This is a genomic window from Pseudanabaena sp. FACHB-1998, from assembly GCF_014696355.1.
In the GTDB taxonomy this organism is placed as follows: Bacteria; Cyanobacteriota; Cyanobacteriia; order Pseudanabaenales; family Pseudanabaenaceae; genus Pseudanabaena.
On the sequence record NZ_JACJQA010000026.1, the window covers coordinates 1 to 115,343 of the forward strand.

Consider the following 115,343-nt stretch of genomic DNA (forward strand, 5'->3'; position numbering starts at 1 on the left):
CCTGCGTTATACTCTGACCAGTTGCGGATCTGATATTGCTCTTTCATTGGCTGTTTTGCCATCCTTATTTATATTTAATCTACCCTTCCATCCCTCTTTTATGCAACAACGCCGCCTAACGCTATAAAATTTAGGCTCAATAGGCGTTTCGGGGAGGTCAAACATGATAAGTGTCTCAAAGCTTTTAATGACAGGTATTGCAGACAGGGAGTAGCTCCGAGGCTAAAACCATTACACATTAAGCATTTCAGGCTTTTACGCCAACGTAACTCCCCGAAATATCTATTAAGCCAATTTATAACTGATTTTTAAGATTGAGCTAGAATAGTAAAGATAAGCGACATTTTATGTCGTCTATTTTAGTTCTTGATATGCAGTGGAGAAAATAATGTCAAAAGAACAAAAGGGCAATAAAGAAGCGAAAAAACCTAAGAAGGATTCTTCTGAAAAGAAGGAAAAGAAAGATCCTAAAAGATACGATTAATTTAGCTTTGGCTATGGCTTTCAGCAACTGCTAACGCATTTTTCGCTAACTAAGTAAAAACAACCCAAAACATGGATGACGACGCGTCGCGTCGTCATCCATGTTTTGGAGAGTTATTCTCAATCGAGTCATAAAGAAACTGATTTGCCAGCTAAGCTGGCAAATCAGTTTCTTTATGGACTTAATTATTGGTTTTAATTCTCTATGCACCACTTAATTTTTTCAATCCAGTCCTCCATGTGTTTTTCGTTTAAAAAATCAGGTTGCCAAAACATATTATGGTGACCAGGCAAGACAATTGTTCGGAGACGACCTTTAATGTAACCCTGCCATCCATAGCTCGGAAATAGCCAAGACATATCCGAAATCAGAGGTAAGGGTGTAGTGGAATGATCACAAAATAGTAGTGTTACATTTCCTTCGTAAACTTCTGGTATATAACCTTTTCTCACTTTCACAATAGAATCCCAAATCAGATCAACCTGTGATTGATCCTGTTCGCTACCGCTATTGAAGTTTTTAGGAGACTCCTCTTTAAGCGGCTTATCGACAGGGCTTCCTTCCTGTATATCAGCCAATAAAGCCTCATTCGTACCCCCCCCAGAAGTGCGCGGAGCAAATTTCGTAAGGGCTTTAGCCAAACGGTCTAAAACGTATCTCCTCCGTTCTAAAAAATTTCTTTGAGTTACGATATTAATTTCGCGTTCGTACAGCCCTTTTTTTTCAATTCTTCTATAGGAACTTTCTATAGAAGATTTTGTAGAGAGCTTTGATGAAGATCTGGGAATAAACTTTGCTAATTTCCTAGATAATCGCTCTGCTATGTAAAGAGACTGTTCCAAAAAACTTTTTTGAGTTAAATTTTGTAGATGTAATTTAACAGAAAAATATTTATACTCAAACTTGCGAGTTTGTTCCAGCAATTTATGATTAGGAAATTCTCTTTCAATTAAAATTAACTGGGATACTTGTTTGCCTAAAGTTTTTAATTGTTGGGCAATTTCATAGACTACCAATGCATCAAAGCACCATCCTATAAGAACAAAAGAGCCAGATAATTCTGAGCTAATCAATTCTTTAGCGTAGGTATTAGCTACACGCTTAATATAGTCATAGGGGCTATTAACGACCCTGTAACCTGTAGAAGGAAAAACATAAGTCTCGTAAGAATCTGCAAATTGAGTAGCTAAGTTAGATAAACCCACCCAAATCAGTTTCTTTTCTGATGAAAACTGCTGAGCACTTAGTTTAGTTAGCAGAGAAAGAGTTCCTATTTGGACAACACCTTTAATGCTAATATTTCTGAGCATTAAATCTCGCAAATCATCATTATCAAGTAGACAATCATAATTTGTTGTTGTTGATTTTTTGTTAATCAATTTTACTAGATTTTCAATTGTAGAAATCTGTGGTAAGCTTGAAAATCTAATTAGTATATTTGCCTGTTTTTCTATCTCTGAAATAAGATGAGGGATTAACAAAGAATGCCCACCTAGTTCAAAAAAATCATCGGTTATTCCAATCGGTTCATGTTGTAAAACCTCTTCCCAAATTTTAGCTAGTTGCTTTTCTAAATCAGTGCGGGGAGCAACATGCTCGTCTTTAAGTAAATAGGCTCCCTCAATGGTTGGCAAAGACTGTCTACTAAGCTTACCGTTAGGAGTTAAGGGTAAACTATCCAAAGCTATAAATCCTGAGGGAATCATGTAATCAGATAAATTATTTTTCAAAAATGAACGTAATTTTCTGATACTAAATTCTGCTTTTTTATTAGTAACAATATAAGCGAAAATTCTATGCTCGCCTGACGGTAATTCTTGACTGGTTACGGCTACTTGTTGAACATCTGGGTATTGAGATATAACTGTTTCAATCTCTTCAAGCTCAACGCGCATTCCTCGAATTTTTACTTGAAAATCCTGTCTTCCTAAAACTTGAATATCACCATTTGATAAGTAGCTTGCCACATCTCCTGTTTGATAAAGTCGAGAATATTCATGGTCATTTATGTCATTGGTTAAAACAAAGGGATTAACCATAAATTTGGTTTGATTTAGTCGTGGATTCTTAAAGTAACCACGAGCTAAACTAATACCTGATATATACAGATATCCGCTTTGTCCAACGGATACAGGCTGTAAATTTTCGTCCAGTATATAAACTTGATGATGATCATAGGCTTTCCCTACGGGTACATAGCCTTGCGTTTGGCTAAAGTCATCGGGAACCCTATAGGCACAAGCACCGATAGTTTCTGTTTGACCATAAATGTTAAATATTTGAGGATTAAGTAGATTAGATTTTTGATTTTTTTGTTCAAATGCATCTCGAACTTTTTTGAGTAGTTGACAAGGCAATAGTCCACCTGAGAACACAAGTATTCTTAATTTTGAGTTTAATAATGATTCTTTGGCAGAGCTTTCTTCTTTGGCTAATTCCAAAAGTATAAATTGCCAAACCGATGAAACTGTATCCAAGACAGTTACTTGTTCTCTTTGAATTAACTCTAATAATTCAATAGGATTTTTTGTGGTGTTATTCGGAGAAATAACTACTTTTGCCCCATTAAACAGAGGTAGAAATAATTGTCGAATTGATGAAGAGAATGAGAAAGATGCTGTGTGTAAATAAATATCATCAGAATTAATGCCGATAATATTATTAAGGGATTTTATATAGCATTCGATTTGTGAATGAGTGATTTCTACGCCTTGAGGCTTACCCGTAGATCCAGAGGTATACATGATATAGGCAAGATCTTGGGGTAATATTTCTGGAGGATAAGAAATTTCTTGACTAGTAGATTGAGAAGATTGATGGATATGATTAGAATCTGTTAGTGCTTGTTCTAGCTTATCTATTAAAACTAATTTAAGTTCTTGATTTGGGAGTGTTTGGGCGAGTTTCTCTTGAGTCAGAATGAGAGATAAGTCGCTTTCTTCTAAAATTATTGATAATCTTTCTTGAGGATAGTTGGGATCTATCGGAATAAACACTCCACCCGCTTTAAGAACGCTAATAATTCCAATAATCATGTCTAGCGATCGCTCTATAAAAATTCCTACCAGAAATTCTGAGGTAACTCCTATTTGTTGTAAATAACTGGCTAGGCGATCGGACTTTGTTTGCAGTTCTTGATAAGTAATTTGTGCTGATGAGTCTTGAATAGCGATCGCTTCTGGATGACGTTCTACCTGTGTTTGTAAAAATTCTTGTATAAACATTTTTACTCAACCATTAAATAAGTACCGTGGCTTAATAAAAAATCAAAATCTCAAAAATCTGATTGGTTTGCGAAGTGGGCGAATCAGATTTTTAAGAGGGTATACCCTTGTTAGTTACCCTTTCTTCAATAGTTTAGGATTACTCTAAGCATATTTTTGCTGATAATGCCTAAAGAATATTGTTTATAGATAACATAAAAGTTGAAATCAACCGAAAAAATTCTATGTTATTTTGTTAAAAGTTATTATGTAGCCATCCTAAATAATTTGAGAAAGCACGCCCCTGTGGGGCGTGCTTTCTCAAATTATTTAGGATGGCTATTCAGCTTTTTGAAGCTTTGTGGGGTAAAGATAAATTTTAAAAAAGCTTACGAAGTAGGCTTTTTTAAAATTTATCTAGGTTTTAAGAAAGCGCAAAGCGCTGTTGCTATATCTGTATTTTTAATTGACTTGAACCTGCATACTTTGCCATTGAGAGAGGCTATAGGTCTTTAGCTGCAAAGCGTGAATCGCACCACTATCAAGATGCTCTTGGATCGCTCCATAGACTAATTTGTGTTGTTTGATCATGGATAAGCCTTCAAACTGTTCGGCAACAACGATCGCGGAAAAATGTTGACCATCTTGATTAGGATCTTCGACCTGAACTTTAGCGTCGGGCAAAGATGCACGGATTAATTCGGCAATATTGTGATGAGAAATCATGATGGCAAAACTCAAAATGTACAAACTGTTCACATTGTGCCACATGGCGAGATCTTGCTTTCCCAGATTAGTGATGCAGGGCTTCGCTATGCATCACTTTCCTGTGGCTTGGCAAAGGTACAGGAAGCCGTATGCTAAGATGTGTAACGCTTTGCCCCATTTGTACTTCAGCTTTACCTCAAAGACTTCATGAAAATTGCAACTTGGAACGTAAACTCAGTTCGTACTCGTATTACCCATGTTTGTGATTGGCTACAAGCAAATCCCGATGTTGATTTACTGTGTTTGCAAGAGACTAAGGTAATTGATGCGGATTTTCCCCATACGCCTTTTACGGATTTAGGCTATCACACCTATATTTACGGGCAAAAGTCCTATAACGGTGTAGCGCTGATTGGGCGATCGCCTCTAGAAAATATTCAAACTGGGTTTGCGTCAGTATTAGGGGAAATCGCTGAGCCAAATTTAGATGAGCAGAAGCGCTTGATTACGGCGAAATTGGGTGATATCCAAGTTGTGAATATGTACGTTCCCAACGGCTCGGAAATCGGGAGTGAGAAGTATGCGTACAAATTGCGCTGGTTAAAGTTATTAAAGTCCTATTTGCAAACTTTATTAGCCCAAAGCCCCAATGTATTAATTTGTGGCGACTTTAATGTGGCGATCGCGGATTTAGATATTTACGATCCTAAGGGACGAGAAACCAAAGTTATGTCCACTGATATTGAGCGTGAGACCTTAGCAGAGGTTTTAAATTTGGGATTTAAGGATGTATTTCGGAAGTTTGAATCTGACGGCGGTTACTATAGTTGGTGGGATTATCGTTCGGGCGGATTTGCTCGGAACCGAGGTTGGCGGATCGATTATCATTTTCTCACAGAAACTTTGTATGATAGAGCTACCAATTGTGTAATTGATATTGAGCCGCGCAAGCTTACCCAGCCTAGCGATCATACCCCTGTAATTGTGACAATTGATTAGAGTATGAAATACCGTATCTTTTTAGCGATCGCGCTTCTCCTCATTTTGATTCTATTTCCTTTGCCAGTATGGGCGGCAAATCCTAGTCAAATCATGGAATTGAAAACCGAAAGAAGCTGTGCCTTTTGTGACCTAAAGTCAGCTTATTTACCTGTTACTAATTTTGACTATCACCATCTACTTGGTGCTGATCTGAGTGGCGCAAATCTGATGGGAACAAGCTTTGTTTACTCTAATCTCAGTCGAGTTAAGCTTACTAAAGCCAATCTTAGTCACACCAACTTCCAGCATACAAAAATGCTGTTAACAGATTTTACGGGAGCCATTTTCGATAAGACCAATTTAGCGGAGGCGGATCTCAATGGAGCTGTTATCAGTGAAGCCCAGATGTCTAAGGCAAAATTATGCAAAACGACTTTACCAAGTGGATTAATATCTAATCGTGATTGTTAAATTCAAAAAAAGGCGGCACGAAGCGCCGCCTTTTTTAAGGAAAGAATGGGACGCAAAGCGTCCCATTCTTTTTATTTGCCAAGATTTTGCAAAGCCGCACCAGTGACTCGACAGATCCGCCAATCGGGAAGAATATCGGCTCCTATGCGCTTGTAAAAAGCGATCGCAGGTTCATTCCAATCCAAAACCGACCACTCAAAGCGACCATAACCCCGCGATATCGCAATTTGAGCCAGATTTGTAATGAGAGCCTTGCCAATCCCACTACCGCGATATTCGGACAGTACAAATAAATCTTCGAGATAAATACCGCGACGGGTGAGAAAGGTGGAATAGCTGGTAAAAAACAAGGCAAATCCGACAATTTGATTTGGCTCGATCTCCGCAACGATCGCTTCAATGCAAGAATTTTCTCCAAACAAATCGGCTTGTAGAGTTTCACTATTGCCTGTGACCTGATCCGAGAGTTTCTCATAGTCAGCAAGCGCTAAGATTAGCGAAAAAATGGCTGGGACATCCTGAATCGTGGCGGGACGAATCGTAAATTGCGATTGAGTCATTTTTTTTAAGATTAATTGAGTGTTGCTATTAAATATAAAACCTCAAAACCTGTAGCGCAGGCTGCGCGTACGCCACAGGTTTTATTAAACAAACTACAAGAAATTTTTTGAAAGGGTTGCTTTGCAACCCTTTCAAAAAATTTCTTGGTTTGGGTTTGAGCGCAAAGCGCTGTAGTTACTGATAAGCTTAACAAAAGTTAATCTTTTAACCCATTTTTCTAAAAATCACTATGAATTTGACTTTGACTCCATCGCAAATACTCCTCTATGGCATCGCGATCGCAGGGGGGCTGGTGTATTTGCCTTATATAGTTGTTGCTTATGGGCGTGTCAGTGTTGGCTTTGACATGAATGCGCCTAGAGCGATGTTCGATCGCCTGCCTGACTATGCCAAACGTGCGACATGGGCGCATCAAAATTCCTTTGAAACCTTTGCACTATTTGCGGCTGCCGCACTTACAACTTACGTCAGTAACTCATCTTCAGAGCAAACTTCGCTCTATGTGTTAGCCTTTTTAGCAGCGAGATTGCTATTTAGTTTGTTTTATATTCTGGATTTGCCTTGGTTGCGATCGCCAATGTGGGCTATTAGCATGGTGTGTATTGGCGGACTATTTTCATCAAGTCTTTTGCGATAAAGAGAAGAGGCGCGATGCGCCTCTTCTCTTTATTTGGACAAAGCTGAAAAGTCAAGCCCATCAATTGGTTTAAAGAACGCTAATAATCTATTAGCAATTTTCGCTACGCCGCCTTCAATATTAGACTCAATATTTAAAGGCATCACAGGATCGTGTAGAGATAGACGCAGCAGAAACCACCCATTCTCATCATCGGAATTGCAAGAAATGCGAATCCCTTCATAATTATTCGGGACGATCTCCCAATTGGATTGGGTTGCCGCAAAGGCTTGTAAATCCGTAATTACGCGATCGCCTAATGCTTTAAAATCCGCTACAAGCATCTTGATGCGGAACTCTTCGCTCTCGATTGGTTCTTGTAAATTAGCAATCAAATCGGTGAGGGAGTTGCCCGCTAATTTCGATTTTGCCAATTCAATCAAGAGCTTACTCACCAAATAAGCCCCATCATCAAGGAAATAGTTTTCCTTCATCGCCCCATGCCCCGAAGTCTCGATCGCTAACCAAGACTCTTGCCCTAATTGATTTAGACGCAGCGACTCATTAATTACATTCTTGTAACCCCGCTTAAAGCGATGATGCACGCCTTCTAAGTCTTGTTCAATAAATTTAGCCAATCCATCGGAAGTGATGGAATCCGTGACAATGGTTGATTTGGGATGCTCTTTAAGAACAATCGCCGAAATTAAAGCAATCAGCCGATTACGGTTAAGCTCTTTGCCAAATTGATCAACCGCCGCACTGCGATCGACATCCGTATCAAAAATAATCCCAAAATCTGCTTGATGCTTGATTACCGCTTCACAAATAGAAGCCATCGCCACCTTATCTTCGGGATTAGGAACATGATTGGGAAATGTGCCATCTGGATCAAGAAATTGGCTACCCGTAATATCTGCTCCTAAAGGCAGTAACACCTTATCTGCATAAAATCCTCCCGCACCATTTCCCGCATCGACAATAATTTTTAAGCCTTTAAGAGGCTGATCATAATGTTCAGGATGATGGACAGATTCACGGATTTTGGTGACAAATTGATTCGCATAGACTGAGATAAAATCCTGTTCGGTGATACTACCGTGAGAAGTTGAGAACGGAAATTCATTCTTTTCGGCAAGATAGAGAATATCGGTAATATCTTTTTTCTCTAAGCCCCCCTGAGCCGTGAAGAACTTTAAGCCATTGCGATTAAAGGGTAAATGACTAGCAGTGAGCATAATCGCGCCATCGCAGTGAAACCCGTCAGTAATGGTACTCATAAACATTGCTGGCGTTGAAGCGATCGCAAAGTCATACACTTGACTACTAAGGGAATTAATTCCTTCCATTACGGACTGCATTAGCTCCGCTCCCGACAGCCGACTATCGCGACCAACGGAAATTAATAAATCAGCAGTTGGCTTCGCTAATTTCTGAGATAGCCAACTCGCAAAAGCTTGTCCTAAAATTTTGGCGATTGTAGGAGTTAGATTTACATCTTCATTGGGAACTCCTGCGATCGCTACACCACGAATATCTGAGCCATTTTGAAGCTTTTTCCAATTAATATTTTGCATCATCATCTTACTTGTAAGCAGTCGCGTGCTATGCGGATGGATAAAGTCTATCAACTTAGCCATAGTTTTGTTGTGCCGTAGGTACAACAAAACTATGGATTTGCCCTAGATTTACTTTTTATCGCAATTTCTAAAAGTGTGACCCCCCGAATAAATTGCTGCGCGAAGCGCAGCAATTTATTCGGGGACTTAAAGTAGCTGACAAGGAATGCGATCGCTTAAAACTGAGGTGACACTTAGATAAGTGTGAATCTCTAAATAAGCATCAGGTGGAGCATTGAAATCAAAATCATTGTCTGGGAATATCGCCCTTTCAATGCATTCATTTGCTCCGCCCAGCAAACGCACAATTTGGATTTGTTGCGTTTGATTTATATATTTATAGGAAATCTCATTTGAGCTATTTAAGTACATGGTTAACATAGTCTTAAATGGGTTGACAATAATTTTTTGATTGGAAGCATCTAATAACCACTATGCCAATGTATTACTGAGTCTAATGGCAGAGAAAATTTTATTTTTCCTTTAAATAAATCATGCTTGCTTTTTGGCAAAGAAAAAGTAAATACTGTATCTTTTTCATTATTAAAAACAACTGAAAGATTACTATTATTCTCTTCAGCAAATTGCCTACATAGAAGCAATTCAATCCTTGCAATTATCTCATCTATTTTACTGTCGTGAGTAATATAGGTGTCTGTTTGCAATATTTGATAACAACTTTGATTATTCGTACTATCACCAGAAATAATAATGGAAACAACTATATGATCATCAACAGTTTTAGAGAAGATTTTAACAGTTTCTCCAATATTTCCAAACTTAACAATATTTATAATCAAGTTGCGAATCATGCAGCAAACCATATCTTTGCGAGCATACACAATAGCCTCACTATTCATCTCAAAAACAACTTGAATATCTTTAGGTAAAGTGATTTTAGTCAATCGCGCAATTGAATCAGCAATCACTTCATCTACCATGAATGTGTCCTTAGTCTCTTTAAATTTGATTGATGTTTTTTCTGTATTATTTAATATATCTGAATCGTTTCTGTGACTAAAGACTGGATTAGTAATTGTGTTAACATACTCACAATTAATTGTTGGAATATTGTTTAAATCACTCATTATTTTATTTAAATTGCTTGGTCTATATAGTCTTAGATGAAATTAATTAATAAGCTGTATTCAGAGAATTACTGAAGGTAATGCACGGTTAATTATATGAAAGCACAATGAGAAAGAACTTAATACTTAAGATTTAATCTATAAATTTATAAATTTTGCACTTTCTTAAAACCTCAGAAACTTTTTAAAAGTATTACCAAGCAATTCTTTTAAAAAGTTTCTTGTATCTCACAAAGATTTAATAGGTAATACCTACTTATCAATTCATTCTTATAGAACTACGATTGAATTAATTTACAAAATGTTGAAGTCGATTGATTTCATTACAAAACTTAACGTTGGACAATGATTGAGTTAATTAAAGGTTTACTCTCATTGCCTTTTTTCTAGTTATACTTCCTTCCCAGCCAAGAGTTAGTGACGCTTCGCGCCGCACCACTAACTCTTGGGTTTTAATGTCTATTTTTGCCTAGGAAGGGAGTAACTGTTGCCATTCTTGGTAGAACACAAAACCAGAAGACGAGTTGCAGCGCAACTCGTCTTCTGGTTTTGTGTAGATTTTGGCAACACACACAAAGTTACAAAGCTTGGCAATTTCTTAAAACGTTACATTTGTCCCATACATTTTTAATACTAATTCCCAAAACTTGAAAAAAATTAGGTGTGCGCGTCTTTGACGCACACACCTAATTTTTCATTCTATTAATGGAAGCTCCTGCTAACCAGCTATTTGGCTTTGCAAGTTTATTAGATATGGCAAAGGCAAGTATTTAAATAAGTTCGCTATGTAAACTCTTAAAGCATTTGTAAATATAGAAAGCAATACTTTTAAACAATATCGTAAGCTTGTAGAAATGTAGATCACACTAATCATAGAAATTTAGATTTCTTAATTCTTGAAATGATATTAATCTCACTCTAACTTCCCAATGTAATCCCGAATAACAGGGGTAAATATCTTAACAACCTGTTGATAAACTTCTCTTTTAAATCTGACTATAGAATCAAGAGTTTTCTCGATCGCCATAAATTGCACCACGCGAAACTCGCGATCGTGAATATCTAATTGGCAATCGGAAGCAGGATGATCCCAATAAAAGGCAAACCAACGCTGTCTTTGTCCACAATAGTTAGCCCATTTTCCTGACAACTTAAGGGTTGGCGGGAAATCGTAATATAGCCATTCAGGATGGATATAGGCTAATACTGCATTATTAATGCCTACTTCTTCGTATAGCTCCCGAAACGCCGCCGCCTGTGGATCTTCACCTTCATCAATGCCGCCTTGAGGAAATTGCCAAGAGTCAGGCACACCCACTCGTTCGCCCACTAGCACTTCGCCTTTCCGATTAAAAACAATAATCCCTACATTGGGACGATAGGACTTTTCAGGTGTCATAGTTTTTTAGTTAAACAAAGCAAAAGCATAGCACTGCTGATAATTTTCAGCCAAAAGAGAAAGTATCATCCAATTAATAGGGGTGTGTGGCTTAGCCGCACACCCCTATTAATTGTTTTAAATTAAGAAATGGTGTAGCCATTTTTTAATTTGGGATTAAACTAGCGCTTTCGCCAATTCAACTTTAATTTCGGCGGGAGCTTCGGCAACAGACTGCGATCGCTTGGGAGTTTGGAGACCGACCATTTCGGCATTGCTTGCCCCGGGGGGAACCATGGGATAGCAATTCTCATTCCGCTTCACACGGAAATCGGCAAACACTGGCCCATCGTAAGCCAAGATTTCGGCTACAGCCGATTGCAAATCGCTAGGCTCAATTACCTTGACACCTTTAATCCCAAAGGCTTCAGCAAGTTTCACAAAGTCAGGCATACCCGCTTCCATATTAGATGAGGAATAACGCTCATCATAGAAACTCTCTTGCCACTGACGCACCATGCCTTGCCAGCCGTTGTTTACCACAATCACCTTAACCTTGATGCCATATTGCGCCAATGTACCTAGCTCTTGGATATTCATCTGAATGCTGGCATCGCCACTAATACAGATCACTTCATCATTAGGCAGAGCCACTTTAGCGCCCATCGCCGCAGGCATTCCATAGCCCATCGTGCCGAGTCCTGCGCTAGAGATCCATTTGCGGGGTCCCGTCTTGATTAACTGAGCAGCCCACATTTGGTGCTGCCCCACATCGGTAGTGAAATAAGCATTCGGTGCTTGCTTGCCAAATTCGTAGATTACTTGTTGGGGCGACAGCACGTTGTCATAGGCCGGGACTTCAAGGGGATAGTCGCTCCGCCATTGATCAATTTGGGCTAACCAATCCTTGGTTTGGATCGTTTCTTCGTAGCTAGTAGCTTCAAGAATTGCTTGTAAAACTTCCTTAACATCGCCCACGATTGGCACTTCGGGCTTACGGTTTTTGCCAACTTCCGCCGCATCAATGTCAATGTGAATGACCTTAGCTTCGGGGGCAAATTTATCAAGACGACCTGTAACGCGATCGTCAAACCTTGCACCCACCGCAATTAAAAGATCGCAACCCTGTACCGCAAAGTTAGCATAAGCCGTGCCATGCATTCCCAGCATACCGAGTGAGAGATGCTCATTTTCATCAAAAGCACCTTTACCCATAAGGGTTGTGGTAACGGGCATTTGAAAACGCTTAGCGAGTTCGGCAATTTCAGGATGGGCCTCGGCAATAAGTGCGCCACCACCTGCATAGAGCAATGGTCGTTTGGCTTCACGGATTAGGGCGATCGCTGCGGCAATCTGATGCAAATGTCCTTTTGCCTTTGGTAGATATCCCGGCAAATCAATTTTTGCTTCAGGATTATATTCAAACTGTTTCTGCCCAATGTCTTTAGGGATATCCACCAGCACGGGGCCGGGACGACCCGTACCTGCAATATGAAAAGCCTCAGCAACAATTCTGGCAATATCTTCAGGTCTACGAATCACATAGGAGTGCTTGACAATCGGTAGAGTAATGCCCCAAATATCCGTTTCTTGGAAAGCATCTGTCCCGATCGCATAGGAAGGTACTTGCCCCGTGATAATCACCATCGGGATTGAGTCCATTTGGGCGGTCGCAATGCCAGTCACCAAATTAGTTGCCCCAGGTCCCGAAGTTGCCACACATACACCCACCTCTCCAGTAGCACGGGCATAGCCATCGGCAGCATGGACGGCTCCTTGCTCATGACGTACGAGGTAATGCTTAATCTCACCTCTCGCCTCAGCCTGATAAATTTCGTCATACACTGGCAGAATCGCTCCACCAGGGTATCCAAAGATATGTTTTACACCCTGCCGTCTCACACTATCGATGAGGGCAAATGCACCCGTAGTTAGCAAAGTAACCTCCTCTAGACTCTTACTCTCAAACTCTTACTCTGTCCAAACAATGCATTTATTCAGATACTTTTTGCTTGCCTACTACACAGTAGTGAGGTTATAGCAAGTACCTTAAGTTGATAATTTTTAGCAATTGTATCGATAATAACATAGACAAGCTGACTAAAAGCTGATATATCACAGCTTTCATTAAGTAGGCAGCTAATCCAGCACAAAGCGCTGTAGACAATATTAATAAACATGTAATATTTGCCCCACTAAAGAGATCTTTAAGCTACAGAATACCGACAAGTCCCATTTGAAAATATAATAACTCCGTGTTCTTCTGTCATATATCCTCCATATAACGTCTCATGAGTGAAAAATCAGAAAAAGATATTCCAGTGAATATCTACCGCCCCGCGAGTCCATTCACCGCAAAATGTGTCTCTAACGATGTTCTGGTTAGACCAGGTGCAGTTGGTGATACCCGTCATATCAAGATTGACATTTCGGGAGGTAGTCTTCGCTATTTGGAAGGTCAAAGTATTGGCGTTGTCCCCCCCGGTGAAGATAAGAATGGTAAACCAAATAAGTTGCGTCTTTACTCGATCGCTTCCACCCGTCTCGGCGATGACCTAGACGGCAAAACCTTGTCCTTGAGCGTGAAGCGATTGGAATATACCAACCCAGCTGGTGAACTTGTTAAAGGTGTATGCTCCAACTTCTTAACCGATCTCAAACCCGGTGATGATGTCAAGCTGACTGGACCTGTGGGTAAGGAAATGCTATTGCCTGATGATCCTAATGCCACAGTCATCATGATTGCTACAGGTACAGGTATTGCGCCTTTCCGTGCTTTCCTATGGCGGATGTTCAAAGAAAAGCATGAAGACTATAAATTCAATGGCTTGGCTTGGTTGTTCTTTGGTGTACCAACTGACACCACCGTACTTTATAAGCCTGACTTGGAATGGATGGCTTATAAGAATAAGCGTAACTTCCGCTACGATGTAGCAATTAGCCGCGAGCAGAAAAATGCTCAAGGTGAAAAGATGTATATCCAAAACCGCATGGCTGAGTATGCTGATGAGTTGTGGGATTTGATGCAAAAGCCTACCACTCACACCTATATGTGTGGTCTTAAGGGTATGGAAGATGGTATTGCTGAATTCATGGTCAAAACTGCGGCTAAGAATGGCGCTGATTGGAAGGAATTTGAAAAGCAAATGAAGCGTGATGGTCGTTGGCACGTTGAAACTTACTAAATAGATTCAATAAAGTAGGGATGCAAAGCATCCCTCTTTATTGAATCTATTTAGTTACTCCCTTGCCAGAGGAAAATTAGACGTTGCGGCGCTTTGCGCCGCAACGCTAATTCCTCACTAGGAAGGAAGTAAACCCAAAGTTATCAGGTTGCATCTCAGTGGGGTGCAACCTGATAACTTTGGGTGATTTGGTTTGTGTAGCTGGGGTCACTTGTATTAGGACAAATCAAAACCCAAGAATCGAATTGCGGCGCTTCGCGCCGCAATTCGATTCTTGGGTTTTGGGTCTTAACAAAAATAGCAACAGCTATCCCAATAACGCCAAAGTGTCGTCATACTTTGGTGAATTAATATAAATACTTTTAGTGAGTGGGGCATATAGTATGGAATTGCTCTGGCTGCTAGTAGGAATAGTAATTGGCTCGATCGCTACCAGTGCTTGTTGGTTTAGTTGGAATTACGCGAAGAAAAAACGCAATCGTAAATTTCGGAAGCGCTCAAATCATTTATTGAGATCCGCATCAATTCGTAATCTGAAATATTGGGCGCAAAATATTCAGCAAAAATATCAAAATCCCCTCAATAAATCTGAAAGGATAGATAATCTGCCCGAACGACCACTTTGGGAAACGATTGTCGAAATCGCGCCGATTGGCTACATTCAAGTAGATCAAGATAATCGACTTGTGGTCTGTAACCAAAAAGCTGCCACGATGATGGGGATTGTGAATATTCAGCAAGGGTTAATGCGTAAGCCTTTTTTACTCCAACTGATTCGCTCCTATGAGCTAGATCACCTCGTTGAACAAACTAGAGTCAATAATGTTAGCTCTCAGGTGGATTGGGTATTTCATCCCGCTATCCCCGATCCTGTCGATCCTGTCCCCCAACAAGGTAGACCCATTCGCGCCCATAGTATTTTTATGGAGCAAGGTCGGGTCGGTATTTTTTTAGAGGATCGTCAAGAGGCGATCGCCATTGTGCAGCAACGCGATCGCTGGACTTCCGATGTTGCCCATGAGCTAAAAACACCCCTAACCTCGATTCGTCTTGTTGCTGAAACCATAGAGCCAAGAGTTGATCCTTCCGCCAAAATATGGATTGAGCGCTTGCTACGGGAAATTGATCGCATTACCAATCTAGTGAAGGATTTATTAGATTTAGGTCAGATGGATGTTGGTATTGCCCCCACTTTAGATCTTAGTAACGTGAATTTGGCTGACTTGGTACAAGCGGTTTGGTTAACTCTGGAACCAATTGCTAACCGTAAGCAAGTAAGTCTCAAATATATGGGGGACGATAATTTAACGGCTCAACTTGACGAATCACGGATCTATCGCCTTTTACTTAATTTATTAGATAACAGTATTAAACATAGTCCTGCACTGCAATCCATTACAATCAAAACCAGTGTGTTAGACTCAAGCATCCTAATAGAAACTATTGATGCTGGTGATGGCTTTCCTGAAGATGCTTTACCCCATCTTTTTGATCGCTTCTATCGGATCGATCCATCACGCACTAGATCGGGTCTAGATCGAGGCGGTAGGGGACTAGGGTTAGCGATCGCTAATCAGATAGTTGAACTGCATCAAGGTACAATCACCGCCCAAAATCACCCTGAGACTGGAGGTGCGTGGATTAAAATCGCGCTCCCATATCAAAAATCATAGATGCATCATGAGTGTAGAAAAACTTCTGAAAGACTATGCGGCTGGTCGGCGCGACTTTGCTAATTCCAATCTCGCTAATGCCAATTTGTTTAATAGCGACTTGATTGGCATTAATTTGACCAAATCCGATTTGCGTCGGGCTAATTTGGTATTGGCTTATCTTAATAAAGTCACCTTTAATAATGCCAATTTATCAGGAGCTAAACTGGGTGGGGCAATTTTAAACCAAGCGATCATGATGAACGCCAATCTCACTGAGTCGGATTTGCATGGGGCCATGTTGCAACGGGTAAATTTGTTTGGGGCGAATTTATCGCTGGCTAACTTGATGGATGCGAATCTCAGCGAAGCCGATTTGCGGAGTACCAACTTGCGAGGGGCGAATTTACGTTGTGCGATCTTAACGGCTACGCTGATGCGCGAAGAACGGGGATATCCGCCCACGACAATGACAGGAGCCAATTTACGCAAAGCGGATTTACGTGGATCAAATTTGAGTGGAGCTGATCTTTCGGGGGTGGATTTATCTGGGGCAAACTTAAGTGAGGCGACGCTCTCACGGGTAAATCTCCAAGGAGCAAATTTAAGTGGGGCGATCGCGATCGGGGCAATTTTTACAGAAGCAAATCTAAGTAGCGCTAATCTGACTGAAGCCAATTTTAAAGGGGCTAACTTGGTTAAAACTGACCTTAAAAATGCCAATTTGCATTTGGCTAACTTGTTTGGTGCAAATCTCACTAAAGCGAATTTGAGTATGGCGACCTTAAGTAATGCAGGACTGATTCAAGCAACTCTGACGGGAACTGATCTATCGCGATCGCTACTTGATGGCGCAAATTTAAGTCAAGCTAGTTTAGTAGAGGCTTATTTAGTAAGAGCTAATCTTGATGGAGCCGATCTTAGTGATGCGGTTTTAACAAGGGCGGAATTGAGCGGAGCTAGCACCGTCGGCACAATCTTTAGCGGGACAACGATGCCCGACGGCAAAATGCATTATTAACAAAACCAAGAAAGAATTGCGACGCGAAGCGTCGCAACTCTTTCTTGGTTTTGCAGATAATGCCCTTAGCCTAAAGCTTGTAAAGCTAAGTGAAAAGCAGTGATGGATTTAGCATCGAGACTAGTATCCGCACTTTGCGATCGCAATAAATCCTCAATCTCTTGGCGGCTGAGCATAACTACTTCTATTTCTTCGTCTTCATCCTGTGCAGGAGGATGTTCTAATTTTGTAAGATCTTGCGCGAGATAAGCATGAATAATCTCGTCGGAATATCCGGGACAAATATAAAAGCCGCCCAAATACTGCCACTTGCTAGCGCTATAACCTGTCTCTTCTTCAATTTCCCGTTTAATTGTCAGATCGTGATCTTCCCCCTCTTCGAGAGTTCCCGCAGGAAATTCCAATAAATAGCGCTGTATGGCAAATCGATATTGCTTAACTAAGACAAATTTGCCATCCGCAGTCACAGGAACCGCTAGCCCCGCCCCCGGATGCTTGATATAGGAATATTCGCCTGTAACTCCATTGGGCAATGTAAGGCGATCGACATGAAAAGAAAATTTACGACCTTGATAACTAAGGCGATTTTGCAAGACTTGAGAGGGTGTGAGATCTGGCATAAATAAAAAGGCTAATTATTTAATTCTTTGATTTTTTAAATAAAAAAGACTCGCATAGCGAGTCTTTTTTATTTATGAGAGGCTCTTTTTGAGAATCTCGACCTTATCTAGACGTTCCCAAGGAAGATCTAGATCATTACGTCCTAAATGACCATAGGCGGCAACATTTTGATAGAAGCGCCCACCTCTAGTGCTGGGCAAATTCTGTAAGTCAAAATTCTTGATAATCGCCGCAGGGCGTAAATCAAAATTATCCTTAACTAGACGCAACAGGGTGTCATCATCCACCTTGCCTGTTCCAAAAGTATCAATGTGCAAACTGGTAGGACGCGCTACTCCGATCGCATAGCTAATTTGTAACTCGCACTTGCTAGCCAGACCCGCCGCCACAATATTTTTTGCCGCATAACGAGCCGCATAAGCCGCACTGCGATCGACCTTTGTGGGATCTTTGCCAGAGAAAGCACCACCACCATGTCGGGCATAGCCGCCATAGGTGTCAACAATAATTTTGCGTCCAGTCAGCCCCGAATCCCCTTGAGGTCCCCCGATCACAAACTTGCCTGTGGGGTTAACCAGATAACGAGTTTCATCGCTAGGCTTAACTGAAGTATCGGCAAAGCTAGGCAAAACCACATGAGTCCAAAGATCAGCCTTGATTCTTTCTTGGACTTTTGCTTCTTCGCTCACCCCATCGATCGCCGCATCATGCTGCGTCGAAAGGAGAATCGTATCGATCGCTACGGGCTTATTGTTTTCATAAACTACAGTTACCTGTGTTTTGCCATCAGGACGTAAATAGGGCAAAGTGCCATTTTTACGAACTACGGATAACTGACGAGCTAAACGGTGTGCCAAAGCGATCGGCATCGGCATAAATTCAGGAGTTTCGTCACAGGCAAACCCAAACATGATCCCTTGGTCGCCAGCACCAACTGCCTCAAGGGCAGCATCTTCTTCTTCACCTGTGCGGGCTTCGAGGGCAACGTTAACGCCTTGAGCAATGTCAGGGGACTGCTCATCAAGGGCTACCATTACCGCACAGCTATTTGCTGAAAAGCCGTTATCTGCGTTGGTATAACCAATTTCAGCAATTTTTTTACGAGCAATATCGACGTAATTGACATGCGCTTTTGTGGTGATTTCCCCAGTGATCAAGACCAGCCCTGTGTTGACCACAACTTCAGCAGCGACACGCGATCGCGGATCTTGAGCCAGTAGGGTATCGAGAATCGTGTCGGAAATCTGATCGCAAATTTTATCAGGATGTCCTTCAGTCACCGACTCAGATGTAAATAAGAAGCGACTAGCCAACTATGTTTCCTCCTAAACGCAAGAAGTTAAAGGCAAATTTTTGATATCTCTTAAATATATCTCTTAAGATTTATCCATCATAGTACAAGGCGTTATTTCTTGATGAGCCTTTAATTGCCGCCAATTGACCGCAATATATAGCAGTGTAAGTTTTGCTTAGGACATAAAACCCAAAAAGCGAGTTGCGGCGCTTCGCGCCGCAACTCGCTTTTTGGGTTTTGGTTTGTACTGGCTAACTCTTGCTTTGCTATAAGCCTAAAGAAGCTGATATTCAGGCAAAGTGTGAGAATCAGCTTTCAAGTAAGTAGCTAGGCGAAATTAAATATAAAAAACCAAAACCTGTGGCGCACGCGCAGCGTGCGCCACAGGTTTTGGTTTTTTATATTATGCCCATATACTTAGCGATCGCCGCGATCGCCAAAATGCCAAAATTAAAATATGGCTTGGAAAATGTAACTGCCTATGGGTATAGTCTGATTAACCCAACTATAGCTAGCCAGTAATGTTAGGACAAAATCAAAACCCAACAGATAATTGCGGCGTTTTGCGGCGCAACTATCTGTTGGGTTTTATGTCCTGACTTAAGTGGCGATAACTATAACTACTTGATTGCCAAAATCACAAAAATTTTCTCAACCAATGGAGGAAAATAGCTTGAAATTTCAAACTACTGCTCAAGAATCCTGTTATGAAAAAGTATTAACGTGGATGCAAGAGATATTTGACAAATGTCCCTGCGCTCGCCAAGATATTCCAGGATTAGGAATATTTGTAGGATCGGCTTTAGTAGAAGTGCTAATTTTTCCTTGGGACGAAAATGATGCAATCATCAATACAAGATCCTATGTGGTAGTAGGAGCCGAATTAAAACCTGAACTCATGCGGTATTTGTTAGAAGAAAATGCCAAGATGATTTTTGGCGCTTTTGGCATATCTCCAGATAATGAAATTCTTTTTGAACATTCGATAGTGGGTTCAACTTGCGACCTCAAAGAATTAGCTGCATCAGTCAAAGCCGTGATGGAAATTGCTGATGAATATGACGATAAAATTGTCGATCGCTGGGGTGGTAAAAGAGCCTTAGATCGGATTCATGCTGGCACTTTGTCTAACAATGGTTGGTCATTGCCGACTTCCTAAAAATTCTGAATTTTTAAAAATCCCTATATTTGACTTAAAAGACACACAGTAAAATAAAGAACCAGATTTTTTAAAGCGTAGCGAAGCCACACTCCAAAAAATCTGGTCAAGCCCTAATCGCCATCTAGCCCAGTTTTATGTCCCAAACGATCGCCGATATTAATGCCAAAATTCAAGCAGGCAAGGCTAAGGTCTTAACTGCTACCGAACTCAAAGCCCTTGTAGCCAAGATCGGGGTCACCCAAGCGACAAAGCAAGTAGATGTGATCGTGACAGGCACATTCGAGCCAATGGAATCATCGGGAGCGGTGATTAATTTGGGGCATACCGATCCGCCGATTAAAATTCGGACTTGCTGGATTGACGGTGTACCGGCCTATGCAGGATTTGGCGCAGTTGATATTTATTTGGGCGCAACCCAAGAAGCCGATCCTAGTGATGAAATGCCCCTAAATCGGGGTGGTGGGCATGTAATTGCGGATTTAATTGCTGGTAAAACGGTGAGCTTTAAGGCGATCGGGCATCCTAATGATTGTTATCCTCGCGCCAACTTTGAAACCACAATTACTAAAGATTCAATTAATCAGTTCTATCTCTTTAATCCTCGTAATCTCTATCAAAACTTTATTGTCGGCGTAAACGGCGGCGAAGAAACTTTATATACCTATTTGGGCCCACTCCAACCTCGCTTAGGCAATGCTGTATATTCCAATCCGGGGGCTATTTCTCCCCTATGGAATGATCCTGATTTGCAATTGATTGGCATTGGCACAAGGATTTTTATGGGAGGTGGTGTTGGTTATGTGGCTTGGGAAGGAACTCAGCACTTCCCCTTGCAAAAGCGTTTAGACAATCGAACTCCTATTGGTCCCGCAGCTACGCTCGCCTTGATCGGTGATGCGAAGCAGATGACTCCCGAATGGGTGAGGGGTTGCTATTTTCGGAATTATGGTGCGTCTCTGATGATGGGCGTTGCTGTGCCATTACCTGTAATTAATGAAGAGGTGGTAGCGAGAGCCTCGGTAATGGATCAGGAATTGGTCGCGCCTGTAATTGACTTTTCGATTCCTCGCCGTGTCCGCCCAATTTTCGGTTCCGTATCCTACGCTCAATTAAAGTCTGGCAAAATAGCGATCGCTGGTACAACGGTTCGCACGGCTCCACTGGCGAGTATGCATTTATCCGAAGAGGCGGCTAAAACTCTTAAGGATTGGATTGTTAAAGGAGAATTTACGCTTACGGAGCCTGTGGCGATGTTGCCAAGCGATCGCACCTTCTTACCGCAAGATGTACGAGGCTTTTAATCCTCAAGAAATTTCCAAAGGTTTGCTTTGCAGACCTTTGGAAATTTTTAAATCCTCAAAAAAGAAGAGAATCGCTAAGCGATTCTCTTCTTTTTTGGGGGCAAGAGTTAGCCATTACAAACCCAAAGATGGAGTTGCGGCGCTTCGCGCCGCAACTCCATCTTTGGGTTTTAAAAGCAATATGGCATAGCCATTTTGCTTTTTGGGGATGAGGACGATGATTACATCATGCCGCCCATACCGCCCATGCCACCCATACCGCCCATGCCGCCCATACCAGCAGCACCAGCATCAGATTTCTTCTCAGGTCTTTCGACAACAAGAGCTTCGGTGGTCAAGACCATACCAGCTACAGAAGCAGCATTTTGCAATGCAGAGCGAACCACCTTCGCAGGGTCGATGATGCCAGTAGCGATCAAGTCTACATACTCACCCTTAAGAGCGTCAAAGCCTTGGTTGAAAGGAAGTAGCTTTACCTTCTCAACCACGACTGTACCTTCTAAACCAGCGTTATCGCTGATTTGGCGAAGAGGTGCGGACAGAGAACGAGCCACGATTTCAGCGCCGATCGCTTCTTCATTTTGCAAGGTTGCTTTGAAGGCTTGCACTTCTACCGATAGGTGAGCGAGAGTTGCACCACCACCGGGGACGATGCCTTCTTCGACTGCGGCGCGGGTGGAGTTAAGAGCATCTTCAATGCGAAGCTTGCGATCCTTGAGTTCAGTTTCAGTAGCTGCACCAACTTTGATTACAGCAACACCACCAGAGAGCTTAGCAATCCGCTCTTGGAGCTTTTCTTTGTCGTAGTCAGAATCGCTAAGATCCAATTCCTTGCGGATTTGAGCCACACGCTTGTCAACATTCACCTTGCTTGCAGCCTCAGCAACAATGGTGGTCTTGTCCTTAGAAATGGTGATCTTCCGAGCAGTACCTAGCATTTCTAGGGTTGCCGCGCTAATTTCTAAGCCAGTGTCTTCAGAGATGACTTGTCCGTCGGTGAGAACGGCAATGTCTTGCAACATCGCTTTACGGCGATCGCCAAATCCCGGAGCCTTAATCGCAGCGATATTCAGAGAACCTCTGAGCTTGTTAACTACTAGAGTTGCAAGGGCTTCACCTTCAACATCTTCAGCAATAATTACTAAAGGAGAACCAGAGCGAGCTGCCTTTTCCAAAATAGGAACGAGGTCTTGGATAACATTAATCTTCTTGTCGGTAATCAAGAGCTTAGCATTCTCGAATTCGACGAGCTGACGCTCATTGTCGGTAACAAAGTAAGGAGAAATGTAACCGCGATCGATTTGCATACCTTCGACAACTTCCAATTCGGTTGTTAAAGACTTAGATTCTTCAACGGTGATTACGCCATCTTTACCGACCTTGTCCATTGCATGGGCGATCATTTCGCCAACTTCAGGATCATTACCTGCGGAAATAGTGGCGATTTGAGCGATTTCGGCATTGGAGTCAACTGCCTTTGCCTTTTGAGCAATCACTTCAACGAGGTGAGCAACGGCTTTTTCGATACCGCGACGAACGCCCACTGGGTTTGCACCTGCGGCAACATTCTTCAAACCTTCGCGGATCATTTCTTGAGCCAAGACGGTTGCGCTGGTGGTTCCATCCCCTGCAACATCATTGGTTTTAGATGCAACTTCGCGGATTAGTTGTGCGCCAGCATTTTCTAGAGGATCTTCTAATTCAATTTCCTTAGCAATACTCACACCATCATTAATGATTTGAGGAGCGCCATATTTCTTTTCGAGAACTACGTTGCGTCCTTTGGGTCCGAGGGTCACACGGACTGCATCAGCGAGAGCATTAACACCACGCTCAAGGGCGCGGCGAGATTCTTCATCAAATACTACGATTTTAGACATTTTAATTAATTAGTAAGTTGGTAATTTGTAATTGAGCTTTTGGCTCTTTTAATGTTTTCTCTATGAGAGCTTTTCAAAGTTAATAGCTAACAGCTATTAGCCTCTATTCAACGATCGCTAAAATATCTCTTTCGGCAAGTAGCAAATAATCTACGCTGTCAATTTTGACTTCAGTGCCTGCATATTTGGAGTACAAAACTTTGTCGCCTGCTTTTACTTCAAGAGCAACACGGCTGCCTTTATCGTTGCGAGAGCCTGGCCCTACAGCAGTTACTTCGCCAACTTGAGGCTTTTCTTGGGCTGTGTCTGGCAAGAAAATACCGCCTACTGTTTTTTCTTCTTTAGTTGCTACTTTAACCAATAGGCGATCGCCTAGGGGTTGTAATGTACCTGCATTTAAAGTTAATGATGCCACTGTGCTATACCTCCTTAGAATCTAATCAGAGTGGACGTTGCAGCAGTAATCCAAGGTTGTAATTTGGGTCACTAGTTGCGTGCTTTAGCACTCTATCTCACTGAGTGCTAATATACTGCGAAATGACTAGGGCAGTAGATCGGCTTACCGTACATTCTTGTTTGTAATCCTGAATAATTTGGGAAAGTGCGCTCAAAGGGGGAGGCTCTCTCAAATTACCGCTTGCGAATGCTTTGTGGAGTACAGATAAATTTTGAGAAAGCTGACAAAGACAGCGTTCTCAAAATTTATCGGGGTTTTAAGAAAGCGCAAAGGGCTGGATTGTCGGGACAACCAATAAATAACATTTGTATAACTTCTATATATCTTTTGAATAACAATTTTGGTGGTTATCTATCTTTTCAAAAAACAAAAAGAATGAATAATGATAGACAGGAAAATTATTATTAAAGGTTTAGCTAAAAATCACTTTAAATTAATTAGAGTTATAAAAATAAGACTATATAAACAATTAATTATAAATAGTTGATTGTTAAAAACAAAATAATATTCTTTTTCTCTAAACTTTTTATATGCAATTCTGCTTATCATTTAACTCGTCGCTAGATATTACTAAAGGAGTAATTTTTTATGTTCTGGACAGCAGATCGGATTTACTCTCAAGGCATTGAACAGGCTCAAAAAAGAATCTATGAATTCTTTTTGGATATCGTGCGACAGAAATCCCCAGAAGTAGTGTTAGCAGAATTTAAACACTTATTCATCAACTTTGGCGATCGCCGAAATCCTGAAATATTACAAGCTCTCGACCAGATTTTAACAGCTTATAACGAGAAAGAGTTTTTCTATACTTTAAGAAGATGCTGTTACATTCTCATTAACAACTGGTCAGTCAGTAGTAATCGTATTTATATTCAATACCTCATTGATCTATTTCATCATCCCTCGATTTCCAAAAAGACTAATTCTAGCAAACTAAAAACTCTAAGGATTTGGTTGCAGCTATTTATTGATAGCGAAGATTTTCAATATTTAAAACTATTTACTTTATATCTTGATGGTGATAACAGAGAGGAGCGTAATTGGAGCGATCGCTTTGCTTCTTACCTATTGGCATATCACTACACTAATCCGACTAGTTCGTTGGAGCAAAGACAGGCTGCTAACTTATTAGCCTATAAGATGAAGGAGAAATTCAAGTTTGACTTGGCGATGTATACTGCCAGAATTGGAGGGGTAGATAGACAACATGGGACTATTAATAACCCCACTAGTTTGAGTGATAATGTTATTAATTTAGTTACATTGTTGTTAACTAAGAAGAGTGTGTTAAATTGCCAAGATTTGTCTAGTCAGTTTGTTAAAAAGAGCAGTCAAGTTTTATATTCTGACTATAAAATCCATCTTTTAAAGTATCTTGACTTTTCGATTGCTGATGCGGAAATATCGGAAACGGTACAAAACAAAATTTATGATAGTTTGTGGCAACTAAAAGCCGAACGTCATGATTTTTGTCCTAATTCTGCTTTGATTTTAAGGACTTCTAAGCATTTAATCCACGATATTACAATTAGCGATCGCGGACATCCCACAGAGTTATTTAATATTTTATTGCATCATACAAATCCCCTAAATCTTGTGGTCTTATTGCTCAAGATTTTGTTGATTAATGATGCGATTCGCCCATATCTAGAGTTGAAAATTGCTTCGATTATTAAATATTACAGTCGATATAGTGAGTCGAAATGTAAGTCGGTCATCGCCTTTATTGATATGTTGAATATTGCGCTAGCGCTTTATGCTGGTGAAACTCGCTATAACATTGTGAGAATGAATCCTTATGTAAGTGATGACAAAAATACTGATGATACGGATTCTCTAATTTCTCAATTTGATATGCAGGAATATCGGATTTTTTCTCAAGCAATTAGCTAAGTAGCAATAACTTAAAAGAGAGAGGCGGCGCACTGCGCCGCCTCTCTCTTTTAAGTTATTGCTACTATTCAGGCAAATAATCTTCATCTAAAACTTGAGATGCTGCGAAAGGAGATGTAACAGGAAAAGCATCTACGGCGATACCTGTCTCCACTGAAGCGAGTTTTCTTGCCTCTAGATAGACATCAGCGAACTCTTCTAGGAAATATCTTTTGAGGCTAGGGCTATTTTTAAAAGCCTTGTGGATTCTTTGACGGTGTTCGACTATGGTGAAGCGCCAACTATTAGATCTTTTGTCGGGTTGGTATTGATATTTGAGTAAGTGCATGAGCAAAATTTTGAGATTACTTTCTAACGCTTGTTTTTGGCTATTACTCATGTCTTCAATTTCTTCAAGCAAATTCTCTAAATCTAAATCCTTAAGATTGCCCTCACGCAGTAGTTCTAAAGCTTTCTCGATCCATAGACAAAAATCTTGTTCATAGAGATCGTGATGGGATATTGCTTGTTGAGGTTGAGCTTGATTTTCTGCTTGAGTTGTGTCAGAGGCGATCGCCATATCTATTCACCCTTATCTATGCTCTTAGTAGTTCAATTATAGCGCTAGCAAAATATCCAAATAAAAAAGAGAAGCGGCGCTTTGCACCGCTTCTCTTTTTTATTTGATAAATTTTTTCAAGCTGTCTAGAGACATTGTGTAGGGAGGATAGCGCCACTTTAGGTCAAAGCGGAAGGAATTTTTGAGAACGCTCTTGCGATGGGAAAAGGTATCAAAACTTGCCTTGCCGTGATAGCCACCCATACCACTATCACCAACGCCGCCAAAGGGAAGTTCAGGATTAGCGAGATGCATGATCGCATCGTTGAAACAGCCACCACCAAAGGAAACTTCTTGGAGAATACGCTCTTGATTTTGCTTGTTGTTGGAAAATAGATAGAGCGCAAGCGGCTTCGGTTGAGCATTGACAAAGGCGATCGCCTCGGAAAATTGGTCATATTCTAAAATTGGCAAAATCGGTCCAAAGATTTCTTCAGCCATGATTTTGGAATTAGGTGAAACTTCGTCAATGAGTGTAGGCGCGATAAAGCGATCGCCTTTATCACTTTGTCCACCAATGAGAATTTTGCTTTCACTTTTACTTTGATCGATTAGATTAAAGAGGCGATCAAATTGGCGATCGTTGACGATCCGCCCAAAATCTGGAGTTTGTTGAGGATGATCACCAAAGAAAGTTTTGACATAAGCAACTAACTTCTCAATCAAAATTGGCTTAATCTTTTTTTGAATTAATAGATAATCGGGCGCAACACAGGTTTGTCCTGCATTATAGAATTTCCCCCAGATAATTCGCTTGGCTGCGATATCCAAATCACAATCGGAATCAATGATACAAGGGCTTTTGCCCCCCAGTTCTAAGGTAACTGGTGTGAGATGCTTGGCGGCAGCTTCCATTACGATTTTGCCGATCGCTGTGCCACCTGTAAAAAAGATATGGTCAAATTTTTCGGTAAGTAAGGCTTGATTAGTTTCGATGCCGCCTTCGATGGCAAGTACAAAATTGGGATCGAAGTTTTCGTTAATGATTTTAGCGATCGCCTTTGAGGTATTTGGTGTATTCTCCGATGGCTTGAGGATAGCGCAATTACCTGCGGCGATCGCGCCAATTAAAGGCTGAATCGTGAGAACAAAGGGATAGTTCCAAGGGGCAATGATGAGGACTACGCCCAAAGGTTCTGTATAGATGTAACTGGAACTAGGGAAGAGATTGATCGGTGTGCCGACCTTGAGAGGCTTCATCCAAGACTTTAGATGTTTGATGGCATATTTAATTTCCGAAAGAGTGCCTAAAACTTCGCTTCCATAGGCTTCGATCGCAGGTTTTCGCAGATCGGCATGAAGGGCATCCAGAATTAGCTGATCATTCTTTTGAATTATATCTAAAAGCTTCTGAAGTTGAGCAACCCGAAAATCATAGCTTTTGGTTTTACCAGTGGCAAAAAAAGCGCGTTGTTTGGCGATCGCCTCTTGAACATTAATGTCCGTTGGATTGCTCGTGGGATTACTTGTTGGGATTGCGACCATAGTTTTGTAATTTCCGTAAAATTGCTTCTACCTAAAGGTTAACCTACATCACTTTGCGATCGCGCCTAAACCAAGAAAATTTTTGAAAGTGCTGCGATGTAACACTTTTAAAAATTTTCTTGTAGTTCGTTTGATTGGTAATTGCTGTATGTTAATTTTTAACTTATATAACCTATAAGTAGTTCAGTGCTTGTGTCGCACGCTCTGGGGGCAACATAAGATTCTAGGTTTTAAATTTACTCTGAGCTACTTATTCAACAGCCTATGAATAGTACAGAAAACTATGGCAATTATTGGCGGCATCTTAATCATCATCGGTATTGTTCTGTTTTTCGTGCAGAAAAACTACAGCACCAAGTTACAAAGTATTCGCTCGGCAACTGGTTCTACTATTGCGGAATTGCAAAACATTGCTGGCGCGATCGCGGGTGAGATTGGAAGTGGCAATCTACGGGAATATGTGAAAGTGCGGGGCAAAATCTGCACTGATCATCCTCTCATCTCCGAATTGAAGCAATCTCCCTGTGTTCATTACACCATGAAAGTTGTGAGGGAATATGAGGAGCAACATGTCACCCACGATAGTGAAGGTAAAAGCCGTACCGAAACTCGGCGAGGTTCCGAAACTATATCTAGCAATAGTCAATCTATTCCATTTACATTACAGGATCGTTCAGGAGAAATGATTGTTAATCCTGACGGTGGCAATATTGAGACAGTGCAAATTCTGGATGAATTTCGTTCAGAAAATTCTAGCAGTACATCTATATCCTTCGGTGGTTTTACTTTATCCACGGGATCTAACTTTGGTAATGGTAGACGCACGATTGGTTATCGCTATACCGAGTCAATTTTGCCCTGCGATCGCGAAGTTTTGGTAATCGGTACAGCCGCCGATGAGGGAGGTCAATTAACGCTTCGCAAACCGATTCAATCGGACAAAAAGTTTATCATTTCTCTCAAGAGTGAAGAAGAACTCGCCAAGTCTACTGCCAATGCTGTTCAAGGGTTCTTTTATGGAATGGTTGGCTGTTTGGCTAGTGGTTCGGTGTTATTGATTTTAGGCTTAATTCTCAAGAAATAAAAAAGGCGGCGCATTGCGCCGCCTTTTTTATTTCTACTTTACTCACTAGTTAATTTCGACAACGCATTTCTAAAGTCATCCTCTTCTAGTTCTGCAATTTCATACTGGGGTTCAGAAGGGTAAAAGTTACCAAGTGCTGCTTGTAAGGTTGGATCTACCTGAATCTTTGGCATAAATTGCTCACCGATCGCTACTCTCAGCATTTCGCTGTTGTGATAGAAGTATTCTTGCAGTAGGGGAATGATGCGGTGATACCAAGTAAATCGTAGATCTTCGATGGTATCAACATTCATGAAGTAACTATGCCCAATTTGGTAATCGCGCCCGATGAGGAGGGTAATACGTTTGTTGAGTTGGATGAGCAATCGATCCAGTTTGATGCCATCGATAACTTTCTCTGTGAGCAATTCAGGGTCGGGTTTGAGTTCAATAAAGGTAAATCGGCGGCGGAGGGCAATGTCTAGGAGTGCGATCGAGCGATCGCTTGTGTTCATTGTTCCTAATATGTAGAGATTTTTCGGTACGCCAAATTCTTCTTGGGAGTATGGCAAGGTAACTTTTAATTCGTTACGCGCTCCTATCCTTTTGTCATCTTCAATCAGTGTAATTAATTCACCAAAAACTTTAGCAATATTTGCTCTGTTGATTTCATCAATAATAATCAAATATTTATTATTAGGATCTTCTTTTGCCTCTATACAAATTTTCTTGAATACCCCATTGACAACTCCATAACTAACTTTTCCTGCTTCATCAGGTATAGGTTTAATTCCCTCTACAAATTCTTCATAAGCAAATGATTGATGGAAAGTCACAAACTTAAAGTATTTTGATTGAAAAATATTTACTTTTTCTAGATTATTTTTTTTGATGTTCAATAGTTTTAGGTATGTGTCATACAAATTCTCTCCTACATATTGTTTACCTAAGCTATTAAGATGTATTTTAGCTTTATCGTTAAAATCAAAATATTCTTGGCAATATGAAGTCAGGTATTTATCAACAACATTCAATCTATCAACTGATTTTCTTGTTATAAAATGAGATGGACAATTTTTTGTAAACCAGCTTTCACTTAAATTTAGTAATGAAATAGAATTATTGTTCATATAAACAGACAACATTAATATTTCCTGAGTACTCAAATTTTTTATGACTTCTTTTGAGAAAACTAATTGATCAGATAAAATATCTTTTGTAGTTTGATTAGCTAAATATGTCTTTCCTGTTCCTGGTGATCCATAGAAAATTACATTACTTGTGTAATTAAGAAGTATTGACCCATACTTAAATTCACCTTCAATATTTATAATCTCATTCTCAGTTGGAAGAATACATTTGTATAAGAATTCAGTAATTTGGTATGAGTCAATCTCTTTGAATTCTATCTGTTCATATAAAAAACTAACTAGGTAAGTATTTGCAGCACAAATACCTCTTGGTCGATATGGTGAACATCCAAAATATTCTGATAGATTCGCAATATCTATCCAATTTACTATAGGTAAAATTGTAGATGGTGAGTACAGATACAACAGTTTTACTGCTAAGCGATTATTCCTTGATCCTAAATTTCTTTCAAAAGCTAAATCTACAAGGTTTTCATTATATGTATATTTAGCATCATCAAGATCATCATCAAGATCATCATAACGATTACGTCTAAATTCTGATAGAATTACGTCTTTAATCTTTTCAAACCACGGATTAATATGAGTTTTATATTCATTATATTTATTTGAAATACTGATTCGTGGGGCTAGTAAATCAGTTTTGTTAGTTAGCCAAAATAAGTAGCCATCATCGGAAACAAAATCTTCATATTTTAAGTTTGGTATTTCTTCTAGAGGAAACTTTTCCAAAAAACTTTGATGTAGACGATATAACTCATCAGGCATTGTTTTAGGATTTTCTTTCAGCCATTCTTGAAGTGCAACCCGCCAATCTTGATTAAAGCTCATACATTTTCTTTACATACAAAATTATCTTCAAACGCTTTACTAGCTTATCATGCCCTTTTAGAATCTTACCTTTTACCTTAACAACTCATACTCAGCCTGCTAGGGTAAAATCAAAGCATACAAATCAAAGCTTACAAAAAGTCTAAACTTATGCCTCAAGTTGTCACCCTAGAGCAAGTCTTAGAACTAGCCAAGCAACTTTCGCTTGTAGATAAAATTAACTTAATCGAAAAAGTAACCCCTGAAATTAAGCGTGAACTGTACATAAAACCTAAGCCTCGTAGATCTTTGCGTGGTTTGTGGCGGGGCGCTAACATCAGCGATAACGACATAGCTGAAGTCAGAAAAGAAATTTCAACAAACTTTCCCCGCGAGAGTATTTGATGAGCAATGCAGTAACTGATACCCATGCCTTAATTTGGTATTTAGAAGACAACCCAAAACTGAGTGAAGCGGCTAACGAAGTTTTTGAACAGTGCGATGGCGGCGAGATTGTGATTTACATTCCAACAATTTGTCTAGTTGAGATTGTTTATCTGCAAGAAAAAGCCCGCATTTCTAGCGACTTCAAAAATCAATTAGATGAGGTTCTAGCAGTTGGTGATACTGGATTAGTTCTATTTGATTTAACTTCTGAAGTGGTTGATGCTTTAGCGAAAATCCCCAAACAGGCAGTTCCTGATTTACCTGATAGAGTTATAGCAGCTACGGCTTCTCATCTTGGTTTACCTCTCATTAGCCGAGATCACCGAATGCCTCTTGTTGGTATTCCATTAATTTGGTGATGACTATGTTTATAAATATTTCGCCTGAGAATCTTCCTCGACCTTACGAATTTGCGCCAGTTGCAAAATAGCCGCCGCCCTCTCAGCATCTTCATTTTCTACACGAGAAACAAAATCCAATAACTCTTGATGCTCCACTTCCGTAATATCACCATTTTCATTTTGTTCACGCAAATAATCAAGCCGTGCTTGGTCATCTGGCAAAAGTCGCCGATCTATAACTTGCAATAACAACTCTTCAGAATTGGGTGATATTAAGGTTTGAGATTGCCTAAGTAAATTATTTAATAAGTCAATTACCTCACTAAGCGACTCATCAGGTAATTGCTCAACTAACTGCATAACTCTTTGGCGATCGCCTGTTGATATTGCCATTTCATACTCCTTGACTATCTGCAAAAAGCCCTCTCAATCTATCTACTAGCTTATCACGCTCTCCCTGCTTGCTCAAATCACCACAAAGATCAATAGTCGCCGCCGTAATCGTCCCACCTTCTATATCAAACCTAGATCTAAGCTCTGACATCCCCACCACCTGTGGATAAATTAGCATCACATTCGGGCAATTGTAACGTTGAGCATAGGCATACATTTGATAAAAATCCGCTTGTGAAACTCCCAACTTGCGATCGCCTTCTTGCAATCTCTTATACTTCGTATCCATAATCAAAGGGAATCCGTCCTTGTGACGCATCACTAAATCTGGCTTGAGTTGAAAGACTTGATCATTATTACTATTCTTTGCTAGATAACGCACAGCACCCAACGACTGTGGCAACAAGTCACAATCCTGTAAGTGATTTGGCAAAATTTCTTGACGATGGCGAGATATGAAACTAATCACGAACTCCTCAAACAGCTTATTCATATCCAACGCAAAAGCAAAAGTCTGGAAATTGCCACTGGATAATTGCAAACTCTCATTTTCTAGAAATAACCGCGCCAGATTTAAAAGCGGCTCAAAGCGTTGATTTAAGCGCGTAATTGGAATTAATCGTAAATCTTCAATATTCACCCTTGGCAATAAAGTTACCTCTTCCATCCATTGCTGCAACTCATGCAACATTTGGCGATTATGGAAATTGCGCGTCAACTGATACAGCCGCTCCACCATATAGCGCAAAACCCGATTTAGTTGATTGTCCACCGTAAATTCATCAAACGTCACCGCAAATAAATGCTTACGTTCAGGGCGGCGTAGCTGTTCAGTTAAGTTCCACTTCCCTTTGAGAACTGGTAAAGTATCACTCACAGATTGATAGTTCCGAAAAGCTCCTCTTTGCCACTCTTCCAAAAGATTCATCGCGTATAATCGTGTCAAAATCTCAAACCAATCGAGATCCTGTTGACATAGAGAAGCCAGAGAATATTGCTTGACACTCAACTGGTGAGTATATTCCAGCATATACAGCAAATTTCGCACCGCTTCTTGCTTTGGTGTTGCCGTATTATTGCGATACATTTTCGGCAAAACTTCGACAGTGCGATCGCCTAATCGAAATACACCCACATATTGCCGTGCTTTTAGCTCCCGTTTGCCATTTTGGATAGTCAAGTCAAATAAGCGATCGCCAATTATTTTTTCTAACTTAGCGATCGCTTCTTGCTCTCGATCTGTCCAATTAAAACCATTGCTCAATTCATATTCAAACAAGGATAGTTCCACAATTTCTTGCCCGTTCTTAACCTATAGCAAACTCGGTTGCAGAGCGAACTCTAGCGGGTTGAAAGCCTAAAACTATATCTTGGTTCGGTACACCTAATTTCACTAACTCGTAAGCAATACCACCTTCAGTACCATCATATTGAATCCAAATCTTTCCATCCTTAATATCCAGATGTAATAAACATCCGTAATCTCTTATATCATTACGTTTCCAACCCACATAAACTAGTTGATAATGGTCATGTTCCACATCAAAAATCGTCTGAGCTTCAACTTCCTTTGATGATCGCATAGAACGCTCTGCTTTTGCTTGCATTAGTTGTTGAATATATTGTCTATATATAGCTACTTTATCCATTGTGCAATGCTCTCCTTATTTAAGTCCTAAACCAAAAAATTTAGTTGACGAAAAGAAAGACAAATAATTGTTTCAATCTAAAAATTATGCTTCTACAGATGGAAAACCATCCGTGGGACTCCAGAAAAGCTTCTTGGTAGGTTCTTTTTTTACATGGGCATTAAAAGCTTTAATAGTTAATGCAGCCAGCAGAGTCATTGTCGTAGGTCTAAAAATATGCTCTTCTTTCATAAGAAAATCATATAGAACAAACGAGGGACTTTGGGGATCAGGATTACACTCATCCTTCCAAATACTTTCTAGTTCTGCAAAAAACTCTTCTCCATCGTCCATAGCTGTATTTAGAATCAAAAGAGCCGCAAATCCCATAGCAGCACTTTTTCTACCTAACTTTTGAGTCGCCTCAAAAGCTGGAAATATCACATCTACATATTTTTTGCCATGTAAAGCGATACTTCTCTCAGCGTACTGTCTGTTTGTGAGAATGAACTTATGTTTATTCTCATGCTCTGTTTCTATCCATGCCTTATGCTGTTTAGCAATAGCTGAAAATAGGGGAGCTTTGGGAAGCCCTTGAAGATTCATCAAATCTGTGACAGTTCTAGGTTTCCCAATATCAATAGTCCCAAAAGCCTCATCTTCTTCGATACCTTTTATGACAAGCGTTTTAAAAGCTTTGCCACTATTTACACAAGCTGTCAATCGATGTTGTCCATCCAGCAAGCGTCCAGATTTAGAAAAAGCAATCGCTTCACCATTTAACATCCATTCATTGTTCTTGAGGCTGCTGGTGAGTCTTTTGATATGATCTTTTTTTAGTGGGCGATTATCCCGATTATGTTTTTCAAGAATCTCCCTTGCTAGTTCTGGTGTTATTTCTGCAACTCCAGATTCAATATTACTTTCTATAAATCTAATTTTTTCCATTCAACTATATATAACTGTTTAACTAATTTTGCTTAGTACAGGACAAAAAGCTTAAAACGCTCTCCCAGCAAGGTTTTCAGTCAAAATGCCTGTAATCAATACTGGGTAAGGGTTTCAGCCGATTTCGTCGTTTCATTTTTATTTTTTGTCCTGTACTAAGCTAATTTTGTATAAGTAAAATATTTACTTAGTAATTTGACTTTGGCTGATCCCTACTAGCTCACTTTTCTACCCGTCAAACATTATTTTATCACAAAAATAAGTGTTTAAATGGCAAACTAATATATAAACGAAAAGCACCCAGAGGGTGCTTTTGTCCTAGACAAATTAGGAAGTTTTAGATTTTGCTTCGATCGCTTCGAGGCGACTCTTTAGCGATTGATTATCCTTACGCAATTGATCGAGTTCCTCACGTAATTGTTTTAACCCTGCATCCTTGCCGATCGCCTTCTGCACTCGTTGAATTGCTTCATCGGCAACTCGGCGCACCCGACCATCGGGAGTGGAATCCGATAGCGATCGCAAGACCCCAATTGCGCCAGCGCTATCGACTTGCCCCAATGCCGCAACCACTGACATTTGCGTTAAGAAGAAGGTTTCCTGCGCGATGATTTGCAAACGATTGAGAATCTGCTCGGTTTTGGGCTTTGTTTGCGATTTGCCCATTGCACCGAGAGCGCGAATGGCGGCAAGACGTAAGGGCTGAGGCACATCAGGCTCCGTGTATTTAATCACGGTTTCTAAAGCTTCGTCGGAATCTTTAATTTTCGCTAAACCAGCGATCGCGCCTGAACGCACTACTTCATTCCATCCCGAACGCTCCTTAAGTACGGTTTGCAACAGCTTCACCACCTTAGATGGTTCGCGATCGGCACTGAGCGCCGCCGCCAATTCACCCGTCAATCTGGCTGCATTTGCCTCGACCGTGTAGCTAGGATCGCCTTTCTTGATAAAGGGCTTGATCAAGTCCAAACTCTTCTGCACCTTATTTTGGGCTAAGCCACTGAGAACGGCATTTCTCACCTTGGCATTAGGATCTTCTAATCCCTTTGCTAAAGCTTCAAAGGCTTGATCGAGTTTAATCGTTGCCAGATTATCGGCAATTTCTACCCGCACGCCCCAGAACTTTTCATCAATGAGGGCTTGACCGAGAGCTTTCACCGCTTCTAGCCCGCCTTTTTTTGCAAGAGCTTCGGCGCATTGAATACGGGCGAGGGGGTCGGGGTCAAATTGCAAACCTGCTTTGAGTTCCGCTACTCCATATTCGAGGGTGACCTGTTTGAGATAATTATTGCCGCGATCGAAGCTAATGTATTGAGGTTTTGTTTTTAAAGGGAAGTAGAAAGCCTGTTCTTTCTCAAATACTTTAACTGTAAAAACTTGTGGTTCTCCCTCTTCAAAGCCAAAACCAATGGGAATCTTCAGATCAAAGAGTTCATCTTGAGTTTGAGCAACTGTAACCTTCGCCAAGTTGTTATCACTATCCCAGCTATAGCCCACCTTATATTCAGGATGTCCACCTCGGAAGACATATTGATCGAAAAGGAACATACAGTTTTTGCCTGTCGCTTCTTCGATCGCCCTTAATAAATCAATGGTTTCCACAGTTTTGTGAGCATTAGTCTGTACAAAATGATGAATCGCTTTCCAGAATAGAGCATCACCTAACTCGGTGCGGAGCATGTGATAAACACAGCCGCCCTTCTCGTAAATGTGGCGATCGTATAGCTCGATCGCTTCTCGATAGACATGGGTAACCATCGGACGACGGTAGCGATCGCGATCTTCGGCTAGATAACTTCTCGCCTCACCGAGACGATAATAGGCGGCTTCTTCGGCTCCATATTCATGATCTGTCCACAGCACCTCTGCATAGGTGGCGGCTCCTTCCTTAACCCAAGCGTGTGACCAATGCTTAATCACCAATAAGTCGCCAAACCATTGATGGGCGAGTTCATGGGCAACGAGGCTTTCGCTAAAGCGATTATCCAGTGCGGCTCTCGCATCGAGAACACAGCGATCGGTTAACAGAGTTGCGGAAGTATTTTCCATTCCGCCGAAAATAAAATCCGCTACACAAACCTGTGCATATTTCGGAAAAGCATAATCGTAACCATACTTCTCACTGAAAAATTCAATCATGCGCGGAGTTTTACCCATTGTCAAGATCGCTTCTTCTTGACTGCGAGATTTATCCACATAGTAGGTAACGGGCTTCCCTTTCCATACATCCTTAACTTCAAGGAAATCACCGATCGCTAGGGTCATCAGATAGCTAGGATGGATTTCCTTTTGCGACCAATGATAGGTCTTCTCTTTTTTATAATCCTTAACCTCGATCAGTTCTCCATTAGAAATTACCGTCAATTCCTTCGGCACGCGGATCGAGATTTCGGAAGTGGCGAGTTGTCCGGGGTAATCAAAGCAGGGGAACCAATAGCGCGAATCCTCATCTTCTCCCTGTGTCCAAACCTGTGTAGGTTTATTGGGCTGATGTTCCGTTGGTTTTACAAAATAGATGCCCCGTTGAGGTTGCTCGGCAGCATAGGCGATCGCAATTTCTAGCGGTACACCTGCGCGAGTTGGCTCATTTAGATAAATTTTTAGAAATTCGCCATCATAATCAAACTTGCTTTTTGTCTTGTCAGGATCGGGCTTGGCTTCGATCTGAGTATTAATTTCGACATGATCGATCCGCAAATTCACTGCATCCAAGGTCAAATCGCTAATCCCATCACGCACAGGATTAAGGCGGATTTTGCAAGTACCTGCGATCGCTTGATTGGGAATGTCCAGCACTAAATCGAGGGCAATATGCTCAACTTGTCCTGGGCGATCGGGATTGTAATGAGGCTTCGCCCCCGGTAACTGAAAAGATTTATGCTTTTTCGATTTGTCACTTTCTCCGTCCCAAAAACCTAATTCCAAATGGCTTTCCCACGATTTGCGTGTCATAAAACTCAATCTCTAACGTTGGCTTTGATCTTTTAATATAGCAGTTTTCATTTTGATGTATCCAAGCTGAAAATCCAGAAAAGGACAAAATGGCTATGCCATTTTGTCCTTTTCTGGATTTTCATTTGCCCTAAAAACAAGAAGTTGCGGCACGAAATGCCGCAACTTCTTGTTTATTAAACTTTGGGTAACTGGTACTGAGCAATGATTCGCTTCGCAAATTCAGGGACATGAGCTTCGAGCTTTTTGGGATAGTTGCGGCGCACGTATAGATAATTGCGGACAAAATGGGAATCTAGCGAAAATCTGCCATATTCCAAGCCTTTGGGTCCAATCTTATTCACCACAAAGCTAATGATCCAAGCTAACCAAATTGGCAAAGTTACCGCTTGATCGTATGCCGAAATACCCTGCTGGACTGCGGCGCGGCGATCGCCACTAGAGATCACAGGCTGAGTTTGTAACTGATCCTTGATTAGCTCCAGCATCTCTTTGCCCGTCTCATTTCGCACCACGATCCATTGCCAGCCAAAGGTTGCGCCCATATAGCCCACCACAATATCCGCGAGAGCATTAGTATAGTCAAAGCAGGTCATGCAGGATGGCGCAAACACATCCTTGAGTTCCTTGGTATTTAAGCCAAAAAATGGCACTAACTCAGTCGAGCCGTCGGAATGCTTGAAATGCACATTAAAATCCTGCATGAATTCGTAATGTACGACCGTTTCAGGCGATCGGCTGGTGGTATCCAGAAATTTTTGCAAACCTTCTCGCGTTACGTTATCGGTGCAGGGTGTGCCTAATACATAGAGTTTTTCTAAGCCTAATTCTTTCTCCACAGTTCTCAGAGCCTGAATCTGACAACCAACACCGATCGCCAATAACCTTTTAATTCCCGACTGCTCGATCTGCTCTAGCACCGAGAGATTTGGTGAAAGGGTGGGTTTATTCACCCGCGCGGCAAGAATTTCTTCACGATTTCGGGCAATGATTGGCTGAGGCTTAAAGCGATCGCTAGGGCTAGATTGCACACAAACCACACCATCGACTAGCCCTTTTTCGAGCATCTCGATCGCTAAAGTAGACACAATCCCTGTCCATTGCGCCCCCTCGATTGGCTCAGTTTTACGGGCGGCGATCATTTCTTGATGCACACCGAAATAAAGCTCTTTTTCATTATCAAGATCACGCGATCGCCCGTGGGATTGCGTCTCTAGTTCATCAATATGCTGCGTGATAAACGCACAAGCCTCTTTGACATAATGAATGTAATAGGTATCACAAAGACCACATTCACTGCATAGTTCTTTAGCGGGGCGGCGCTGCGTATCTGGGAGAGCTTTTGCTTTGCGATGGGATGGAACAACCGACATTTTAATAATTTTTACTATAAAGATCTGTGTAGATCATATAGCAATCCGAAAGGAGTTTTGGAAAGCACACCCGAAGGGCGCGTTTTCCAAACCTTAAATGGGAATCACAATCGAAACAGTTGTACCAATATTTTCTTCACTCTGAACTTCGATGTCACCGCCATAAAACTCCACTAGAGTTTTAGCCAAAACCAAACCTAAACCCATCCCCTGTTGTTCGTAAAAACGTCGCTCAAATTGCATATAAGCACCAATATTGGCAACTTGTTCTTTATTCATCCCTCGACCATGATCGCGAATGCTAAATAACCACTTAGAGTCAACTACACTACTACTCATAGAGATCTTAGAACCTCTAGATGAGTATTTAAAAGCATTATCCATTAGTTCTTCTATAATCTTGCTCAAATCGTCGGAAGAAATTGCCAAATCAAGATCGTTGATTTCTATCTCTAGATCTTTTGATCGCTCAAATTCCCTAGCCTTCTGCTCGCCTATACTACTAATCACGAGGAGAACATTGCAGGGATAAGGAGAAGTAAATCTAGCTTGACCTTGCGATCGCAACAGCAATAATTTGCTGTAGAGTAAATAGTTTTGGATTAAGCGATAGAGCCTTTCCGCAGAGCGATTAATGCCATTCGCGTATTCGTAAACTTCGCTCGACATTAACTCTTCGCTCTGCATCATCATTAACTCTGAAAGCCCCATAATTCCAGAGAGTGGAGTTTGCAGTTCATGGGGAAGTGAGAGAGTAATACTGCTCCGCAAAGCCTCCATTTTTTCTTGGATGAGTTGATTAATCGCTTGTTGGCGATTGATGCGGACAGTAATTGCTTCAATTAATTCATCCTTAGTGCAAGGCTTCTCTAAGTAATCATCCGCTCCTAAAGCCATCCCCTTACGATTACTGCGGCGATCCATCATCGAAGTTAAAAACAAAAAAGGAACCGTACTAAGATCTTTATCTTGACGCACTTGTTCGAGAACTTCGTAACCGTTCATGATGGGCATCATCACATCACAGAGAATCAAATCAGGTTGTTTTTGACTAGCTAAATACACCCCTTTTTTGCCATTTTCCGCAGTTATAACCTCAAAACCTTCTACCAATAAAATATCTTCCAGAGAATCTCTTATGAGGTCTTCGTCTTCAATGACTAAAATTTTTGTCATAACTTTAAATATTTGCTTTAGATTTTATGTTACCCATATTTCAACAAGCAATCACTGTTGATTATAGTTTTTTTTCGCAATAACTCAAGATAAACTTCCCAGTCTAAAAATAGATATTAAAAACCCAAGAATTAGCTGTGCCGCCCGAAGCGCTGCACAGCTAATTCTTGGGTGGGAAGAGAGTAGGTGTTTTATACATACTTACGGTCAAGCATAATTGTAAAAATGGCTCCCTTAGGCTGGTTATTCGCTACAGTAATTGAGCCATTGTGCGCTTCAATTGTCATTTTACAAAATGAAAGTCCTAAGCCAATTTGTGATAGTCCCAGCACGATATTGCCTACTTCATACTTTTCAAAAATTACCTGTTTCTGCTCTGGACTAATGCCCATACCTTCATCAATGACTTGAATTTTCACAAGATCTGGGCGATCGGGATGAGCAGGCAAAGTTTCGACACTTAAAATAACAGAGCTATCCTGTGGGGAAAACTTAATAGCATTATCAACTAAATTGTCTAAGACACGTCTGATTAGATGCTTATCTCCCGAAATATAGACACTTTTCTCTGGCAGTTCGCCGATGAGTTGAATTTGTTTACTAGTTGCTAAGGGTTCAAATCCATCTAAGACAGATTTAACCATTTTCGTCATATCAACCTCAGAGAGATTAAGCACCAATTTCTTAGCTTCAATTCGACCGATGGTCAGAATATCGTCAATGAGTAGCCGCAATTGGGCAATGGTTTGGCTGATCTGTTCGATGCGCTTTTTGGAGCGATCGGGGACATCTAGGGTTTTGAGTGAGTCACAGCCTAGCATGATGCCGATGAGAGGGTTGCGGAGATCGTGGACGATGGTTTGCATCATTTCTTCGCGCAAACGCATGGTGTCTTGAATGCGATCGTATTGAGTTTTGATGCGTAACATCGATCGCACGCGGGCGCGTAACTCTGTACTATTTATAGGCTTACTCACAAAGTCGTCTGCCCCAGCATCAAGACAACGTGCCAAATCCTCTTTATCCGATAGGGCAGTCACTATAATGATCGGTATGTGACAGTAAAGAGGATCGGTTTTGATGTTTTGGCAGACTTCGATGCCATCCATCTCAGGCATCATGACATCCAGTAAAATTAGGTCAGGTTTAACTTCGGGTAAAGACGCGATCGCTTCTGCCCCATTATCTTTGTAGTGCAGCTCATAGCCCTCTTTAAATAATAAAATTTCAACTACGTCAAAATTAGCGGGTTCGTCATCGACGACTAAAACTATAGGTTGATTTCCCATGCTGATAGATTTCGGGGCAGCGTGCATTGCTACTTAAACGACTATAGGGGACTGCATTACAATCAAAAGTCGATTTTTTGAGGAGTGGCGAAGCCACTCCTCAAAAAATCGGGTTCTTGATTAAATAGCAGAATCCATAGCTTTTATTCTGACAGATTTTCCTTTACGATAGCTTGAGATATTTCTCGGAAAAAGTCATGGCCTCGGATGTCAAAACTTTAGCGGCGATCGATGTTGGGACAAACTCCATCCACATGGTAATTGTCCAAATTAAGACCTCGATTCCTAGTTTCAGCGTCATTGAATCAGAAAAAGCAACGGTGAGATTAGGTGAGCGCTGCCCTCAGACAGGGAATCTGACAGAAGATGCCATTCATCGTGCTATAGAAGCTCTAAGGCGATGTCAAGAAATCTGCCGCACCCAAAGAGTTGAGGAAATTGTTGCCGTCGCCACTAGTGCTACTCGCGAGTCTCCTAATGGGACTGATTTTATTCGGCGTATTTACGAAGAATTAGGATTGCATGTGGAAGTGATCTCAGGGCAGGAGGAAGCTCGCAGGATCTATCTGGGGGTAATTTCGGCGATGGAACTCAAGGATGAGCCACATATTTTGATTGATATTGGTGGTGGCTCGACGGAGATGATCTTGGGGGATGGGCGCGATCCGCTATATCTCAGTAGTACGAAGATTGGGGCGGTGAGATTAACGGATTTATTTATTACCTCCGATCCCATATCACCAATGGAGTACGATCGCCTATTAGGTTACATTCATGGTTCGATTGAGCGTCCTACCGATGATTTGAGAATACTTCTCAAAGATAATTCTGAAGGAAAGCTCTTAAAAGCGATCGGCACATCAGGAACCATCGAAACTCTTGCCTTACTCCACGCAAAGGAAAAACTGGGAACGATTCCTACCTCCATGCATGGCTACGAAGTCCCCTTTGCAGACTTAGAAAATATTGTCTGGCGATTGCGGCGAGCTAATTTAGAGGAACGCACGGCTTTAGTACGACAAAAACGCGCAGAAATTATTTTAGCGGGAGCTTTAGTTCTTTTAGAAACGATGCGCTTGTTGGGAGTTCCTAAAATCATTCTCTGTCAAAGGGCTTTGCGCGAAGGCTTAGTGGTGGATTGGATGATTCGTCACGGCTATATTGAGGATGGATGGCGCTATCAAAGTACGATTCGCGATCGCAGTATTCTCAAATTGGCGGATAAGTATGGCATTGATGTGAAGTATGCCAAGCAGGTTGCCGAACATGCCTTGAGTTTATTCGATCAAACGAGAGGGATTTTCCATGAGTGGGAAGACGATGAACGCCATTTGCTGTGGGCGGCTGCCATGCTGCACAATTCAGGACATCATATTAGCCATGATGCTCACCACAAGCATTCCTATTATTTAATTCGCAATGGCGAATTGTTGGGGTATACAGAGTCAGAAATTGAAGCGATCGCCAATCTTGCTCGTTACCATCGTAAGAGTGAGCCGAAGAAAAAACATGATAATTTCCAAAGACTAGGCAATGAGCGTCTCAAGCTATTTGTGCGCCAAGCCAGTACTTTTTTGCGCTTAGCGACGGCTTTGGATCGGCGGCAAATTGGGGCGATCGCTTCTATTCGCGTAGTTTGCAATCCCCGCACGCGCACCTGTGGTCTAAGTCTTTTACCCCGTCAGCATCATGATCCTTGCACCTTAGAGCTTTGGAGTCTTGATTATAAAAAACAACCTTTTGAATCGCAGTTTAACGTTACGCTGTCAGTATCATTAGAGTAGATAGGTTTGGCGCTTTGCGCCAAACCTATCTACGGAGATTTTGTTCTTAGATCTGCTTGGTGAAAATCACTAAACAGATCGGTTGAGGTTTTGTTCTTAGATCTGCTTGGTAAAAAGCACCAAACAGATTTGCTTAGATTTTGTTTTATGGAAGGGTCTCTCTCTTTAATCATCATTATTGCGATCGTGGCGGGGATATCTGCTCGTGTCATTGCGAATTTTTTTCGCGTACCGAGTATTGTCTTTCTGCTGATTTTTGGCGTAGCTTTAGGGGGGAATGGGCTTAATTTAGTGCAGCCTCGTCTGTTAGGGGATGGCTTAGAAGCGATCGTTTCTATTTCTGTGGCTTTGATTTTATTTGATGGTGGCTTAAATCTTCGATTACAGGATCTCGGCAAAGTATCCGCCAGCCTACGCAATTTGATTACGATTGGAACGTTGATTACTCTGATCGGTGGCGGTATTGCCGCCTACTGGCTCAGTGAATTTCCTTGGACGATCGCCTTTTTATATGCAGCGCTAGTGGTCGTAACTGGACCCACGGTAATTAATCCGATTGTCGAAGAAGTAGGACTCGATCGCCGCCTTGCGACTATTCTCGAAGGAGAAGGGGTGCTAATTGATGCGATCGGCTCTGTCCTTGCCGTAGTTGTGCTGGATGTGGCGCTAAATCCCACAGAGAGAGCCTTTGCCGTCGTCCAAGATTTAGGAATACGCCTTAGCGTGGGCGGTACTATTGGCGCGATCGCGGGCTGGCTCTTAGGCAAATTTTTACAAAAGGCAGCCTTTCTTGCGGAAGACACCAAAAGTGCGGTCGTCGTGGCCGCCGTATTAGGACTTTTCGGCATCGCCCAACAAATCCAAAGTGAATCGGGACTGACCGCCGTAGTGATGATGGGAATTGTCTTACGCGCTTCCGAAATCCCCAATAGCCGAGATTTACTCAAGTTTAAAAGTCAGTTAGTGGCTCTTATTGTTTCCATTCTATTCATTTTACTATCCGCCAATCTATCTATTCCCAGTATCTTTGCTCTTGGTTGGGGAGGTGTGCAGACAGTTCTATTTATGATGTTTATTGTGCGCCCGATCAATGTAATTGTCAGTACATGGAATAGCAGCTTCTCTTGGCGACAAAAAGCTTTCCTATCATGGTGTGCGCCGAGGGGAATTGTTGCGGCTTCCGTTGCTTCGCTTTTTTCTATTCTCCTCACCGAAAGAGGTGTTAATGGCGGCGAGTCCATTAAGGCGCTAGTATTCCTGACGATCGCCATGACTGTATTTTTGCAAGGGCTATCTGCCAAATTAGTCGCGAAACTTCTCGGACTCAATCAAGGCGATATTTCAGGAATAGTCATTGTCGGCAGTAACCCTATCGGAATTTTAGTCGCGAGGCTATTTCAGGCTAATGGACAAAGGGTAGCGCTTGTCGATACCAATGCCGAACTTTGCAAACAAGCTGCGGAATACGATATTCCTGCCTTTGTGAGTAATGGACTCGATGCGCGATCGCTTGCCGAAGCTGGGCTGGACTCGGTGGGAACCTTTGTAGCGCTGACCATTAATACCGATGTGAATATTGTCATCGCTCAACTGGTTGTTAAGGAATTTAAGCCTCCAAAGGTATTTGCAGTTTATATCAAGGAAGCATCTAATATTTCTAATACTAATAGTGAGACGGAAGTGCAGCAAGCCTTTAGCTCTCGTGTTCCTATTAAAACTTGGAATCAATATATTCTTCAAAGAGAAGTGCGTGTAGGCGAAGTATTACTGACAGCCGAGGATCTGCCCGATCAATTAGCGAGTTTTAATACGATGTTCAACACAGGCATACTGTTGCCATTACTGTTTGAGCGTAAAGATAAATTACAAATCGTCTCGGCGGACATGATTTGGGAAAAAGGCGATCGCATTGTTTATCTGCTCTATACACCGAAAGCACTACCTCCAGTTCAACAGGAAGCTTTGCCACCGAATACTCTCGATATTACGCCTATAGTTCTTTCGGATCTTGATATTGCTCAAAAAACCAGTGATTCTAGCAATTCTAAAGTGTCTAAATACAAAAATAGTGATATCTCCTCTAATCCCGACTACTTCTTGCAAATGGCAAAGGATATTCTCAACAAACGTGTTTAGAATATCCTTTGCGCTCAAACCCAAATTATACAAATGAAGAAATGGCTATGCCATTTCTTCATTTGTATAATTTGGGTTTGGTTTTTAAATCGCGTGCAACGCTTACGCGATTTGGTATTAAGAGATTTATTAAAAGTGTTGCTTTTGCAACACTTTTAATAAATCTCTTGTGGTTCATTTGTTCGGCAATTGCGGTAACGATGTAGAATCTAAAAGAATTTCTTGTACTTTCACTAAAAACAATATTTCCTATGTACGACTGCATTGTTGTGGGAGCAGGTCCATCTGGCGGTTCAGCATCCTATCATTTGGCAAAACGAGGACGTTCGGTTTTGTTATTAGAAAAAGAGAGCCTGCCTCGATACAAGCCATGTGGTGGTGGGGTTTCGCCAATGGTGCAGGAATGGTTTGATTTTGATTTTTCGCCAGCAGTTTCCCTGAAGGTCAATAAAATTCGCTATACATGGCAAATGGGCGATCCCGAACTGGTAGAACTAACTTCTAAGGAGCCAGTCTGGATGGTGCGCCGTGATGTTTTTGATCATTATTTGGTGCAGCAAGCGCAAAAATTGGGGGTAGAACTTCGTGACAATACAGGCGTAACTGGACTTGAGTGGAAAAGCGATCGCTGGTTAGTAAAAACTGAAAATGATGTCTTTGAAGCTAAATATGTGATTGCGGCGGATGGCGCAAAAGGCTCCATGGCTAAATGGCTAGGCTTTAAAGAACGCAAACGCCGCATGGGAGCCGCCCTAGAAGTAGAAGCGCCCCATCCTGCTCCTGATGTTAGCGCCGCTCATTTTGATTTTGGCTCTGTACAGAATGGTTATATTTGGAACTTCCCCAAAGCGGATGGCTATTCCATTGGTGCTGGAACTTTTATCGGCGGCGAAAAGCAAAATCTCAAAGAGATTGGTGCAGCCTATGCCAAGCAATTTGGAATTGATATTACTTCTATTAAGCAATTTGGACATCCAATCTGTTTATGGGATGGCAATCAGGCTCTCCATACCCAAAATGCTTTGCTAACAGGAGAATCAGCATGTATTGTCGATCCCTTTACGGCTGAAGGAATCCGTCCTTCGCTCTTGACGGGAATGTATGCAGGTCAGGCGATTGACCAAGCGATCGGTGGCAATACTGATGCGCTCAAGCAATATACTCTCAAAGTTCAAGAAGAGTGGGGCGAAGATATGGTGTGGGCGCAACGCATTGCGAATATCTTCTATCGTATTCCTAGTTTTGGTTACAAAATGGGAGTTAAGCGTCCTAGCGCCAGTCAACGTATGGGCAAGATCCTGTGCGGTGAAATGCGCTATCGCGATGTAGCGGGTGCTGCCATCAAGCGGCTCACCAAAGGGTTAATGGGTATTAGCTAACTTAGAAATTCGCACTTTAGCTCACTCAAAGTGTGAACTAAAGTGCGAATTTCTAAGTGAGAGTGAAGCCAAGAAATATTTAAAGAAGCTTGCTTTGCAAGCTTCTTTAAATATTTCTTGGCTTTTAAGAATTCATAGGATGGATAAATGAATAAAAAAAATTATCGATTGCTATTTCTCTCTACTCCCGTTGGCGCTCTGGGGTCAGGGATTGGCGGCGGCGTGGAATTAACGCTGCAAAATGCCGCAAAAGCACTTATCGCCAAAGGACATGAAATTGAAATAGTCGCTCCTGAAGGTTCGATTACGAAGGTGGCGAAACTGACTCAAATAGCTGGGAATGTCCAGATTCCAGCCCAAACAAAAGTCGGCATAGATATGGTGATGATGCCGCAAGACTCCGTTCTAGAGAATATGTGGAGCTACGCAAGGGAATCGCAACATCAGTTCGATTTGTTATTTAACTTTGCCTATGACTGGCTACCGCTTTATCTGACTCCATTTTTTGATCGCCCGATCGCCCATTGGATTAGTATGGCTTCCCTCTCGCCTGTAATGGATGCGATGGTGAGCAAGACAGTGCAGCGTTTCCCCAAGGCGATCGCGGTCAATACTCGCGCCTGTGCTGATACTTTTAGCGATGGCGAGCGCTTGATGATTATGGGTAAGGGGATTGATGTAGCGCAATATAAATTTGTCGCTCAGCCCCAAAAGCCAAGTTTGGCATGGGTAGGACGTATTTCTCCTGAAAAGGGGCTAGAAGATGCCGCCGAAGCAGCTCAAGTAACGGGACTTCCGTTACATATCTTTGGCTTAATCCAAGATCATGATTATTGGCAACAGATTCAAATTTCCTTTCCTCAAGCCGAAATTCATTACGAAGGATTTCTATCCACTGACGCACTGCAACATAAATTGGGGCAATGTAGTGCTTTACTCATGACTCCTCGCTGGGTTGAGGCGTTTGGAAATGCTGCGATCGAGGCGTTTGCCTGTGGTGTGCCTGTGATTTCCTACAGCAGTGGTGGACTTACGGAAATTGTGCGTCATGGCAAGACGGGCTTTTTAGTAGAAATGGGAAGTGTGGCGGGATTAATTAACGCAATTTCACAATTAGCTCAAATAGATCGCTTGACCTGTCGCCAACAGGTGGAAGCAGAATATTCTCTGGAGGTGTGGGGCGATCGCTTAGAGCGATGGTTTGAAGAGCTAATTACAGCGCATCCTTAGTATTACAACAAAGAGAGAGTTGCGGCGCTTCGCGCCGCAACTCTCTCTGGCGTATTATCTATTTAGTTTTAAGATTTCACGAAAGCTGCTGATGCTAAGTTTATTCTCATTAAAAGGAGTAGACGAGCATGGCATCACTTCACCAGCCACTATGGGCTTTGTCCTTTGAAGAAATTTATGAATCTCTTGGCACTGCTGCCGATGGTTTATCTCAGAACGAAGCACAATCGCGATTAGAAAAGTTTGGCGCAAACGAATTACCTGAACCCGCCCATCGACCATTATGGTTAAGGTTTACCGATCAGTTAAGCCATTTTATGGCGCTCTTGCTATGGGTAGCAGGAATTCTCGCCTTCATTTCCCGAACCCCTGAACTCGGTTGGGCGATTTGGGCAGTCATCTGGATTAATGCAATCTTTAGTTTTTGGCAAGAGTTTCAAGCGGAAAAAGCCCTATCCGCTCTCAAAAAAGTCTTGCCGATGCAGGTCAAGGTCTATCGCGATCGCGAACTCAAGCAAATACCAGCCCGAGAACTAGTGCGGGGCGATGTCCTGCAATTGGAAGAAGGCGATCGCGTTCCTGCCGATGCCCGATTAATTTCTGCCGAAAGTTTATATCTCGATGTCTCCGTGATGACAGGGGAATCTTTGCCTGTGGCGCGAAGTCCTTATCCTGTGCGTCTGCGGGAGTCAGTATCAGTACGTGGTGGCAAAACCATGCTCCGTCAAGGCGAACAGCCCAAGCAAGAAAAGGTCAGTCCTTCGGAAATTGCCAATCTTGTCTTAGCGGGTTCGACGGTGGCAGCAGGGCGGGCTGTAGCGGTGGTTTATGCGACAGGAGCCGATACAGAATTTGGGCAAGTGGCGCAGCTAACCACAGTGGTCAAGCGCGAACCCAGTAGCCTTGAAATACAAGTAGCCCTAATTGTGCGGATTATCACCGCGATCGCGGTCAGCATGGGCGTAATTATCTTTTTGCTAGCCTACTTTTTGGTAGGTATTGAGGTAAAAGAAAGCTTTATTTTTGCGATCGGCATCATCGTTGCCCTTGTGCCAGAGGGCTTATTACCGACCGTCACTCTATCCTTAGCGATCGGGGTGCGACGGATGGCGCGACACAATGCCTTGGTAAGGCGACTATCGGCGGTGGAATCCCTGAGCGCCACAACGGTTATTTGCACTGATAAGACAGGCACATTGACCAAAAATGAAATGACGGTACGTTATCTGTGGTTACCTCATCCACCCGATGCGGCAATGCCAGTTCCCCAGCTATCGACCGATAAGCTACCATCAGCACTGATTGAAGTTACAGGCTCGGGCTACGATCCCAGCAACGGTCAAGTTATTCTTCCCGATGATTCCGAAGTTGTATGGAAATCTAAGATTTTATTAATCGGTTCTGCTCTTTGCTCTAACGCACGGTTAATCCATCTTAACGCCCCTAGTCGTTGGCAAGAGATTGGCGATCCGACCGAAGCAGCGCTCCTCGTGGCGGCGGGTAAAGCAAATCTCAATTTAGAAGTACTTCAAAAACAGTATCCACGCTTACGAGAACTTCCCTTTGATTCCCGTCGGTTGATGATGACCGTGGTATTAAATTGGCAAGATTCGGAGCTATGGTCAAGTAAATTCCCGAATCTGGCTTTTACCAAAGGCGCACCCTTGGAAGTTCTCAAGCATTGTCATGGAATTTTGCGCGATGGTCAGGTGCAGGAACTAACCCATGACTATGGGGAGGAAGTGGTGAATGCTAATGATGATCTAGCTCGACAGGGATTTCGGGTGTTAGGACTGGCGGCGCGTCAAGGTGGACAGGAACTGCTGGATCTTAAGGCACAGGAATTAGAACAGGATTTAATCTTTATTGGGCTAGTGGCGATGTTCGATCCGCCCCGTGATGAAGTGCCGAAGGCGATCGCCCAATGTCATCAAGCAGGCATCAAAGTAACGATGGTCACTGGTGATTATGGGCTAACTGCCGAAGCGATCGCCCGTCAAATTGGCTTAGTCAGTGACAAAGTGCGGGTGATCACAGGCGCAGGATTAGAGCATCTCTCCGATGCCCAACTGCGACAGGTCGTCAAATATCGCTTTGGTTTGGTATTTGCCAGAATGTCCCCCGAACATAAATTACGGTTAGTTCAAGCCTACAAAAGTATTGGCGAAGTGGTAGCGGTGACAGGCGATGGTGTTAATGATGCACCTGCGTTAAGGGCGGCAAATATCGGTATTGCGATGGGTCAAAATGGAACGGATGTGGCGCGAGAAGCTGCCGATATTGTCTTGACCGATGATAACTTTGCCACCATTGTCGTGGCGATCGAGCAGGGTCGGACGGTTTATCAAAATATCCGCAAATTTATGACCTATATTTTGGCATCCAATGTGGCGGAACTCGTGCCATTTCTGGCGATGGTAATTCTCAAAATCCCTCCAGCCCTAATCATTATGCAAATTCTGATCGTGGATTTGGGAACAGATATTTTGCCTGCCCTTGCCTTGGGAACTGAGTCCGCCGAAATTGGCACGATGAAATTACCACCACGCAGCAAATCACGACCTCTACTCGATCGCTCCTTACTCTTGCGAGCTTACTGCTTCCTTGGCTTAATCGAAGCAACCTTAGGAATGATGGGTTTCTTTTGGGTATGGCATAGCTATGGCTATGATTTCAATGCACTTCAAGTGATCGCTCCCAATATTCTCTCTCGCACAGCTAATCCAGAAATTACTTTTATCTATGCCCAAGCCACGACCATGACTTTAGCGATTATCGTAGCTTGTCAAGATGGAAATGTTTTTGCCTGTCGCTCCGAAAGAACTTCTATCTTTCGCTTAGGATTATTTTCTAATCCTTTCATCTGGCTAGGCATTGCTACTGAATGGATATTGATCCTATCAATCATTGAAATTGCCCAATTAAGGCAGATTTTTTCTACAGCGCCTCTGACAACATGGCAATGGTTATTTTTATTAATCTGTCCACCCATTTTATTAGGCATGGAGGAATTGCGTAAGTTGTTTTTGCGTAACAGAAAGCAAAAGTCGTGAATTGATTAGGACTTACGCAAAGCTAAGGAATTTATTGGGTTTTGGGTAAGTCCTCACTAAAAATGACGTAGCCATTTTTAGTTTTGGTATAAGTTTTATAGAAATGAAACCTAGAGTAGTCAATGAAAATCCAAACTGTTGATCGCGATTCTCTGTTTACGCGCTTAGACTTTCGCACTAAGTTAGTGGCGATGCTATCCATTACCATCCTCGCCTTTCTTTGGGAAAGCCCGATCGCTGGTGGGATATTGACCCTAAGCGTGCTACTAGCCTGTGCGATCGCGGGAGTCAGACTGAACTATTTAGGAACTCTCTTAAAAGTAATGATTCCTTTTTATCTATTTCTAATTTTGAGTATGGGATTTTTTAACGTCGAACAGGTGAAATTACTAACCCACAAAACCGAACTTACGAGTATCTTTACCCTACCGTCATCGTGGTGGCTCATTGGCAACTCCAAAATGACCTTAGAAGGAACTCTCTATGGTTTAAATATTGTCTTCAAAACCCTGACGATGATCTTGGTGATTCCCTTAGCGATTTTTACAACGGATGTCAATCAAATGACCGTGGGTATGGTACGCGCTAAGATTCCTTACAAGATTGTATTTATTTTTTCCTCTACCTTGCGATTTGTTCCACTTTTATTAGAAGAAGTGCAATCGATTATTGAATCCCAGCGTTTACGGGGGTTAAATTTTGAGAAAATGGGAGGAATAAAAAAGGCTCAAGTTTATGCCAAAGTTGCCGTACCTTTAATTTTAAATTCGCTGTCTAAGTCTCAAAAGTTAGAAGTAGTTTTGCAATCCAAGGCTTTTTCGGGCAGTTCTCAACGTACCTATCTCCATGAATCTGATTTAAAAAATACCGATTACCTACTAATGTTTGGCTCTATATTTTTCTTTCTTGTCGCGATCGCCCTATACATAGGTTTCGGAATTGGCAAATTTGCGTGGCTAATTTACAAGTAATTACCAAAAGAGTAAAAGGGGGCGCTTTGCGCCCCCTTTTACTTGTTATTGGGAGACCTTGCTTCCGCCGCCTCCCAATATCTACCAAAAGAGTTAAGACGGGGCTTCGCGCCGCCTCACAATAACTTGGTTTTATGGTTTCAAAACTCCTATGGGTGATCTAGTCTGCTAGAATCAGGGCTAGGTATTTACCCTAATCTGTAGTTCATGCCCCACAAGTTGGGGATAGTTTGGGAATCTCTTAAGAGTCACGTCACCGCCATGATGCAATCGGAAAATCTTCGTCAACGTGCCGCCGTATTGGGTTTGCAGGTCTTTAGCAAGCGCTCAGCCGTTCGGCTTGGCATCGTAACGCAAATCTGGCTAGATGTCGATCAGCGCCGAGTTACTGGAGTAACTGTAGCTGAGCGCTTTGTGCCAGGTACACCGATCGGCATTGGTGACACCTTCTTCATGTCTCTCGACAATATCGATTTATTAGGTCCCGATGCCATCCTCGTCGATGATGAGTCCGTCCTCGAAGATATTTTAGTTACCGAGCGTTTCACGAGCTTGATCAACAACGAAGTCGTAACCGAGTCTGGCGAGCCACTCGGTAAAGTACGCGATTTTAAATTCGATCCCGAAACAGGCGACCTCCTATTTTTGATCGTCGCTTCCATTGGCAATCCAATTATTCCCGCCAGCCTGATTAGTACCTACGAGCTAGATGTCAATGAAATTATTGCCGTAGGTCGCGATCGCATTATCGTGACTGAGGGAATGGAAGATCGCATGACCCAGCTTAGCAAAGGATTGCTTGAACGCCTCGGACTTGGCAAAGCTCCTTGGGAAGATGAGTTTGAGGATGACTATATGCCTCCTACGACCACCATTCGGGACAATGCGCTATCGTCAGGCACTCGCAGCAGCTACTCCCCCCCACCGCAGCAACAACGCCCCGTCTATCGCCAAGAGCAATCTTGGGATGATGGCGATAACTGGGCGGAGGAACGTGTTCCCGTCAATCCACCGCCACAACGTCGTCAAGCTAGAGCCGAAATGCGCCCTGAGCCATCTCGTCCGATCGCCCCACCACCGAAGCCGATCGACAATTACGATGACGATTATGATGATTTTGAGGATGATTATCCCACCTCCTCCAAGCCTGATTTTCGTAACGAAACCCAACAGCAAATCCGCGATGCTTGGGGCGAAACCAAAATTCCTGACAAGTCCAAACAACGCCTTCCCGAAGAGGAATTTGACGAAATCTAATGCTACCCCGTGACCTATTGAATCATGTTGAAAATCGCGACACCCTTAGCCGCCTATTAGATTTAGCCGATCGCGCAATTCAAACATGGGAAGTTGTGTGCAGTGATTTTCTTTCACCCCCTGAAATTGCGGAAGCAATGATGGTTTTTGGCAAAATGACGGAAATTCATTGCCTAGCTTGGGGCGGCTACGAGCAAGCGGAGCGACAAAGATTGGCGATCGCCCGCAGTGAGTTACCGCTTGATCAATCTCAAGTCAGCCTTACGCCAATTTCAATTTTGGGAAATTTCCTCTTTGATACCGCAACCCATCGCGATTTTCTCGGAGCCTTGCTTGGCTGTGGAATCGAGCGCCAAAAAGTAGGCGATATCAATGTCTTAGGCGAAAAGGGCGCACAGGCAATCGTTGTTCCTGAACTAGTGGAATACTTGCAACTGCATTTTAATCAAGTGCGGACTGTTCCCGTTAAGGTCAAGGCGATCGCTTGGGAAGAGTTAAAAATTCGCATCCCTGTTACCAAAGAACTCACTTCTACGGAAGCATCCTTGAGACTCGATGCGATCGCCTCCTTCGGTTTCGGCATGTCGCGCAGCAAGATGGTGGACTTGATTAACGGTGAAGATGTAAGGGTTAACTGGAAAACAATCTCTCAGCCTAGCTATCAGGTTAAATCAGGCGATCTCATTGCGATTCGCGGCAAGGGGCGCGTTACCATCGGTGACATCATGATTACTAAGAAAGAGCGTTATCGAGTCCAAATGACGCGATCGGTTTAATTGCCAAAACCTGTAGCGTACGCGCAGCGTGCATTACGGGTTTTGGTTCTGGTTTTTAATTTAGTTCTGCCCCTTAGCAATTCCAAATTTTAATATTATCACTCCAACAACTGCCTGCTGCTAGCTGGTTTCCATCTTTAGAGAAATTCACACATAGAATTGGATGTACTCCCACCGAAAGAATACCGATCTCCTCAGCAGTTTTAGGATTCCATAGTCTAATCGTGCGATCAATACTTCTACTAACTAAAATTTCGCCATTAGGACTAAATGCGAGCGAATTAACCCCCGCCGTATGCCCTTTTAGGGTTGAAATTATAGCCCCTGTCTCTGGTCTCCAGAGCTTAATTGTGCAATCACGACTACCACTAGCCAGCAAATCATTAATTGGACTAAAGGCTGTACAGGTAATGACATCACTATGTCCTGTAAGTGTAATTTGTGATTGGATTCGCCAAGGATTCCATATCCGAATTGTGCAATCGTAGCTACCACTGGCTAAAAGATCGCCTGTTGTGTTGAAAGAAAGAGCCGTTACATAGGATGAATGCTCATTGAAAGTGCGAAAGGTCTTATTAGACCATAGATCCCAAATCCGAATGGAATTATCATAGCTACCACTGGCTAACAAACGATTGTCAGGGCAGAATGCAAGGGAACTCACATAGGCTGTGTGGCTCTGAAAAGAGATGGGTTCTTGCAGTTTATCTAAACTCCAAACAAGTACTTTGCAATCACTGCCACCACTAGCAAGATATCGATCATTATTACTAATGGCGACGGCAAAAATATCACCTACATGTCCTTTTAAATTTAGGATTGATTTTCCCGTATTAGGATGCCACAAGCGCACGAAACTATCACTCCCCCCACTCATTAAATTGCTGTGATCACTATTAAAAGCCAAATCGTGAACGCAACCAGAATGGCTAGTAAAAACACTATTTAAAGACCATTTTTTTATTTTTTGTCTGAGCTTTCTATCATCATTGTTTTGTTGTTCAGATAATAATGTTATGAGATTTTTATTGGAATGTATTTGCTGATTTTGAGTAGCTTTAATAATATTGATGTAAGGTGCGATTACATTGATATCAAAATAACGAGAAGTTAAGATTTTTTCAGAGCTTAATAATCTTGGCAAATAATAGGGGTTTAAGTGGAGGTAATACCAATCAGCAATAAATGCCGACATAAGTTCTTGAATTGAGATAATAATCTGCCGAATAATTCTCAGAGATTTTCGTTCTTTTATTCCTGAAGATACTAAAATGTCATAGGATTCTTCCCAATACCATGTAGGCAAAGTAAAGTTAAGGATGTAATTACTATATGGTAGCCACAATCCCAAATGAAAATAAGCCTTATAATCACTGATGCTACTATGCAAAATCAATGTGGGAATATGAGCTAAAATGGGTTGTAATTGTTGGATGTCACTATTGCCAATTGCGTTATAAAAATAATCATCATGAAACTCAATAGGACATTCTTTACTATCAGGGGGATAATTAATGCTTAAAAACATTTTTAAGTCTTCTATCAATTCAATCTCAAGATTTTCTCTTAATTCGGGAATACAGCTAGGGCTTGCTTTTAAAGGTGATGAAAGAATCAATAATCGATGTTTTTCAGCATTTTCATGGAGAATGCGATCACTAATATTACGACTAAAGTTTGATGAAATATTACTTTCGTATAGATTTTCTATTATATTATTATCATTTTTAGCATTAGATATAACTTGCCACTCACCTAGTAATTCCAAAATGACTTTACTAAAACTAGGATTAGTTCTATCTATTGCTTTTAAATAGCGTGGATCAGTAATAATTTCAGACGGAATTAAAAACACCTCATTATTTAGATTGAGAGATTTTTGGTTTTGAATAAGTTCCTTTAAATTCTTTTCTAATATTTTTGCTGCGTCATCTAAGAACTTTGTCAAAACTTCTATAACTTCAGAAGGAAGTGTCATAAATACCTTCTAAAATTTCTCTTTGGATGAATTCCTTAAAACCAATGTCTGTGATTAAAGCTAACAAGTTTTTAGCAATCTTGATCAACCTGCGATCGCTATATAGCCCACCCATAAAAGTTATTAAAATTAGCATAGATGTCTGATTTGTCCTATTCACAATACTATCATTCTTTTATTAGGTAATACTCAAACACAAAATGATGTAGCCATTTTGAGTCTTCAAACCCCTGACTGAGTTTAGTTTTAATTAACAAAAGTGTAATGTCACTTTTGTTAATTGATATAAGTAACGGAGCATAATAAAAAATCAGCCCTAAAACTTATAGTCCATGCCCATCGTGCGCTATGGGTTTTAGGGCTGTCCAAATTATTGACTTGTCAAAAACTTTGATTATTTAGTTGGAAAGCTTTAGAAAATAACAGTTTTGGAAAAAAATCTTGAGTTTCACCTTAGTCCAAATCGCTGTAAAATTTTAAACAAAGTTTATAAATTTATTCTTAAAAATGTCATACCCTCAGTTACCTACAGTCATTATTACAGGCGCTTCTTCAGGCGTAGGATTATGGTCAGCTAAGGCTCTTGCCGATAAAGGCTGGTTTATTGTCATGGCTTGTCGCAATATCGATAAAACCCACAAAGCCGCAGAATCTGTAGGCATTCCTAAGGATAGATATGAAATCATCCAAGTCGATCTTGGCTCTTTGGTGAATGTGCGTGATTTTGTCGCCAAATTTCGAGCTACTGGCAGATCCTTAGATGCCCTACTATGCAATGCTGCGGTCTATCTGCCCTTGATCAAAGAACCCCTGCGATCGCCCGAAGGTTTTGAGCTAACCATGACTACCAATCACCTGAGCCATTTCTTGCTCTGTAACTTGTTACTAGAGGATATGAAAAAATCCACCTATGGCGATCGTCGCATGGTGATTTTGGGAACTGTTACCCACAACCCCGATGAGCTTGGTGGGAAGATTCCCCCTCAGCCTGATCTGGGTAATCTCGAAGGTTTTGAGAAAGGCTTTAAGCCACCAATCTCAATGGCAAATGGAAAGAAATTTGAACCCGTTCGCGCCTATAAAGAAAGTAAAGTTTGCAATATCTTAACTATGAGAGAATTGCACCGCCGTTTTCATGATTCCACTGGAATTACCTTCACTTCTCTCTACCCCGGTTGTGTCGCTGACACTCCTCTCTTCCGCAATCACTATCCTCTCTTCCAGAAGTTATTTCCCTTGTTCCAAAAGAATATTACTAAGGGATATGTAACTCAAGAACTCTCAGGACAGCGAGTCGCCGCTGTAGTTGCCGATCCTGAATATCGTCAATCTGGAGCTTACTGGAGCTGGGGCAATCGCCAAAAACAAGATGGAAAATCCTTTGTGCAGACCGTCTCTCCTCAGGCTCGTGATGATGCAAGAGCCGAAAGAATGTGGGATTTAAGTGCGAAGCTAGTTCTATTAGTCTAAAACCAAAATAGCCGTGCCAACTACAACTCTTTTTGGCATGACATGATACCCAAAATAAAAGTGGCAGTGCTTCGCACTGCCACTTTTATTTTGGGTTTGGAAAGTTATGGAAATATGGTAAAAATGAAACAATAATAAAGTGGCGGATGGTAAGGACTATGATTAGATGTCAATCTCAGAGACGACCATTCTATAGTGTCTTTAAGTACGGATTAGCTCTATCTAGTAGCTTTCTAGTGAGTACCATAGCTAGTCTGCCATCTTATTCCTTATCATTTCAATCTCTTGGTACTAAAACTCCTGTAGGTTTTTCTCAAGTCTCTGGTTTGACCTATTCTGGTTCTGGCGATACATATTATGGAATCTCTAATGAATCTGCCGCTAAGTTTTACACCATTAAGATTGATGTCACTGGTAATACATTTAATAGCGTTACTAAAGTAGGTACTAATACTACCTTAAAAGATTCGGGGGGAACTGCTCTATCTAACAAAATAGATGCGGAGGGGATTGCCTTATCTGGTAGCAATATCTTTGTCTCCACAGAAGGTAACTATACGCCTCTAAATCCCTTTGCTTTTGATAATTCCGTACTTACTTCGCCTGCTAATCTTTTTATTCGGCGATTTAATATCGCTACAGGCAATCAAGATACAGCAGCAGGTAATGATTTAACTTTAGCAAGTCGCTATACCACTAGCACTACCACAACAGGACTTAGAAATAATTTAGCTTTTGAGAGCTTGACTATTTCTCCAGATCAAAGTCGTTTGTTCTCGGCGGTTGAAGCTCCACTTAAAGAAGATCAAGCCTTGGCAACTCTTCAAACCTCAAAAGATTTAATTAGGATTTTAAGGTTTAATTTGGTGAGTGGAATTTTTACGGCAGGAGAGGAATATCTCTATGAAACTGAAATGGGTTTTGGCTTGGCGGACTTGTTGGCGATTGATAACAATATACTGATCGCTTTAGAACGTAAGGCTGACATTTCTGGCTCTATTACAGGTATTGGCGTTTTTGAGTTATCTATTGCAGGTGCTACGGATATTAGTGCCAATACAGGTTTAACTGCCTCAGGGACATCAGGAATTACCAAAGTCCAAAAAACTTCTATCACTTTTGATATTCCCTTAAGTCCAAGTATCAACTATGAAGGACTAACTTTTGGTGAAACCTTAGCGGATGGTAGACCGACCATCTTTTTTGTGAGTGATAACAATCTTGACGAAAACGCAGTTACAAATTTTGCAGCCTATGCGGTAGTTCCCTTTGACTTTGAGCCAAGTTTGGGCTTCTTGGCTTTGGGTAGTCTTTATTTAGGCAAAAAAATTCTTGAAAAAAATAAAAAATCGAAAAAAGAGCTATAGCAATGCAAGACCCAAGGATAAGTTGCAGCGCTTCGCGCCGCAACTTATCCTTCAGGTTTATGGTTTCCCAAGATTCTTGGGATTTATAGTTTCAAATTTACAAAGATCTGATACATTTTGCTTAGATCAATTGAGATCGCTACATAACTTTAGGGTAAGCATCTGAGGTTGCTACCATGTCACAAAATCCATTAGTTGAACAGGCAAAACAAGGCAACGTAAACGCGATCGCTTCGTTAATGAATCGATTGCTCAAATCTCAGGGGATGTTAGCCAATGTTGAGCGCGAAGGCGATCGCCTTGAGATATTAATTGAGTCTGATCTACGATCACTAGATGATGAAGTCCGCATTCCGAAGCGGCAGGTACTAGTGGGCATGATCAAAAAATGGTTTATCACCCTTGAAGTGCAAACAATTTCCAGCCTCAGAATTTCTTGGCAACAAACAGGATTTGTCGAACCTGCATGGACAGATGAGGTTTATTTAGTAGATCAGGCTGCTCAAAATGTGCAAACTAACGATGAAGTTAGTCAAAATGGCGGAATCACCGAGCCTCTACAAAGACCTAAAATACCACCTCTACCAGTATTTCCGCCACCACCTATGCGTGACCAAGAGCGTAATCCTCGCGATCGCTTCCCTAGCGATCAGCCCGCAGCTGAGTCTCCAGATTTAGACGAAATGTTTGGTGAAGCTAATACTCCTAAGCCCTTAGAACTTCCCAATCCCAATTTAACTAATACTTGGGAAACCGATAACTCTTCTCAGGATTCTGGTTTTCTCCTTCTATCTGACATTCCGCCTACAGCGAATGAAGAACTCAACAATTTCCAGTCCGACAATAAATTGGGCGGCAATTTCTCTTGGAAAATGATTTCCCAGACTCCAAGTTTTGCGATCCAGTTTGTGCAGTATTTAGTGATTTGCGGTGTAATCATCCTGTCATTACGCAGTATTCACGCCATCTTTGGGAGTCATTCTAGTAAAGCAACCTCAATTGCGCCCCAAACTGTCGTTAAGACTTAATTAGTAAAGCTTAGGAAAAACTTGCGAAAGCCCCTTAAGAATGTGTTTCGTCTTATAAATTACCAAAAACTGTAAAGTTGCGCCTCCACGGGGCGCAACTTTACAGTTTTTGGTTTGCAATTAATTATGTCTAGCTACTTAGAGAGTGGCTATACAGCCATATCAAAGATTTACGCGATCGCCTAATTAACCTATGCTCACGTTGTCTTGCCTTACGCGCTAAAGTATAGAAGGCAACGTTCTTAAGTTGATTTCTGTGCAAGAAGATTTTCGATTAATTGTTGATTTAGTAACTGTTCTTGCGGCTGCTTCGTTTGGTGGCTTACTGGCGGCGGCGCTGCGATTACCAGTTTTATTGGGCTACATCTTTGGTGGCATTGTGGTTGGCCCTACGGGCTTAGGACTGATCAAAGAACTGATTCAAGTGGAAACCCTAGCCCAGTTTGGGGTTGCCTTTTTGTTGTTTGCCCTTGGTGTGGAATTCTCGCTAAAACAATTAAATAAGGTGAGAGCGATCGCTCTCGGAGGAGGCACATTACAAATCCTGTTGACGATCGCCTTCACCGCAGCGGTCTCCGTGTTTGTGGGATGGGTGGATACGCCAACACAGGGCATTTTCCTTGGTGGTATCTTATCGCTCTCCTCAACGGCGGTAGTACTGCGAAGCCTGATGGAAACCAATGAAACCGAGTCAGCACAGGGACAGGTAACCTTGGGGATCTTGATTATTCAAGATTTGGCTTTAGGCTTAATGCTGGCGGTCTTGCCTGCCCTCGATCATCCTGAATCCGTAGGGACGGCGGTGGCTCAGGCGTTACTGGTTACGGCTTTATTTGCTGGGGCGGCGATCGCCGCAGGGATATGGCTAATACCCCCGTTTTTGCGATGGGTGGCGAGTACCGAAAGTCGCGAATTATTTTTGCTGAGTGTGATTGTCCTCTGTCTGGGAATTGCTCTATTGACTGAGCATTTAGGACTCTCCATTGAAATGGGCGCATTCGTGGCAGGTTTGATGATTTCGGAGGTGGAATACGCCGATCAAGCCCTCACCTATGTCGAACCCCTACGGGATGTGTTTGCCACATTGTTTTTTGCAGCGATTGGGATGCTGATTGATCCCCTGTTTTTAATTCAAAACTGGGAATTGATCCTGAGTCTTGTGGCGATCGTGATGTTGGGTAAATTCTTGATCGTTGTGCCATTGGTGAGCTTTTTCCGCTATCCCCTACGGGTGGCAATTTTTGCAGGTTTGGGGCTAGCCCAGATTGGAGAATTTTCCTTTGTATTGGCTAGCGAAGGGCAAAAATTAGGTTTGGTTTCGCGTCGAGTTTATCTGTTGATTTTAGGAACAACAGCCGTAACTTTGATGGTCACACCGTTTTTACTCAAGGCAACTCCCCAAATTTTGCTATTACTCGAAAAAGTCCCACTCCTTAAGGATTGGATGAATAAACTGGATATGCCGCAAGAGCTTTCGTCAAATGCTGAACTGAAGGATCATGTGGTAGTGTGCGGCTACGGAAGAATTGGACAAGGTATTGTTGCTTTGTTGCAGTCTAAGGGGTATCCAGTTTTAGTAATTGAAGATGCCGAATCTAAGGTGCAGATGCTGCGATCGCAAAATATTCCCTACTTATATGGAAATTGTGCGAGTCCCTTGGTACTCGAAAAAGCCGAAATCGACCATGCGCGATCGATGCTAATTGCCATTTCTGATCCGATCGCCACCAGACTAGCGGTGCAAAGAGCGATTAGTCTTTCGCCAGAAATAGACATAGTGGCTAGAGCCGATAAAGACGCTGATATCGATACGCTGTATCAATTTGGCGCGAAGGAAGTTGTGCATCCGACCTTTGAGGCAAGTTTAGAGCTAACTACTCATTTACTAATTTGTTTGGGCGAAAGTACTACGGATATTCAAGCCGAACTCATTGGCATCCGCCGCAGTCGTTATGCAAATTTCCGTCCTGAAATTGCCTGCGTCCTGCCCACGCCTCTTTTGCTAACGCCTAGCCCAAATCTAGCGGAGATCGATAAGGCTTCCTAATCATATCTACTCTGCATAGACAGCACGGAGCGCTGTCTAATCCTCGACCTTTTGTGGGACAAGCAGAACTGATCTATGATTGCAAAGAAAGCTATTTAGACATAATGCAAAATCAAAACATGTGGCGCACGCTGCGCCACATGTTTTGGGGTTCTATATTTAATTGCGCCCAGCTACTTATGGAAACAAGTTTATATGAAACAGATTTTTATGGTTGGACGATGCAGCAGTCCAAACTTTTAGCGTTGGGTAAGTTAGATGGATTAGATTTGGCTAACTTAATTGAGGAAATTGAGTTTTTGGGGAAGCATAAGCAACAAGAACTATCTAATCGACTGGGTGTGCTGATCGGACATCTCTTAAAATGGCAATACCAACCCCAAAAGCGATCGCGCAGTTGGCAAGTGACAATTCAGTTACAAAGAGAAGAAATTAACGATTTGTTGGCAGACAATCCGAGTTTAAAGTCTTATTTAGATAAAGCCCTGTTAAAGGCGTTCCGCTTAGGATTGGCTTTAATTTTGAGTGAGACCCCAATTAAGAAAAGTTTATTGCCAGATGTCTGTCCCTATAGCCTTGAGCAATTGCTGGACTGCAACTATCCTGATGATATTGATGTGGAGTTTTAATGAAGTTCACATTTCGATTAATTTTAGGACTTCTTGCCTTGTCCCTAAATGCTTGTCAAGGATCTAATCTAGGAAGTTCGCTAGAAGGGGCGATCGCCCCAGCAACTCCCAATGACGAAGCATCCCCTAGCCCAACGGCTGAAACTATCCCCAAACCATCTCCTTCGGTAGCCCAAACCGTAAAACCCACCACAAATCCCACAGTAAATCCAACTATAAATCCCACAGCAACGCCTGAAGCAGTCACCTTAACACCTGCTCCCACAAGTTCGCCTAGCTTTACGCCCAAATCCAGCGATCGCCTCAATTTCCAAACCTTTAAAAGCGATCGCCTCTCTAATCAGATGGTAGCGATCGCCCTGCAAGCTTTCCCAAAATCAACCATTTCCGAAAATTCCAATTTGCTGAAAACGTTTTTCTCGATCAATTTTGCCAATGCTCCAATCCCTACGGCGGAATTTAGTGATATCGAACAAGTCCCTGCGTCGCTCCGTCCTTGGATTAAAGAGCTGAATAAATTAGGGACAATCTCCGCAAAAACAGGTCAGCTATTTCAGCCCAATACTTTAGTGGCAAGACGAGAATATGCCCGATGGTTATTGCAAACCAATAATCGTTTTTATAAAAATCAACCCAGTCGCCAGATTCGGCTTGCTCAACCAAGCGATACAGCAAGCTTTCCCGATATTCCCAATAATCACCCAGACTTTGCGATTATCCAAGGCTTAGCCAACGCGGGGTTAATTGGGGGTACGGGCGATCGCTTCCGTCCTAACGATCCCTTACTACGCGAAGAGCTAGTGCAATGGAAAATTCCCCTCGATGTGCGCCAGCCTTTACCGAGTGCAACGTGGGAAAGCATTAGTCAAACTTGGGGCTTTAAAGATAGCGATCGCATTAGCGAAAATGCCTTAGGCGCAATTTTTGCCGATGCCCAATTACGAGATCTTGCCAATATTCGGCGTAGTTTTGGATTTACTACCTTACTACAACCCCAAAAGCCCGTTACCCGTGCCGAAGCCGCCGCGTCCCTTTGGTACTTTGGCACTGCGGTGGATGGCATATCCGCAAGCAAAGTTTTAGAGCAAGATAATTAACTACCTTCCCTTGTGGGGTGGGTTTTAAATTTTGATTCGAGAGAAGTAATGCAATTTGGGATATAGAGACGCTAGAATATTAGTAATTGTTATTATTGAGAAAAAATCTATAGATTATGTCGCAGTATCAACGTATCGAGTACTTAATCGGGAAAGATGGCAAAATCGTTGAACGAGCGATTGATATAACGGGCAGCGAATGCGTAGCAATCACTGCTCAAATTGAGTCAAATTTAGGAAAAGTTGAAACTCGCGAATTATTACCTAATTATTACGAGACAACTGAGCAAAATATAGATCACTATGCGATCGCGCAAGCTCAGTCCGAACAGTAATTCTAAACAGAGATAGATACTTTGGGGCTTATAGCGATTTTGTGCTTCCTTGAGCGCTCTTTTTTGCATACAAATTTGCAATATTTGCGAATCTATCTCAACAAAAGTTAAAATGCTTACCCTATTTGGGTAAAATTATGGTTAAGAAATTAAGAATTGTTAACGGTTGCCTTATGTAAGAGATGTGTCATGGTAACTCAAACTCCGCTATTAGTATCAGAGTCGAGCGCAACCTCTAAGCTGCGAAAAATTTTCGCAGATATTGATGCCATGAGCTGTCCGCATAGGTTAAATTTTCACCTGCATACGGTGCATTCCGATGGAAAAATGCAGCCTGAAGATTTAATTCAACAGGCGATCGCCCTGCGTTTATCTGATCTGGCGATTACCGATCACCATGCGATCGCGGGATATTTTATTGCTAAAAATTATTTAGAACGCTTCGCCAATCATACTTCGGAGAATTTGCCCACGCTCTGGTCTGGTATTGAAGTAAATGCCAGTCTTATTTTTACAGAAGTGCATATTCTGGGCTATGGATTTGATCCCGACCATGAGGCAATGCTTCCCTATTTGCAGGGCAAAACCACCGCAGGGCTAGACTATCAAGCAATTAGTGTAATTAAGGCGATGCATTTAGCGGGTGGCTTAGCCGTGCTTGCCCACCCTGCTCGTTATCGCCGATCGCCTGAAGAATTGATCCCTGCCGCCGCCGCCCTTGGCATTGATGGGGTGGAAACCTACTATGGCTATGACAATAGCGATCCTTGGAAACCCAGTCCCAAGCAAACAGAGGAAATTCGCAATCTGGCGGATATGTATGGCTTAATGCATACCTGTGGGACTGATTCTCACGGCTTTAAAATTAGTAAAAGACTGTAACAGTGAGTGATGGCGCTTCGCGCCGCCACTCACCTCTTGAATTTAAATTTATGACAGACAAACCAAAAGTAATTGTTGTGGGTGCGGGTTGGGCGGGTTTAGGAGCAACCTATCAACTCACCAAACAGGGTTATGACGTAACCCTGTTGGAAGCAGGAGCGCAGGCAGGGGGACTAGTAGCAGGTTGGAAAACAGAGGGGGGGCGATCAGTCGAAGCAGGGATTCATGGCTTTTGGTATCCCTATCGCAATATCTTTTCTTTAGTCAAAGAGCTTGAGCTTGATCCCTTCACCGATTGGACGCGATCGGCGCAATATTCTCCCGCAGGGTTAGAGGTGGAGTCGCCCATTTTTCAAGAATTGCCGCGATTGCCTTCACCCCTTGGGACTTTTGCCTATACCCAATTTAAGCGTCTGCCCTTAAGCGATCGCCTTTCGGCATTGCCCTTAATGTATGCCTTAGTAGACTTTGATAACTCCGACGAAGCATGGAAACGCTACGACCAAATTACGGCGCGTGAGCTATTCCGCCAGTATGGAGTTTCCGAAAGGTTATACCGTGAATCCTTCGAGCCAATGTTATTGGTCGGACTATTTGCGTCAGGTGAGCAATGCTCAGCAGCAGCAGCTTTAGGAATGCTCTATTATTTCATTTTGGCGCACCAAGCGGATTTTGATGTGGTCTGGTGTCGCGGCACGGTGGGCGAAAAAATCTTTAAACCTTGGTGCGATCGCATTACTAGTTTAGGCGGCAAAATCCTCACCAATCGACGGGTGAGTGATGTCCGTGTTGATCCGTCGGGCAAGGTTACAGGCGTAATTTGTGGTGAAGAAATCTTTGATGCTGATGCGGTGATTTTTTCCGTCGGGATTTCAGGAATGCAAAAGATTGTCTCTAGTAGCCCTGCCTTGCAAAAGCGTCGCGAATTTCGTAACTTGATGAACTTGGGGGCGATCGATGTTTTAGCGGTGCGTCTATGGTTCGATCGCAAAGTTAAAGTACCGCGTCCCTCTAATGCTTGCTTTGGCTTTGATGCAACTACGGGCTGGACATTTTTTGATCTTAACGCTCTCCATGACGAATATGCGGACGAAACAGGCTCAGTGATTGAAGTAGATTTCTATCACGCTAACCAGTTCTTGCCCCTCGATAATCAAGAAATTGTGGCGATCGTCCAGAAATATCTTGCTTCCTGTTTACCTGAATTTAGTTCAGCAAATGTGGTCGATAGCAGTGTGATTCGTTTACCTCGTGCCGTTAGTCATTTTGCACCCGGAAGCTACCAACATCTGCTGCGCCCAATTACCAGTTTTCCGAATTTGTATATGAGTGGCGATTGGATCATTACCAGTCATGGCTCATGGTCACAGGAAAAAGCCTATGTAACGGGGTTAGAATCCGCAAATTTAGTGATTCAGCAATTTAATCAAGGCAATATGACCCAAATTCTGCCCATAGAAGCTGATGAGCCACATATTCAAGTTGCGCGATCGCTTAATCAAAGTCTAAGAAATATAGTCAAATCCTTAATTCCTAATTTCTTCTTGCCATAAATTGATGGTAATCAATGTAAAATTAGATACGGTTAGACCAGCCACGATCAAACATCCGATCAAAAATTTTATGCTTTTAACAGAACAAGCGCCCTCTTCTTCCAAAACCACTATCGGTTGTGTCTTGGTAGTGGAAGACGAAGCAATTATTCAAGAGGCGATCGCCTTGGCTTTACGTGAGGAAGGATATAGTGTTTTGCTGGCTGAAGATGGCTACAATGCCTTGCAAGTCGCTAAAAATGCATCAAGTTTAGATTTGGTTATTTTGGATGTAATGTTGCCTTCGATCAATGGCTTAGATTTTTGTCGAATTCTTCGCCATGAAGGAAATAACGTTCCTGTTTTGATGATTAGCGCTAGGGGTAATGAGTCTGATCGCATTGTGGGCTTAGAGGTGGGAGCCGATGATTATCTCAGCAAACCCTTTGGAATGCGGGAACTAGTCGCGCGTTGTCGTGCCTTATTGCGTCGCAGCCGTCGTGATTTTTTGGCATCAAATGCCCCTGTTTATAAATTTGGTGATATCACCATGTATCCCGATGAATGTCGGGTAACGATTAACGAAGCTGAAATTAATCTTTCACCTAAAGAGTTTCGTCTCCTAGATTTATTTATGAGTCATCCCCGTCGTGTCTGGTCGCGGGAGCAGTTGTTAGAGAAAGTCTGGGGATTAGACTTTGTTGGTGATAGCAAAACTGTAGATGTGCATATTCGCTGGCTCAGGGAAAAAATTGAAGTTGATCCCAGCGATCCTAAACACATTGTTACTGTGAGAGGATTTGGCTATCGCCTAGGTTAAAACTTACTCCTAAAAATACCCAAGAACTAGCGGTGCGGCGCTAGTTCTTGGGTTTGAGCGTAAAGCGCCGCCAATTTTATTCTTTGGAGGGTAAATTTTCTGGGACAGGATCATAGCCACCCATATGCCAAGGATGGCAAGAGCAAATACGTTTAACCGCCAAAGATCCACCCGTCAACAGTCCGAAACGCTCGATCGCCGTTAATGCATATTGCGAACAGGTGGGTTGAAATCGACAACTAGGCGGCGTTAGGGGCGAAATACACAAGCGGTAAAACTGAATTAACAGGATGACAAGTTTTTTCATAGTTTTTCTGTGACTGCGGTAGGCTATTGAGAAAGCGCTAGCCACATCTTCACTCTTCATTTTATCCACTGATGTCATCTTCTAAAACTGTCACGATCGCCGCTATTCAAGCATCTTTGAATGCTGATGTGGCAACTAATGTCGCTAAAATCTCGGACTTAGTTGCTAAAGCCGCCTATCAAGGAGCGCAAGTAATCTTGCCACCTGAATTATTTGAAAGTCCCTATTTTTGTCGAGAGGAACGCGATCTCTTTTTTGCTTGGGCGCATCCAGTCGAAAATCATCCCACAATTGCCCATTTTCAAAAATTAGCCCAAGAACTACGGGTAGTAATTCCTGTTTCGTTTTTTGAGCGATCGGGACAGGTTTATTACAACAGTTTGGCAATGATTAATGCTGATGGCGCATTGCTTGGTGTTTATCGCAAAAGTCATATTCCCGATGGACCAGGTTACGAGGAAAAGTTTTATTTTCGGGCGGGGGATACGGGCTTTAAGGTATGGGATACGAGTTTTGGCAAAATCGGTGTCGGCATTTGTTGGGATCAATGGTTTCCTGAATGCGCTAGAGCGATGGTGCTGATGGGAGCCGAGATTTTGCTATATCCCACGGCGATCGGCTCGGAACCAGAGGAACCCAATTTAAATACGAAAGATCCTTGGCAACGCGCCATGATTGGTCATGCAGTCAGCAATGTAATTCCTGTGGTAGCCGCTAATCGCATTGGCTTAGAGGGCAGTCAAACTTTTTACGGACATTCCTTTATTGCTAACCATCGTGGCGATAAGGTTGCTGAGCTAAATGATCAGGAAGAAGGCGTAATTTCCGCAGAGTTCGATCTAGAAACCATCACACTTAATCGCGCTTCCTTCGGATTTTTCCGCGATCGCCGCCCCGATCTGTACCAAGCATTATTGCAACCCTAATAAAAAAGCGACGCTTTGCGTCGCTTTTTTATTAAACCCAAGACCATCGGCGCTTAGGTGTAGTTGCCTTAATGGCTTCTTGCCTTTGTGATCGCGTAGGCATCGGCTCAATGACCGTAGTAATTTCCGACAGCGGATTTACTCGCAACTCATTTGTAAAGGTATTACATTGATAGACTGTTGCCGAATCCAGATCTAGCGCAGTCATCCATCCACTTTTAGGATGATAAGCGCCAGTATCAATATCTAACCAGCCTTTACCAAGCACTAAATTTCCCGGCTTTACCCCCGGAAATACGAAGGTAATCGTATGACCAGTGATAATAATTTTGTTGTCAAAAAATGGTTCTGTAGTGCTGTGAAATTCTTCACGAATCCAACAGAATTCCGCAGAACCTTGCAATTCAAGGGGAATATTAGGATTAAGCCCAGCATGAACTAGCCAAGCGTCACCTAAGTCCACATATAGTGGAAGTTGTTGCATCCATTCTAGATGGTCATTGGGCATACCATCTTTTCCATAGCTTTCAATGGTATTACAGCCACCATTGAGCAACCATCCTTTCCAAACTAATGATCCTTCCGTGCTGCTATAGGCTTCGAGACACATTTGCTCGTGATTGCCTCGCAGACAGGTATGACCATTTTCGATGACCCATTTCACAACGTCAGCGCTGCGGTTACCGCGATCTATTAAGTCACCGAGAAAAAATAATTTGTCGTTTGGACTGCACTTAATAAACTCTACTAGCTTCATTAAGCCGTCAAATTGACCATGAATATCGCCAAACACATATCGAGTCAACTTATTTCACCCCATATCAGAAATGATGAAGGTAAAAACATAAAGCGCATAAATCTAGCGATAGTTATCAATAAAGCGTAGCAGTCAAGTAGGATTTGCAAGGCTGATACAATTTTTGAAGGAATTTATTCTGAATTTACTGCTTCTATTTTAGGACAGATTTTTCCCTAAATTTGTTTCCTTCAATTCTATAATCTAGGCTTTTTGTTTTGTTCCTATCTACTATAGCAACCCTAGATATTTTTTCAAAGAATGCGTTGGAGAAGCTGTCAATTCTTATTATGAAGCTAATTCGAGAATTAGAATCAGGACGAAGAAATGCTTTTTGACAAAATATCTTAGTAGCTCAGCGCACAATTAAATAGAAAACCCTAAACCCTGTAGCCCACGCGCAGCGTGGGCTACAGGGTTGGGATTAGCTACTTAGGCAGGGATAAAGAATGTTTTCTGTTTTAATATACTTCAGAATATTTTTATGTTTAATGGATTTATTAGCATTGATAAACCGCCAGAAATCACGGCTCATGACTGTGTGAGTCGATTACGCAAACTTTTAAAGCAAAAGAAAATCGGGCATGGTGGGACACTCGATCCGATGGCTACAGGGGTGTTACCGATCGCGGTAGGAAATGCGACCAGACTCTTACGTTTTTTGCCTGAAGGTAAGGCATATGACGCAAAAATTCGCTTTGGGATTGTGACTAATACTGATGACATTACGGGAGCAGTGCTGAATGATCGCCCTTGCCCAGAATTGACTTTGGCTATGGTTGAGCAGGTTTTACCATTATTTCAAGGCAAAATCACCCAACGTCCGCCAGCTTTTAGCGCGATTCAAGTAAATGGTAAACGGCTTTATGATTTAGCGCGAAGAGGGGAGGTTACTGAGGCGGATATTCCCACTCGTGCAGTAGAAGTGAAGGAAATTCGCGTTTTAGACTGGACTGCGGGAGATTATGCGGAACTTGATGTCGCGATCGCCTGTGGTTCGGGGACATATATTCGGGCGATCGCGAGGGACTTAGGCGAAAAATTGGGATGTGGGGCGACGTTATCCTATTTAAGGCGCACCTATAGCAATGGATTTTCCTTAGAATCAAGTTTGACCTTTGAGCAAGTTGGCGATCGCTTGCAGGCTAGCAGCTTAGATGTTTTAGCGCCCGATCATGGGTTACATCTTTTACCCGCTTTATCGCTAAATGTAGAGCTAACTAAGCGTTGGTGTATGGGGCAGGCGATCGCCTTTACGGATTTTGCCGAAGATTTGGCAAGTAATAATTTATCTGGTGGAGAGAGTTCGCCAACTTATGTGAGAGTTTATGACTATGAACAGAATTTTTTAGGAGTTAGCGAAGCTCATGAAACCAGTATTCAGCCCGTAGTAGTTTTAACACCTGTGAATTAAAAAATGAGTCGCCCACATAGTGGACGACTCATTTTTTAATTTAGAGGCGCAAAGCACCACTTTGGTTATGTAATAACAGTGGGTTCTGCGCGACCAGTTAACACTTTGATTTGGGCGATCTGATCGGCAATCTCGATTAACTCTTTCAGGGCTTCTTGGGTATCGAGGTTATGCTTAGCGATATTTGGCTCATAGCTCTCGACATAAAGGCGGAGAGTTGCGCCTTGAGTGCCAGTACCCGATAGACGGAAAACAATCCGTGAGCCATCGGTGAAGCCAATTCTGAGTCCTTGTTTGCTGCTCACACTGCCATCCACAGGATCGGTGTAGCTAAAGTCATCACAGAAATCGACTTGGTAATTGCCAAATTTTTGCCCCGCGAGGTCTACACCTTTTTTGCGGAGATTATCGACAAGGGTATTGGCGCGATCGCTATCTACACCCTCGTAATCATGTCGAGAATAGAAATTACGTCCGTAGAGTTGCCAATGTTCCTTAACGATCGCCTCAACGGATTGCTGACGCGCTGCCAACACATTGAGCCAGAACAGCACCGCCCAGAGTCCATCCTTTTCGCGAACATGATTAGAGCCAGTACCAAAGCTTTCTTCGCCGCAAAGTGTAGCTTTGCCCGCATCGAGTAAATTGCCAAAGAACTTCCAACCCGTAGGCGTTTCGTAGCATTCGATGCCGAGTCTGGCGGCGACGCGATCGGGGGCTTGACTGGTGGGCATGGAACGGGCAATACCCGCAAGTCCGCCTTTATAGGCAGGGACATGATGGGCATTGGCGGCGAGAATGGCGAGGCTGTCGCTAGGGGTAACAAAGAATTTCTTGCCAAGGATCATGTTGCGATCGCCATCGCCGTCGGAAGCTGCGCCAAAGTCAGGCGCATTTTCGCCATAAAGTACTTCTACGAGATCATGGGCATAGACCAAGTTAGGATCAGGATGTCCATCGCCAAAGTCTTCGAGGGGAACGCAATTTTGTAAAGCGCTGGTGGGTGCGCCCAAACGATTAACCAGAATTTCTTGAGCATAGGGGCCAGTTACGGCGTGCATTCCATCGAAGCACAAACGGAAATCTGGGGATGCAAGCAATAATTTAATGCGATCGAAGTCAAATAATGAACTCATTAATTCTGCATAGTCCGCCACAGAATCAATCACTTCCACAACCGTATCGCCTAGTTTTGTTGCGCCAAGGCGATCGAGATCGAGGTCACCAGCTTCGAGGATTTTGTACTCGCTAATGCTCTTAGTGATTTCATAGATGGCATCGGTAATTTTTTCGGGTGCTGGGCCCCCATTGCCTGTGTTGTATTTAATGCCAAAATCGCCATCTTTACCTGCGGGATTATGACTTGCGGAGAGAATAATGCCACCAAAGGCATTGTATTTGCGAATTACACATGAGGCAGCAGGTGTCGATAAAATCCCGCCACGTCCAACCAAAATTTTGCCAAAGCCATTAGCCGCCGCCATTTTGAGGATTGTTTGAATCGCATGACGGTTGTAATAGCGTCCGTCACCGCCCACAACGAGGGTTTGTCCTGCAAATCCTTCAAGGCTGTCAAAGATGGATTGAACGAAATTTTCGAGATAGTTAGGCGTTTGGAAAACGGTAACTTTTTTTCTAAGTCCAGAAGTACCGGGCTTCTGGTCGGAAAATGGGGATGTGGTAACGACTTTTATGCTCATTAAACTTAATTCTGATTAAACACAGAAAAGCCCATACCTTTAGGCTTTCTCTCATTTTACGAGGCATTGGTAAAAAAACATCAGTGCAGTAAAGGGAAAGAAACGCTTAGCGATTCTTTCCCTTTACTGCACAAAAAGTACCTTCCGCAAAGCGAGAAGTACTTTTTTAGTTTAGATTTTGCTAGTTAACTTAGTTAGCAATTGATTGGAGCGTTGCAAGAAGCCCTTCATGCTGTCAGCATCAAAGCTCTTTTGCGCCATCAACGCCAGATCGTAGACATGGGTACAAATCAAATTAGCTAGATCTGCCGACTCTGATTTACCATCTACAAGAATTTGGCTGGCATCTAGCGCAATCAACTTCTCCATCAAAGGATGAGCCGTATTTACCAGCAAAACATGATCTTCAGGGAAGCTCACGGTTCCCTGTTGCATCAAAGCTGTCATTTCCTGCATCCGACGCGCAAATTCAGGCAAGAGAATAATTGCTGGTGGCGCAGAAGCCGCATCTTCAGCCTTAATTGCTTCCGTCCGAATTGTGAGTTTGGGCTTATTTAGTGCCGCACGGAAGATGTCTTGGAGATGGTCACTCTTGGTTTTATTGGTCTTGGGATCGACAATTTCGGTTTTCGATTCCTTATCAACAAGGCGATCGTCAATTTCCGCATCAACACGGGCAAACTTAATATCCTTAAATTCGCGTTCTAGGAAATTAATGAAGTGGCTATCGATGAACGCATCGAAGGTAAGAACTTCCAATCCTTGATTTTTATGAAGTTCGACATAGGTTCCTTGAGCAATAGGATCGGAAGTATAGAATACTTGATTTTCATGCTCGGCTTTGTTGCGTTCCAGATACTCTTGAAGAGTGGTGTAGTTGCCACTTGCGCTCTTGACTGCTTCATCTTCGCTAGTGGTGGAATACACCAAGATTTCTTTGACTTGCTGATAGAACTTATCGCTATTCATCGAGCCGAACTTCATGAAAATGCTGATATCTTGCCAACATTTCAAGAATTCTTCGCGGGAGTCACTATAGAGAGAAGTGAGGCGATCGCCTACTTTTTTAGCAATAAAGTCTTGGATTTTGCGAACCTTGGGATCACCTTGCAAGAAACTACGGGATACGTTTAGAGGAATATCGGTACTATCGATCGCCCCACGCAAAGGCATCAAAAACTTGGGAATCACATCATCGCAATTGTCGCTCACAAAAACGTGATTGCAGAATAGCTTGATTTGTCCGCGATTGGGGTCGATATCCGCCTTCATCTTCGGGAAATAGAGAATGCCCTTGATTACAAAAGGATAATCGGTGTTGAGATGAATCCAGAAGAGAGGATCATCTTGGTAAGGATAAAGGTAACGATAGAACTCTAAATATTCTTCATTAGTAACCGACTTAGGAGACTTGTCCCAAAGCGCAGTTTGCTTATTGATGACCTCATCATTTAGCTTGATAGGTACGGGCATAAAGTCGCAATAATTGCGAATCATGCGCTTAATTGATGCTTCTTCTAAATACTCTTCAGCATCCTCTTGCAACGTGAGGGTAATCGTTGTCCCCACTGAGGTGCGATCGCTATCATCAAGGGTAAAGGTAGTGGAGCCATCGCAAGACCAATGTACGGCTTCGGCTCCTTCTTTGTAGGAACGAGTGTCAATTTCGACATTACTCGCCACCATAAACGAAGAATAAAAACCTAAACCAAAGTTACCAATAATTTGTTGGTCGCCAGCACCACTATTGGCATATTTAGTAGCAAACTCTTGGGCGCTAGAAAACGCCACTTGGTTGATATATTTCTTGACCTCCTCGGCAGTCATCCCAATGCCTGTATCGGCGATCGCCAAGGTCTTTTTTTCCTTATTAATGGTGATCACAATTTCAGGATCGGCTGAGTGATTAGTTTCCCCTGCATAGGAAACCATCTTTAGTTTGCTAATGGCATCTACCGCATTAGAAACCAATTCCCGCAAGAAGATATCACGTTCTGAATATAAAGCCTTCTTGATAATGGGAAAGATATTCTCGGTATGAATGCTGATCGTTCCCTGCTCTTGCATATCGCCCAAAGCTCCTAATTATTACTAAATGTGTTGCTAAATGTTACGGAGTATTAACTAAACCTGATTATACCGAATCAATACCCAAGCCAAGCTTTCTCGGTTGTCGCGTTCTCCGTACCTCTCCATACAAGAAGAGTCACAGTGTGACTCTTCTTGTTAAAACCCAGAAAGATTTTTGAAAGTGGCGCTTTGCGCCACTTTCAAAAATCTTTCTGGACTACTCCATTTCGCAAAAGGCTGTAAGACAAGAATTGGTGGTGCGGGGCTTTGCCCCGCACCACTAATTCTTGTCTTAGGAAGGACGTAATGTGAAGGTTTGCAAAGCAAATCTATACAATTTGAGAACTCTTATTGAAAAACCCTACTAGCTCCTTTATTGTGATATCACCATTTTGATTTTAAGAACTACAGATATGGCGATCGCAGCAATAATCTACATATCCGTATCAGCACTCTTAGTAATTAGTGCAGGTATATTTTTTGTTAAAGCAATTCAATCTTTGATGTACAAGCATCAAACCACACCCTATCAAGCAAGGGATCGGGTAATGTTTTTAAGCCCCGAATATAATGACCCTTTGGCAATTTCAAACCGTCGGGAAGAAATCATTGCTATGCTGGAACGGCAGTTTGCTAGTAGTCCCTCATCTGACTCCTAGCATTATGAACAGGTAGAATCCAAGATGACGGTTGAATTCCCTATCTCCACAGGAGAGGCAGACTATGTGGCCCGCCGCAAACAACTGCGAAAACAACGCCGCCTTCGCATTTTTCAACGTATTTGGCAACTAACATTTATTACAGGACTAACGGGCAGCATGTTATGGGTAGCCATGCTGCCTGACTGGCAACTGCGTAGCTCTAATCAGATCGAAATTGAGGGTAATAACCTACTTTCTAAAGAAACTATTAAAAAAGCTTTACCTATTCAATATCCTCAATCAATTTTTAAAATCCAGCCCCAAGAAATTGCGACTCAGTTAGAAGCCTCTGCCCCAGTATATAAAGTTGCTGTTTCTCGTACTATTTTTCCTTCCAAGCTGACAATTCAAGTCCAAGAACGCTTACCGATCGCCAACTCTACACGCAATGGTCAATCAGGTTTTCTGGACGCTGAGGGCATCTGGATGCCCTCAAAGGCTTATCCCGCCAATATCACTAAACCCAGCCTTGCCGTCCTAGAACCCAACAATCGGGCGATCGGGCAATGGTCAACCCTTTATCGTCAAGTTAGCCAAAGTCAAGTCAAAATTTCTCAAGTAGATGCTCGCGATGAATCAAATTTAATTTTAACTACCGAGCTAGGGCTGGTATATTTCGGCACATACAAGCCAACCGTGTTTGCTACACAGTTAGAAACACTTGACAGACTCAGAACATTACCCGAAAAATTAAAATCGAAAAGTTATAAATACATTGACATCAGCCAACCCACTGCCCCAATTTTAGAAATGAATACCCCCCCAAAAGATAAATCTTCTGAAACAAAATCCTAAATTGTCGTTTTAAGGCTATTATTATTTTTTTCTAGTAGGTTTAAACTTTTACTTGGACTTCTGCCTCGAATGGAGTTTAAGCTTAACGAGATCTAGAGAGCATCAGTAAAACGATTCTATTTATGACATACCTCGGTAAATGACATCTCAAAACGACTGGTCAGATTTGGACTCAAATGGTTCGGAAAACGGAGAAGTAGACGTGCAAATGGATGAACTTTCTGAGTTTTCAAATAACTCTAGACTACACCTAAGTCACTCTCACAATCGGATGAAGCAGCAGTTAGGCGTTGATGCAAAAGCGGATAATATCATGTTGGGCAGTGTTGCAAAAATTAAAGTAATTGGTGTTGGTGGCGGTGGCGGCAACGCTGTAAATCGCATGATTGCGAGTGATGTGGTTGGTGTAGAGTTCTGGTCGTTTAATACCGACGCTCAAGCCTTATTACAATCATCAGCCTCCAAGCGTTTCCAAATGGGTCAAAAACTGACCAGAGGTTTGGGAGCTGGTGGTAATCCTGCGATCGGGCAGAAAGCCGCCGAAGAATCCCGTGATGATATCGCCCAAGCCGTCGAAGGAGCAGACTTAGTATTTATCACCGCAGGTATGGGAGGGGGAACAGGTACAGGAGCCGCCCCAATCATTGCCGAAGTGGCTAAGGAAGCAGGAGCTTTAACCGTTGGTATCGTCACTCGTCCCTTTACCTTTGAAGGTCGTCGTCGAGGTCAACAAGCCGAAGAAGGAATTGCAGGCTTACAGAGTCGAGTGGACACATTGATCGTGATCCCCAATGACAAGTTACTGTCGGTCATCTCCGAGCAAACCCCAGTCCAAGAAGCATTCCGTGTTGCCGATGACATCTTGCGTCAAGGTGTGCAGGGTATATCTGACATCATCATGATCCCTGGGCTAGTTAACGTAGACTTTGCTGATATTCGCGCCGTCATGGCAGATGCTGGCTCAGCAATGATGGGTATCGGTATTGGCTCTGGTAAGTCTAGAGCTAGAGAAGCCGCTATGACCGCTATTTCTTCGCCATTACTAGAAACATCAGTCGAAGGAGCAAGTGGCGTAGTATTCAACATAACTGGCGGTGAAGATATGACCCTCCATGAAGTGAATGCTGCTGCTGAAACTATTTATGAGGTGGTCGATCAAAATGCCAATATTATTTTTGGCGCGGTCATCGATCCCAAACTGGATGGAGAGATTCGGATCACAGTTATTGCGACAGGGTTTGCCCCAAAGACCCATCCTGCTATTCCTCCTCAAATCAATAAAAAGATCCAGACATCCCCATCATCTCCCCCTACACCAAAAGCCTCAAATCCTATTACACCTACTCAGCAATCCGAAATTAAGCTTAGCAAACCAGGATTAGATATCCCTGATTTTTTACAACGTCGCCGTCCACCCAAATAATTTCGTATCAATTGCCAAAATAGAGTTGGGGCGCTCGGCGCTCCAACTCTATTTTGGCAATTGATATCAATCAAGAACATCAGCAATTCGCGCCAATGTTCTTGATTTGGGTTTTATTTTCTAATACTCCCTTCCCACCGCAGAAAGATACAGATAAAACCAAGAAATAGACGTTGCGACGCTTTGCGTCGCAACGTCTATTTCTTCACTGGGAAAGGAGTAGCTCTGGTCATTACCTATAAATTAAAGAGGAAAATCCCTGTTGTTTAGGGGTATTCAGTAAGTAAATAGAGTATTTGATCTAAAAAAATATTTAATTTAATCATAAACAGATGCGGCGAAGAGCGAATTAAGCCTGACAATAGGAGTATGGCTATGTTACCTTCTGATAAATTGCAGTGACACACTTAACGACTACTAGGCTCGGACTTCACAGACTACCATCCTTGAATAGCGGTGAAGATCGACTTAGGCTGTTTGCTGGATCAGCAAACTTGCCTCTTGCCCAAGAGATCTCCCGTTATTTAGGCATAGAACTTGGTCCTATGGTGCGAAAGAACTTCGCTGATGGCGAAGTCTATGTGCAAGTACAGGAATCGATTCGAGGTTGTGATGTTTATTTAATCCAACCGACCTGTCGTCCTGTTAATGACCATTTGACGGAGCTATTGATTATGATTGATGCCTGCCGTCGTGCTTCGGCTAGGCAAATTACCGCAGTAATGCCTTACTATGGCTACGCTCGCGCTGATCGCAAAACCGCAGGACGCGAATCAATTACGGCGAAATTAGTTGCCAATCTAATTGTGCAATCTGGGGCTGATCGCGTAATTGCGATGGATTTACATTCCGCACAAATTCAAGGATATTTCGATATCCCTTGCGATCACGTTTATGGCGCTCCTGTCTTATTTGACTACCTCAATGAAAAGAAGCTACCTGACTTAGTGGTGGTTTCTCCTGACGTAGGAGGCGTAGCACGCGCTCGGGCTTTTGCCAAAAAGCTCAATGACGCGCCACTTGCCATTATCGATAAGCGTCGCCAAACCCATAACGTTGCTGAGGTAATGAATGTAATTGGTGATGTATCTGGCAAGACGGCTGTGTTAGTTGATGACATGATCGACACTGCTGGCACTATCTATGAAGCTGCAAAGCTTCTTAGAAAAGAGGGGGCAAGACAGGTTTACGCTTGTGCAACTCATGCTATTTTTTCGCCTCCCGCGATCGAGCGTCTGTCCAGTGGCGTTTTTGAGGAGGTCATTGTTACTAACTCTACGCCTGTAAGGCAGGAAAACTATTTCCCTCAATTAAGAGTGCTATCCGTTGCCGATCTATTGGGTGAGACTATTTGGCGCGTCCATGAAGATACTTCTGTTAGCAGCATGTTTAGATAGCGATCGCCTTATCACCATACTTTAGTTTGGCTTTAGAGGAAATGTGTCTATTTCACAATTGTATTTAATTGGGGAAAATGTACACCACGATACAAACTACAATTATGTAGTAAGTTTAAGTGAGGATATGGTGTTTTAGTTTCTAGAGGTAAAGTCTAAATTTTTGTGCTTTTTGATGAAATAGAAATTAGTTTTTATTTCTAATAAGCTGAAATAAAAAGAATATTGGTAGTTTGAATTTAGCTTTAAAAACAATATGACGAGCTAAATGAAACCTAACATACGCTTTCTAGATTGATTGTGCGCTGGCATACTTTCCTATGCATCAGTTTTGCCCAGAAGCTTAATAGTTTAGCTAGAAGCGTCTATAGAGCTTTTAAGGGAGTTTTAGCGACTTTAAAAATTCTTTGATACTCCAAGTTAACTATTGCACTTGATAAAGGCAGCCTATTAGTTTTAACAATTCGTCAAGGCTGTAGCCTTCTCTCTTAAAAAAGAAATGCAGTCTTGACTAGTCTGTTATAGAGGGTTTTAAACAAGTGAGGTAAATAATTGTGTGAAGTATAGCTATGCTTCCACCATTGTTGTTAGAGCGAAAGTTGCTCATTTTTATAATTTCTATTTTTGGTTAAAGAGGGTGTATAAGATTGGCAGAGCGTGCTCTTGTTGAGGTCTTTCGCGAAATGAATGGGGGAATGTTTCCTCCCATGACAGAAACGTTTGAACGCGGAAAGACAATTTTTTTCCCTGGAGATCCTGCGGAGCGCTTTTATTTTTTAGTTAAGGGCGCGGTCAAACTATCGCGAGTTTATGAAGCAGGCGAAGAAATTACGGTGGCACTATTACGAGAAAATAGTGTTTTTGGTGTTTTGTCGTTGATTACAGGTAATCGTTCCGATCGCTTTTATCATGCGGTTGCCTTTACGCCTGTTGAGTTACTTTCTGTACCAATTGATCAGGTGGAGAAAGCTCTTAGGGAAGATCCCGAATTACCCATGGTCTTGCTGCGTGGTTTATCATCTCGGATTTTACAAACAGAGATGATGATTGAAACACTTGCCCATAGAGATATGGGATCAAGACTGGTGAGCTTTTTGTTGATTCTCTGTCGTGATTTTGGTACGCCTTCTAATGATGGCGTGACAATTGATTTGAAGCTATCGCATCAAGCGATCGCGGAAGCAATTGGCTCTACTAGAGTAACTGTGACAAGGCTGTTAGGTGATTTGCGAAAGCAAAAAATGATTGCGATCTCCAAAAAACGCATTACTGTTCACAATCCCATTGAATTGGGGCAACAGTTTGCTTAGAAAATTTGCTGATCAACCAAATTAAAAGAGATTTTGGAAAAATGTTGCAAAGCAACATTTTTCCAAAATCTCTTAGTTTTGATTTGATACAAGGCGATGCGTTAAGCTGTTTATAGAAAAATACTTCAAGAAAAATATCTAAAATGTACGGAACTTTAAAAGCAATCTGGGCAGTGGTAGCGGTATGCCTAGTGGTTGTGATTTTATTGCATAGCCCTAAAAGTGATGGTTTAGGTGGTTTTAGCGGTCAAGCGCAACTTTTCTCTAGCACCAAGAGTGCGGAAACCGCCCTTAATCGAGTTACTTGGTTTTTGACGGCAGCCTTTTTAGGATTAACCGTTGTGCTTAGTGGTGGTTGGTTTACTGCGCCTGCGGTTACTGCGCCAGTGCCTCAAGTGACCCCTGCTGCTAAGAGTATTCCTGATGCTCAGCCTATTCCTCTAAATCTCCCCGCGACAACTCCATCGGCTTCTCCTGATAAGCCTCAGCCATAAAGCAATAAAATGACGGTTACTCTTTCTAAATCTAGCGATCGCACCAGTAATCAGATATTGTTGCCATCAATTCGATGGGAGACATATCGGGCGATCGCCTGTGATTTAGAATCGCAACCTAATAAAAGGCTTACCTATGATCAAGGACTTCTAGAAATTCGGATGCCTTCAGAACTGCATGAAAGCTACAAAAAGCTGTTAGGAAGAATTGTGGAGGCTTTAACCGAATCTCTAGGGTTAGAGATTTGTAGCTTAGGTTCCATGACTTGCGATCGCGAAGATTTAGCGAGAGGACTAGAACCTGATCAATGCTATTACATCCAAAATGAGGCGGAGATTTGGGGTAAAAATAAGATCGATTTGATCAGTGATCCCCCTCCCGATCTAGCGATCGAAATTGATATTACGAATAGTTCTCTCAATCGATTTGCCATCTATGCTCAATTGGGTGTTCCTGAAGTCTGGCGCTATGATGGTCAGACTATAACTATTCATCAGCTTAATGGGGATCGTTACCTGCTAAGCGATCGCAGTGTCGCCTTTCCGATAATAGGTACAGATGATCTTCAGAATTTTCTAGAGCTTAAGCATCAAGTTAAAGAAAATGCTTTAATTCGTCAATTACGTGAGTGGGTGACATTAAGGCAACGTTAAGTAATTAACTAAAAAAAGTGGCGCACGCGCAGCGTGCGCCACTTTTTTAGTTAATTACAGAAAAGCCCAGTGGTGAGTTAAATAGGGCTTGATCGACTTGAAAAAATAATTCTTTAAGATTTTCAGCATTACTACCCTTATCAGAATTAATAATTACAATATCCGCTAGTTCAATCTTTTCAGATTGGGACATTTGGCTAGAGATTCTTTGTTTGGCTTCAGGTTCTGATAAGTGGTTACGATTAATTAATCTCTGAATTTGTTGGTGGGGATCACAAGTAATAGTCCAAATTTCGGTGACTAAATCTTCCATTTTTGCTTCAAAAAGTAAAGGGATTACCATCACAACCGTTGAGGGGGAGAGGCGATTGGCTTCATTAAGTAGACATTTTTGGACATAGGGATGAATTAAAGCTTCGAGCCATTTACGATCGCTTTCACTCTCAAAGACGATCGCGCCTAATTTGCGGCGATCAAGATTTCCTAAATCATCAAAAACTAATTTGCCGTAGCGATCGCGGATTTGAGATAGGCGATCGCCTGTTAAAGCTTCTCTGGCATAAATATCCGCATCCAAAATTGGCAATCCGTAGGTACTTTGTAGATAATCGGAAACCGTGGTTTTGCCCGTGGCGATGCCTCCTGTGATGCCGATGATGCGTTGATTCATGTGTTTAAATTCTAATTTAAGGATATTTTGCTATAAACCCCAATAGAGAGTGGCGGCGCGAAGCGCCGCCACTCTCTATTGGGGATATATCCTCAAATTAGCTTATTTAGGTAACCTATGGACTTTATCAATATTCTTGGATTTACGGCTGCGACCTTAACCACCTTTGCTTTTTTGCCGCAGGTAATCCAAGTATGGCGATCGCGATCAACTAAAGATATTTCTTTGCCAATGTTAATTACTTTTATTGCGGGGATCACGCTCTGGCTAGTTTATGGACTATTAGTAAATGCTGCGCCTATTTACATGGCTAATGGGGTAACGCTCGCTTTAAATCTTGCCATTTTGCGCTTCAAACTAAAGTATGGCTAGCTGCAATAAAAGTTAAAATTTATGACAATCCTATTTCATCTCTTGCCCTAGTTAACATGACCTCTCTTAGTACTTTCTTCTCTACCTATTTCACCCATTTTGTAATGCTAGGTTTGATTTTGACCTTTGCGATCGCCCATAGTGGGCTTGCAGCATTGAGGATTTGGGCGGAATCAAAAATTGGCGAAAGGCTATACCGAGTTATGTTTGCGTTGGTCAGTATTCCCCTTGCGGTAGTCCTATTTATTTTTTACTTCAATCATCGCTACGACGGGGTGCAATTGTGGAATTTGCAAGGTGTTTCAGGAATTCATGAATTTGTTTTAGGTTTATCGGCGATCGCCTTTTTGTTTCTCTATCCCGCGACATTCAATCTAGGCGAAGTTGCGGCGATCCAAAAGCCACAGGTACATTTATTTGAGACGGGGATCACTCGCATCAGCCGCCATCCCCAGCTAATTGGGATGACGCTCTGGTGCATAGCTCATACGCTTTGGCTTGGCACTTCTTTTGCTCTGACCACAGCGATCGCCTTAGTTAGTTACCATTCATTTGCTGTGTGGCACGGCGATCAGCGTTTATTTAAGCGTCATGGGGACGCATTTTTGGCGCTCAAGGAACGTACTTCGGTTGTGCCATTTTTAGCGATCGCCCAAGGTCGCCAGCAACTATTTTTAAAAGAATTTATCCGCCCTGCCTATGTCGGGGTTGCCATCACGGTTGTGTTATTTCGTTGGCTACACCCCATTGTGATCACCGCTTCCGCAAATATGAACTGGTAATCCAAAACATACTCAAGTTTTAAACCCAAGCGTTAACATGATGCAATCAACTCCGTTTGAGATCAAAGTTAAGTAATTTAAGGATAGCGACATGGCTTTTGGTAATTACAAAACAATTGGCGCAGTAATTAAAGAATTTCAGATTATCTATACTGAATCTGATTTTGTGGAAGCTTTGCCCTTTAATACACCTGAATATTTCAAGCAAGATCTCGCATTGATGATGCGAGAAGGTGTAGTGGATAACTCTGAATTTGCGATTTGTGAAAACTTGATCTATCCCGTTCTGAAGGAAGTTTGGAAACAATATCGCAGTAAGTTTTTGTTGTGGAGTCATCAGTCCCTGATCTATGATGAAAAATTATCGGGATTCCCCGAATATATCTTGGCAAAGCGATCGCCTCTCGGAAAAGTCGTATTTGATCGCCCGTATTTAATGTTAGTTGAGGCAAAGCAAGATAATTTTGAGGCGGCTTGGGGACAATGCATTGCCGAGATGATCGCTGCTCAGCGTTTGAATGCCGAATTAGAAGTGGTAGTTTTTGGAATTGCCACCAATGGCGATCGCTGGCAACTTGGTAAATTAGACCAGAATACTTTTACTCGAAACATCACTTTTTACAGCATTCAAGAAATCGATAAATTAGTAGCCGCAGTAAATTTTATTTTTCATCAATGCGAAATTGCTTTAGACACAATCAACACACTTTAGAAAATATTTGGTAGAGCTTTAGGTTTCGACTCTAGTACTCCACAGAGCCAAGTGATCTAACTTGATCGCTTGCTGTAGATGTTAATAGACAGGTAGGGTAAAGCGGAAACAACTGCCTTTTTTACCGATCGCATCATCAACCCAGATGTGTCCATAGTGAGCAGTGATAATCCGCCGACAAAGCGATAAACCGATGCCATAGCCTTCCGCTTCCCCATCACGTTCCAGACGATAGCGCTCCTCAAACACGCGATCGCGCAATTCCGCAGGAATCCCCGGTCCATTATCAGTAATACTAATTTCGATTTTTTGAACTGTGCGATGCATCACCGTTAGCTCGATTTTGCCGCCTTCGGGAGTGTATTTAGTAGCATTGCCTAACAGATTAATTAAAACTTGGCGAATCTTTTCCTGATCGATATAAACGGGAGGCAAATCCGTAGGAATATCTTTGACCAGCTTTTGCATCTTTTCTTCTAAACATTTATTGAAGTAAAAATCACTAACGACACTATGGCATAGTTGATCGAATTGGATTTTTTGGCGTTGTGTCCGAAATTTAGCATTAGCACCTCTCCCCGCTTCGAGAATATCTGTAATCATGCAGTCAGCATCACGAGCTTTATTGCGAGCATGTTTGAGTAATCTTGCCGTCATTTGGGGATCGATTTTGTCGCCACTTTTTTCGATCGTATCGATCGCCAGTAAAATTGCGGTTAAAGGGTTGCGTAAGTCATGGGCAAGCATCCCCAGCACGCGATCTTTAAAGCGAAGTTGTTCCTCAATCTCCGCCTTTTCTTGAGAAAGGCGAAACACATCGTCGGCAAGATGGGCAACTTCTGACATATATTCAATATTTTGGGCGAGTTCAGGTGGATAGTAATTTGGTTCATCTAAAACTTGCTGTTTCCAAGTATCCCAACAATTTTCCAGTTGCTTGATTAAATTTTTCCCTGCGATCGTTTGACGGGGCAAAGGTGATAGTTTGAGCAGAGCAGGAGACATCACTACTTTAAATAGTTCTGCTAATTGGGGCTGACCTGCAACATTAATGATCTGCAATTCCGAAGGACAGTTATTTTCTCGTTGCAAAAACTCTTCTACTTCTTTGACCAGATCTTTTGCCTTAGGGCGATCGTCGATAAAAAGTAGGAGTTGAAGAGTTGATTCAGGTAATGTTTGAATAGTCCTCATTGTTTTTCGGACTCGCAACGGATTTTAATACATTCTTAATAATTATATTATTGTTCTCATGAGTTTACCTCAACAGCGCTGGCAGATTTTCTCACCACAGACGGATCTCGCAAAATCTATAGCCGATGCTACAGGACTTTCACCCATAATTGCTCAGATTTTACTCAATAGAGGGATCAATACCCCTGAATTAGCTAAAATCTTCCTCGATCCCGAACTTGAAGCCCTTCCTGATCCTAAACAGGAATTTCCCGATTTAATTACAAGTATTGATCGCATTGAGCAAGCGATCAAAAATAACGATCGCATTACGATCTGCGGTGATTATGATGTCGATGGCATGACTAGCACGGCTCTTTTAATTCGTACTTTGCGTTTATTGGGGGGTAATGTCGAATATGAAATTCCTAGTCGGATGACCGAGGGATATGGCATTAATAAGCGAATTGTGCAGGATTGTCACGATCGCGAAGTGAAGTTAATCATCACCGTGGACAATGGGATCGCCGCCTACGAGGCGATCGCCTTTGCGGAATCCTTAAATATTTCTGTGATTGTGACCGATCACCATGAGGTTCCCGAAGACCCCAGCAAAATTCCGCCCGCTACCGCCATTCTTAATCCTAAATATCAGGTCGAGCCTACTTCGCCCTATGCGGCGATCGCGGGGGTGGGTGTTGCCTACGTATTGGCTTTGGAATTGAGCGATCGCTTTGGTAAACGTGATGAATTAGAAAATCCGTTACTAGAATTATTCACCCTTGGCACGATCGCCGATCTTGCTTCCTTAACAGACATCAATCGTCGTTTGGTCAGAAAAGGTCTTCGCCTCCTTTCGCAATCTAAGGTAATCGGCATTATTGCTCTAATCAATGAAACAGGCATTGCTAAAGATAAACAAACAGGGATGAAACCTGAAGCGATCGGCTTTGGTTTAGGTCCCCGAATTAATGCGATCGGCAGAATTGGCAATCCGCAGACGGTGATTGAGCTTTTAACCTGTGATGACATGGGGCAGGCGATCGCCTTGGCGCAAGAATGTGAAGCTACTAATAAAGAGCGTCAAAAACTTTGCCAAGAAATCGAACAAGAAGCGATCGCCTATATGTCAAAGCTCAAATCAGAGGGTTTTGATATTACGCAGGAACGGGTTTTGGTAATAGTTGATCGCGAAGTGCAGGATACTCTCTATCCTGCTCCCAAGGGAAATAGGGAGATGGCGTAGCTATTTCTTTGTTTGAAAACCCTTGCTGGGTGTGGTTTTCAATTCACAAACATTGTGGTCACACTTTTGTGAATTGGTATTATAAAGTTTAAGTTAGGTGAAGTCATTATGAACACATTACTCAAACCAGCCTCAAACCAACTAAACACATGGATTAGCGCACCGTGGACAGAATTTGTGGCGATTGCCGATGCAACCGATAGTGCCAAACGCAAAAGCTATTACTACCAGCACCAGATGAGATTTGAGAATATGTCCACAGGCTCCGATCATGCCAACGATCACGCATTAATTTTATTTGCCCTCTCCTTTTATGCCGCCACAAAGCAAATCCCCATGACTGCCAAAGATGGCTGCTCCTATCGTCAAAGCGGAAAAACTGAGTTTCAGCCTGATGTCTCCTATTACATCGGTGACAATGCCGATGCGATCGCTTGGGGAACGCGCATCATTGACCTCGATCAATATCCCTTACCCGATCTCGTCATTGAAATATCTGACACCACCTTCAACGATGACCTCGGCACAAAACGCCTGCAATACGAAGAACTAGGCATCAAAGAATATTGGATCGTCAATGTCCAAACTATGAAAATCTATGCCTTTGCGATCGCCCCAGATGGCAGCAGCCATCATATTCGCCAATCCCTAGTGCTATCTGGACTAAAACTTGAAATCTTAGAACAAGTTCTCGAACTCAGTCGCCAAGAAAATCAATCAACCGTCACCGCATGGCTAATGAAGCAATTCTAACGAGAGATAACAAGCGATATAGATTGAGAAGTTTGTCAGTTTAGAAATATGCAACTTAAGTTAGAAGCAAATGGAAATACAGTCAGCGAATTTTAGTTTTTTGCGCGAGCATGATCCACAATTGGTAAATCTTGCTGCCCGCGCTGAACAGTATTTCCACACTGACAGCAATACCTGCATCATCAAACTTCGACAATTTGCCGAGCGTCTTGCCCAGCATATCGCCGACCAGACAGAGCATTATCAAGCAGAAGATGAAGCGCAGATAGATTTGCTAAGACGACTTGAAGCAGAAGGTGTCATTTCTCGTGAAGTCGCTAAACTTTTCTATAACATTCGCAAAGGAGGCAACAACGCCGCTCATACAGTCAAAGATGACAGACGCGAAGCCCTCGCCCTCCTCAAAAATGCGCATGAGTTAGGCAACTGGTTTCATCACGAATTTGGTAATGACAGGAATTTTAGACCATCGCCATTCGTACCGCCTGTTGCGCCCATCGATGCCACTGCCGAATTGAGAGCCAAAATCGCGGAACTGCAAGCACTCATTGATGAAACACAAGTAGACAAGATTGATGTCATCGATGTAATGAAAGCTGAAATCGAGAGGCTCCAAGCACTCGTTGCCGCAGTAGGCAAGAAACGAAAAAAGAGGGTAATCAAACCAAAACGAAAACCAGCAAAGACAATCGCTGAAAACCCACCAATCGTAAATCCCGAAACACCTGAGGATATCCCTGAGCTACCACCAATTGCTGCCCCAAATATCCCTATCTCTCCCCAAAAGAAAGTAGAGAAGAGTAAGAGAAAGGGATGGCATCATGGCGTGATTGGTATTGTTGCCTCTCGGCTAGTAGAACGTTATGGCGCACCTGTATTTATTGGTAGTTACGAAGATGCCCATGATGATGATTCTGAACAAGGTGCAACTGTGCGCTTCTCAGTGCGGGGAATTCCCGAATTTCATGTTTTCCAAGCCCTTGAATATGAACCGATTAAAACTATTCGCAACAAAGGCGGCGGACATAAGGCGGCGGGAGGGTTTACTCTGCCTGCGGCGAATCTGGAACAATTGCGGCAAGGTCTACGGGAATTTGCCGATCGCGAGAATATTCTGCCTAGCCACATTAGCCCCCTAATCAATATTGATGTGCGTATTGACCTCAGTGATGTCTCCATGACCCTGCTGCAAGAATGCGATCGCCTTCAGCCCTGTGGGCTAGGCAACCCCGATCCTGTTTTTTATAGCGAAAATGTACGGGTACTGGCTCAGCAAACTCGCGGTAAAGACAAAGTCAAGCATCTCTCTTTAGAACTCGATACTGGTAACGGCAAAATTAAGGCGATCGCTTGGCGATGGGGAGAATATTGTCCAATTCCTGATCGCGTGGATATTGCTTACAAATTACGGGCAAACCAATGGCAAGATACAACTTCCGTAGAATTAGAAGTAGTGGGAATACGAGCCGCTACTTCTGATATAGAAACTTCTCAAAGTTTAGCTAAACAAATCAAAGTGCAGTATAAACCTGCGCCTGTGATTACAAAATTTCCGCAATGGCAAAAACTGAGCGAAGCGCCAAGACCCCTGCCCCGTCCCTTACTGCTCTATGGTTGCGATCGCCCTGCGGATAAGTTTCAAGGTGATGTCGATTGCGATCGCCCAAGACGCGATATAGATTATCAGGCGATCGTGCTCTGGACTTTACCGCCATCTTTTACCCATCTACAATGGCTAATTGCCACCGCTAAACCAGACTATATCTACCTTGGTTCCCATCTTCCATCTGTTCCATCTATCGACCAATTCCGTTCCCAAATCTATTCTCTCGATGTAGAAAATATTCCCGTTCTCAATCTCTTAGATCTCGCGCAGCAATGGTGGATTTCCCCTAGCGCGATCGTCTCGGCGCTAAGAGAGATAGGTTATCTCTGCGATTTCCCAGAGACTTTGCCTCTCGAAGGTGAATTACTCAGAATGCAAAAATGGTATGGTATAGCCATTAATAAACTTTCAGCAATTCTTATGAATGAACAATAGTTATAATTACATACGCTTCTGTAAAAATCTAAAAATTCTATTTCATTTGTGAGAAAGGCAAGGGGCTTAAGCCCCTTGTTATACGCTTCTGTTTCTCTAGAATCATTTAGGATTGCCTTATATATCATGCTGTACAAATCAGATGGTGAATAATAATGCTAGCTATTAGTGAAATCGTCAAAAATGGAATTATATTTGACATGAAAAATTGGGGTAACGACCAATCAGGAATTGGTAATTTATCTGAGAATATTGATCGCCTATTTGCTCTTTTGCAAGAACGTGAAATAAATTATTTACTTGTTGGGGGTGTCGCATTACTTAGCTATGTTGATGGTCGTAATACACAGGATATTGATCTTATACTTTCTCACAAAGATCTTAGTGCAATTCCTGAATTAGCAATTGCTGATAAAAATCAAAACTTTGCTAGAGCTAATTTTGATAATCTTCAAGTGGATATTTTATTAACTCAGAACTTGTTATTTAAATACATAGCTAAAAATTGTACTACTTTAAGACAATTTGGTGATTTAAATATACGTTGTGTCACGGTTGAAGGCTTACTAATTCTTAAATTATATGCACTACCTTCTCTATATCGACAAAATAAATTTGATCGAGCTAGTATTTATGAAAATGATATTTTATTACTACTGCTCAAATATCCCACTGAATTAGAACCAATTTGGAAATTACTCCAAAAGCACTTACTACCTAGTGATATTTTAGAAATTCAAGAAATTACTTCAGATATTCAAAAACGTATTAAGCGATTTCAAAATAGATAAATCCAAGAGAAATTATTTCAAAGAAATAATTTCTCTTGGATTTATCTATTTTGTGATTTGGCGGCATTCATCTCCCGAAACTGATTGGGCTTTACCGTTAGGTAAAACTTTAATACAAGCAATATCTGTTTTTGGTGCAAAAAAAGTATAGGCAATTACACCAGAAAGTAAGAGCAGAGAACTTGGAATAATAATATTCCACGATAACCACTTAGGGCGGAGTTTCTTTTTTAAGCTGACTAATTTTTTCTGGACTGCCAAAGAATTTGGATGATTTTCTCCAAGCGATCGCCGATAAATTTTTAAAGCTCTCTCATATAGTTGCTTTACTTCTAAGAATCTCTTTTGTGAATAGTAAATCGAAGCTAAATCAACCAAACTTGCAGCAATTTCGGGATGTTCTAAACCTAAGATAGTTTGTTTAATTTCTAAAGCCTCGAGAAACATTGATTCCGCCTTATCATATATAGCTTGAGTGCTATATATGGCAGCTAAATCAAGCATTGCCATTGCAACATCAGGATGTTTTTCTCCTAGAGCAATTTGACGAATGGAAATCGCTTGCAAAAATAGCCCTTCCGCTTTATCTAACTGATTTTGCGAATAATAATTGGCAGCTAAATCTATTAAACATTTTGCCACGTTTGGATGAGAATCACCGTATAAATGCTGATTGAGAACTAAGATCTGATCAAGATATTGTTCTGCTTCTGCATATTGCCCTGACTTATTAGCGGATTGCGCTAAGCCATGTAAGCTTTCTAGAAAAAATCCTATTTTCCCATTTGCATAGGGAGGTTCTGGATCAACGATATAGGTAGCTTTGGTATTACTGCTAAATACAATTTCATCACCATGCATTAGCACCCAAGAGTTGCGAATTTCTCCATTAATGAGAATTCCATTTGTACTTTTCCCTTTTTCGGAAGTACCATCACTGAGGCGAAATATTTGTAATAGAGGAGCCGAGATATGGAGGCTAGTTAAAGTTGCATGGTCGCGAGAAACTGACTGTGATCGCAGGACGATGTCACTTTCCAACGATCGCCCAAGGATATGATTTTTATGCTCAAGGGAAATTTTTTGCTGACCCTCAGGATCTTGTAAAATCAGAAAATGCTCGAAATAACTTCCTTCAACTACGGTAGCATCTTGTAAATTCATAGGCTGATAATTCATAGGCTGATAATTCATAGGGAAAGTTGATATTTCTAACACTGATTTTATCCATACCAAACTTTTAGCCTCATGTGACTGAGCTATTTTACTGAAGTTGAGGTTGATTTAAATTTTTGATGCTGCGACAAAGCCGCAATTTAGGGCGAATCTCTAAGCACTTTTGAAGAATCGAATAATTTCGCGAACATGTTCTAAAAATTGGCTATCAGTACTAAGTTGCGCGATCGCTTGCCGAGATTCCCTCATCACTCGTTCATGATCACGCTCATTGGTTGCCCTGAGTTCTTCGATATTTGCGCCTAGCCCTGCTAAATTTTTACGAGTTTCTTCGGCAAACTGCTCATATCTGGACACCAAGGAATAAGGGCTTTCTCTATTCAATTCTTCGTTAATACGTTTAAAAGACTCTTCCAAGCTAGAGAAGCGTTGGCGTAGTTCCATTACATCTTCGCGGGGATAATCTATCTGTTGAGAAATGGAACGAAGACGCTGGGATATATATTCATAGGCACTAATGGCAGGGCGCAAAATAGTTAACAATAAGGCAGCGATCGCACCTACATAGCCGATAGTGCCGACTCCACTAGATGCCAAGACATAGAGTGCGATCGCGGAGACTAAATGCAATCCTAGGGCTAATCCTAAAGAACGCTGAGCTAGCGATCGCACGTATGGTAATTGTCGTTCATCAATGTTGATGCCCCGCTCTTGGGAGATTTTGGCTTGGTTAAGTACTGACTGAGATTGAAAGTAAAGATTCCAAGGCACGGTCACAATGATAATTAGCCATACAAAAATGCTTGCCCCAATTACCCAATCAATAAAATTACCAAAAGGTAAATGCAACCATTCGGTTAATCCAAATCCCGCCAAAAAGATGATCAATAAAGCACTAAGCCATCCAAGGAATTTACCCATGATCTTTATGCCAATCATAAACCACTGTTCTAGTTTAGATTAGCGACGCATTGCGCCGCTAATCTAAACCTAAAGAAAAGGCGGCGCATTGCGCCGCCTTTCCTTGACGAATAAAACATAAAATGGCGTAGCCATTTTATGTTTTGGCATGAGAGCTAATTAGGAAACTTTTGGGGGAATTGGGCAGCTTCGACATTTAAGGCTACAGGCTGACCGTTTCGCTTCACTTCCATCCGAATTTTGTCGCCAACCGCACGATCTTCCACTAGTTGGGTAACTTGATCTGCCGTGAGGATTTCCTGATTATCAAACTTGACAATCACATCACCACGTTTTGCCCCAGCCTTAGCTGCGGGAGAATCCTCCACAACTCGCGTTATCAAAACTCCCTTGTCTTCAGAAAGTTGAATACCGAGTTCCGTGTCTTGATTGACTTGCTTTTTCACGCTCGGATCGACCGTCACCATCTGGATACCCAAATAGGCTCGGCTGACCTTACCGTTTTGGATGAGCTGCTTAGAAATACGCTGAGCAGTTTCGATGGGAATTGCAAATCCTAAGCCCTGTGCGCCTTGGATGATGGCGGTGTTTACCCCAATCACTTCACCATTTTGGTTGAGTAATGGGCCCCCTGAGTTGCCCGGATTGATCGCTGCATCAGTTTGAATGAAGCTAACCCGCTTATCTACGCCGATCTGTCCACTTTTACGACCGATCGCACTGATGATGCCAGCCGTTACGGTGTTGTCTAGTCCGAGGGGATTGCCGATCGCGATCGCCCAGTCTCCTGGTTGTAAATTAGCAGAAGTACCAAGGCTAACTATGGGTAGGTTATCGGCTTTGACCTGCACAACCGCCACATCAGTTAATTCATCGCTACCAATTACTTTGCCTTCAATCTGACGACCATCCTTAAGAATGACCGTTACCTTATCAGCACCACTCACAACGTGAGCATTGGTGATAATGTCGCCCTCTTTGTTAATAATAAAGCCTGAGCCAGTACCACGTTCTACACGCTCCTTGGGCATTCGTCGCAATTGATCGCCAAAGAATTGACGAAACATCGGATCTTCTAAAAAGGCTTCAGGTATTTGAGGATTAGAAGCTACGGTACGTGAGGCATTAATCCGCACCACCGCAGGACCAGTACGATTGACGGCATCGACGACATAATTGCGCGGTACGGCGATCGCTTTAGTTTTATCGCTTTCTTGGGCGATCGCTGGGGATATGGATGCAACTTGTGGCAAAGGTGTAATCGCTGTAGTGCTGGGCGATCGCACTCCTGACACAACTGCCCATGCACCTAAAATCACACCCAGCAACAGCATCGAGGCATAAATCAAAGGTTGCTTGTAACGAGATTTTTTATTTGAGTCTCTCATAGCTATTTCCGCGACCAATAATATTTAGATTCTACAAAATTTTTTTGCTATTGTTACGCTCTCTATTTAGACGGAAAACCGTCTCCCAAAGATCAAAAAAGCGTGCAAAGCACGCTTTTTTGATTATTTTGCACTCATTGACTTAGGCAAAGGTACTAGAGGCTCCTCCATGGCAATCAAAATTGGCTCCTCCACCACAGGCGTAGGAGTCTTAATGCTATTAGCCACAGGGCTAAATTGAGGATTGGAATTAAAAGTAAACATGGAGCCAAATACGCCCACTACAGCCGCCACAGATATACCTATACCTGCCAATTTCCATTTACGGCGCTGCGATCGCTTGTCAACTTCTGCCATGACGCGATCGATTATTACCTCCGTCTCAGCTTTTACCGAAGAGTTAGCGGCTACAGGCACAGGCAAGTCAATCAGTAATTGACGCAATTTAATTTGTTGTTGATAGAGACGACGAAAATCAACCTCTTCAGATAGCCATTGTTCAACTAGCTGCTCTTCGGATTCACTAACTTCGCCATCAATGTAAGCGCTGAGTAATTCAAAGCGCTCTTCTGGAGTCTTCATAGCATTATTAGAAATTTGGTTAGCACTCATAACTTAAATACGCCCCCTTATATATTTTATATATATTTTATATATACTTTACATACTCGACAGGTAGGGCTGTAATTGGGCTTGGAGCTTTAATCTTGCTCTGGCTATACGTGATTTTACCGTACCAAGCGATACACCTGTTAGCTCTGAAATTTCCTCATAGGATAAACCCTGAATTTCCCGTAAAACGATGGTTTCACGAAAGCTCGTAGGTAAATCGGCAATAGCCTTACGCAGTTGTTCATAAAACTCCTGTGTAGACATATTATCGAGGGGACTAGGGGCTGAGCTAGGCAAGTCCCAACTCATTTCATCGCCATCACCAGACATAAATGGTGCATCAAGGGAAACTGAGTTACCAACTCGTTTACGTTTCCGCAACTCGTCATAAAACAAGTTGGTGGCAATCCGACTGAGCCAGCCACGAAACTTTTCAGGCTCTTGCAATCGTTTGATATTGCGATATACCCTTAACCAGACCTCTTGAGCGAGATCGGCGCGATCTTGCCAGTCAGGAGCTAGCTTATACAAAACCTGATCGACGTAAGACTGATTACGGCGCATAAGTTCTGCAAACGCAGACTTACTAGGCTGCGCTTCTTTTTGGCACATTTGCACCAATTCAACGATGGGGAGCTTATCAACGGACACGGAGTTGGAGGGCGTGTACCCTCCGATGCTGGTTGACCAAGATAGGCTGTAACTCATCACTCAATCGCTCCTGCTGGACTTATCTTTGAGAGATCCACAGTAATTAAATAAATAATCTGTGTCTCTAGGATTAAGTTTTAGGACGAAGGAGAAAAAAGTTTGTTCCTATCAAAATAGAGCTTTTCTAGCTGGACAAGTTAGGATATGGCGCTTTGGCTGTGTAGGCGTTAACCTAACTTGTTCAGATATAAACAGAAAGATATTTCAAGAGGGATAATAGCAGTTAGTTTGTGTGTTTTTGCGAATCCATAGATTCTTTTAGATTTTTCACTTAATTTTTTTATTTAAACTTACTTATGCAGCGATCGCAGTGGATATCAGTGTTAACGGGCGTTATCGCCGTAATTTTAGGCTTAGGCTATTTGATTTTGGTGCAGATACTCGATTGGCGAGGCGGGGAGATGTTACCTGCTCCCATTGATGTGTCGTTGCTTTTCTAAATTATGAAAATGGCGGCGCTTCGCGCCGCCATTTCCTATTCGGTTTAAAATTTAGAGGAAGACGCTTTGCGCCTTGCTCTGAATTTGTAGATTTTATGAAACTAACCAGAAAAGGTCATTACAGCGTGAAGGCTATGCTCGATCTGGTAGTTTGGGCAAAGCGAAAGCCTGCCTCTGTACGCGAAATTAGCGATCGCCAGTCAATTCCTGCGCCCTATTTAGAAAAAATTTTAATTAATCTACGCCAAGCTGATTTAGTTGAGTCAGTGCGGGGAGTGCAGGGAGGTTATAAGTTGAAGCGATCGCCAAGAGACATCTCACTTGGCGCGATATTATCAGCCGTTGGCGAAGATACCTATCCTCTGCCAAGGTTAAAGCCACAGGAAAAACTTGCCTCCGACTGGGTAACCTTTGCCCTTTGGCAAAGACTTGATCGCAAGTTCAAAGATGCTTTGGATGATATTTGTTTAGAAGATCTTTACTACGATGCCCGTAGTTGGCAAGCGTCCCAAGGACAAAGTGCTGGCTTTATTGTTTAAGTTTTCGCAAAGCAAAAACCTAAATCTTAAGCAGATTTGCTGCGAATTTGGCGCATGAGATTGGCCATCTCGATCGCACCCATGCCAAATTCCCAGCCCTTATTACTCTTCACTCCAGCCCGTTCTAGAGCCTGCTGCATCGTGTCGGTAGTCAATACCCCAAAAATAATTGGCACACCTGTTTGATAGGAGGCGGCGGCAACGCCCTTAGAAACTTCATTCGCCACATAATCAAAGTGGGGTGTATCGCCACGAATCACCGCACCTAAGCAAATAATTGCGTCATATCGTCCAGAAATTGCTAATTCCTTAGCTACCATTGAGATTTCCAGACTTCCCGGAACCCACGCATAATCGACTTGGCTGCCAGTCTCAGACACATCAACGCCATGTCTTAGTAAAGAATCTTGACAGCCTTGGAGGAGCTTACCAACGATCAGGTCATTAAAACGAGCCGTGACGATCGCAAAGCGCAAACTATCTGTATTGGTAAAGCTACCTTCAAAAACGGTCATAGAGTTAATTTCAATTCTTAATTATGAAAAATGTAGTTTATAGAGTTCATAGATGGAGCGCTCAGCACTCCATCTATAAAATGCTTAAGCAACAAAGGAATTCAAAATGCCAATCACGATTACAAGCGCTAACCAAATTAAAGAACCTAAGAATAGCAAGGGCTTCGATTGGTTCCAAGAGCTAGGAGATGCATAGGCAACAGGAACACCAATAACCAAAACAAATGAGAACAAAACAAAGGCGGCTAATAGAAGCTGGAACAGAATAGTCATTTTTTGAAACTCCGAGTATTAAAACAAAATACCAAAATAAATCCTTTACACCAAATTAGCAGAAAATGCGTCTCTCTTAAGGGGTGAAGCAAATAGGGCATACGCCCTATTTGCTTTATAAAGCACCTGCGGCTGTGCGATCGAGGATGCCTTCGGATAGATGGGTAGTGATGTTGCAGGATTGCAATATGGGCTTACCATCTGCGCCTTGGGGATAGTCAATAACGCTCACGCCGCCATTACCCTGCTTAAAGATCCAAAACTGCTCAGGTGTAAAGTCAAATAATAGACAAAGAATTGCCTTATTGACAGCATCATGGGCGACAACTAGAGCCGTTTCGCCTGCGGGAACTGATTCCACAATTTTTTGCCATACGATCGCCACACGATCCCATACCTGCTGTAAATTTTCTCCCTCTGGCATTTGGATAGTTTGAGGCTGTGATTGCCATAGAGCTAGTTGTCCCGCAAATTCCGCTTCGATTTCATGCTCAAATTTTCCTTCCCAGAGACCATGAGAAATTTCCTTGAGTTCATCAAATAGCTCAATTTTGATATTGGGATGCTTGCTTAAGATTTCTAAAGCGGTGTCCTTGGGACGGAGCATGGGACTGCTGAAGGCTTTATCAATTTTAATCTTGGCAAGAAACTCGCTAGCACGTCTTGCTTGAGCATGACCATTGTTATTTAAAGGCACATCGATTTGACCTTGGAAGCGTTTTTGGCGATTCCACTCGGTTTCACCATGCCGCACTAGCAGGAGACGCGCACCATGATGATTTTTCCTGAGGGGCGGTAATGGCGTATCGGTGATATCTACTAAATGACTGACTAGATTGAGGGATTCAATTTGGACACCGTCAGCAATGCTGGAGCCTTGGAAATTAAGGACGCTGATGGCACAGTTGCCCTGTTGAATGTTGTGATAAAGGCGAATAGGGATGCCAAGGGCGGAGCAAATTAGTGCTCGATTGATGCCACTATGCCCCACTAGCAAAATCGTTTTATCTTGGTGCTTGGGTAATATCTCCGCCCAGAAAGCCTTCGCTTGCTCAAATAATTCCACAATGGGGGAGCGATCGCCTAGTTGAAATTTGTCTGGCTCATTGTGCCAAAGATGATATTTCTCAGGAAACTGCTCTTGGACATCCTTCGCAATCATCGACTCCCATTCACTTAGGTCAATCTCTAGCAGCCCCTCGGTGATATTTAAAGTGGGCGCTTGAAAATTTTCAGCCAAAATTATTTGGGCGGTATGCTGAGCGCGGACTAGGGGGCTAGCGTAGGCAACATCAATTTCAAGATTGACCAAAGCTTTGCCAGCTAGCTTGGCTTGTTGTTTACCCTTGTCCGTCAATACAGACTGCAATTCTGGGCGATCGTAATTACCCCGCCCTTGAATTTTGTTTAGGATATTGAAATTACTTTCGCCGTGACGAACGATAACTACTCGCGTACTCAGAACCTTACCCTCATCTTCATTTAAAGGTAGATATATAGTTTTGCCATATATCTACTACAACTATGTAATATTAAAACACTATTAAGAAATAGTAACGCTCTGTACTGCGCTATAATACTACGATAGGTTTAAAATAGCTGCTAGTTAAAGTGCATCTAGCTAAAGTGCATCTAGCTGCTAGTTAAGCCTCCAAGCTTACTCACCATAATCATAAACTTGAATCATCAAGTACGCTGTTTTACTTATAGGCTGAATGCTATAGGCAAATGGTGTAAGCACCTTCTAGATAGTTTAATAAACGCCAGTCTAAGAATAAACTTAGCTTTTAACGAAACCCCAACAATTTTCCAATAACTATATTCATACATCAACGTGATGGGTATGGCTCTATCAGGTTTCTGTTTATAAGCCAAGCTTACATTCAGATTTCTGCATGATTTTTAAAATTTAGTTTTTAAGTAAAGTAGATATTTAAACCTACCTATTTTGCTTAGGAACTAATTCATCTAAAAACTAAGAGCGATATAGTTTTTGGTATCTTAACCATTCCGAACAAAGCAATATGTTTCCTTATCGTGATGTCAGAGCAGGCAAAGCACTTAGTTACTAGCTCGGTAAATAGTGAAGTAACAAGTAAACGATAGGTACAACTTGCGATCGAAAATTTTTTCTTTTTTCGTTTGGGTATGTTCTGTTTGGAAGACCCGACTCTTACTCTTTGAGGCTATTACTCTTTGAGGTCGTTGTATGAAGGGTCTAACCATAAAGGTTCTAAAAATATTTTCTAAACTCCGTATAAAAAAGTATTTTTCGGTTTTTTGGGTATTTTTCAGGTAGTTTCTTAGACTGGCTCTTTTGAATCGAAGAAATTCTGAGGAAATTGAATGCCAAAGCAAATAATTATTGCCGAGCAGTATCGAATTGCTGCTGTATTTAGCGAAGATCAAATTGAAGAAATTGTTGTTGCCGCAGGAACTCACCAAGTTGGGGATGTTTATTTGGGCGTTGTTGAAAATGTTTTAACAAGTATTGATGCGGCGTTTGTAAATATTGGCGATGGCGATCGCAATGGGTTTATCCACATTACTGACCTTGGCCCCTTAAAAATGCGGCGATCGTCTGGCTCGATTAGCGATCTGGTTGTACCGCAACAGCGAGTATTAGTGCAGGTCATGAAGGAGCCTACAGGCAATAAAGGACCTCGCTTAACAGGAAATATCTCCCTCCCCGGCCGTTATGTAGTGCTACTGCCCTTTGGTCGTGGGGTTAACCTATCACGTCGTATTCGTAGTGAGGCGGAGCGTAATCGCTTACGCGCCCTTGCGATTTTGATTAAGCCTGCGGGTATGGGTATTTTGGTGCGAACTGAGGCTGATGGAATGCCTGAGGAGCAGATTATTGAGGATCTGGATAATTTGCAGCGCCAGTGGGAGACCATTCAGCAGGATGTAGCGACTACGCGCCAGCCCACTTTGCTCGATCGCGAGCGTGACTTTATTCAAAGGGTACTGCGTGATCTCTATACCAATGAGGTCAATCGGATTGTGGCGGATTCTAGTGACGGGTTGCGCCGCATTAAGCAGCATTTGCTTAACTGGGGCGATGGCAAAATCCCCAGTGGGCTAATGCTCGATCATCACCGTGAGCGCACCCCGATTTTGGAATATTTTCGGGTGAATGCGGGTATTCGTGAGGCGCTTAAGCCTCGAGTTGATTTGCCCAGTGGTGGTTACGTGATTATTGAGCCGACTGAGGCTTTGACGGTAATTGATGTTAACTCTGGCTCCTTTACGAAGTCCCAAACTTCCCGTGAGACGGTTTTGTGGACAAATTGTGAGGCGGCGGTGGAAATTGCGCGTCAAATCCGCTTGCGAAATATTGCGGGTGTGATTGTGGTGGATTTCATTGATATGGATACGCGCCGCGATCAATTGCAGCTTTTGGAACATTTCAATAAGGCTTTGCGATCGGATAAGTCCCGTCCTCAAATTGCCCAGCTTACTGAGTTAGGTCTAGTGGAGCTAACCCGTAAGCGTCAAGGTCAAAGTATTTATGAGTTGTTTGGTCGTCCCTGTGCGGCTTGTGGTGGTTTAGGTCATTTGATGCACTTACCCGGGGAGGCGACGGGGCAGCCTGTGGATTCTACTTCCCGCACTTGGGAGGCTAAGCAGTCTAATCAGCTTGATTTTACCTCTGAGTATGAAGATGGGGACTCCGAGTTAGGTGGTGGGCTAGAGCCAAACTTAGTCAATCATCCTAGCTATCAAGAGCGGGGTGGTTTGCGTCGTCGTAGCAAGCGAACTTTGCTCAAGGATGGGCGGGAGACTCGTGAGGCGGAAAAAGCTGTTCCAGTTGATACGCGATCGCGGTTTGAGCCACGCATTGAACCAAGAATCGAGCAAAGGATCGAGCCACGCATTGAACCAAGGATTGAGCCACGCATTGAGCGGGACATCGTTGAGCGGTCTGTACCGACTAAAATTTCTTTGCCTAGCATTACGCCCACTAAGCCAGAGCCGATCGAAGAAGAAGAAGTTGAGGTTGTCGAAGCTGAGCCGATCGCGGTGGTGGACAATGTGCCTGAGCGCCCTAACAAGCGAGAACTGCGGACTAAAGTGATTGAGCCACCTGAGGTAATTGTGGTGGAGATGACCGAGGAAGAGCAGGATGTTTACTCGTTGATCGGCGTTTCTCCGTTGGTGTTAGTCGAGCGCGAGATTAAAGATCCGCGCAATGTGATTGTGACTGTGGCTTTACCCGGCCAAGCGCCCCAAATTGCCAATGCAGTTAAGCCTCTCTCTGACTCGGTTACCGAAAATTTCACGGAAATTTTTGTTGAAGATGCTTTGATGGAACCAGAAGTTGTGGAAAATGCTGACGTTGAGATGGTTAGCGAGCAACCAATCCTATCGACTAGTAATGCCAATTCTAATGGGGTGATTTTGAAGGTAAATCGAATTCCGCCTGTTGATGCTTCAGAATTCAATAACGATGAGGAGTCTAAAAATGAATTTTTAGATAGTTCTAAGGAATTTGTACCCATCCAATCGCCTGAAGCTTCACGCCGCAAGCGTTCTTCAGCATCATAAACCTATGCTAATTCACAAAATTGCGATCGCAATTTTGTGAATTAAAAACCAAAACCCCTAAGATTTCACAACTAAAAATGGCGCAGCCATTTATTAGTTGTGAAAATCCAAAAGAGAGGGGCGGCGCAACGCGCCTCCCCTCTCTTTTGGGCTTTAGAACACCAGATCGATATCTAACTTCCTGAGATTAATAGCAAAAAGTTTATAACCCGATACATCTGCTGTAGCGATCGCTAACAAATTAATATCAATCGGCGCGATCGCTGTGACTTCCCCATCAATAATCTGATTATTGATACTATTTCCTCTTAAATCTAGCAATATCAAAATAGTTTGATAGTCGTTGTAAGTGGCGGTAATTGCATAGCCCCAAGGTGTTGCCACCATTAGCAGAGCCTCATATTCTAGGTGAATTCGCATTAACCGATAGGGCTTGAGATCTAGCAAAAATAAATTTTTATGATTTCCAGCTTCTAATAAAAGGAGGCGATTGCTAGTAAAGGTGGCGATGCCCCGATCAATCGGAACTAGCAAAGCTAAGCGATACATAATATTGCAGCGCCGAGAAATAACAATCACTCGACTTTCATTAGTCTCAGGCTTATTGGCGATCGCCGCTAGGTGATGGCGATCGAAGGCAATGATGCAGCTTAAGTCTCTGGTGGCAAACTCCAAGCGCATCGCTCGACCATATACCAGATTTCTGATCTCGATTTGCTTACCACTGGAGATGGCAACCCAATCACCCTGAGGAGAAATAGCCCATTTAAAGGGATGGGGCGATTGGTATAAGGATTTAGGCTTGCCTTGTGTAAATTGATAAACGGATCGTTGAGTTAACGCAAACAGTGATTTTCCTGCAAAAGCGATCGCCTCAATTTCCTGCTCAGACTTGGCGACTTGCTCAGATTGCTCAAGTGTTAAGCTATGCCAATGTAAATGAAAGTTTGAAGTACTATAAAATCGAGATTTCCCGCCACAGGACAAGCCCACAATTTTTTGAGATAATTCCTGCTGAGCAAAATGCTGAGCTTTTTTAGAAAATAAAGATGTGGTCGCAATTTCTACATCTTCCGTAGGTTTAAATTCATCAAAATTAATTTGATGAATTTCTACAGACTGAGAAAGAGCCAATAGATCTAAGCGCATTTCTTTGGCTGAGGAATATCGCCGCTTCGGAAGTTTTTCTAGGGATTTGCTAATAATCGTTTGTAGCGATCGCGGCAAAGACTCGGGAATAATCACCCTCTGGTTTAAATGAGCATTCATCAACTCTGAAGGCATCCCTGTAAAAGGACGCTTTCCCAATAAGAGTTCATACAAAATAATTCCGACGGCATAAATATCTGACCCTGCCGAAAACTGTCCATAAAATCGTTCAGGAGCCATATATCCGGGGGAGCCAGTATTATTTCCTTCAGCATCAATTTCTTGGCTGAGGCGAGCAATCCCAAAATCAGAAATTTTTGCTTGCCAACCCTGAGCCGTAATCTTGAGGAGTACATTTTCAGGTTTGATGTCACAGTGAATAATATTTGCCGCATGGGCATGTTCTAAGCCCAACAAAATATCATTTATTAAGGTAAAGCATTGACGAAAAGACAGCTTGGCGTAATTCATCAGATCGCGTAATGTGCCACCTTCGCAATAATCCATCACTAAATAGCGAAAATTTTGGTGATGAACTAACGCCGTACAAGAAACTATATTCTCGTGCTGCAAAGTCAATAAAAATCTTAGTTCCCGTAAAAGCTTGCTTGTGGGAAACCTTTTATGCTCAAGTTCCTTGAGAGCTACTAATTTACCCGTCTCTCTTACACGAGCACACAAAACCTTACCAAATTGTCCTCTACCGACCAATCCCAAGATGCGATATTTAGAGAACTGTGAGGTGGTTTTTTCATTCATACTGGCAAAATCAATTCTCAACAAATTTAATCCAGTTGAGATCTTGGTCTAGTTAGCTTACCCATCTCTCAACACAGCACAACCATAACTTATACCAAAACACAAAACGGCTACTCTATTTTGTGTTTTAGGGCGTTTTAGGATGAGGCGATCGCCATACTTAACATTTCGTTGCAAAACAACTAGAGAGATGTCCAAAGATTGTCGATATCATGGTAGGAAGTGATATATAAAACGTAATATTTCTCAGCAAAATCCTTAGTCAAATTTATGAGTCAAGCTTCTACATCCGCCGATGTCCCTAGCATGGGTCGTCGCCAATTTATGAACTTAATTTTAGGGGGTTCTGCGGCAGTAACCACCCTTGGCGCAGCAGTGCCTTTCCTTGCCTACTTTGTGCCTCCATCCCGTGGTGGCGCTGGTGGTGGCGTTGCAGCTAAAGATGCTCTTGGAAATGATGTGGTTGCTTCGGCTTTCTTGGCTAGTCATCAAGCAGGCGATCGCGTACTGGCTCAAGGGCTTAAGGGTGATCCTACCTACATCGTTGTGACCGACAACAAAGAAATTGCTTCCTACGGACTCAATGCAGTTTGCACACACCTCGGCTGCGTAGTACCTTGGAATGTAGCTGAAAACAAGTTCATGTGTCCTTGCCACGGCTCACAATACAACGCCGAAGGTAAAGTTGTACGTGGTCCTGCACCGCTCTCCCTTGCCCTTGCCCATGCCACAGTTCAAGATGATGTGGTGCAATTTAGCACATGGGCAGAAACTGACTTCCGCACCAATGAAGCTCCTTGGTGGGCTTAAACCCCTTTGAAATCTGCCTTTAAATCAAATTTGAACTTATACATGAAAGAAGCTTTATTCCGTGCCAATCGTTTGCTTGTAGGAGTCAGTCTATGTGTACTCACAAGTTTAGGCTTAGTATTTGGCTTTAGCAGTCAGCCTGCTTTTGCCTACCCTTATTTTGCTCAAGAAGCTTACAAAAATCCCCGTGAAGCAACTGGTAGAATCGTTTGCGCCAACTGCCACCTTGCTCAAAAGTCCATCGAATTAGAACTACCCCAAGCTGTTAAGCCTGATTCCGTATTTGAAGCAGTTGTAAAACTTCCTTACGATCACACCAAGCAGCAAGTGGCTGCCGATGGTAGCAAAACTGGTTTGAATGTCGGTGCGGTACTCGTATTGCCTGAAGGTTTCAAGATTGCTCCCGAAGACCGTTTGTCTGAAGAGTTAAAAGAAAAAACCAAAGATACCTATTACCAACCCTATAGCGATACTCAAGAAAATATCGTTCTTGTTGGCCCCGTATCTGGTGACGAATATTCGGAAATTGTTTTCCCCGTGCTTTCTCCCGATCCTGCTAAGGACAAAAATATTCACTTCTTGAAATATGCTGTCCATGCTGGTGGCAACCGTGGTCGCGGTCAAGTCTATCCCACAGGCGAAAAGAGCAACAACAACGAATACGCCTCTACTGTGTCTGGTCTAGTTACTCAAATTAGCCCGATCGCCCCTAACGAAGATGAAGGCATCTATGGTGGTTATGAAATCTCCGTGCAGACTACCGACGGTAGCATTGCTGTAGAAAAGGTTCCTGCTGGCGCTGAATTAGTTGTCGAGCCAGGTAGTGAAGTAAAGGTTGGTTCTCCTTTAACTACTAATCCTAACGTTGGAGGTTTTGGTCAACATGATGGCGAAATTGTCCTTCAAGATCCTCGCCGTATTCAATGGTTACTCGCTTTCTTTGCTTCCGTAATTGTTACCCAAATCTTATTGGTATTGAAGAAGAAGCAAGTCGAAAAAGTACAAGCTGCGGAAATGAATTTCTAAATAACAAATTAAGAAATGGCTACGCCATTTCTTAATTTAAAAATCCTAAATTTAAATAAAAAAGGGGTGCGCGTCGCGCACCCCTTTTTTATTTAAATTATTTCTAACTGCGACTCATCGCCAACTAAAAATCTCAGAGCTTGATGCCTTTTAGGCGACCGAGAAATCTTGACATTTTTGCCAATTACACTATCCACAATCCTTTGATGAATACCCGTAATATTTGTGCCACTGAGAATGACACTATGCTCAATATCGGTATCCACAATTGTCACGCGATCGCTAATGCTTGTGTAGGGACCAACATAGGCTTGTTCAAGATAGCAATTTTCGCCAATAATTACTGGCCCTCGGATTTTGCAATTTACAAGGCGTGAACCCTTGCCAATATTGACTCGCCCACTAATATTGCTGTTACTATCTACTTCCCCTAAATTTTGATTAGTGAGTCGAGTATCTAGCACAATTTGATTAGCTTCTAAAATTTCATCTTTTTTACCAGTATCGAGCCACCATCCTTGTAACTCAGAGGCTTCGATTTTTTGCTTGGTTTCAATTAATTTCTGAAGGGCATCAGTAATTTCTAACTCACCCCTAGCCGATGGGGTAATTTGCGCGATCGCCTGATGAATTGTATTTTGGAAAAAATATACCCCTACTAGCGCTAAGTTGGACTTTGGCTGTTTTGGTTTTTCTTCTAGCTGTAATACTTTGCCATTTTCATCGACAGTTGCCACCCCAAAAGCTGTAGGGTTGGCGACTTGACGCAACAGAATTAAAGCATCTAGCTGCTTAGTCTTAAAAACTTGTAAAAATGGTTGTAATGGTGACTCGATCAGGTTGTCACCTAAAAACATCACAAAAGCATCATCACCTAAAAAAGGCTGGGCGGTTTTGACCGCATGGGCAAGTCCTGCGGGTTCCGTCTGAAGAATATATTCGATTTTCGCGCCAAAGCGATCGCCATTTCCCGTCTTAGCTCTTACATCATCACCAGTTTCAGGGCTAATAATAATACCGATATCGGTAATACCCGCATCCACAATGCTTTCGATGCAGTACCACAAAATTGGTTTATTCGCGACAGGTACTAACTGTTTTGCACCTGTAAAGGTAAGGGGGCGCAGTCTAGTGCCTTTTCCACCTGAGAGAATGAGCGCTTTCATCGTATGTATGTTTTACCTTAATCGTAATTTCTAGTAAGAGGATCGGCGCAAAGCGCCGCTTATCCTAATCTCTAGATTGAATATAGTCTGCGAGAGCTTCTTGCCAATGCCTCATTTCAAAGCGCCTTGCCGAATTATCCTGAAGAGGCAAATGGAAACTAATCAAAGCTGAATTCATGGGTCGAGCAGCTTTAGTGGGAAACTCAGAACTAGCTACTGGCTCAATGGGATGATCAATATTTGCCAGTTTGAGCGCTGTAGTTGCAAATTCATACCACGAACATTTGCCCCGATTTGCGCCGTGGATTATTCCTGTCCTCCCAATTTGTAATAGTGAATCCAGTAATTGCGCGGCATCAGGGGTATAGGTGGGCGACATAAACATATCGTTAACCACCTTTAGAGGAGCGCCTGCTTTGGCTTTGGCAATAATCGTCTCCACAAAGTTACCACCTTTGCCGCGTGAGCCAGCTTTGCCAAAGACACTGGAAATTCGCAAAATTAGCGATCGCTCGGTAGTTTGTTTGACTAGATGTTCACCCGTTAATTTAGAAATCCCATAAATATTGATCGGATCAGGAAAAACATTTTCGTTATTAGGACAAGGGTAACTACCCCGAAATACATAATCAGTACTGATATAAACGCATAAAGCATTGATATCACGGCAGGCTCGCGCAATATTGAGCGCACCGATCGCGTTGACATCAAAGGCAATCTGGGGATGATCTTCGCAATCATCCACGCGCACATAGGCCGCACTGTTAATGACTACATCGAAATTCTGCGCTCCCAAAACCTTGTTGACCGATTCAGGTTGGGTAATATCGACTTCGGCGCGGGTCAGAGGCGTTAAATCATAGCGATCGCTTTGGGAGAAATGTTTAACGATATCCGACCCTAATTGTCCATTTGCGCCAATGAGGGCAACTTTGATGCTCATGCCTTATACCATTGCTGATAATGATCTTGAAAGACTTTCTTGGCTTTGACAGCTTGCCACCAATCACTATTTTGCTTATACCAAGAGACTGTATTTGCCATGCCTCTTTCAAAATTCCATTGTCGTTGCCAACCTAAAGATTCAGCAGCGATCGGATCAACCGAATAGCGATAATCATGACCGGGACGATCATCGACATATTTCATCAAAGATTCGGGACATTCCAATAACTTAAGAATAGTTTGGGCAACTTCCACGCCATTGACCTGCATTCTTGCGCCAAGATTATAGGCTTTCCCCTTTTCTCCCTGATGAAGAACGGTATCAATGCCAGAGCAGTGATCCTCGACATAGAGATAATCGCGCACGGCTAAGCCCTGCCCATAAATTGGTAATGGCTTAGATTCCATCGCGTTAGTAATAAAGAGAGGAATAATTTTTTCGGGATATTGATAGGGCCCGTAGGTATTTGACCCGCGTGTGATTGTTACATCTAAACCATAACTAATGCCATAGGAAAAGACTAAATGCTCGGCTCCCGCCTTAGATGCAGCGTAGGGACTACGAGGCGATAGGACATCGGTTTCTAAGGAATGGCGATCGCTACCGACTAAATCACCATAAACCTCATCGGTCGATACATGGAGAAAGCGCTTAATTTGATGTTTTCGAGCCGCTTCCAGTAGCAGCAATGTCCCTTCAATATTCGTCTTAATAAAGGGGCGAGGATCTCTTAAGCTGCGATCGACGTGACTTTCGGCAGCAAAATTTAAGACTGCATCAACCCCAACTACCGCTTTTTCTACATCATCGGGATTAGCAATATCACCTTCAATAAAAGTAATTTGGTCTAACACACCCTTGAGGTTATCTAAATTACCCGCATAGGTCAGCTTATCTAAGACCACAATCTCCCACGTTGGATGATTAGCGATCGCATAATGCACATAGTTAGACCCTATAAAACCTGCCCCACCTGTGACTAATACCTTTTTATATTGATTTTGAGATTGGGCTTGATTACTGTCTAAACTCATGAAAATAACTCCGCTTCTTTTAATGATTTACCGATAGTATCTTTCGTGGACAAAATAGGTTGCCCTTCAATCTGCCATGCGATCGCGATATCAGGATCATTCCATATGATGCACCTTTCTTCGCTAGGAGCATAGTAGGCTGTGGTTTTATAGACAACCTCAGCAATATCTGATAGAACCACAAATCCATGGGCAAATCCTTCGGGAATCCAAAGCTGTTGACGGTTTTCTTCGCTGAGGATATAACTCACGGATTTAGCAAAAGTCGGTGAACTGCGGCGTAGATCAACAGCCACATCTTGAATCGCGCCTCGTAAAACCCGAATTAACTTACCTTGAGGTTTACCGATTTGATAATGCAAACCACGCAATACGTTTTTTTGCGATCGCGAGTGATTATCTTGTACAAAGTTTAGATTCAGCCCTGTTTTTTCATTAAAGACTTTGTGATTATAAGACTCATAAAAAAAACCGCGATCGTCACCAAAAACTGTGGGAGTAATTAATAAAACTTCAGGAATTGCTGTGTTTTCAACCTTCATGAGGTAAGTAAGTAAATCGCGTTAAGGATTATAACATCGCTCTAAGTAGCTTGGGAGATGAAAAGATTTGAGAGAGTGCGACCCTCTGGGTCGCACTCTCTCGAATCTTTTAGGATGGCTCTATGTAGATCTTTTCGATAGCTTTTGCCATATTTTGCGCTAAAAATTTTTCCGTAATTGTGTTAATTCCCTCTTTAGAAAAATCTTGCAAGGTTTCGGGGCTATCAATGGTCAAATTCATCGCTTTTGTCAGCCCTTCAATATCTTTGGGTTGTACTAAATAACCATTTTTATGATTGACAATAATTTCAGAAATACCATCTACATCCGATGCAATACAAGGCTTTCCCATCGCAAGGGCTTCTAATAAAGCGATTGGTTGTCCTTCCCACAGTGAAGGTAAAACAAAAACATCAATTGCCGACAGAAACTCTCGAATATTTGAACGCGCCCCTAAAAAGTTCACTCGATCGCTTATTTTTAATTGTTCAGCAAGTTTAAGTAGGGATTCTCGCAACTCTCCATCACCAATAACTAATAAATGAACGTGATTAGCAATCTTACTAAATGCTTTTAATAAATATTCATGCCCCTTCTGTTCATGGAGTCTACCTACATTTCCAAAAACAAATTCATTATTTCCAATACCTAATATATGACGTGCAGTTTCTCGCTTAATGGGATTTGTAAACTCATCAATTTCGATACCGTTATAAACAATTGATGTCTTGTGCGATGACGCAATTTTGGCAGTGATCGCTTTCTCGTAATCAGATTGGCAAACACAAATAATGCGATCGGTTATATTTACCAACACCTGATCGATTTTCTGAAAAATAAATCTTTTAATCTTTGTTTTAAAACTTGATAAATTAAGTTGCGTATTATTCAGGTAATGCAACCCATGATAAGTATGAATAACTTTAGGCTTATTTCTTAAGCCTAGGGCTGCAAGCCTTCCCCAAAAACCAGCCGTGCCTCCATGGGTATGAATCACATCAAATTTTTGCGATTTTAAAAGCTGATAAATAGTTTGAAAAGACTTTAGGCTAGGTTTATTTGATATGGCGATCGCATAGGTGGGAATTTCTAATATTTTGGCTTGATCCACTAACCAACCTGTTGATTCAGTGGCGATCGCAACTTCATTGTTTTTCAGCAAATACTTAGCCAAAAGGTAAACATGCATCTGCCCACCGCCAATGCTAGCATCATCAATAATTATCAATACACATAGATTTAGCATGACTTACTATTAAATTTTGCCAGTTAAATTTAGGTAAAGTCTTAGTAAAAATGTTTGAACTTTACCGAGATGTTTCTGATAGTAATACAACTGACTATTTCGATAATAAGTATTAACACTTTTTTTGATTCCGTGAGAGCTTCCTCCTAACAAATGAATAATAGTTGTATGAGGATAATAAACTACCTTATAGCCTAATTCTTTAACCCGTTTACAAAGATCCTTATCTTCAAAATACATAAAGAAATTTTCATCAAAGCCTCCTATCTGCTCAAACACATCTCGTCGCATCATTAAACAAGCGCCTGTTACCCAACCCACTTCTTGAACTTTTGAATATTGGCGATCGTAAAACTTTGATAATACGGAGTGATAATGATTATCTAAACTGTATTTGATTTTGTCCAAACATTCTCTTGTTAGACTAGGCAAATTACCGCAAGATAATTGATAACGTCCATCTTCAAAAGTGATTTTAGGGCTAATAGTTCCTATATTGGGATTACTCTGTAAATATTCTAAGAGTGTCTGAGGTGTATTTTCATTTAGTACTGTATCAGTATTTAAAAACAGTAGATAATCACCTTTTGATTCTCTAACAGCAAGATTATTAGCTTTCCCAAAGCCTAAATTAGTTTTACTACAAATAAGTTTAAATGATGGGAAATTATCTTTAACAATTTGATTACTATTATCAGTAGAAAAATTATCTATAATTATTACTTCACAATTATATGAGTTTAAAAATTTTTCTATAGAGCTTAAACAACTATATAAGAATTTTGAGCCATTATAATTAACTAAAATAATTGATAAATATGCCACGATATTTTGAATTTCTTTACTGATTTTTATATTTAATATAGCTATATATCATCTCAAATTATCGATATACCAATGAAAAAGAACTACTACAGTGGATTTTAACACTTTACCCATTCTGGATGATATTAAAAAATGATATTTAATTATAGTGTCTGTAACCATTGCCAAGTTTTTTGAATGCCAACTTCTAAGTCAATAGTTGGTTGCCACTCAAGAATTTTCTTTGCTGTATTGATATCTAGAACATTTACTGGAATATCTACTTTTCTGCCCTCCATATATTCAACTTCAAAATCTTTATTAAGAGTTTGACGAATTTTACTAATCAATTGATTAAGAGAAACACCTTGACCACTACCAATATTAAATAACTTTTGACTTGAGTTAGATGTTTGAGCATAATATAAAGCTTGAACTACATCTGATATATATATGTAGTCCCTTACTATTTCTCCATCGCCCCATATTTGAATAGCTCTTTTATTCAGAATATGATTTAAAAATACAGTTATTACACCAACATTACCCATAGGGTTTTGTCTTGGTCCATATGGATTAGAAATACGTAAAATAGAGTAGTCAAGACCATATAAGTAATTGAATAGATATAAATACTTCTCTATAGCTAGTTTCGTAATACCATACGAACAAATGGGATTAGTTAGATCATCTTCACTGATAGGTAGTTTTTGAGGAGAGCCATAGATAGTTCCACCAGAGGAAGGAAATATAACTTTTTTTACGGAAGCATTAACACAGTTTTCCAAAAGCTTAATTGTACTAATTACATTAGAAGCTATATCTTCCTTAGGATTTTTATTGGAAGTACTAGGAACTGTAGTACTAATTAATTGATAAACAATTTCAATATCCTGTAACGCAGAATTTAATAGAGAATCATCAGTAAATTCTCCATAAATATATTCCACATCCTCATCAGTTTTTTTTATATATTGGTTATAAGAACGACTATATACTCTAACTGATTGCCCCTGAGATACTAGAAAATCTGTTAAATGAGAGCCTATAAAACCATTACCACCGATAACTAAAACACGCATTATTTAACTTTTCCAAAATTAATGTTTTAAACTTTCTTTCGAGTTTAGTTATGCTGATTTAAAAGGTTCTCATATATAGATTCTAATTCATGAACATATTCTTGCATTGACTTAGGAGACACAGAATTATTTGCCAATTGCTTAAGAAATTCCCTGTCTTCATCAAGTTTACGAATACAATTTGCTAATTCACGAATGTTTCCTTTTTCAAATAAAAGACCATTAATCTCATGTTGCACAACTTCAGACATACCACCAAGATTAGTAGCAATTACAGGACATCCTGCTGCTTGAGCGGAATAAATTACTAGAGGTGTATTCTCATACCAGATCGAAGGTACTACTAAAACATCAATTTCAGAAAGTATTTTGCCTATCTCGGGATTGGGAAAAGTACCACAAAAATTTATTCTCGGATCGTTACTAGCAATTTTATATAATTTTGCAACATATTCAGGAAAGTCTCCTAAATTGCCATATATCTTAAGCTCAAAATTAATATTTGATAATAACTTAGTTGATTCTATCAGTAAATGAACTCCTTTATGTTCAAATAATGTACCAATGAAACCGACTCGAAGCTCTTTATTTAAACCCTTATTGCTATTAGGAATAATGTCCTCAATATCTAAACCATAAGGCATATATGAAATTAAATTGGGATTTAAGCCATTATTTTGTAAAATATTTTGCATAAGTCTAGTTGGCACTAATACTCGATCCAAATTATTCATGCGAATTTTAAGAAATTGCTGACGTTTTACTAGAGCAAGTACGTATTCGGTAAACCAAAGCTTATATAGTAGTTTACTTTTAATAATCCATATCAGGAATACTACTAACCAGTTAGGAAGTAAGTTTAGTTTTGCATGAGTATTTGGAGATTGAGAAATTTGTACAATATGTCTCACACAATTTATGCTGTTAATATCTGGTCCATTGCATAAATTACCATCAGGTAGTCTTAGTTGATTAGTTGGACAAACTAGCCAGAAATCAGTAGTAGTCATTATTCGAGGGATTTTCAAACTGACGCATACATCGATAGCTGAAGCTGATAGCTTACTCAAATGAAAGAAGTGAACTATATCAGGATTAAATTCTTTTAAATATTTACGAAAATAGTTGGCAAAGAAAATATTATTGTATTCAGCTTCTACCATGTTCTTTTGACCACCTAATGGGACATAAGAATGATGAAATCTAAGAACTTTAATTCCTTTATAAACATAGCTTTCAAATCTGTCAGATTCAGGCATTTCAGTTTTAGTAGGATGACCTGTAAAAACTGTAACTTCATGACCACGATTTTTTAATTCTTTTGCTACTTGAAAGGTTAATATTTCAGTACCAGATGAATGTTCGGGTAAAAATTGATGACTTGTTAATAATAACTTCATTGTAAATTAATGATTAATTAGCTATTTGTTGTTTGTAATTATTATTATTTTTTATCCTTGTTCATCGAATAATTATTATCAATTTATCCGTGAAGAGTCTTCAAAGTTATTGCATCTTCATATACTCTAATAACTTCATTTACCATTGATAGTGTAGTTCGTTGATACTCTGTAGTTTTGGTCATTTCTAAATAATATTGGGGGTTGAGGATGATCATATTCAATGTTTTCTTTAATTCATGAACATCACCCATTTTAAAAACAAATCCATTTTCCCCCGAATTAATAAACTCAGTCATTCCTTCAACATCAGAAACGATAGCAGGTGTCTTACTGGCTAGAGAATTGAGTAATACTAAGGGACTATTTTCATACCATAATGAAGGAATGACTAAAAAATCAAGCCTATCAAAAATATTAGGCATATCCTCTTTTGGGAAAGTACCGCAAAATTTAATATTGCAACCTTTAGACATTTGCTTCAATTTTGAGAAGTAGTCAAAGTCTTGATCTTGTGAGCCAAATAAAAGTAGCTCTGCTTTTGATTGGTCTAACTGTGAAAAAGCTTCTACTAATACACTTACTCCTTTATGGGGAGCTATTTGTCCAATAAAGCCAAATCGTATGGGTGCATTTATTGGACGAGATTTCTTATTTCTTCGTGGCAAATCCACTCCAAACTTAATATCATAAATAGGAATTGATAATCCGTTATTTAGATATGCCTTAGTAAGGAAATTAGTTGGAGATATTGCAGCATGATAGTAACTGTAATAATTAGACAATACATCGGGTCTATCAATAATATCTACAGCAAAATTAAAACTTTTAATTTTACGTATAATTGGAATATTTATCAAGTTTCTTACTACCCAAGCGGATATCTTGGATATTGGATATTTCCCAAGATAACGTTCAAGACGAGAAGCCCTTACTTCTCTGCTTTTAGCTTTAAGATAACATGCCAAACAATTTGAACGTTTTATATTAGGTCCTTTACAAAGAGAGCCGTCTGATGCTTCTAATTTATTATTAAAACAAAAACCATAAAAGTCCGTAAAAGTTGCAACCACGGGAATTCCAAGTTTATTGACTACTTCTAATAAAGAAACAGTATGGTTAATTAGATGCGTAATGTGAATAATATCTGGAGAAATATCAATTATTAATTTCTCTAAAACCAACATGTTTTCTGGCTGGTAATAAGTATCTTTGATTCTAGTATGAGGAATATAATTTTTATCTATTGTATATACAGGAATATCATGGTACTCAGAATATGAAACTAAGCTTTCTTTTTTCGCTTCTCCCGGAAAAACAGCAGATACAACAATAGATTCATGTCCTAAGTCTCTAAGATTTCTAGCTATATCTAACGTATATGTTTCTGTACCGTAAAAGTGGTCAGGGAAGAAGCAGTGTACAAAAATTAAAACTTTCATATCCTACTTGCCTTCTAGTAATTCTTTATACAGAATATAGTACTTGTTAATCATTGCTTCTAAAGAAAAAAGTTTTTGGAATCTTTGCTGATTAAAATTACCTACTTGTAATCTCCTGTCTCTATCATTTAATAAATCAATAATAATATTTCCTAATTTAACACTATCGCTTGGAGGAGCCAATAAATTTTCATTGTTAATAATCTCAGAAAGTGCTCCAACGTTGTATCCCACCACTGGAATTCGCATATTCATCGCAAATGAGCTAACTTGTCCAAAACTTTCTTTCCAAACTGGAGCAACAAAAATACTCATTTTTTTATAAAGATTTGGTAGTTCTTCATAGGGAACATATCCTGTAAATGTAAAATTATTCTCAACATTTGCTTGATTGACTTTTCTCTTGTATAGTTCCAAAAATGTTCCACCCCCCACTATTATCACTTTTGTTTGTGGTCTCTTTTTAGCAACTTGAATGAATACATCAATTGACTGCTCATTTAGCTTATCTTTTTCTAAGCGATAGACCATACCAATGCAATTATCTGGAATATCATCTTTGTCATCTCTTGAAAATTTCTCTAAATTACTGCCAGGATAAATAGTGAGATGATTGGCTTTTTCATATCCAAATTCTTTTTTGACATAATTACTAACATAAACATATCGATCAATATATTCACGTAAATATGGCTTGACTGGGGTGTTAATATTTTCTACTACAATACAACCGTATTTTTCCACGCACGAGAGTACCTTATGGTACCAAGGTGTATCACAATCTCCCCAGTAGTGAATATGAACAATTTGAGGACGAAACTTTTGTAATCGATTAAATATATCGTTGCTAGATGCTGAATTATCGTATTCGTAAATATTTACGCCTATGTAGCTAGGAGGACAGGGGATATAACTAGTAATAATTTCTTGCTCATACAGATGTCCAAGATGCTCAATTAAATCAACCACAAGTTGAGACGATCCACCTGTCATAAAATTAGGTATTACATGAACTATACGTATACGTTCTGCTTCGACTTTATTTAATATATTGACCTTATAGGCTTTAGGAGCTTCTTGAATATTTTTATCTTTTGGTGATTCCTCAAGAAAATTGTTATTAGAATTCAACCTAAAAAAATGCTTGATTCTCAACCATATTGATCTTAATTTCCAAAATTTGCTATTACGAATAGCAGCGAGTTCAAATTGAGTTTGATTTAGTTCTAGCTGAGTTTGATTTAGTTCTAACTGGGTTTGATTTAGTTCTAACTGAGTTTG

At 41.8% G+C, this 115,343-nt stretch carries 101 protein-coding genes and 1 pseudogene (1 of these 102 running past the window's edge); 52 read left to right on the forward strand and 50 right to left on the reverse strand.

The genetic code is table 11. The features are described from left to right. Nucleotides 1–678: 678 nt before the first annotated feature. Nucleotides 679–3,708: an amino acid adenylation domain-containing protein gene (locus H6F42_RS09475; RefSeq protein ID WP_190399110.1), complete on the reverse strand. Its 3,030-nt coding sequence runs from the start codon at nt 3,706–3,708 to the stop codon at nt 679–681. A gap of 441 nt (nt 3,709–4,149) precedes the next feature. Next, nucleotides 4,150–4,413 (reverse strand): BolA/IbaG family iron-sulfur metabolism protein, encoded by a 264-nt coding sequence (locus H6F42_RS09480; protein WP_190399111.1) that lies wholly within the window; start codon nt 4,411–4,413, stop codon nt 4,150–4,152. Between H6F42_RS09480 and H6F42_RS09485 the strand changes: the two genes are divergently transcribed. From H6F42_RS09485 to H6F42_RS09495, 3 genes are read left to right on the forward strand one after another with little or no spacing between them, the layout of a single operon-like run. Next, nucleotides 4,402–4,551 (forward strand): hypothetical protein, encoded by a 150-nt coding sequence (locus tag H6F42_RS09485; RefSeq protein ID WP_190399112.1) that lies wholly within the window; start codon nt 4,402–4,404, stop codon nt 4,549–4,551. The genes H6F42_RS09480 and H6F42_RS09485 overlap by 12 nt on opposite strands. A 51-nt stretch (nt 4,552–4,602) precedes the next feature. Beyond that, a complete protein-coding gene (gene xth / locus H6F42_RS09490; RefSeq protein WP_190399113.1) occupies nt 4,603–5,394 on the forward strand; it encodes an exodeoxyribonuclease III in 792 nt (263 codons plus the stop codon). Between the two features lie 3 nt (nt 5,395–5,397). Further along, nucleotides 5,398–5,847 (forward strand): pentapeptide repeat-containing protein, encoded by a 450-nt coding sequence (locus H6F42_RS09495; protein ID WP_190399114.1) that lies wholly within the window; start codon nt 5,398–5,400, stop codon nt 5,845–5,847. A gap of 71 nt (nt 5,848–5,918) precedes the next feature. On the opposite strand, the gene H6F42_RS09500 is transcribed toward H6F42_RS09495, so the two are convergent. Next, a complete protein-coding gene (locus H6F42_RS09500) occupies nt 5,919–6,407 on the reverse strand; it encodes a GNAT family N-acetyltransferase (RefSeq protein WP_190399115.1) in 489 nt (162 codons plus the stop codon). 230 nt (nt 6,408–6,637) lie between these two features. Here H6F42_RS09500 and H6F42_RS09505 point away from each other — a divergent pair, with 230 nt between their 5' ends. Further along, on the forward strand, nt 6,638–7,045 hold the full coding sequence (locus H6F42_RS09505) for an MAPEG family protein (RefSeq protein ID WP_190399116.1): 408 nt from the start codon (nt 6,638–6,640) through the stop codon (nt 7,043–7,045). Nucleotides 7,046–7,074: 29 nt separating this feature from the next. Here H6F42_RS09505 and H6F42_RS09510 read toward each other — a convergent pair whose 3' ends face one another. The 5 genes from H6F42_RS09510 to ilvB all read right to left on the reverse strand — a co-directional run bounded on the left by H6F42_RS09510 (nt 7,075) and on the right by ilvB (nt 13,047). Continuing rightward, complete coding sequence (locus H6F42_RS09510) at nt 7,075–8,601, reverse strand: phosphomannomutase/phosphoglucomutase (RefSeq protein ID WP_190399250.1); 1,527 nt, start codon at nt 8,599–8,601, stop codon at nt 7,075–7,077. 189 nt (nt 8,602–8,790) lie between these two features. Further along, nucleotides 8,791–9,024, reverse strand: coding sequence for a DUF1830 domain-containing protein (locus H6F42_RS09515; protein WP_190399117.1), 234 nt, complete (start codon nt 9,022–9,024; stop codon nt 8,791–8,793). A gap of 41 nt (nt 9,025–9,065) precedes the next feature. Next, the gene (locus tag H6F42_RS09520; protein ID WP_190399118.1) at nt 9,066–9,731 is read right to left on the reverse strand and encodes an ATP-binding protein; all 666 of its coding nucleotides are present in this window, start codon (nt 9,729–9,731) and stop codon (nt 9,066–9,068) included. A 913-nt stretch (nt 9,732–10,644) separates the two neighbouring features. Further along, nucleotides 10,645–11,130, reverse strand: a complete 486-nt coding sequence (locus tag H6F42_RS09525; RefSeq protein ID WP_190399119.1) for an RNA pyrophosphohydrolase — start codon at nt 11,128–11,130, stop codon at nt 10,645–10,647. 156 nt (nt 11,131–11,286) lie between these two features. Further along, nucleotides 11,287–13,047: a biosynthetic-type acetolactate synthase large subunit gene (gene ilvB, locus H6F42_RS09530; RefSeq protein ID WP_190399120.1), complete on the reverse strand. Its 1,761-nt coding sequence runs from the start codon at nt 13,045–13,047 to the stop codon at nt 11,287–11,289. Nucleotides 13,048–13,421: 374 nt separating this feature from the next. On the opposite strand from ilvB, the pseudogene H6F42_RS09535 reads away from it, so the two are divergent. From H6F42_RS09535 to H6F42_RS09545, 3 genes and pseudogenes are all read left to right on the forward strand, one after another. Then, nucleotides 13,422–14,294: pseudogene (locus H6F42_RS09535) on the forward strand (ferredoxin--NADP(+) reductase); the annotation flags it as partial. 383 nt (nt 14,295–14,677) lie between these two features. Beyond that, nucleotides 14,678–15,967 (forward strand): PAS domain-containing sensor histidine kinase, encoded by a 1,290-nt coding sequence (locus H6F42_RS09540; RefSeq protein WP_190399122.1) that lies wholly within the window; start codon nt 14,678–14,680, stop codon nt 15,965–15,967. 7 nt (nt 15,968–15,974) lie between these two features. Further along, entirely contained in the window at nt 15,975–16,967 is a 993-nt protein-coding gene (locus tag H6F42_RS09545) for a pentapeptide repeat-containing protein (RefSeq protein WP_190399123.1), read from the forward strand. Between the two features lie 65 nt (nt 16,968–17,032). Here the strand turns inward: H6F42_RS09545 and H6F42_RS09550 are convergent, their stop codons facing one another. Next, nucleotides 17,033–17,587, reverse strand: coding sequence for an NUDIX hydrolase (locus H6F42_RS09550; protein ID WP_190399124.1), 555 nt, complete (start codon nt 17,585–17,587; stop codon nt 17,033–17,035). 72 nt (nt 17,588–17,659) lie between these two features. Then, nucleotides 17,660–18,901 carry a methionine adenosyltransferase gene (gene metK, locus H6F42_RS09555; protein ID WP_190399125.1) on the reverse strand — a complete coding sequence of 414 codons (1,242 nt, stop codon included), beginning with the start codon at nt 18,899–18,901 and terminating at the stop codon, nt 17,660–17,662. A gap of 654 nt (nt 18,902–19,555) precedes the next feature. On the opposite strand from metK, the gene H6F42_RS09560 reads away from it, so the two are divergent. Both H6F42_RS09560 and H6F42_RS09565 read left to right on the forward strand, forming a co-directional pair. Next, a complete protein-coding gene (locus H6F42_RS09560; RefSeq protein WP_190399126.1) occupies nt 19,556–20,041 on the forward strand; it encodes a YbjN domain-containing protein in 486 nt (161 codons plus the stop codon). Nucleotides 20,042–20,178: 137 nt separating this feature from the next. After that, complete coding sequence (locus H6F42_RS09565) at nt 20,179–21,345, forward strand: homocysteine biosynthesis protein (RefSeq protein WP_190399127.1); 1,167 nt, start codon at nt 20,179–20,181, stop codon at nt 21,343–21,345. A 221-nt stretch (nt 21,346–21,566) separates the two neighbouring features. Here the strand turns inward: H6F42_RS09565 and groL are convergent, their stop codons facing one another. Both groL and groES read right to left on the reverse strand, forming a co-directional pair. After that, nucleotides 21,567–23,225 (reverse strand): chaperonin GroEL, encoded by a 1,659-nt coding sequence (gene groL, locus H6F42_RS09570; RefSeq protein WP_190399128.1) that lies wholly within the window; start codon nt 23,223–23,225, stop codon nt 21,567–21,569. A 103-nt stretch (nt 23,226–23,328) separates the two neighbouring features. After that, a complete protein-coding gene (gene groES / locus H6F42_RS09575; protein ID WP_190399129.1) occupies nt 23,329–23,640 on the reverse strand; it encodes a co-chaperone GroES in 312 nt (103 codons plus the stop codon). Between the two features lie 630 nt (nt 23,641–24,270). On the opposite strand from groES, the gene H6F42_RS09580 reads away from it, so the two are divergent. Further along, a complete protein-coding gene (locus tag H6F42_RS09580; RefSeq protein WP_190399130.1) occupies nt 24,271–25,575 on the forward strand; it encodes a hypothetical protein in 1,305 nt (434 codons plus the stop codon). Between the two features lie 64 nt (nt 25,576–25,639). Here H6F42_RS09580 and H6F42_RS09585 read toward each other — a convergent pair whose 3' ends face one another. After that, entirely contained in the window at nt 25,640–26,134 is a 495-nt protein-coding gene (locus H6F42_RS09585) for a DUF29 domain-containing protein (RefSeq protein ID WP_190399131.1), read from the reverse strand. A 99-nt stretch (nt 26,135–26,233) separates the two neighbouring features. Beyond that, nucleotides 26,234–27,658 (reverse strand): aldehyde dehydrogenase, encoded by a 1,425-nt coding sequence (locus tag H6F42_RS09590; RefSeq protein WP_190399132.1) that lies wholly within the window; start codon nt 27,656–27,658, stop codon nt 26,234–26,236. A gap of 283 nt (nt 27,659–27,941) precedes the next feature. Between H6F42_RS09590 and H6F42_RS09595 the strand changes: the two genes are divergently transcribed. Next, nucleotides 27,942–28,742 carry an E3 ubiquitin ligase family protein gene (locus H6F42_RS09595; protein ID WP_190399133.1) on the forward strand — a complete coding sequence of 267 codons (801 nt, stop codon included), beginning with the start codon at nt 27,942–27,944 and terminating at the stop codon, nt 28,740–28,742. A 38-nt stretch (nt 28,743–28,780) separates the two neighbouring features. Here H6F42_RS09595 and H6F42_RS21630 read toward each other — a convergent pair whose 3' ends face one another. Next, on the reverse strand, nt 28,781–30,703 hold the full coding sequence (locus H6F42_RS21630) for an AAA family ATPase (RefSeq protein WP_199288969.1): 1,923 nt from the start codon (nt 30,701–30,703) through the stop codon (nt 28,781–28,783). A gap of 150 nt (nt 30,704–30,853) precedes the next feature. Between H6F42_RS21630 and H6F42_RS09605 the strand changes: the two genes are divergently transcribed. Together H6F42_RS09605 and H6F42_RS09610 are read left to right on the forward strand one after the other, a co-directional pair. Beyond that, complete coding sequence (locus tag H6F42_RS09605) at nt 30,854–31,087, forward strand: hypothetical protein (RefSeq protein ID WP_190399134.1); 234 nt, start codon at nt 30,854–30,856, stop codon at nt 31,085–31,087. After that, complete coding sequence (locus tag H6F42_RS09610; RefSeq protein WP_190399135.1) at nt 31,087–31,488, forward strand: type II toxin-antitoxin system VapC family toxin; 402 nt, start codon at nt 31,087–31,089, stop codon at nt 31,486–31,488. The genes H6F42_RS09605 and H6F42_RS09610 overlap by 1 nt, the downstream gene beginning before the upstream one ends. Nucleotides 31,489–31,497: 9 nt before the next feature. Here H6F42_RS09610 and H6F42_RS09615 read toward each other — a convergent pair whose 3' ends face one another. The 8 genes from H6F42_RS09615 to H6F42_RS09650 form a co-directional block, all read right to left on the reverse strand. Further along, nucleotides 31,498–31,863 (reverse strand): hypothetical protein, encoded by a 366-nt coding sequence (locus tag H6F42_RS09615; protein WP_190399136.1) that lies wholly within the window; start codon nt 31,861–31,863, stop codon nt 31,498–31,500. A gap of 1 nt (nt 31,864) precedes the next feature. Beyond that, a complete protein-coding gene (locus H6F42_RS09620; RefSeq protein ID WP_190399137.1) occupies nt 31,865–33,154 on the reverse strand; it encodes a hypothetical protein in 1,290 nt (429 codons plus the stop codon). A 16-nt stretch (nt 33,155–33,170) separates the two neighbouring features. Then, nucleotides 33,171–33,512 carry a XisI protein gene (locus H6F42_RS09625; RefSeq protein WP_190399138.1) on the reverse strand — a complete coding sequence of 114 codons (342 nt, stop codon included), beginning with the start codon at nt 33,510–33,512 and terminating at the stop codon, nt 33,171–33,173. Between the two features lie 84 nt (nt 33,513–33,596). Next, nucleotides 33,597–34,439 (reverse strand): hypothetical protein, encoded by an 843-nt coding sequence (locus H6F42_RS09630; RefSeq protein ID WP_190399139.1) that lies wholly within the window; start codon nt 34,437–34,439, stop codon nt 33,597–33,599. Nucleotides 34,440–34,766: 327 nt separating this feature from the next. Next, complete coding sequence (locus H6F42_RS09635; protein WP_190399140.1) at nt 34,767–37,394, reverse strand: M1 family metallopeptidase; 2,628 nt, start codon at nt 37,392–37,394, stop codon at nt 34,767–34,769. Nucleotides 37,395–37,570: 176 nt separating this feature from the next. Then, nucleotides 37,571–38,767, reverse strand: a complete 1,197-nt coding sequence (locus H6F42_RS09640; protein WP_190399141.1) for a Coenzyme F420 hydrogenase/dehydrogenase, beta subunit C-terminal domain — start codon at nt 38,765–38,767, stop codon at nt 37,571–37,573. A 93-nt stretch (nt 38,768–38,860) separates the two neighbouring features. After that, nucleotides 38,861–39,943 (reverse strand): hybrid sensor histidine kinase/response regulator, encoded by a 1,083-nt coding sequence (locus H6F42_RS09645; RefSeq protein WP_190399142.1) that lies wholly within the window; start codon nt 39,941–39,943, stop codon nt 38,861–38,863. 191 nt (nt 39,944–40,134) lie between these two features. Then, nucleotides 40,135–41,232 carry a response regulator gene (locus H6F42_RS09650; protein WP_190399143.1) on the reverse strand — a complete coding sequence of 366 codons (1,098 nt, stop codon included), beginning with the start codon at nt 41,230–41,232 and terminating at the stop codon, nt 40,135–40,137. Between the two features lie 197 nt (nt 41,233–41,429). Between H6F42_RS09650 and H6F42_RS09655 the strand changes: the two genes are divergently transcribed. The 8 genes from H6F42_RS09655 (at nt 41,430) to H6F42_RS09690 (ending at nt 53,818) form a co-directional block, all read left to right on the forward strand. Then, a complete protein-coding gene (locus H6F42_RS09655; protein WP_190399144.1) occupies nt 41,430–43,016 on the forward strand; it encodes a Ppx/GppA phosphatase family protein in 1,587 nt (528 codons plus the stop codon). Between the two features lie 147 nt (nt 43,017–43,163). Then, nucleotides 43,164–45,152 carry a sodium:proton antiporter gene (locus H6F42_RS09660; RefSeq protein WP_190399145.1) on the forward strand — a complete coding sequence of 663 codons (1,989 nt, stop codon included), beginning with the start codon at nt 43,164–43,166 and terminating at the stop codon, nt 45,150–45,152. A 251-nt stretch (nt 45,153–45,403) separates the two neighbouring features. Continuing rightward, complete coding sequence (locus H6F42_RS09665) at nt 45,404–46,531, forward strand: geranylgeranyl reductase family protein (protein WP_190399146.1); 1,128 nt, start codon at nt 45,404–45,406, stop codon at nt 46,529–46,531. A gap of 147 nt (nt 46,532–46,678) precedes the next feature. After that, nucleotides 46,679–47,761: a glycosyltransferase family 4 protein gene (locus H6F42_RS09670; RefSeq protein ID WP_190399147.1), complete on the forward strand. Its 1,083-nt coding sequence runs from the start codon at nt 46,679–46,681 to the stop codon at nt 47,759–47,761. A 128-nt stretch (nt 47,762–47,889) separates the two neighbouring features. After that, a complete protein-coding gene (locus tag H6F42_RS09675) occupies nt 47,890–50,814 on the forward strand; it encodes a cation-transporting P-type ATPase (RefSeq protein ID WP_190399148.1) in 2,925 nt (974 codons plus the stop codon). Nucleotides 50,815–50,936: 122 nt separating this feature from the next. Continuing rightward, complete coding sequence (locus H6F42_RS09680; RefSeq protein ID WP_190399149.1) at nt 50,937–51,785, forward strand: energy-coupling factor transporter transmembrane component T; 849 nt, start codon at nt 50,937–50,939, stop codon at nt 51,783–51,785. Nucleotides 51,786–51,992: 207 nt separating this feature from the next. Further along, a complete protein-coding gene (locus tag H6F42_RS09685) occupies nt 51,993–53,042 on the forward strand; it encodes a PRC-barrel domain-containing protein (protein ID WP_242018391.1) in 1,050 nt (349 codons plus the stop codon). Further along, complete coding sequence (locus tag H6F42_RS09690; RefSeq protein ID WP_190399150.1) at nt 53,042–53,818, forward strand: photosystem II S4 domain protein; 777 nt, start codon at nt 53,042–53,044, stop codon at nt 53,816–53,818. Before H6F42_RS09685 ends, H6F42_RS09690 begins: the two co-directional genes overlap by 1 nt. A 73-nt stretch (nt 53,819–53,891) precedes the next feature. On the opposite strand, the gene H6F42_RS09695 is transcribed toward H6F42_RS09690, so the two are convergent. Further along, a complete protein-coding gene (locus tag H6F42_RS09695; RefSeq protein WP_190399151.1) occupies nt 53,892–55,796 on the reverse strand; it encodes a WD40 repeat domain-containing protein in 1,905 nt (634 codons plus the stop codon). Further along, a complete protein-coding gene (locus H6F42_RS09700) occupies nt 55,780–55,932 on the reverse strand; it encodes a hypothetical protein (protein WP_190399152.1) in 153 nt (50 codons plus the stop codon). Before H6F42_RS09700 ends, H6F42_RS09695 begins: the two co-directional genes overlap by 17 nt. Nucleotides 55,933–56,303: 371 nt before the next feature. Between H6F42_RS09700 and H6F42_RS09705 the strand changes: the two genes are divergently transcribed. From H6F42_RS09705 to H6F42_RS09750, 10 genes are all read left to right on the forward strand, one after another. After that, nucleotides 56,304–57,266 carry a protochlorophyllide reductase gene (locus H6F42_RS09705; protein ID WP_190399153.1) on the forward strand — a complete coding sequence of 321 codons (963 nt, stop codon included), beginning with the start codon at nt 56,304–56,306 and terminating at the stop codon, nt 57,264–57,266. A gap of 236 nt (nt 57,267–57,502) precedes the next feature. Beyond that, nucleotides 57,503–58,633, forward strand: a complete 1,131-nt coding sequence (locus H6F42_RS09710; RefSeq protein ID WP_190399154.1) for an esterase-like activity of phytase family protein — start codon at nt 57,503–57,505, stop codon at nt 58,631–58,633. A gap of 176 nt (nt 58,634–58,809) precedes the next feature. Continuing rightward, nucleotides 58,810–59,661: a hypothetical protein gene (locus H6F42_RS09715; RefSeq protein ID WP_190399155.1), complete on the forward strand. Its 852-nt coding sequence runs from the start codon at nt 58,810–58,812 to the stop codon at nt 59,659–59,661. A gap of 256 nt (nt 59,662–59,917) precedes the next feature. Further along, nucleotides 59,918–61,708: a cation:proton antiporter gene (locus H6F42_RS09720; protein WP_190399156.1), complete on the forward strand. Its 1,791-nt coding sequence runs from the start codon at nt 59,918–59,920 to the stop codon at nt 61,706–61,708. A gap of 179 nt (nt 61,709–61,887) precedes the next feature. Beyond that, nucleotides 61,888–62,337, forward strand: a complete 450-nt coding sequence (locus H6F42_RS09725) for a DUF29 domain-containing protein (RefSeq protein WP_190399157.1) — start codon at nt 61,888–61,890, stop codon at nt 62,335–62,337. Further along, nucleotides 62,337–63,434 (forward strand): S-layer homology domain-containing protein, encoded by a 1,098-nt coding sequence (locus tag H6F42_RS09730; RefSeq protein WP_190399158.1) that lies wholly within the window; start codon nt 62,337–62,339, stop codon nt 63,432–63,434. Before H6F42_RS09725 ends, H6F42_RS09730 begins: the two co-directional genes overlap by 1 nt. Nucleotides 63,435–63,550: 116 nt before the next feature. Continuing rightward, nucleotides 63,551–63,769: a DUF2997 domain-containing protein gene (locus H6F42_RS09735; RefSeq protein ID WP_190399159.1), complete on the forward strand. Its 219-nt coding sequence runs from the start codon at nt 63,551–63,553 to the stop codon at nt 63,767–63,769. A gap of 189 nt (nt 63,770–63,958) precedes the next feature. After that, nucleotides 63,959–64,651, forward strand: a complete 693-nt coding sequence (locus H6F42_RS09740) for a PHP domain-containing protein (protein ID WP_190399160.1) — start codon at nt 63,959–63,961, stop codon at nt 64,649–64,651. Between the two features lie 50 nt (nt 64,652–64,701). Further along, nucleotides 64,702–66,204 carry an FAD-dependent oxidoreductase gene (locus tag H6F42_RS09745; protein ID WP_190399161.1) on the forward strand — a complete coding sequence of 501 codons (1,503 nt, stop codon included), beginning with the start codon at nt 64,702–64,704 and terminating at the stop codon, nt 66,202–66,204. Between the two features lie 70 nt (nt 66,205–66,274). Beyond that, nucleotides 66,275–67,003 carry a response regulator transcription factor gene (locus H6F42_RS09750; RefSeq protein ID WP_190399253.1) on the forward strand — a complete coding sequence of 243 codons (729 nt, stop codon included), beginning with the start codon at nt 66,275–66,277 and terminating at the stop codon, nt 67,001–67,003. Between the two features lie 76 nt (nt 67,004–67,079). Here the strand turns inward: H6F42_RS09750 and yidD are convergent, their stop codons facing one another. After that, complete coding sequence (gene yidD / locus H6F42_RS09755; RefSeq protein ID WP_206755005.1) at nt 67,080–67,310, reverse strand: membrane protein insertion efficiency factor YidD; 231 nt, start codon at nt 67,308–67,310, stop codon at nt 67,080–67,082. A gap of 71 nt (nt 67,311–67,381) precedes the next feature. Here yidD and aguB point away from each other — a divergent pair, with 71 nt between their 5' ends. Continuing rightward, nucleotides 67,382–68,236, forward strand: coding sequence for an N-carbamoylputrescine amidase (aguB, locus tag H6F42_RS09760; RefSeq protein WP_190399162.1), 855 nt, complete (start codon nt 67,382–67,384; stop codon nt 68,234–68,236). 31 nt (nt 68,237–68,267) lie between these two features. Here aguB and H6F42_RS09765 read toward each other — a convergent pair whose 3' ends face one another. Continuing rightward, nucleotides 68,268–69,041, reverse strand: a complete 774-nt coding sequence (locus tag H6F42_RS09765) for a metallophosphoesterase family protein (protein ID WP_190399163.1) — start codon at nt 69,039–69,041, stop codon at nt 68,268–68,270. Between the two features lie 475 nt (nt 69,042–69,516). Here H6F42_RS09765 and truB point away from each other — a divergent pair, with 475 nt between their 5' ends. After that, nucleotides 69,517–70,446, forward strand: a complete 930-nt coding sequence (gene truB, locus H6F42_RS09770) for a tRNA pseudouridine(55) synthase TruB (RefSeq protein WP_190399164.1) — start codon at nt 69,517–69,519, stop codon at nt 70,444–70,446. 65 nt (nt 70,447–70,511) lie between these two features. Here the strand turns inward: truB and H6F42_RS09775 are convergent, their stop codons facing one another. Together H6F42_RS09775 and htpG are read right to left on the reverse strand one after the other, a co-directional pair. Next, nucleotides 70,512–72,146 (reverse strand): alpha-D-glucose phosphate-specific phosphoglucomutase, encoded by a 1,635-nt coding sequence (locus H6F42_RS09775; protein WP_190399165.1) that lies wholly within the window; start codon nt 72,144–72,146, stop codon nt 70,512–70,514. A 171-nt stretch (nt 72,147–72,317) separates the two neighbouring features. Continuing rightward, a complete protein-coding gene (gene htpG / locus H6F42_RS09780) occupies nt 72,318–74,213 on the reverse strand; it encodes a molecular chaperone HtpG (protein ID WP_190399166.1) in 1,896 nt (631 codons plus the stop codon). Between the two features lie 416 nt (nt 74,214–74,629). On the opposite strand from htpG, the gene H6F42_RS09785 reads away from it, so the two are divergent. From H6F42_RS09785 to H6F42_RS09815, 7 genes are all read left to right on the forward strand, one after another. After that, nucleotides 74,630–74,875: a hypothetical protein gene (locus H6F42_RS09785; protein ID WP_190399167.1), complete on the forward strand. Its 246-nt coding sequence runs from the start codon at nt 74,630–74,632 to the stop codon at nt 74,873–74,875. Between the two features lie 24 nt (nt 74,876–74,899). Then, on the forward strand, nt 74,900–75,712 hold the full coding sequence (locus H6F42_RS09790) for an FtsQ-type POTRA domain-containing protein (RefSeq protein ID WP_190399168.1): 813 nt from the start codon (nt 74,900–74,902) through the stop codon (nt 75,710–75,712). A gap of 139 nt (nt 75,713–75,851) precedes the next feature. Then, complete coding sequence (gene ftsZ, locus H6F42_RS09795) at nt 75,852–77,135, forward strand: cell division protein FtsZ (RefSeq protein ID WP_190399169.1); 1,284 nt, start codon at nt 75,852–75,854, stop codon at nt 77,133–77,135. 446 nt (nt 77,136–77,581) lie between these two features. Next, nucleotides 77,582–78,532: a ribose-phosphate pyrophosphokinase gene (locus tag H6F42_RS09800; protein WP_190399170.1), complete on the forward strand. Its 951-nt coding sequence runs from the start codon at nt 77,582–77,584 to the stop codon at nt 78,530–78,532. A 707-nt stretch (nt 78,533–79,239) separates the two neighbouring features. Beyond that, nucleotides 79,240–79,842 carry a global nitrogen regulator NtcA gene (gene ntcA, locus H6F42_RS09805; RefSeq protein ID WP_347272299.1) on the forward strand — a complete coding sequence of 201 codons (603 nt, stop codon included), beginning with the start codon at nt 79,240–79,242 and terminating at the stop codon, nt 79,840–79,842. Between the two features lie 143 nt (nt 79,843–79,985). Then, nucleotides 79,986–80,336: a preprotein translocase subunit SecG gene (secG, locus tag H6F42_RS09810; RefSeq protein WP_190399171.1), complete on the forward strand. Its 351-nt coding sequence runs from the start codon at nt 79,986–79,988 to the stop codon at nt 80,334–80,336. 9 nt (nt 80,337–80,345) lie between these two features. Beyond that, the gene (locus H6F42_RS09815) at nt 80,346–80,990 is read left to right on the forward strand and encodes a Uma2 family endonuclease (protein WP_190399172.1); all 645 of its coding nucleotides are present in this window, start codon (nt 80,346–80,348) and stop codon (nt 80,988–80,990) included. A gap of 46 nt (nt 80,991–81,036) precedes the next feature. On the opposite strand, the gene coaE is transcribed toward H6F42_RS09815, so the two are convergent. Further along, nucleotides 81,037–81,660, reverse strand: coding sequence for a dephospho-CoA kinase (coaE, locus tag H6F42_RS09820; protein WP_190399173.1), 624 nt, complete (start codon nt 81,658–81,660; stop codon nt 81,037–81,039). 117 nt (nt 81,661–81,777) lie between these two features. Here coaE and H6F42_RS09825 point away from each other — a divergent pair, with 117 nt between their 5' ends. The 3 genes from H6F42_RS09825 to H6F42_RS09835 all read left to right on the forward strand — a co-directional run bounded on the left by H6F42_RS09825 (nt 81,778) and on the right by H6F42_RS09835 (nt 83,526). Further along, entirely contained in the window at nt 81,778–82,032 is a 255-nt protein-coding gene (locus H6F42_RS09825) for a SemiSWEET transporter (RefSeq protein ID WP_190399174.1), read from the forward strand. Between the two features lie 56 nt (nt 82,033–82,088). After that, nucleotides 82,089–82,814, forward strand: a complete 726-nt coding sequence (locus H6F42_RS09830) for an NnrU family protein (RefSeq protein WP_277873848.1) — start codon at nt 82,089–82,091, stop codon at nt 82,812–82,814. A gap of 91 nt (nt 82,815–82,905) precedes the next feature. Then, nucleotides 82,906–83,526 (forward strand): hypothetical protein, encoded by a 621-nt coding sequence (locus H6F42_RS09835; protein ID WP_190399175.1) that lies wholly within the window; start codon nt 82,906–82,908, stop codon nt 83,524–83,526. An 81-nt stretch (nt 83,527–83,607) separates the two neighbouring features. Here the strand turns inward: H6F42_RS09835 and H6F42_RS09840 are convergent, their stop codons facing one another. Further along, nucleotides 83,608–84,720 carry a histidine kinase gene (locus H6F42_RS09840; protein WP_190399176.1) on the reverse strand — a complete coding sequence of 371 codons (1,113 nt, stop codon included), beginning with the start codon at nt 84,718–84,720 and terminating at the stop codon, nt 83,608–83,610. A gap of 58 nt (nt 84,721–84,778) precedes the next feature. On the opposite strand from H6F42_RS09840, the gene H6F42_RS09845 reads away from it, so the two are divergent. The 4 genes from H6F42_RS09845 (at nt 84,779) to H6F42_RS09860 (ending at nt 89,530) form a co-directional block, all read left to right on the forward strand. Then, nucleotides 84,779–85,945 carry a DHH family phosphoesterase gene (locus H6F42_RS09845; protein WP_242018393.1) on the forward strand — a complete coding sequence of 389 codons (1,167 nt, stop codon included), beginning with the start codon at nt 84,779–84,781 and terminating at the stop codon, nt 85,943–85,945. Between the two features lie 108 nt (nt 85,946–86,053). Then, nucleotides 86,054–86,698 (forward strand): Uma2 family endonuclease, encoded by a 645-nt coding sequence (locus H6F42_RS09850; protein WP_190399177.1) that lies wholly within the window; start codon nt 86,054–86,056, stop codon nt 86,696–86,698. 70 nt (nt 86,699–86,768) lie between these two features. Next, entirely contained in the window at nt 86,769–88,739 is a 1,971-nt protein-coding gene (locus H6F42_RS09855) for a DHHA1 domain-containing protein (protein ID WP_190399178.1), read from the forward strand. Nucleotides 88,740–88,891: 152 nt separating this feature from the next. After that, on the forward strand, nt 88,892–89,530 hold the full coding sequence (locus H6F42_RS09860) for a hypothetical protein (RefSeq protein ID WP_190399257.1): 639 nt from the start codon (nt 88,892–88,894) through the stop codon (nt 89,528–89,530). A 45-nt stretch (nt 89,531–89,575) separates the two neighbouring features. Here the strand turns inward: H6F42_RS09860 and H6F42_RS09865 are convergent, their stop codons facing one another. The 5 genes from H6F42_RS09865 to H6F42_RS09885 all read right to left on the reverse strand — a co-directional run bounded on the left by H6F42_RS09865 (nt 89,576) and on the right by H6F42_RS09885 (nt 94,335). Next, the gene (locus H6F42_RS09865; protein WP_190399179.1) at nt 89,576–90,724 is read right to left on the reverse strand and encodes a tetratricopeptide repeat protein; all 1,149 of its coding nucleotides are present in this window, start codon (nt 90,722–90,724) and stop codon (nt 89,576–89,578) included. 135 nt (nt 90,725–90,859) lie between these two features. Next, nucleotides 90,860–91,645, reverse strand: a complete 786-nt coding sequence (locus H6F42_RS09870) for a THO complex subunit 7 family protein (RefSeq protein WP_242018394.1) — start codon at nt 91,643–91,645, stop codon at nt 90,860–90,862. A gap of 137 nt (nt 91,646–91,782) precedes the next feature. Continuing rightward, a complete protein-coding gene (locus tag H6F42_RS09875) occupies nt 91,783–93,015 on the reverse strand; it encodes an HhoA/HhoB/HtrA family serine endopeptidase (RefSeq protein WP_190399180.1) in 1,233 nt (410 codons plus the stop codon). 123 nt (nt 93,016–93,138) lie between these two features. Next, nucleotides 93,139–93,627: a zf-HC2 domain-containing protein gene (locus H6F42_RS09880; protein ID WP_190399181.1), complete on the reverse strand. Its 489-nt coding sequence runs from the start codon at nt 93,625–93,627 to the stop codon at nt 93,139–93,141. A 48-nt stretch (nt 93,628–93,675) separates the two neighbouring features. Beyond that, nucleotides 93,676–94,335: a sigma-70 family RNA polymerase sigma factor gene (locus H6F42_RS09885; RefSeq protein ID WP_190399182.1), complete on the reverse strand. Its 660-nt coding sequence runs from the start codon at nt 94,333–94,335 to the stop codon at nt 93,676–93,678. Nucleotides 94,336–94,634: 299 nt separating this feature from the next. Between H6F42_RS09885 and H6F42_RS09890 the strand changes: the two genes are divergently transcribed. Both H6F42_RS09890 and H6F42_RS09895 read left to right on the forward strand, forming a co-directional pair. After that, nucleotides 94,635–94,778, forward strand: coding sequence for a hypothetical protein (locus H6F42_RS09890; RefSeq protein ID WP_190399183.1), 144 nt, complete (start codon nt 94,635–94,637; stop codon nt 94,776–94,778). 95 nt (nt 94,779–94,873) lie between these two features. Next, entirely contained in the window at nt 94,874–95,317 is a 444-nt protein-coding gene (locus H6F42_RS09895; protein ID WP_190399184.1) for an Rrf2 family transcriptional regulator, read from the forward strand. Between the two features lie 26 nt (nt 95,318–95,343). Here the strand turns inward: H6F42_RS09895 and ribH are convergent, their stop codons facing one another. From ribH to H6F42_RS09910, 3 genes are all read right to left on the reverse strand, one after another. Beyond that, nucleotides 95,344–95,832 (reverse strand): 6,7-dimethyl-8-ribityllumazine synthase, encoded by a 489-nt coding sequence (ribH, locus tag H6F42_RS09900; protein WP_190399185.1) that lies wholly within the window; start codon nt 95,830–95,832, stop codon nt 95,344–95,346. Nucleotides 95,833–95,916: 84 nt separating this feature from the next. Further along, nucleotides 95,917–96,105, reverse strand: coding sequence for a photosystem II reaction center protein PsbZ (psbZ, locus tag H6F42_RS09905; protein WP_190399186.1), 189 nt, complete (start codon nt 96,103–96,105; stop codon nt 95,917–95,919). A gap of 115 nt (nt 96,106–96,220) precedes the next feature. Further along, entirely contained in the window at nt 96,221–97,567 is a 1,347-nt protein-coding gene (locus H6F42_RS09910; RefSeq protein ID WP_190399259.1) for a histidine phosphatase family protein, read from the reverse strand. A gap of 884 nt (nt 97,568–98,451) precedes the next feature. Here H6F42_RS09910 and H6F42_RS09915 point away from each other — a divergent pair. After that, nucleotides 98,452–100,656, forward strand: a complete 2,205-nt coding sequence (locus H6F42_RS09915; RefSeq protein WP_190399187.1) for an Rne/Rng family ribonuclease — start codon at nt 98,452–98,454, stop codon at nt 100,654–100,656. 153 nt (nt 100,657–100,809) lie between these two features. Here the strand turns inward: H6F42_RS09915 and H6F42_RS09920 are convergent, their stop codons facing one another. Then, nucleotides 100,810–102,564 (reverse strand): serine/threonine-protein kinase, encoded by a 1,755-nt coding sequence (locus tag H6F42_RS09920; RefSeq protein WP_190399188.1) that lies wholly within the window; start codon nt 102,562–102,564, stop codon nt 100,810–100,812. A gap of 270 nt (nt 102,565–102,834) precedes the next feature. On the opposite strand from H6F42_RS09920, the gene petC reads away from it, so the two are divergent. Beyond that, nucleotides 102,835–103,374 (forward strand): cytochrome b6-f complex iron-sulfur subunit, encoded by a 540-nt coding sequence (petC, locus tag H6F42_RS09925; protein WP_190399189.1) that lies wholly within the window; start codon nt 102,835–102,837, stop codon nt 103,372–103,374. Between the two features lie 42 nt (nt 103,375–103,416). Further along, entirely contained in the window at nt 103,417–104,400 is a 984-nt protein-coding gene (locus H6F42_RS09930; RefSeq protein ID WP_190399190.1) for an apocytochrome f, read from the forward strand. A gap of 92 nt (nt 104,401–104,492) precedes the next feature. On the opposite strand, the gene H6F42_RS09935 is transcribed toward H6F42_RS09930, so the two are convergent. From H6F42_RS09935 to H6F42_RS09980, 10 genes are all read right to left on the reverse strand, one after another. Beyond that, the gene (locus H6F42_RS09935) at nt 104,493–105,566 is read right to left on the reverse strand and encodes a glucose-1-phosphate thymidylyltransferase (protein ID WP_190399191.1); all 1,074 of its coding nucleotides are present in this window, start codon (nt 105,564–105,566) and stop codon (nt 104,493–104,495) included. 64 nt (nt 105,567–105,630) lie between these two features. Further along, nucleotides 105,631–106,509, reverse strand: coding sequence for a dTDP-4-dehydrorhamnose reductase (gene rfbD / locus H6F42_RS09940; RefSeq protein WP_190399192.1), 879 nt, complete (start codon nt 106,507–106,509; stop codon nt 105,631–105,633). Next, complete coding sequence (gene rfbB / locus H6F42_RS09945; protein ID WP_190399193.1) at nt 106,506–107,546, reverse strand: dTDP-glucose 4,6-dehydratase; 1,041 nt, start codon at nt 107,544–107,546, stop codon at nt 106,506–106,508. The genes rfbD and rfbB overlap by 4 nt, the downstream gene beginning before the upstream one ends. Beyond that, entirely contained in the window at nt 107,543–108,088 is a 546-nt protein-coding gene (rfbC, locus tag H6F42_RS09950) for a dTDP-4-dehydrorhamnose 3,5-epimerase (protein ID WP_190399194.1), read from the reverse strand. Before rfbC ends, rfbB begins: the two co-directional genes overlap by 4 nt. Before the next feature lie 109 nt (nt 108,089–108,197). After that, nucleotides 108,198–109,334 carry a glycosyltransferase family 4 protein gene (locus H6F42_RS09955; protein WP_190399195.1) on the reverse strand — a complete coding sequence of 379 codons (1,137 nt, stop codon included), beginning with the start codon at nt 109,332–109,334 and terminating at the stop codon, nt 108,198–108,200. Nucleotides 109,335–109,343: 9 nt separating this feature from the next. Continuing rightward, on the reverse strand, nt 109,344–110,159 hold the full coding sequence (locus H6F42_RS09960) for a glycosyltransferase family 2 protein (RefSeq protein ID WP_190399196.1): 816 nt from the start codon (nt 110,157–110,159) through the stop codon (nt 109,344–109,346). Nucleotides 110,160–110,302: 143 nt separating this feature from the next. Next, entirely contained in the window at nt 110,303–111,220 is a 918-nt protein-coding gene (locus H6F42_RS09965) for an NAD-dependent epimerase/dehydratase family protein (RefSeq protein ID WP_190399197.1), read from the reverse strand. Nucleotides 111,221–111,264: 44 nt separating this feature from the next. Continuing rightward, the gene (locus H6F42_RS09970) at nt 111,265–112,620 is read right to left on the reverse strand and encodes a glycosyltransferase family 4 protein (RefSeq protein WP_190399198.1); all 1,356 of its coding nucleotides are present in this window, start codon (nt 112,618–112,620) and stop codon (nt 111,265–111,267) included. Nucleotides 112,621–112,703: 83 nt separating this feature from the next. Further along, a complete protein-coding gene (locus H6F42_RS09975; protein ID WP_190399199.1) occupies nt 112,704–114,062 on the reverse strand; it encodes a glycosyltransferase family 4 protein in 1,359 nt (452 codons plus the stop codon). A gap of 3 nt (nt 114,063–114,065) precedes the next feature. Beyond that, nucleotides 114,066–115,343, reverse strand: partial view of a glycosyltransferase gene (locus H6F42_RS09980; protein ID WP_190399200.1) — the 3' portion only. 1,047 nt of this gene lie beyond the right edge of the window; only the last 1,278 of its 2,325 coding nucleotides appear in the window; the start codon falls outside the window, past its right edge; its stop codon occupies nt 114,066–114,068.

Bases quoted from the DNA above. Each gene is read 5' to 3' on its own strand.
- H6F42_RS09595 (WP_190399133.1), top strand. From the start codon at position 27,942: ATGGCAATTATTGGCGGCATCTTAATCATCATCGGTATTGTTCTGTTT.
- H6F42_RS09520 (WP_190399118.1), bottom strand. From the start codon at position 9,731: ATGAGTGATTTAAACAATATTCCAACAATTAATTGTGAGTATGTTAAC.
- H6F42_RS09550 (WP_190399124.1), bottom strand. From the start codon at position 17,587: ATGCCAGATCTCACACCCTCTCAAGTCTTGCAAAATCGCCTTAGTTAT.
- H6F42_RS09640 (WP_190399141.1), bottom strand. From the start codon at position 38,767: ATGTCGGTTGTTCCATCCCATCGCAAAGCAAAAGCTCTCCCAGATACG.
- rfbD (WP_190399192.1), bottom strand. From the start codon at position 106,509: ATGAGCATCAAAGTTGCCCTCATTGGCGCAAATGGACAATTAGGGTCG.
- H6F42_RS09565 (WP_190399127.1), top strand. From the start codon at position 20,179: ATGTCCCAAACGATCGCCGATATTAATGCCAAAATTCAAGCAGGCAAG.
- H6F42_RS09930 (WP_190399190.1), top strand. From the start codon at position 103,417: ATGAAAGAAGCTTTATTCCGTGCCAATCGTTTGCTTGTAGGAGTCAGT.
- ftsZ (WP_190399169.1), top strand. From the start codon at position 75,852: ATGACATCTCAAAACGACTGGTCAGATTTGGACTCAAATGGTTCGGAA.
- H6F42_RS09915 (WP_190399187.1), top strand. From the start codon at position 98,452: ATGCCAAAGCAAATAATTATTGCCGAGCAGTATCGAATTGCTGCTGTA.
- H6F42_RS09895 (WP_190399184.1), top strand. From the start codon at position 94,874: ATGAAACTAACCAGAAAAGGTCATTACAGCGTGAAGGCTATGCTCGAT.
- petC (WP_190399189.1), top strand. From the start codon at position 102,835: ATGAGTCAAGCTTCTACATCCGCCGATGTCCCTAGCATGGGTCGTCGC.
- H6F42_RS09750 (WP_190399253.1), top strand. From the start codon at position 66,275: ATGCTTTTAACAGAACAAGCGCCCTCTTCTTCCAAAACCACTATCGGT.
- H6F42_RS09615 (WP_190399136.1), bottom strand. From the start codon at position 31,863: ATGGCAATATCAACAGGCGATCGCCAAAGAGTTATGCAGTTAGTTGAG.
- H6F42_RS09815 (WP_190399172.1), top strand. From the start codon at position 80,346: ATGACGGTTACTCTTTCTAAATCTAGCGATCGCACCAGTAATCAGATA.
- H6F42_RS09700 (WP_190399152.1), bottom strand. From the start codon at position 55,932: ATGCTAATTTTAATAACTTTTATGGGTGGGCTATATAGCGATCGCAGG.
- H6F42_RS09655 (WP_190399144.1), top strand. From the start codon at position 41,430: ATGGCCTCGGATGTCAAAACTTTAGCGGCGATCGATGTTGGGACAAAC.
- groL (WP_190399128.1), bottom strand. From the start codon at position 23,225: ATGTCTAAAATCGTAGTATTTGATGAAGAATCTCGCCGCGCCCTTGAG.
- rfbC (WP_190399194.1), bottom strand. From the start codon at position 108,088: ATGAAGGTTGAAAACACAGCAATTCCTGAAGTTTTATTAATTACTCCC.
- H6F42_RS09830 (WP_277873848.1), top strand. From the start codon at position 82,089: ATGACCTCTCTTAGTACTTTCTTCTCTACCTATTTCACCCATTTTGTA.
- H6F42_RS09740 (WP_190399160.1), top strand. From the start codon at position 63,959: ATGGTAACTCAAACTCCGCTATTAGTATCAGAGTCGAGCGCAACCTCT.
- H6F42_RS09870 (WP_242018394.1), bottom strand. From the start codon at position 91,645: ATGATTGGCATAAAGATCATGGGTAAATTCCTTGGATGGCTTAGTGCT.
- H6F42_RS09850 (WP_190399177.1), top strand. From the start codon at position 86,054: ATGAACACATTACTCAAACCAGCCTCAAACCAACTAAACACATGGATT.
- H6F42_RS09935 (WP_190399191.1), bottom strand. From the start codon at position 105,566: ATGAAAGCGCTCATTCTCTCAGGTGGAAAAGGCACTAGACTGCGCCCC.
- H6F42_RS09970 (WP_190399198.1), bottom strand. From the start codon at position 112,620: ATGAAGTTATTATTAACAAGTCATCAATTTTTACCCGAACATTCATCT.
- H6F42_RS09525 (WP_190399119.1), bottom strand. From the start codon at position 11,130: ATGACACCTGAAAAGTCCTATCGTCCCAATGTAGGGATTATTGTTTTT.
- H6F42_RS09715 (WP_190399155.1), top strand. From the start codon at position 58,810: ATGTCACAAAATCCATTAGTTGAACAGGCAAAACAAGGCAACGTAAAC.
- H6F42_RS09885 (WP_190399182.1), bottom strand. From the start codon at position 94,335: ATGAGTTACAGCCTATCTTGGTCAACCAGCATCGGAGGGTACACGCCC.
- H6F42_RS09475 (WP_190399110.1), bottom strand. From the start codon at position 3,708: ATGTTTATACAAGAATTTTTACAAACACAGGTAGAACGTCATCCAGAA.
- H6F42_RS09690 (WP_190399150.1), top strand. From the start codon at position 53,042: ATGCTACCCCGTGACCTATTGAATCATGTTGAAAATCGCGACACCCTT.
- H6F42_RS09645 (WP_190399142.1), bottom strand. From the start codon at position 39,943: ATGACAAAAATTTTAGTCATTGAAGACGAAGACCTCATAAGAGATTCT.
- H6F42_RS09580 (WP_190399130.1), top strand. From the start codon at position 24,271: ATGTTCTGGACAGCAGATCGGATTTACTCTCAAGGCATTGAACAGGCT.
- H6F42_RS09735 (WP_190399159.1), top strand. From the start codon at position 63,551: ATGTCGCAGTATCAACGTATCGAGTACTTAATCGGGAAAGATGGCAAA.
- H6F42_RS09975 (WP_190399199.1), bottom strand. From the start codon at position 114,062: ATGAAAGTTTTAATTTTTGTACACTGCTTCTTCCCTGACCACTTTTAC.
- truB (WP_190399164.1), top strand. From the start codon at position 69,517: ATGTTTAATGGATTTATTAGCATTGATAAACCGCCAGAAATCACGGCT.
- yidD (WP_206755005.1), bottom strand. From the start codon at position 67,310: ATGAAAAAACTTGTCATCCTGTTAATTCAGTTTTACCGCTTGTGTATT.
- H6F42_RS21630 (WP_199288969.1), bottom strand. From the start codon at position 30,703: ATGAGCTTTAATCAAGATTGGCGGGTTGCACTTCAAGAATGGCTGAAA.
- htpG (WP_190399166.1), bottom strand. From the start codon at position 74,213: ATGCAAGAGCAGGGAACGATCAGCATTCATACCGAGAATATCTTTCCC.
- H6F42_RS09480 (WP_190399111.1), bottom strand. From the start codon at position 4,413: ATGATTTCTCATCACAATATTGCCGAATTAATCCGTGCATCTTTGCCC.
- H6F42_RS09835 (WP_190399175.1), top strand. From the start codon at position 82,906: ATGGCTTTTGGTAATTACAAAACAATTGGCGCAGTAATTAAAGAATTT.
- H6F42_RS09745 (WP_190399161.1), top strand. From the start codon at position 64,702: ATGACAGACAAACCAAAAGTAATTGTTGTGGGTGCGGGTTGGGCGGGT.
- H6F42_RS09605 (WP_190399134.1), top strand. From the start codon at position 30,854: ATGCCTCAAGTTGTCACCCTAGAGCAAGTCTTAGAACTAGCCAAGCAA.
- H6F42_RS09610 (WP_190399135.1), top strand. From the start codon at position 31,087: ATGAGCAATGCAGTAACTGATACCCATGCCTTAATTTGGTATTTAGAA.
- H6F42_RS09670 (WP_190399147.1), top strand. From the start codon at position 46,679: ATGAATAAAAAAAATTATCGATTGCTATTTCTCTCTACTCCCGTTGGC.
- H6F42_RS09880 (WP_190399181.1), bottom strand. From the start codon at position 93,627: ATGAGTGCTAACCAAATTTCTAATAATGCTATGAAGACTCCAGAAGAG.
- H6F42_RS09865 (WP_190399179.1), bottom strand. From the start codon at position 90,724: ATGAATTATCAGCCTATGAATTATCAGCCTATGAATTTACAAGATGCT.
- H6F42_RS09650 (WP_190399143.1), bottom strand. From the start codon at position 41,232: ATGGGAAATCAACCTATAGTTTTAGTCGTCGATGACGAACCCGCTAAT.
- H6F42_RS09505 (WP_190399116.1), top strand. From the start codon at position 6,638: ATGAATTTGACTTTGACTCCATCGCAAATACTCCTCTATGGCATCGCG.
- H6F42_RS09630 (WP_190399139.1), bottom strand. From the start codon at position 34,439: ATGGAAAAAATTAGATTTATAGAAAGTAATATTGAATCTGGAGTTGCA.
- H6F42_RS09875 (WP_190399180.1), bottom strand. From the start codon at position 93,015: ATGAGAGACTCAAATAAAAAATCTCGTTACAAGCAACCTTTGATTTAT.
- H6F42_RS09785 (WP_190399167.1), top strand. From the start codon at position 74,630: ATGGCGATCGCAGCAATAATCTACATATCCGTATCAGCACTCTTAGTA.
- H6F42_RS09625 (WP_190399138.1), bottom strand. From the start codon at position 33,512: ATGGATAAAGTAGCTATATATAGACAATATATTCAACAACTAATGCAA.
- H6F42_RS09545 (WP_190399123.1), top strand. From the start codon at position 15,975: ATGAGTGTAGAAAAACTTCTGAAAGACTATGCGGCTGGTCGGCGCGAC.
- H6F42_RS09485 (WP_190399112.1), top strand. From the start codon at position 4,402: ATGAGAAATCATGATGGCAAAACTCAAAATGTACAAACTGTTCACATT.
- H6F42_RS09660 (WP_190399145.1), top strand. From the start codon at position 43,164: ATGGAAGGGTCTCTCTCTTTAATCATCATTATTGCGATCGTGGCGGGG.
- H6F42_RS09725 (WP_190399157.1), top strand. From the start codon at position 61,888: ATGGAAACAAGTTTATATGAAACAGATTTTTATGGTTGGACGATGCAG.
- H6F42_RS09790 (WP_190399168.1), top strand. From the start codon at position 74,900: ATGACGGTTGAATTCCCTATCTCCACAGGAGAGGCAGACTATGTGGCC.
- coaE (WP_190399173.1), bottom strand. From the start codon at position 81,660: ATGAATCAACGCATCATCGGCATCACAGGAGGCATCGCCACGGGCAAA.
- aguB (WP_190399162.1), top strand. From the start codon at position 67,382: ATGTCATCTTCTAAAACTGTCACGATCGCCGCTATTCAAGCATCTTTG.
- H6F42_RS09965 (WP_190399197.1), bottom strand. From the start codon at position 111,220: ATGCGTGTTTTAGTTATCGGTGGTAATGGTTTTATAGGCTCTCATTTA.
- H6F42_RS09495 (WP_190399114.1), top strand. From the start codon at position 5,398: ATGAAATACCGTATCTTTTTAGCGATCGCGCTTCTCCTCATTTTGATT.
- secG (WP_190399171.1), top strand. From the start codon at position 79,986: ATGTACGGAACTTTAAAAGCAATCTGGGCAGTGGTAGCGGTATGCCTA.
- H6F42_RS09775 (WP_190399165.1), bottom strand. From the start codon at position 72,146: ATGAGCATAAAAGTCGTTACCACATCCCCATTTTCCGACCAGAAGCCC.
- H6F42_RS09825 (WP_190399174.1), top strand. From the start codon at position 81,778: ATGGACTTTATCAATATTCTTGGATTTACGGCTGCGACCTTAACCACC.
- psbZ (WP_190399186.1), bottom strand. From the start codon at position 96,105: ATGACTATTCTGTTCCAGCTTCTATTAGCCGCCTTTGTTTTGTTCTCA.
- rfbB (WP_190399193.1), bottom strand. From the start codon at position 107,546: ATGAGTTTAGACAGTAATCAAGCCCAATCTCAAAATCAATATAAAAAG.
- xth (WP_190399113.1), top strand. From the start codon at position 4,603: ATGAAAATTGCAACTTGGAACGTAAACTCAGTTCGTACTCGTATTACC.
- H6F42_RS09840 (WP_190399176.1), bottom strand. From the start codon at position 84,720: ATGAGGACTATTCAAACATTACCTGAATCAACTCTTCAACTCCTACTT.
- H6F42_RS09590 (WP_190399132.1), bottom strand. From the start codon at position 27,658: ATGGTCGCAATCCCAACAAGTAATCCCACGAGCAATCCAACGGACATT.
- H6F42_RS09855 (WP_190399178.1), top strand. From the start codon at position 86,769: ATGGAAATACAGTCAGCGAATTTTAGTTTTTTGCGCGAGCATGATCCA.
- H6F42_RS09635 (WP_190399140.1), bottom strand. From the start codon at position 37,394: ATGACACGCAAATCGTGGGAAAGCCATTTGGAATTAGGTTTTTGGGAC.
- ntcA (WP_347272299.1), top strand. From the start codon at position 79,240: ATGACAGAAACGTTTGAACGCGGAAAGACAATTTTTTTCCCTGGAGAT.
- H6F42_RS09585 (WP_190399131.1), bottom strand. From the start codon at position 26,134: ATGGCGATCGCCTCTGACACAACTCAAGCAGAAAATCAAGCTCAACCT.
- H6F42_RS09680 (WP_190399149.1), top strand. From the start codon at position 50,937: ATGAAAATCCAAACTGTTGATCGCGATTCTCTGTTTACGCGCTTAGAC.
- H6F42_RS09705 (WP_190399153.1), top strand. From the start codon at position 56,304: ATGTCATACCCTCAGTTACCTACAGTCATTATTACAGGCGCTTCTTCA.
- H6F42_RS09515 (WP_190399117.1), bottom strand. From the start codon at position 9,024: ATGTTAACCATGTACTTAAATAGCTCAAATGAGATTTCCTATAAATAT.
- H6F42_RS09845 (WP_242018393.1), top strand. From the start codon at position 84,779: ATGAGTTTACCTCAACAGCGCTGGCAGATTTTCTCACCACAGACGGAT.
- ribH (WP_190399185.1), bottom strand. From the start codon at position 95,832: ATGACCGTTTTTGAAGGTAGCTTTACCAATACAGATAGTTTGCGCTTT.
- H6F42_RS09665 (WP_190399146.1), top strand. From the start codon at position 45,404: ATGTACGACTGCATTGTTGTGGGAGCAGGTCCATCTGGCGGTTCAGCA.
- H6F42_RS09695 (WP_190399151.1), bottom strand. From the start codon at position 55,796: ATGACACTTCCTTCTGAAGTTATAGAAGTTTTGACAAAGTTCTTAGAT.
- H6F42_RS09540 (WP_190399122.1), top strand. From the start codon at position 14,678: ATGGAATTGCTCTGGCTGCTAGTAGGAATAGTAATTGGCTCGATCGCT.
- H6F42_RS09955 (WP_190399195.1), bottom strand. From the start codon at position 109,334: ATGCTAAATCTATGTGTATTGATAATTATTGATGATGCTAGCATTGGC.
- H6F42_RS09500 (WP_190399115.1), bottom strand. From the start codon at position 6,407: ATGACTCAATCGCAATTTACGATTCGTCCCGCCACGATTCAGGATGTC.
- H6F42_RS09890 (WP_190399183.1), top strand. From the start codon at position 94,635: ATGCAGCGATCGCAGTGGATATCAGTGTTAACGGGCGTTATCGCCGTA.
- H6F42_RS09685 (WP_242018391.1), top strand. From the start codon at position 51,993: ATGCCCCACAAGTTGGGGATAGTTTGGGAATCTCTTAAGAGTCACGTC.
- H6F42_RS09675 (WP_190399148.1), top strand. From the start codon at position 47,890: ATGGCATCACTTCACCAGCCACTATGGGCTTTGTCCTTTGAAGAAATT.
- H6F42_RS09510 (WP_190399250.1), bottom strand. From the start codon at position 8,601: ATGCAAAATATTAATTGGAAAAAGCTTCAAAATGGCTCAGATATTCGT.
- H6F42_RS09730 (WP_190399158.1), top strand. From the start codon at position 62,337: ATGAAGTTCACATTTCGATTAATTTTAGGACTTCTTGCCTTGTCCCTA.
- H6F42_RS09920 (WP_190399188.1), bottom strand. From the start codon at position 102,564: ATGAATGAAAAAACCACCTCACAGTTCTCTAAATATCGCATCTTGGGA.